General features: G+C 59.8%; 90 protein-coding genes, 2 tRNA genes and 1 pseudogene (2 of these 93 only partly in view). 26 read left to right on the forward strand and 67 right to left on the reverse strand.

Annotation, left to right across the window (positions count from 1 at the left end):
* Positions 1-385, forward strand: partial view of a thioesterase family protein gene (locus tag J3D60_RS22735; RefSeq protein ID WP_065925806.1) — the 3' portion only. It extends 47 nt beyond the left edge of the window; 385 of the gene's 432 nt are visible here — the last part of the coding sequence; the start codon falls outside the window, past its left edge; it ends in the stop codon at positions 383-385.
* An 83-nt stretch (positions 386-468) separates the two neighbouring features.
* Here the strand turns inward: J3D60_RS22735 and J3D60_RS22740 are convergent, their stop codons facing one another.
* The 4 genes from J3D60_RS22740 to J3D60_RS22755 all read right to left on the reverse strand — a co-directional run bounded on the left by J3D60_RS22740 (position 469) and on the right by J3D60_RS22755 (position 5,317).
* The gene (locus J3D60_RS22740) at positions 469-942 is read right to left on the reverse strand and encodes a glycine zipper domain-containing protein (protein WP_027605140.1); all 474 of its coding nucleotides are present in this window, start codon (positions 940-942) and stop codon (positions 469-471) included.
* 205 nt (positions 943-1,147) lie between these two features.
* Positions 1,148-3,496: an FdhF/YdeP family oxidoreductase gene (locus tag J3D60_RS22745; RefSeq protein ID WP_253492885.1), complete on the reverse strand. Its 2,349-nt coding sequence runs from the start codon at positions 3,494-3,496 to the stop codon at positions 1,148-1,150.
* Positions 3,493-4,332 carry a formate dehydrogenase accessory sulfurtransferase FdhD gene (fdhD, locus tag J3D60_RS22750; RefSeq protein ID WP_253492888.1) on the reverse strand — a complete coding sequence of 280 codons (840 nt, stop codon included), beginning with the start codon at positions 4,330-4,332 and terminating at the stop codon, positions 3,493-3,495. Before fdhD ends, J3D60_RS22745 begins: the two co-directional genes overlap by 4 nt.
* A gap of 97 nt (positions 4,333-4,429) precedes the next feature.
* On the reverse strand, positions 4,430-5,317 hold the full coding sequence (locus J3D60_RS22755) for a LysR family transcriptional regulator (RefSeq protein WP_048725293.1): 888 nt from the start codon (positions 5,315-5,317) through the stop codon (positions 4,430-4,432).
* A gap of 132 nt (positions 5,318-5,449) precedes the next feature.
* On the opposite strand from J3D60_RS22755, the gene lysM reads away from it, so the two are divergent.
* Positions 5,450-5,890: a peptidoglycan-binding protein LysM gene (gene lysM / locus J3D60_RS22760; protein ID WP_065941115.1), complete on the forward strand. Its 441-nt coding sequence runs from the start codon at positions 5,450-5,452 to the stop codon at positions 5,888-5,890.
* A 46-nt stretch (positions 5,891-5,936) separates the two neighbouring features.
* Here lysM and yrfG read toward each other — a convergent pair whose 3' ends face one another.
* Complete coding sequence (gene yrfG, locus J3D60_RS22765) at positions 5,937-6,599, reverse strand: GMP/IMP nucleotidase (protein WP_253492891.1); 663 nt, start codon at positions 6,597-6,599, stop codon at positions 5,937-5,939.
* Positions 6,600-6,686: 87 nt separating this feature from the next.
* Between yrfG and nudE the strand changes: the two genes are divergently transcribed.
* A complete protein-coding gene (gene nudE, locus J3D60_RS22770) occupies positions 6,687-7,253 on the forward strand; it encodes an ADP compounds hydrolase NudE (protein WP_065941117.1) in 567 nt (188 codons plus the stop codon).
* Positions 7,250-8,086, forward strand: coding sequence for a 3'(2'),5'-bisphosphate nucleotidase CysQ (gene cysQ / locus J3D60_RS22775; RefSeq protein ID WP_027605133.1), 837 nt, complete (start codon positions 7,250-7,252; stop codon positions 8,084-8,086). The genes nudE and cysQ overlap by 4 nt, the downstream gene beginning before the upstream one ends.
* A 66-nt stretch (positions 8,087-8,152) precedes the next feature.
* Here cysQ and J3D60_RS22780 read toward each other — a convergent pair whose 3' ends face one another.
* From J3D60_RS22780 to rfbB, 7 genes are read right to left on the reverse strand one after another with little or no spacing between them, the layout of a single operon-like run.
* Positions 8,153-8,608 (reverse strand): YiiD C-terminal domain-containing protein, encoded by a 456-nt coding sequence (locus J3D60_RS22780; RefSeq protein ID WP_253492894.1) that lies wholly within the window; start codon positions 8,606-8,608, stop codon positions 8,153-8,155.
* A gap of 26 nt (positions 8,609-8,634) precedes the next feature.
* Entirely contained in the window at positions 8,635-10,011 is a 1,377-nt protein-coding gene (locus J3D60_RS22785; RefSeq protein ID WP_065941118.1) for a sigma-54 dependent transcriptional regulator, read from the reverse strand.
* A complete protein-coding gene (locus J3D60_RS22790; RefSeq protein WP_253492896.1) occupies positions 10,008-11,816 on the reverse strand; it encodes an ATP-binding protein in 1,809 nt (602 codons plus the stop codon). The genes J3D60_RS22785 and J3D60_RS22790 overlap by 4 nt, the downstream gene beginning before the upstream one ends.
* A 36-nt stretch (positions 11,817-11,852) precedes the next feature.
* A complete protein-coding gene (rfbD, locus tag J3D60_RS22795; protein ID WP_253492897.1) occupies positions 11,853-12,722 on the reverse strand; it encodes a dTDP-4-dehydrorhamnose reductase in 870 nt (289 codons plus the stop codon).
* Positions 12,719-13,264 carry a dTDP-4-dehydrorhamnose 3,5-epimerase gene (gene rfbC, locus J3D60_RS22800; protein WP_065941121.1) on the reverse strand — a complete coding sequence of 182 codons (546 nt, stop codon included), beginning with the start codon at positions 13,262-13,264 and terminating at the stop codon, positions 12,719-12,721. Before rfbC ends, rfbD begins: the two co-directional genes overlap by 4 nt.
* Positions 13,261-14,136 carry a glucose-1-phosphate thymidylyltransferase RfbA gene (gene rfbA / locus J3D60_RS22805; protein ID WP_065941122.1) on the reverse strand — a complete coding sequence of 292 codons (876 nt, stop codon included), beginning with the start codon at positions 14,134-14,136 and terminating at the stop codon, positions 13,261-13,263. Before rfbA ends, rfbC begins: the two co-directional genes overlap by 4 nt.
* The gene (gene rfbB / locus J3D60_RS22810) at positions 14,133-15,215 is read right to left on the reverse strand and encodes a dTDP-glucose 4,6-dehydratase (RefSeq protein WP_253492898.1); all 1,083 of its coding nucleotides are present in this window, start codon (positions 15,213-15,215) and stop codon (positions 14,133-14,135) included. Before rfbB ends, rfbA begins: the two co-directional genes overlap by 4 nt.
* Positions 15,216-15,361: 146 nt before the next feature.
* Between rfbB and J3D60_RS22815 the strand changes: the two genes are divergently transcribed.
* The 3 genes from J3D60_RS22815 to J3D60_RS22825 all read left to right on the forward strand — a co-directional run bounded on the left by J3D60_RS22815 (position 15,362) and on the right by J3D60_RS22825 (position 19,940).
* Positions 15,362-18,262 (forward strand): aminotransferase, encoded by a 2,901-nt coding sequence (locus tag J3D60_RS22815; protein ID WP_253492899.1) that lies wholly within the window; start codon positions 15,362-15,364, stop codon positions 18,260-18,262.
* A gap of 121 nt (positions 18,263-18,383) precedes the next feature.
* The gene (aguA, locus tag J3D60_RS22820) at positions 18,384-19,490 is read left to right on the forward strand and encodes an agmatine deiminase (RefSeq protein ID WP_253492900.1); all 1,107 of its coding nucleotides are present in this window, start codon (positions 18,384-18,386) and stop codon (positions 19,488-19,490) included.
* Positions 19,491-19,724: 234 nt separating this feature from the next.
* On the forward strand, positions 19,725-19,940 hold the full coding sequence (locus J3D60_RS22825) for a hypothetical protein (RefSeq protein ID WP_141156493.1): 216 nt from the start codon (positions 19,725-19,727) through the stop codon (positions 19,938-19,940).
* 71 nt (positions 19,941-20,011) lie between these two features.
* On the opposite strand, the gene J3D60_RS22830 is transcribed toward J3D60_RS22825, so the two are convergent.
* Positions 20,012-22,084, reverse strand: a complete 2,073-nt coding sequence (locus tag J3D60_RS22830) for a TonB-dependent siderophore receptor (protein WP_253492901.1) — start codon at positions 22,082-22,084, stop codon at positions 20,012-20,014.
* A 410-nt stretch (positions 22,085-22,494) separates the two neighbouring features.
* On the opposite strand from J3D60_RS22830, the gene J3D60_RS22835 reads away from it, so the two are divergent.
* The gene (locus J3D60_RS22835; protein WP_027605121.1) at positions 22,495-23,811 is read left to right on the forward strand and encodes an OprD family porin; all 1,317 of its coding nucleotides are present in this window, start codon (positions 22,495-22,497) and stop codon (positions 23,809-23,811) included.
* 73 nt (positions 23,812-23,884) lie between these two features.
* Here the strand turns inward: J3D60_RS22835 and J3D60_RS22840 are convergent, their stop codons facing one another.
* From J3D60_RS22840 to J3D60_RS22885, 10 genes and pseudogenes are all read right to left on the reverse strand, one after another.
* Positions 23,885-26,014 (reverse strand): M48 family metallopeptidase, encoded by a 2,130-nt coding sequence (locus J3D60_RS22840; RefSeq protein WP_253492902.1) that lies wholly within the window; start codon positions 26,012-26,014, stop codon positions 23,885-23,887.
* Positions 26,015-26,325: 311 nt separating this feature from the next.
* Entirely contained in the window at positions 26,326-27,483 is a 1,158-nt protein-coding gene (locus J3D60_RS22845; RefSeq protein ID WP_253492904.1) for an AAA family ATPase, read from the reverse strand.
* Between the two features lie 352 nt (positions 27,484-27,835).
* The gene (locus J3D60_RS22850) at positions 27,836-30,259 is read right to left on the reverse strand and encodes a TonB-dependent siderophore receptor (protein WP_253492907.1); all 2,424 of its coding nucleotides are present in this window, start codon (positions 30,257-30,259) and stop codon (positions 27,836-27,838) included.
* A gap of 98 nt (positions 30,260-30,357) precedes the next feature.
* On the reverse strand, positions 30,358-31,320 hold the full coding sequence (locus tag J3D60_RS22855) for a FecR domain-containing protein (RefSeq protein WP_253492909.1): 963 nt from the start codon (positions 31,318-31,320) through the stop codon (positions 30,358-30,360).
* Positions 31,317-31,823: a sigma-70 family RNA polymerase sigma factor gene (locus J3D60_RS22860; protein WP_065941133.1), complete on the reverse strand. Its 507-nt coding sequence runs from the start codon at positions 31,821-31,823 to the stop codon at positions 31,317-31,319. The genes J3D60_RS22855 and J3D60_RS22860 overlap by 4 nt, the downstream gene beginning before the upstream one ends.
* A 403-nt stretch (positions 31,824-32,226) precedes the next feature.
* Positions 32,227-32,382 (reverse strand): annotated as a pseudogene (locus J3D60_RS22865) (ribbon-helix-helix domain-containing protein); the annotation flags it as partial.
* 179 nt (positions 32,383-32,561) lie between these two features.
* Positions 32,562-32,637: transfer RNA gene (locus tag J3D60_RS22870), tRNA-Thr, on the reverse strand.
* A gap of 121 nt (positions 32,638-32,758) precedes the next feature.
* Positions 32,759-34,135: an HlyD family type I secretion periplasmic adaptor subunit gene (locus tag J3D60_RS22875; protein WP_065941138.1), complete on the reverse strand. Its 1,377-nt coding sequence runs from the start codon at positions 34,133-34,135 to the stop codon at positions 32,759-32,761.
* Positions 34,125-36,278: a type I secretion system permease/ATPase gene (locus J3D60_RS22880; RefSeq protein WP_065941139.1), complete on the reverse strand. Its 2,154-nt coding sequence runs from the start codon at positions 36,276-36,278 to the stop codon at positions 34,125-34,127. Before J3D60_RS22880 ends, J3D60_RS22875 begins: the two co-directional genes overlap by 11 nt.
* A gap of 45 nt (positions 36,279-36,323) precedes the next feature.
* Positions 36,324-37,676 (reverse strand): TolC family outer membrane protein, encoded by a 1,353-nt coding sequence (locus J3D60_RS22885; protein ID WP_065941140.1) that lies wholly within the window; start codon positions 37,674-37,676, stop codon positions 36,324-36,326.
* 347 nt (positions 37,677-38,023) lie between these two features.
* Between J3D60_RS22885 and J3D60_RS22890 the strand changes: the two genes are divergently transcribed.
* The gene (locus tag J3D60_RS22890) at positions 38,024-57,307 is read left to right on the forward strand and encodes a retention module-containing protein (RefSeq protein WP_253492912.1); all 19,284 of its coding nucleotides are present in this window, start codon (positions 38,024-38,026) and stop codon (positions 57,305-57,307) included.
* A 123-nt stretch (positions 57,308-57,430) separates the two neighbouring features.
* Complete coding sequence (locus tag J3D60_RS22895; RefSeq protein ID WP_065940728.1) at positions 57,431-57,769, forward strand: tryptophan synthase subunit beta; 339 nt, start codon at positions 57,431-57,433, stop codon at positions 57,767-57,769.
* A gap of 56 nt (positions 57,770-57,825) precedes the next feature.
* Here the strand turns inward: J3D60_RS22895 and lapD are convergent, their stop codons facing one another.
* Positions 57,826-59,772, reverse strand: coding sequence for a cyclic di-GMP receptor LapD (gene lapD, locus J3D60_RS22900; protein WP_253492915.1), 1,947 nt, complete (start codon positions 59,770-59,772; stop codon positions 57,826-57,828).
* Between the two features lie 11 nt (positions 59,773-59,783).
* On the reverse strand, positions 59,784-60,500 hold the full coding sequence (lapG, locus tag J3D60_RS22905; protein WP_083236467.1) for a cysteine protease LapG: 717 nt from the start codon (positions 60,498-60,500) through the stop codon (positions 59,784-59,786).
* Between the two features lie 266 nt (positions 60,501-60,766).
* Here lapG and bcsQ point away from each other — a divergent pair, with 266 nt between their 5' ends.
* Positions 60,767-61,726, forward strand: coding sequence for a cellulose biosynthesis protein BcsQ (gene bcsQ, locus J3D60_RS22910; RefSeq protein WP_253492917.1), 960 nt, complete (start codon positions 60,767-60,769; stop codon positions 61,724-61,726).
* Between the two features lie 241 nt (positions 61,727-61,967).
* On the opposite strand, the gene J3D60_RS22915 is transcribed toward bcsQ, so the two are convergent.
* The 5 genes from J3D60_RS22915 to J3D60_RS22935 form a co-directional block, all read right to left on the reverse strand.
* Positions 61,968-63,155 (reverse strand): methyltransferase, encoded by a 1,188-nt coding sequence (locus J3D60_RS22915; RefSeq protein ID WP_253492920.1) that lies wholly within the window; start codon positions 63,153-63,155, stop codon positions 61,968-61,970.
* Positions 63,136-63,825 carry an ABC transporter permease gene (locus J3D60_RS22920; protein WP_027605093.1) on the reverse strand — a complete coding sequence of 230 codons (690 nt, stop codon included), beginning with the start codon at positions 63,823-63,825 and terminating at the stop codon, positions 63,136-63,138. Before J3D60_RS22920 ends, J3D60_RS22915 begins: the two co-directional genes overlap by 20 nt.
* Positions 63,825-64,517: an ABC transporter permease gene (locus J3D60_RS22925; protein WP_027605092.1), complete on the reverse strand. Its 693-nt coding sequence runs from the start codon at positions 64,515-64,517 to the stop codon at positions 63,825-63,827. The genes J3D60_RS22920 and J3D60_RS22925 overlap by 1 nt, the downstream gene beginning before the upstream one ends.
* A 74-nt stretch (positions 64,518-64,591) precedes the next feature.
* Positions 64,592-65,344 carry an ABC transporter substrate-binding protein gene (locus J3D60_RS22930; protein WP_253492922.1) on the reverse strand — a complete coding sequence of 251 codons (753 nt, stop codon included), beginning with the start codon at positions 65,342-65,344 and terminating at the stop codon, positions 64,592-64,594.
* A 13-nt stretch (positions 65,345-65,357) separates the two neighbouring features.
* Positions 65,358-66,131, reverse strand: a complete 774-nt coding sequence (locus J3D60_RS22935; protein WP_065940733.1) for an ABC transporter ATP-binding protein — start codon at positions 66,129-66,131, stop codon at positions 65,358-65,360.
* Positions 66,132-66,686: 555 nt separating this feature from the next.
* Between J3D60_RS22935 and gabP the strand changes: the two genes are divergently transcribed.
* Positions 66,687-68,078 carry a GABA permease gene (gene gabP / locus J3D60_RS22940; RefSeq protein ID WP_253492924.1) on the forward strand — a complete coding sequence of 464 codons (1,392 nt, stop codon included), beginning with the start codon at positions 66,687-66,689 and terminating at the stop codon, positions 68,076-68,078.
* A 74-nt stretch (positions 68,079-68,152) separates the two neighbouring features.
* On the opposite strand, the gene J3D60_RS22945 is transcribed toward gabP, so the two are convergent.
* Both J3D60_RS22945 and J3D60_RS22950 read right to left on the reverse strand, forming a co-directional pair.
* Entirely contained in the window at positions 68,153-68,557 is a 405-nt protein-coding gene (locus J3D60_RS22945; RefSeq protein ID WP_027605088.1) for a hypothetical protein, read from the reverse strand.
* Between the two features lie 17 nt (positions 68,558-68,574).
* On the reverse strand, positions 68,575-69,513 hold the full coding sequence (locus J3D60_RS22950; RefSeq protein ID WP_253492925.1) for an alpha/beta fold hydrolase: 939 nt from the start codon (positions 69,511-69,513) through the stop codon (positions 68,575-68,577).
* Positions 69,514-69,685: 172 nt separating this feature from the next.
* On the opposite strand from J3D60_RS22950, the gene J3D60_RS22955 reads away from it, so the two are divergent.
* Positions 69,686-70,651 carry an arsenic resistance protein gene (locus tag J3D60_RS22955; protein ID WP_253492926.1) on the forward strand — a complete coding sequence of 322 codons (966 nt, stop codon included), beginning with the start codon at positions 69,686-69,688 and terminating at the stop codon, positions 70,649-70,651.
* A gap of 87 nt (positions 70,652-70,738) precedes the next feature.
* Positions 70,739-72,343 carry a glycosyltransferase family 39 protein gene (locus tag J3D60_RS22960; protein WP_253492927.1) on the forward strand — a complete coding sequence of 535 codons (1,605 nt, stop codon included), beginning with the start codon at positions 70,739-70,741 and terminating at the stop codon, positions 72,341-72,343.
* Between the two features lie 627 nt (positions 72,344-72,970).
* Here J3D60_RS22960 and J3D60_RS22965 read toward each other — a convergent pair.
* The 26 genes from J3D60_RS22965 to J3D60_RS23090 all read right to left on the reverse strand — a co-directional run bounded on the left by J3D60_RS22965 (position 72,971) and on the right by J3D60_RS23090 (position 95,288).
* Positions 72,971-74,533, reverse strand: a complete 1,563-nt coding sequence (locus tag J3D60_RS22965) for an anti-phage dCTP deaminase (RefSeq protein ID WP_253492928.1) — start codon at positions 74,531-74,533, stop codon at positions 72,971-72,973.
* A gap of 10 nt (positions 74,534-74,543) precedes the next feature.
* Positions 74,544-74,714, reverse strand: coding sequence for a hypothetical protein (locus tag J3D60_RS22970; RefSeq protein ID WP_253492929.1), 171 nt, complete (start codon positions 74,712-74,714; stop codon positions 74,544-74,546).
* Between the two features lie 1,253 nt (positions 74,715-75,967).
* On the reverse strand, positions 75,968-76,192 hold the full coding sequence (locus J3D60_RS22975; RefSeq protein WP_253492931.1) for a hypothetical protein: 225 nt from the start codon (positions 76,190-76,192) through the stop codon (positions 75,968-75,970).
* 411 nt (positions 76,193-76,603) lie between these two features.
* Positions 76,604-77,452 carry an HNH endonuclease gene (locus tag J3D60_RS31380; RefSeq protein WP_367399671.1) on the reverse strand — a complete coding sequence of 283 codons (849 nt, stop codon included), beginning with the start codon at positions 77,450-77,452 and terminating at the stop codon, positions 76,604-76,606.
* Between the two features lie 531 nt (positions 77,453-77,983).
* The gene (locus J3D60_RS22985) at positions 77,984-78,766 is read right to left on the reverse strand and encodes a hypothetical protein (protein WP_253492933.1); all 783 of its coding nucleotides are present in this window, start codon (positions 78,764-78,766) and stop codon (positions 77,984-77,986) included.
* Positions 78,767-79,029: 263 nt separating this feature from the next.
* Entirely contained in the window at positions 79,030-80,103 is a 1,074-nt protein-coding gene (locus J3D60_RS22990) for a hypothetical protein (protein ID WP_253492934.1), read from the reverse strand.
* Between the two features lie 257 nt (positions 80,104-80,360).
* Positions 80,361-80,783: a hypothetical protein gene (locus J3D60_RS22995; protein WP_219266394.1), complete on the reverse strand. Its 423-nt coding sequence runs from the start codon at positions 80,781-80,783 to the stop codon at positions 80,361-80,363.
* Between the two features lie 48 nt (positions 80,784-80,831).
* A complete protein-coding gene (locus J3D60_RS23000) occupies positions 80,832-81,434 on the reverse strand; it encodes a tail assembly protein (protein WP_219266395.1) in 603 nt (200 codons plus the stop codon).
* Between the two features lie 12 nt (positions 81,435-81,446).
* Entirely contained in the window at positions 81,447-81,827 is a 381-nt protein-coding gene (locus J3D60_RS23005) for a hypothetical protein (RefSeq protein WP_253492935.1), read from the reverse strand.
* Positions 81,828-81,933: 106 nt separating this feature from the next.
* A complete protein-coding gene (locus J3D60_RS23010) occupies positions 81,934-82,542 on the reverse strand; it encodes a hypothetical protein (RefSeq protein WP_253492936.1) in 609 nt (202 codons plus the stop codon).
* Positions 82,539-82,847, reverse strand: a complete 309-nt coding sequence (locus J3D60_RS23015; RefSeq protein ID WP_253492938.1) for a hypothetical protein — start codon at positions 82,845-82,847, stop codon at positions 82,539-82,541. The genes J3D60_RS23010 and J3D60_RS23015 overlap by 4 nt, the downstream gene beginning before the upstream one ends.
* Before the next feature lie 336 nt (positions 82,848-83,183).
* A complete protein-coding gene (locus J3D60_RS23020) occupies positions 83,184-84,986 on the reverse strand; it encodes a DUF927 domain-containing protein (protein ID WP_253492939.1) in 1,803 nt (600 codons plus the stop codon).
* A complete protein-coding gene (locus J3D60_RS23025) occupies positions 84,973-85,854 on the reverse strand; it encodes a toprim domain-containing protein (protein ID WP_253492940.1) in 882 nt (293 codons plus the stop codon). The genes J3D60_RS23020 and J3D60_RS23025 overlap by 14 nt, the downstream gene beginning before the upstream one ends.
* Positions 85,851-86,078 carry a hypothetical protein gene (locus J3D60_RS23030; protein ID WP_253492941.1) on the reverse strand — a complete coding sequence of 76 codons (228 nt, stop codon included), beginning with the start codon at positions 86,076-86,078 and terminating at the stop codon, positions 85,851-85,853. The genes J3D60_RS23025 and J3D60_RS23030 overlap by 4 nt, the downstream gene beginning before the upstream one ends.
* Entirely contained in the window at positions 86,071-86,358 is a 288-nt protein-coding gene (locus J3D60_RS23035) for a hypothetical protein (RefSeq protein WP_253492943.1), read from the reverse strand. Before J3D60_RS23035 ends, J3D60_RS23030 begins: the two co-directional genes overlap by 8 nt.
* 106 nt (positions 86,359-86,464) lie before the next feature.
* A complete protein-coding gene (locus J3D60_RS23040; protein WP_179678238.1) occupies positions 86,465-86,974 on the reverse strand; it encodes a hypothetical protein in 510 nt (169 codons plus the stop codon).
* Positions 86,971-87,234: a hypothetical protein gene (locus J3D60_RS23045; RefSeq protein ID WP_253492945.1), complete on the reverse strand. Its 264-nt coding sequence runs from the start codon at positions 87,232-87,234 to the stop codon at positions 86,971-86,973. The genes J3D60_RS23040 and J3D60_RS23045 overlap by 4 nt, the downstream gene beginning before the upstream one ends.
* A 472-nt stretch (positions 87,235-87,706) precedes the next feature.
* Complete coding sequence (locus tag J3D60_RS23050; protein WP_253492946.1) at positions 87,707-88,381, reverse strand: KilA-N domain-containing protein; 675 nt, start codon at positions 88,379-88,381, stop codon at positions 87,707-87,709.
* Positions 88,378-88,683, reverse strand: coding sequence for a helix-turn-helix domain-containing protein (locus J3D60_RS23055; protein ID WP_253492947.1), 306 nt, complete (start codon positions 88,681-88,683; stop codon positions 88,378-88,380). The genes J3D60_RS23050 and J3D60_RS23055 overlap by 4 nt, the downstream gene beginning before the upstream one ends.
* A complete protein-coding gene (locus J3D60_RS23060; protein ID WP_253492949.1) occupies positions 88,684-88,935 on the reverse strand; it encodes an AlpA family transcriptional regulator in 252 nt (83 codons plus the stop codon).
* 114 nt (positions 88,936-89,049) lie between these two features.
* Positions 89,050-90,045 carry a hypothetical protein gene (locus J3D60_RS23065; RefSeq protein ID WP_253492950.1) on the reverse strand — a complete coding sequence of 332 codons (996 nt, stop codon included), beginning with the start codon at positions 90,043-90,045 and terminating at the stop codon, positions 89,050-89,052.
* Between the two features lie 106 nt (positions 90,046-90,151).
* On the reverse strand, positions 90,152-91,357 hold the full coding sequence (locus tag J3D60_RS23070) for an integrase arm-type DNA-binding domain-containing protein (RefSeq protein WP_253492951.1): 1,206 nt from the start codon (positions 91,355-91,357) through the stop codon (positions 90,152-90,154).
* A 208-nt stretch (positions 91,358-91,565) separates the two neighbouring features.
* Positions 91,566-91,641, reverse strand: a tRNA-Phe gene (locus J3D60_RS23075).
* A 103-nt stretch (positions 91,642-91,744) separates the two neighbouring features.
* Positions 91,745-92,017 (reverse strand): oxidative damage protection protein, encoded by a 273-nt coding sequence (locus J3D60_RS23080; protein ID WP_027605083.1) that lies wholly within the window; start codon positions 92,015-92,017, stop codon positions 91,745-91,747.
* On the reverse strand, positions 92,014-93,081 hold the full coding sequence (gene mutY / locus J3D60_RS23085; protein ID WP_253492952.1) for an A/G-specific adenine glycosylase: 1,068 nt from the start codon (positions 93,079-93,081) through the stop codon (positions 92,014-92,016). The genes J3D60_RS23080 and mutY overlap by 4 nt, the downstream gene beginning before the upstream one ends.
* A complete protein-coding gene (locus J3D60_RS23090; RefSeq protein ID WP_253492953.1) occupies positions 93,078-95,288 on the reverse strand; it encodes an AsmA family protein in 2,211 nt (736 codons plus the stop codon). The genes mutY and J3D60_RS23090 overlap by 4 nt, the downstream gene beginning before the upstream one ends.
* A gap of 325 nt (positions 95,289-95,613) precedes the next feature.
* Here J3D60_RS23090 and J3D60_RS23095 point away from each other — a divergent pair, with 325 nt between their 5' ends.
* The 7 genes from J3D60_RS23095 to J3D60_RS23125 all read left to right on the forward strand — a co-directional run bounded on the left by J3D60_RS23095 (position 95,614) and on the right by J3D60_RS23125 (position 101,313).
* Entirely contained in the window at positions 95,614-97,275 is a 1,662-nt protein-coding gene (locus J3D60_RS23095; RefSeq protein WP_065940740.1) for an OFA family MFS transporter, read from the forward strand.
* Between the two features lie 169 nt (positions 97,276-97,444).
* Positions 97,445-98,038, forward strand: a complete 594-nt coding sequence (gene hisB / locus J3D60_RS23100; RefSeq protein ID WP_017849940.1) for an imidazoleglycerol-phosphate dehydratase HisB — start codon at positions 97,445-97,447, stop codon at positions 98,036-98,038.
* The gene (hisH, locus tag J3D60_RS23105; protein WP_065946680.1) at positions 98,038-98,676 is read left to right on the forward strand and encodes an imidazole glycerol phosphate synthase subunit HisH; all 639 of its coding nucleotides are present in this window, start codon (positions 98,038-98,040) and stop codon (positions 98,674-98,676) included. Before hisB ends, hisH begins: the two co-directional genes overlap by 1 nt.
* Complete coding sequence (locus tag J3D60_RS23110) at positions 98,677-98,934, forward strand: DUF2164 domain-containing protein (protein WP_065940742.1); 258 nt, start codon at positions 98,677-98,679, stop codon at positions 98,932-98,934.
* Between the two features lie 39 nt (positions 98,935-98,973).
* Positions 98,974-99,711, forward strand: a complete 738-nt coding sequence (hisA, locus tag J3D60_RS23115) for a 1-(5-phosphoribosyl)-5-[(5-phosphoribosylamino)methylideneamino]imidazole-4-carboxamide isomerase (protein WP_027605077.1) — start codon at positions 98,974-98,976, stop codon at positions 99,709-99,711.
* Positions 99,712-99,720: 9 nt separating this feature from the next.
* Positions 99,721-100,491 (forward strand): imidazole glycerol phosphate synthase subunit HisF, encoded by a 771-nt coding sequence (hisF, locus tag J3D60_RS23120; protein ID WP_003171107.1) that lies wholly within the window; start codon positions 99,721-99,723, stop codon positions 100,489-100,491.
* A gap of 66 nt (positions 100,492-100,557) precedes the next feature.
* Positions 100,558-101,313 (forward strand): ABC transporter substrate-binding protein, encoded by a 756-nt coding sequence (locus J3D60_RS23125; RefSeq protein ID WP_065925754.1) that lies wholly within the window; start codon positions 100,558-100,560, stop codon positions 101,311-101,313.
* On the opposite strand, the gene J3D60_RS23130 is transcribed toward J3D60_RS23125, so the two are convergent.
* From J3D60_RS23130 to gpmI, 4 genes are all read right to left on the reverse strand, one after another.
* Positions 101,304-102,083: a divergent polysaccharide deacetylase family protein gene (locus J3D60_RS23130; protein ID WP_074848446.1), complete on the reverse strand. Its 780-nt coding sequence runs from the start codon at positions 102,081-102,083 to the stop codon at positions 101,304-101,306. The two genes, J3D60_RS23125 and J3D60_RS23130, sit on opposite strands and share 10 nt — an antisense overlap.
* 1 nt (position 102,084) lies before the next feature.
* On the reverse strand, positions 102,085-103,401 hold the full coding sequence (locus J3D60_RS23135) for a S41 family peptidase (RefSeq protein WP_065940744.1): 1,317 nt from the start codon (positions 103,399-103,401) through the stop codon (positions 102,085-102,087).
* Positions 103,402-103,431: 30 nt separating this feature from the next.
* On the reverse strand, positions 103,432-104,727 hold the full coding sequence (locus J3D60_RS23140) for a murein hydrolase activator EnvC (RefSeq protein WP_027605073.1): 1,296 nt from the start codon (positions 104,725-104,727) through the stop codon (positions 103,432-103,434).
* A 185-nt stretch (positions 104,728-104,912) separates the two neighbouring features.
* Positions 104,913-106,439, reverse strand: a complete 1,527-nt coding sequence (gpmI, locus tag J3D60_RS23145; protein ID WP_065940746.1) for a 2,3-bisphosphoglycerate-independent phosphoglycerate mutase — start codon at positions 106,437-106,439, stop codon at positions 104,913-104,915.
* A gap of 151 nt (positions 106,440-106,590) precedes the next feature.
* Here gpmI and J3D60_RS23150 point away from each other — a divergent pair, with 151 nt between their 5' ends.
* The 3 genes from J3D60_RS23150 to secB are packed head-to-tail and all read left to right on the forward strand — an operon-like array spanning position 106,591 to position 107,782.
* Positions 106,591-107,004: a rhodanese-like domain-containing protein gene (locus tag J3D60_RS23150; RefSeq protein ID WP_027605071.1), complete on the forward strand. Its 414-nt coding sequence runs from the start codon at positions 106,591-106,593 to the stop codon at positions 107,002-107,004.
* Position 107,005: 1 nt separating this feature from the next.
* A complete protein-coding gene (gene grxC, locus J3D60_RS23155) occupies positions 107,006-107,260 on the forward strand; it encodes a glutaredoxin 3 (RefSeq protein ID WP_010213876.1) in 255 nt (84 codons plus the stop codon).
* A 42-nt stretch (positions 107,261-107,302) separates the two neighbouring features.
* Positions 107,303-107,782, forward strand: coding sequence for a protein-export chaperone SecB (secB, locus tag J3D60_RS23160; protein ID WP_014716520.1), 480 nt, complete (start codon positions 107,303-107,305; stop codon positions 107,780-107,782).
* A gap of 126 nt (positions 107,783-107,908) precedes the next feature.
* Here the strand turns inward: secB and J3D60_RS23165 are convergent, their stop codons facing one another.
* Positions 107,909-108,364: a tRNA (cytidine(34)-2'-O)-methyltransferase gene (locus J3D60_RS23165; protein ID WP_253492954.1), complete on the reverse strand. Its 456-nt coding sequence runs from the start codon at positions 108,362-108,364 to the stop codon at positions 107,909-107,911.
* On the opposite strand from J3D60_RS23165, the gene J3D60_RS23170 reads away from it, so the two are divergent.
* The gene (locus tag J3D60_RS23170) at positions 108,363-108,803 is read left to right on the forward strand and encodes a hypothetical protein (RefSeq protein ID WP_027605070.1); all 441 of its coding nucleotides are present in this window, start codon (positions 108,363-108,365) and stop codon (positions 108,801-108,803) included. The two genes, J3D60_RS23165 and J3D60_RS23170, sit on opposite strands and share 2 nt — an antisense overlap.
* 529 nt (positions 108,804-109,332) lie before the next feature.
* On the opposite strand, the gene ntrC is transcribed toward J3D60_RS23170, so the two are convergent.
* The 4 genes from ntrC to glnA form a co-directional block, all read right to left on the reverse strand.
* The gene (ntrC, locus tag J3D60_RS23175; protein WP_027605069.1) at positions 109,333-110,769 is read right to left on the reverse strand and encodes a nitrogen regulation protein NR(I); all 1,437 of its coding nucleotides are present in this window, start codon (positions 110,767-110,769) and stop codon (positions 109,333-109,335) included.
* Positions 110,766-111,851, reverse strand: coding sequence for a nitrogen regulation protein NR(II) (gene glnL / locus J3D60_RS23180; RefSeq protein WP_024072896.1), 1,086 nt, complete (start codon positions 111,849-111,851; stop codon positions 110,766-110,768). Before glnL ends, ntrC begins: the two co-directional genes overlap by 4 nt.
* Positions 111,852-112,153: 302 nt before the next feature.
* Complete coding sequence (locus J3D60_RS23185; protein ID WP_253492956.1) at positions 112,154-112,690, reverse strand: chorismate mutase; 537 nt, start codon at positions 112,688-112,690, stop codon at positions 112,154-112,156.
* An 85-nt stretch (positions 112,691-112,775) separates the two neighbouring features.
* Positions 112,776-114,182 carry a glutamate--ammonia ligase gene (gene glnA, locus J3D60_RS23190; RefSeq protein WP_024072899.1) on the reverse strand — a complete coding sequence of 469 codons (1,407 nt, stop codon included), beginning with the start codon at positions 114,180-114,182 and terminating at the stop codon, positions 112,776-112,778.
* 334 nt (positions 114,183-114,516) lie between these two features.
* On the opposite strand from glnA, the gene thiI reads away from it, so the two are divergent.
* Positions 114,517-115,343, forward strand: the 5' portion of a protein-coding gene (thiI, locus tag J3D60_RS23195; protein WP_253492958.1) for a tRNA uracil 4-sulfurtransferase ThiI. It continues 628 nt past the right edge of the window; the window shows 827 of its 1,455 coding nt (coding positions 1-827); it begins with the start codon at positions 114,517-114,519; the stop codon falls past the right edge of the window.

Raw genomic sequence — 115,343 nt, forward strand, 5'->3', positions numbered from 1 at the left:
GATCATCACGCGTTGGCACGACAACGATGTGTACGGCCATGTGAACAATGTCACCTACTACAGCTTCTTCGACACAGCGGTGAATACCTACCTGATCGAACAGGGTGGGTTGGATATTCATGACGGTGAGGTGGTGGGGTTTGTGGTGAGTTCGGCGTGCGATTACTTCGCATCGATTGCCTTTCCCGATCGCCTGGACATCGGCCTGCGGGTGGGCAAGCTGGGCAACAGCTCCGTGCAGTACGAGTTGGCGGTATTCAAGGCCGGCGAAGAGGAGGCCTGTGCGGCGGGGCGCTTTGTGCATGTGTTCGTGGATCGGGGGACGAACCAGCCGGTGACGATTCCGGGGATGTTGCGCGAGGCGTTGCAGCGGTTGGTGGTCTGACTTCGGCGTTGCAGGCACCACGGAACCCAATGTGGGAGGGGGCAAGCCCCCTCCCACATTGGTTTTGCAGTGTTCTTTCGCGCTTAGCGGTGACGGTAGTGATGCTTGTTCTTGCGATGCCCGTAGGCGTGGCCGCGGCCGCGATGGTCGTCGCGGTCATAACGGCGGCTATCACGACTACGACGATCATCGTCATCGCTCTTGTTGCCCATGTAGTTGCCCAGCGCACCACCCGCGCCACCGCCGGCCGCTGAACCGATCAGTGCCCCGGTGCTGCCGCCGACACTGCGGCCCACCACGTTGCCGCCGGCTGCGCCCAGTGCGCCGCCAATGGCTGCTTCGCCGCGGCTGCGCTTGTCTGCGCCGACCGCACTACCGCCTGCGCCGCCCAGGGCCGCGCCGATGGTCGAACCGGTGTTGCCGCCCAACTGCTGGCCGACAACCGAGCCTAGAACCCCGCCCAATGCGCCGCCCACACCGGCTTCGGTGGTGCCACCGGCCATGGCTGCGCCACTGACCAGGCCAAGGGACAACAAGAGAATCGAGGAGAACTTCATAGAGAGACCTCAAGAGGATGACGGCGCGATCCTGAGGCTGTATTGACATGGTTACAATAGAAATCCGACCAGTAACACGAGTTGTACACAATTCTCTAAGTTGCTGTTTTAGCTGGGGAACTTAAGTAGTTTTTGCGAGTCTTTAGCTACTTCGGAACGGCCGCTTTTATGCAAAAGCGGCCTTTTTTGTGCCCGAAATGATCAGTCAGGCCGAACGCGCCATGATCAGCCTATTGTCACTGGCAGCTTCCAAACGTATCGCCACGAACTTCGACGTCGGTGTATGGCTGCCATCCCCGGTGCTCTCCAGCGGCACCAACGGGTTCACTTCCGGGTAGTAAGCCGCAGCCTGCCCCGCCGGAATATCAAACGCCAGCAAGGTGAAGCCCTTCACCCGACGCTCGCGGCCGTCTTCCCATAACGACACGATGTCGGCTTTCTGTCCCGGCTTGAAGCCCAGGCGGATGATGTCGGCTTCGTTGACGAACAGCACGTCACGCTGGCCTTTGACCCCGCGATAGCGGTCGTCCAGGCCATAAATGGTGGTGTTGTACTGATCGTGGGAGCGCATCGATTGCATGATCAGGTCCGGCACGTGGCCCGTGGCGTGGGTGCGCTCGTGGATCAGGTCCTTGGGCAGGATGTTCGGGCGGAAGTTGGCACGGCCCGAAGGCGTGTTCCAGCGCCGAGCACCGGCGGAGTTGCCCAGGTAGAAACCACCGGGGTGTTTCAGGCGTTCGTTGAAGTCCTTGAAGCCTGGGATGGTATCGGCGATCAGGTCGCGGATGCGGCTGTAGTCGGCCACCAACCAGTTCCAGTCCACCGGTTTGCTGCCCAGGGTTGCGGCGGCGATGCCGGCGAGGATGGCCGGTTCCGATTTCATCAACTTCGACAGCGGCTGCAGTTGGCCGTTGGAGTCGTGGACCATGCTGAACGAGTCTTCCACCGTCACCGCTTGCGGGCCTTCGGCCTGGATGTCGATGTCGGTGCGGCCCAGGCACGGCAGGATCAGCGCGTCCTTGCCGTGCATCAGGTGGCTGCGGTTGAGCTTGGTGCTGATCTGCACGGTCAGGTCGCAATTGCGCAGTGCTTCAAAGGTGCGCGGGCTGTCCGGCGTGGCTTGGGCGAAGTTGCCACCCAGGCCGATAAACACCTTGGAGCGACCTTCAAGCATGGCGTGGATCGCTTCCACCACGTTGTGCCCGTTGGTGCGCGGCACCTGGAACTGGAAGCGTCGCTCCAGGGCGTCGAGGAACGCCACCGGTGGGCGTTCGTTGATGCCCATGGTGCGGTCGCCCTGCACGTTGCTGTGGCCACGCACCGGGCACAGACCGGCGCCGGGGCGGCCGATGTTGCCGCGCAGCAGCATCAGGTTGGCGATTTCCTGGATGGTCGGCACCGAGTGGCGGTGCTGGGTGATACCCATTGCCCAGCACATGATCACGTTCTTGCCCTTGGCGTACATGCGCGCCGCTTGCTCGATCTCGACCAGGGTCAGGCCGGACTGTTCGACGATTTCATCCCACGAGGTATCGTCGATCTGGCCCAGGTAATCCAGCACGTTGGCGGTGTGTTCATTGAGAAAGTCGTGATCGAACACGGCTTCCTTGCCTTCGGCCTGAGCCTGGCGCTCCCATAGCAGCAGGAACTTGGCCATGCCGCGCAGGATCGCCATGTCGCCACCCAGGGCCGGGCGGAAGTATGCGGTGTTGGTCGGCTTGTCGCCGTTGGTGAGCATTTCCAGCGGATGCTGCGGATGCTGGAAGCGCTCCAGGCCGCGCTCCTTGAGCGGGTTGATGCACACCACCTGGGCACCTCGTTTGACCGCTTCCCGCAGCGGTTCGAGCATGCGCGGGTGGTTGGTGCCGGGGTTCTGGCCCCAGACGAAAATCGCATCGGCATGTTCGAAGTCATCAAAAGTCACGGTACCTTTGCCGACGCCCACGCTCTGGGCCAGGGCCACGCCGCTGGCCTCGTGGCACATGTTCGAGCAGTCCGGGAAGTTGTTGGTGCCGTAGGCGCGCACAAACAGCTGGTACAGGTACGCCGCTTCGTTACTGGCACGGCCCGAGGTGTAGAACTCTGCCATGTTCGGGCTGGGCAGGGCGTTGAGGTGCTTGCCGACCAGGTCGAAGGCCGCTTCCCAACTGATGGGGGTATAGCGGTCGGTTTCAGCGTCGTAGCGCATCGGCTCGGTCAGGCGGCCCTGGTACTCGAGCCAATAGTCGCTTTGCTCCAGCAGCGCGGTGACGCTGTGCTTGGCGAAAAACGCTGCGTCAACACGGCGCTTGGTGGCTTCCCAGTTGACCGCCTTGGCGCCGTTTTCGCAGAACTTGACCATGCCGCTTTCCGGCGAGTCGCCCCAGGCGCAGCCGGGACAGTCGAAGCCGCCGTTCTGGTTGGTCTTGAGCATCATGCGCAGGTTTTTCAGCGCGTTGTCGCTGGTCAACCAGGCCTGTGCCACGCTGATCAGCGCGCCCCAGCCGCCAGCCGGGCCCTTGTAAGGCTTGTAGCGCGGGGTTGGGGTTTGGTCGGCTTGATGATGATTGCTCACGGCTGGTTCTCCATCGCAGGGCTGTAGACCCGCGGCGCACTTTTCTGCGGCAGGTGGATGAGATTGAGGTGATGCCGGCGAGCCCATTGAAGGGCCAGGCCGGTGGGCGACGACAGGCTGACCAGGGTCTGGATGCCCGCGCGCAGGACTTTCTGGATCAATTCGAGGCTGCAACGGCTGGTGACAATCGCCAGCCCGCCGTCGGTCGGGACCCGTTGGCGGATCAGCGCACCGATCAGCTTGTCGAGGGCGTTGTGCCGGCCGATGTCTTCACGACCCATCAGCAATTCGCCCTGGTTATTCATGAACACGGCCGCATGCACAGCGCCGCTGTACTGGCCCAAAGGCTGGAACGCACTGATGCGCTGGCGCAGCCCGTCGAGCCATTCGGCAGGCGGCAAGGGCGCGCCGGGCAGCACTTGAAGGTCCGGCAGCGCCTGCTCCAGCGCTTCCACTCCGCACAGGCCGCAGCCGCTGGTGCCTGCCAGCTGGCGGCGCTGCTGCTTGAGGTTCCAGAACGCACGGCTGGAGATCTGCACCTGAGCGTATTGGGCCGAACCCGAACCGCTGAGTTTCAGATCATAAATATCGCTGACGTCGGCGATAATGCCGCTGCCGATGCTGAACCCGACAATAAAGTCTTCCAGGTCCGTGGGCGTGACCAGCATCACCGCCTGGCTGATGTCGTTATAGGCAATCGCCAACGCCACTTCTTCCGCCAAGGCGGTGCTCGCGACCTCAGTGCGCTCAAGGTTGCAAAACTGGTAGCTCTGGCTGGCGACGGGCGCGGACGTTTCCGAAGCAGGCGCCGCGCAGACTGGGCGCTTGGCGTTCATGGGGCAGTACCACCGGCGGATTGATCAGTGTTTAGACTAGGCGCGACAAAGCGTCGCGTCTAATTGCCAGTACTGATCTACCGATAGATGACGTCGATCAAGACTCTGTTTGCGATTTCTGAAACAGCGCGAAACACGCCTCTGCCAATGCCGAACGCGGCGCGCTGCGCCGCATGATCAGGCCCAGGCGCGCCAGGGTGTGGGCGTCTTCGATGGGTTGCAGGCGCAAATGTTCGGTGAGGGCGTCCAGGCCGCCGTCCAACGGCATGACGGCGCAGCACAGTCCGCCATGCACAGCTTGTAACAACTGATGGACGGCGTCGGTTTGTAACAGCGGCTGCGGGTGCAGGCCCCGGCTGTGGAAGTTGTGGTCGATGGACTGACGGAAGTGCATGCCACTGGTGAGCATGCCCAGGGGCAGTTCGATCAATGCCTCCCAGCTCAGCGGCTTGTCGCCAAAACTGAAATAGCGCTGGTCGTAGAGCAGGCCCATGCGGGTTTCGCCGAGGGCCAGGGAATCGAAGCGCTCGTTGTCCAGGCGGTCGAGGTAGGACACGCCCAGGTCCAGGCGATTGCTCGCCAACTGTTCGAGGATCTGCTCGGAGCTGAGGGCCGAAAGCTCAAAGCGCAGGCTCGGATGCTCCTTGTGCAGTTGTTGCATCAACGCCAGCGGATCAAAGCTCGACAACGGCACCACGCCCAGGCGCAACGTACCCACCAGGTTGCCACGGCAGGCGGCGGCTTCGGCCTGCAAGCCGTCATAGGCCGCCAGCACCGTGCGTGCCCAGGCCAGCACGCGCTCGCCGGGGGCGGTGAACCCTTCGAAACGCTGGCCGCGATTGACCAGCGGCAAGTCCAGCTCTTCTTCAAGGCTGCGCAGGCGCATCGACAGGGTTGGCTGGGTGATGTGGCAACGCGCCGCGGCCTGGCCGAAGTGACGGGTCTCGTCGAGGGCGATGAGGAATTTCAGCTGCTTGATGTCCATCTTCGCTCCAGGGCTTATTCCAATGGCGGGGGGATTCTAGCGCGTTTGCGTCTTTGGTCGGGCTGGAACCTAAGTCTGCCGGACTGGTCTAGTCTTGGGCATCTGGAAATCAACTACCAAGGAGAGCGCACTATGAGCATTTTCAGCTTTATCAAAGACGCCGGCGAAAAGATTGTCGACCTGTTGACGCCGGGTAATGCCAACGCGAGTGAGCAGTTGAAGGAACACGTAGCGAAGGTGGGTCTGGGGAATCCGAATGTACAGACCACGGTGGATGGCGACAAAGTGACCGTGACCGGTGAAGTCGCCACCCAGGAAGAGAAAGAGAAGATTCTGCTGGCGCTGGGTAACATTCAAGGCGTGGCCAGTGTGGATGACCAGATCACCGTAACCGGTCCGGCAGTGGCCGCCGCCCGTTTCGTCGTGGTGAAAAAGGGTGACACCCTCAGCGCGATTTCCCTGACGGTGTACGGCAACGCCAACCTGTACAACAAGATCTTCGAGGCCAACAAGCCGCTGTTGTCCCATCCAGACAAGATTTACCCAGGGCAGACGCTGCGTATTCCTGAGTAATACACGGGCGAAAAGGTGGGAGGGGGCTTGCTCCCTCCCACAGGGTTCAGAGCCCGACAATGAGATCGCGGTAGTCACCGACTGCTGCAAACTCAGCCGTGTCCTTTGGCCCCTTTTTGCTGTCCGGTTCTTTCACCGCCAGCAAATGCCCCACGCCAAACGCCTGGGCACTGCGCAGGATCGGCAGGGTGTCGTCGATAAACAGGCTGCGAGCCGGATCGAACTGGATGTCAGCCTGCAAGGCATCCCAGAACTGTGGGTTTTCCTTGGCGAAGCCGTAGTCGTGGGAGCTGATCAATCGCTCGAAATACGGCGCCAGTTCAATGCGCTCCAATTTCAACGACAGCGAATCACGATGGGCGTTGGTGATCAGGATCACGCGCTTGCCTGCCCGTTTGATCGCCGCCAGGAAGGTATCGGCATCCGCGCGCAGGGCGATCAGGTCGGCGGTTTCCAGCTTGAGCTCACGCACCGGGATGTTCAGTTCCGCACTCCAGAAATCCAGGCAATACCATTGCAACTGTCCGGCGTTACGCTCGAACAGAGGCTGCAACTCCATCTCGGCCATGGCTCGGCTCACCCCGTGCAGTTCGGCGTAACGCTGGGGCAGGTGTTCCATCCAGAAATGGTTGTCGTAATGCAGGTCGAGCAGGGTGCCGTCCATGTCCAGCAGGACGGTGTCGATGGCGTGCCAGGGCAAAGAGGGCATGGTGCGGTCTCATGTAAGTAAAGATATCCGACACAGACAATCGGAAAAGCCACGGTATAGTAACCCGATCACGCCAAGGAGCCGCTTATGCGCCAGAAACCCACCGTCCTCGCCCGCGAAATAGTCGCCAGTAGCCGTTTGTTCCGCGTGGAGGAAGTGCAACTGCGCTTTTCCAATGGCGTTGAACGGACCTACGAGCGCCTGGTGGGCCGCGGTGCCGGCTACGGCGCAGTGATGATCGTGGCGATGATCGACGAAGATCATGCGTTGCTGGTTGAGGAGTACTGCGGCGGCACCGATGAGTATGAGCTGTCGTTGCCCAAGGGCCTGATCGAACCCGGCGAAGACGTGCTGGCGGCGGCAGACCGTGAACTCAAGGAAGAAGCCGGCTACGGCGCACGGCAGTTGGAACACATTACCGAGCTGTCGTTGTCCCCTGGCTACATGAGCCAGAAAATCCAGGTGGTGCTCGCCACCCAACTCTATGAAGAACGCCTGGAAGGCGATGAGCCCGAGCCGATGCGTGTGGACCGGGTCAACCTGCGCGAGCTGTCGCAGCTTGCGCAAAACGAGCAATTCAGCGAAGGCCGCGCCCTGGCGGCGTTGTACCTGGTACGAGATTTGTTGATTCAGCGTGGAGCGTTTACCCCATGAGCGAACTGTTTTTAGGCCACCCGTTTATCGCCCCTGTGATCGAGTTGGCCCGCCAGGCGGGTGAAGTGATCCTGCCGTACTGGCGCGCCGATGTGGCGGTGACCTCCAAGGCCGATGATTCGCCGGTCACGGCGGCCGACCTGGCCGCTCACCATCTGATTCTCGCGGGCCTAACCGCATTGGACCCGAGCATCCCGGTGCTGTCCGAAGAAGACGCCGACATTGACCAAAGCGTACGTGCCGGCTGGCAGCGCTGGTGGCTGGTGGACCCGCTGGATGGCACCAAGGAATTTATCGCCGGCAGCGAAGAATTCACCGTCAATATTGCCCTGGTCGAACAGGGCCGCGTGGTGTTCGGCGTGGTGTCCATGCCCACCAGTGGCCGTTGCTACTTCGGTGGTGCCGGCCTGGGGGCGTGGCGTTCCGACGTGAACGAAGCGCCCAGGCAGATCCAGGTGCGCGAGGCGCCGGCAGTGGGTGAGGCGTTTACCGTGGTCGCCAGCCGCCGGCATACCAGCCCCGAGCAAGAGCGTCTGCTGGACGGTTTGAGCGAAGGGTTGGGTGAGTTGAAGCTGGCGAATATCGGCAGTTCGTTGAAGTTCTGCCTGTTGGCCGAGGGCAGTGCGGATTGCTACCCGCGCCTGGCGCCGACTTCGCAGTGGGATACGGCGGCGGCGCAGGGTGTATTGGAAGGAGCGGGCGGCGAGGTGCTGGAGTTGAGTGGCGAGCCGTTCAGCTATCCGGCGCGGGCGTCGTTGCTGAATCCGTTTTTCCTGGCGTTGCCGGCGAAGGCGGCGTGGCGTGAGCGCTTGCTGACCTTGGCCCGCTCTTAATACCTCAGCCGATCTGAATGTGGGAGGGAGCAAGCCCCCCTCCCATATTTTTTTGTGTATTGGCTTCTAGCGGTGCAAGACGTATTGGCCGGTGAACGTAACGGCCCGCTCTTCACTGCCCTCATTCACGATCCAGGTGTCCAACGCCAGCCGCGCCCGGCCATAGCGCCTGTAGGTCGCCAAAAAGCGTTTCCACACCTTCTCCTCCGGCGCCGCGCAAATGGCGGTCGCGTCTTGCGTCACCGGCAGCGGATAACTGATCTGCCCTTCCTGAATCACGATATGCCCGTCTTCAATCCCTTCCTCGCGCAGTTGCAGGTGCATCCAGCCCCAACCCGCCAGCACCGCTCCGCAGTAGAGGCTGCCGCCGAACATGGTGCTCTTGTGATTGATATTGGCGTGCAGGGGCAGGTGCAGCCGCAGTTGCCCGTCTTGCCAGTCGAGTACCCTGAGGCCCATTTCGCGGGTCAGGGGGATGTCGTGGTGGAGGATGGATTCCAGGTAACGGCTGTCGCGGCTCATGGCGGCCTCTTGGTGGGTGGGCAGGGTCATTCGTCGTCAGTGCTTGGGTTGGCGAAGTTCAGGCCGTGCTTGCGCAGTTTGTCGTGCAGGGTCTTGCGCGGTACGCCGAGGGCTTCTGCGAGGCTGCGCATGGAGCTGTGGGGGCGGGTCAATTCGGCGGCGATCAGGCTTTTTTCGAACTGCTCGACCTGTTCGCTCAAGCCGCCCGGCGTGGAAGTCAGCACGCTGCTGGCGGGGTTGTCCGGGGTGCTGTCCAGCGCCAGCTCCAGGCCCAACGCAAAGCGCTCGGCAGCGTTCTGCAATTCGCGCACATTGCCCGGCCAGCTGTGACGCAACAGCAGGGCACGCTGGCCCGGTTGCAGCTCATGCAACGGCAGGCCATGGCGGCTGCTGGCTTCGTCGGCGAAGTGCTGGAACAGCATCAACGCATCTTCACCGCGCTCGCGCAGTGGCGGAATACGCAACGGCGCGACGTTGAGGCGATAGTACAAGTCGGCGCGGAAGCGGCCCTGGTCGGCGGCCTGGCGCAGGTCTTCCTTGGTGGCGGCGATGATGCGGATATCCAGCGGGATCAGCTGGTTGCCGCCGAGGCGTTCCACCACACGTTCCTGCAACAGGCGCAGCAGCTTGACCTGTACGTCCAGGCTCATGCTTTCGATTTCATCCAGGAACAACGTGCCGCCATTGGCGAATTCGAATTTGCCGATGCGCCGCTTCTGCGCGCCGGTAAAGGCGCCGGGCTCATGGCCGAACAGTTCGCTCTCCACCACCGACTCGGCCAACGCCCCGGCATTGATCGCCACAAACGGCCCGCTGCGCCGGCTCGACAGGTCGTGCAGCGCGCGGGCCACCACTTCCTTGCCGGCGCCGGTTTCGCCGAGGATCAGCACATCTGCGCGGGTTGCGGCCAGGGCGCCGATCTGCTCGCGCAGGCGCAGCATCTGTGGCGAGTGCCCCACCAGGCGGGTGCTCAGTTGTTGGCGGTCGCTCAGGGCCAGGCGCAGGCTGCGGTTGTCGAGCACCAGCCGACGCAGGGCCAGGGCGCGGCGCACGCTGTCGAGCAGGGCGTCGCTGGCGAAGGGTTTCTCGAGGAAGTCATAGGCTCCCGCGCGCATGGCCTGCACCGCCAGCGGCACGTCGCCGTGGCCGGTGATCAGCAGCACCGGCAGGTCCGGATCCTGGCCGTGCAGCTCGGCCAGCAGCTCCAGGCCGTCCATGCCGGGCATGCGGATGTCGCTGACCACCACGCCCGGCCAATCCCGCGAGAGGCGCGAGGTGAGGCCGGTGGCTTCGCCCAGGGTCAGGACGTTCAGCCCGGCCAGGTCCAGGGTCTGGCACAGGGCCTGACGCAAGTGCGGATCATCGTCGATCAACACCACCTGAATCTGGTTATCGATACTCATACACTGCGGTCCTCGGACGGTTGCAGACTGACGCCCGGCGAGCCGGCACGCAATTTCAAGGTTAACAGCGCGCCACCTTCCTTGTGGTTGGCAAACAGCAGTTCGCCGCCAAAGGCACGCATCAGGGTGTCACAGATCGCCAGGCCCAGGCCCAAGCCCTGGGTGCGGGTCTTGGTGGTGTAGAACGGTTCGCTGGCGCGGCCCAGGGCTTCCATGCAAAAGCCCGGGCCGTTGTCGCGAATGTACAGGTTGACGCCCTGGGCGGTGGTTTCGGCACTCAGCCACAGTTTGCGCGGCGGGCCTTTTTCGGTAAGGGCGTCGAGGGCGTTGGCCAGCAGGTTGCCCAATACCTGGCGCAGGCGGGTTTCGCCGGCCTGCACCCACAGGGTCGCTTCCGGCAAATCGCGGATCAGTTCCACTTCCATCGAGCGCCGCCGCTTGGCCAGGAGTGCCAGGGCATCGTCGAGGGCGGGTTGCAGGGCCACGCTCTCCGGCGCGTGCCGGTCGCGCCGGGCGAAGGCGCGCAGGTGGGCGATGATCGAGGCCATGCGCCCGGTCAGTTCGCTGATCAGCTTGAGATTGCCCCGGGCATCGCTGGTGCGCTCGTGGTCGAGCAGGATCTCGGCGTTTTCCGCATAGCTGCGAATCGCCGCCAGGGGTTGGTTGAGTTCGTGGCTGATACTCGCCGACATGGTGCCCAGCGCTGACAGCTTGCCGGCCTGAACCAGGTCATCCTGGGCGCGCACCAGTTCCTGCTGGGCGTGTTCGCGCTCCAGCACTTCCTGTTTGAGGCGCCGGTTGAGGCCTTCCAGATCGCTGGTACGTTCGACCACGCGCATTTCCAGCTCGCGGCGGGCCTTGGCTTCGAAGGCGATGCGGTCCAGGTAGTGGCGGCGGCGTTGCATCAACAGGCCCAGCAGCAGCATCAGCACCAGCAACGTGGCGCCGCCCACGGCGACCACCGTGCGCACCGGGCGGCTGATCAAGGATTGCGGTGCAAGGATCTCCACATTCCAGCCGGTCTCGGCAATGGCGGTGGATTGGCGCAGCCATGCGCTGCTGCTCAGGCTCAAGGGTTGCGGGTCGCGCGTGGGGTAGGGCTGGATGGCGATGATGGCCTGGCGTTCCTCGGCGGTCAGCGGCCGGGTGGCACGGAAGCGCCATTGCGGGCGCGACGTGAGGATCACCACGCCGTTGTGGTCGGTGACCAGCAGTTGTTCCGGGGTATTGCCCCACAGGCTTTCGGTGTGGTCCAGGTCGACCTTGACCACCAGTACGCCGATGATCGTGTCGCCATCGCGCACGGCGGCGGCGAAGAAATAGCCGCGCTTGGCCGAGGTGGTGCCCAGCCCGAAAAACCGCCCCAGGCGCCCGGCCATGGCTTCGCTGAAATAGGGCCGGAACGAGAAGTTGCGCCCGACAAAACTGTCCTGCTTGTCCCAATTGGACGCGGCGAGGGTCTTGCCGGTGGTGTCCATCAAATACATCACTTCCACCCCGGCCTGGGCGGCGACGTCCTTGAGCAGCAGGTTGGCGTTGACCAGGTTGGTGCTGACCTGCGGTGCGCCCAGTGCCGTGCGCAAGGCCGGCAAGTCGCCGAGGATCTGCGGCAGCACTTCATAGCGATGCAGGGTGCCCAGCAGGTTGGCGACGTACAGGTCGAGGGTCTGGCGGTTTTGCCCGGCCAGTTCGCTGCGATAGTAACGCTCGGCCAAGTGCTCCAGCGGCCACAGCAGCGGTGCCAGGCACAGGGCCAACAGGGCAAGGCTGCGCCAGCGGGGTCTTCGCGGAAGGGGTGGAGTCATGGGAGTCGTGCGCCTGTGGGTACAGACGCATTATGCCTAGTGCTGCCCGGCAAGACACTCGCGCAATGCGTCTTGCCACAAGGGCTGACTGACGTGCCATTGCTGGCGCAGGTGGCTGCAATCGAGGCGTGAGTTCAGCGGGCGCCGGGCAGGCGTCGGGTAGGCGCTGGACGGGATTGCCTCCAGTTCGGCAGACGCGCGGCCACTGGCGCGCAGGTGTTCGCCGATCGCCTGGGCAAAGCCGAACCACGAGGTTTCACCCTCGGCGGTCAGGTGGTAGATGCCCCATTCCCCGGCCTTGCCCGCCTGCCAGCGTTCGATCAGGGCGCGCGTACTGGCGGCAATGGTCCCGGCCCACGTCGGCGCGCCGATCTGGTCGGCGACGATGCGCAGGTGGGGTTTTTCTTGCAGCAGGCGCTGCATGGTCAGCAGGAAGTTCTTGCCGTGGTTGGAGTAGACCCAACTGGTACGCAGGATCAGGTACTGGCCTCCCACTGTGGCAATCGCCTGTTCACCCGCCAGTTTGCTCTGGCCGTAGACGCCCAGGGGATTGGGCGTGTCAGCTTCGGTGTAGGGCCCAGGCTTGCTGCCGTCGAACACGTAGTCGGTGGAATAGTGGATCAACGGGCTGCCCAAGGCCTTGGCTTCCTCGGCGAGAATCCCGGGGGCGGTGGCGTTGATGGCGAAGGCGAGGTCCGCTTCGCTTTCGGCCTGATCCACGGCCGTGTGGGCGGCGGCGTTGATGATCAGGTCGGGGCGGTGAGCGCGCACCTGCTGGCGGATGCGCTCGGCGTCGGCCAGATCGAGTTGCTCGCGGCCGAGCACAATCAGTTCGCCCAGGCCTTGGAGCTGCTGTTGCAGCGCCTGGGAGACTTGGCCATGTTGGCCGGTGATCAGGATTTTCATGGGAATAGATCGGCGTCCATCAGCAGTTTTCCAGCCTGGTCCTTGGCGGACAGTTGCGGCGGTTCGCTCAGTTGCCAGTCGATGGCCAACGTCGGGTCGTTCCACAGGATGCTGCGTTCCGCACTGGGCTGGTAGTAGTCGGTGGTCTTGTACAAGAACTCGGCGGAGTCGCTCAACACCACAAAGCCATGGGCGAACCCTTCCGGCACCCACAACTGGCGATGGTTCTGTGCCGACAGACGCACGCCCACCCATCGCCCGAAATTCGGCGAACTGCGGCGGATGTCCACGGCCACGTCCAACACTTCACCGGCGGTAACCCGCACCAGTTTGCCCTGAGTGTGTTCCAGTTGGTAATGCAGGCCCCGCAGCACGCCTTTTTGCGAGCGCGAGTGGTTGTCCTGGACAAACTCGCGCTTGAGCCCGGTGGCCGCTGCAAAGGCGCGAGCATTGAAGCTTTCGTAGAAAAAACCGCGCTCGTCACCGAACACCTTGGGTTCGATGATCAGTACGCCGGGGAGTGAGGTGTCAACGACGTTCACCGGTTGCCTCCCGCCAACGTGTACAGGTATTGACCGTAGCCGGTCTTGCCGAAGTATTTGGCGCGTTCGAGCAGATGGTCGCGGTCGATCCAGCCGTTGCCATAGGCTATTTCTTCGAGGCACGCCACTTTGAGGCCCTGACGGTGTTCGATGGTCTGCACGTACTGTGAGGCTTCCAGCAGGCTGTCGTGGGTGCCGGTGTCGAGCCAGGCAAAGCCACGGCCGAAGCGCTCGACGTGAAGGTCTCCACGCTCTAGATAGGCGTTGTTGATGTCGGTGATTTCCAGCTCGCCGCGGGCTGAGGGTTTGACGGCTTTAGCGATGTTGATCACGTCGTTGTCGTAGAAATACAGTCCGGTGACGGCATAGCTTGATTTGGGCGTGGTCGGTTTTTCTTCGATGGACAGGGCGCGGCCTTCGCTGTCGAAGTCGATCACGCCGAAGCGCTGCGGATCCTTGACCCAATAGCCAAATACCGTGGCGCCTTTGCCGCGCTTGACCGCTGCATGCAACTGCTCGCTGAAACGCTGGCCGTGGAAAATGTTGTCGCCCAGGATCAGGCAAACGGGGTTGTTGCCGATGAACTGTTCGCCAATCAGAAAAGCTTGTGCCAAGCCGTCCGGCTGCGGTTGTTCTGCATAGCTGAAGCTGACGCCAAACTGGCTGCCATCGCCCAGCAGGTTGCGGTATTGCGGTAAGTCCGCCGGGGTGGAAATCACCAGGATCTCTTTGATGCCTGCCAGCATCAGCACCGAGATCGGGTAGTAGATCATCGGCTTGTCATACACCGGTAACAGCTGTTTGGACACTCCCAGGGTGATGGGGTGCAGGCGAGTGCCGGAGCCACCGGCCAATACGATTCCTTTCATCATGCGATCAGATCCCTCGTGTCGGTATTGCCCAATCGTTCACCCTGATAACTGCCGTTCTGGACCCTGCGGCACCATTCCAGGTTATCGAGGTACCACTGCACGGTTTTGCGCAGCCCGGTTTCAAAGGTTTCTTCGGGTACCCAGCCCAGTTCGCGTTCGATCTTGCCTGCATCGATTGCGTAGCGTTGGTCGTGGCCTGGGCGATCCTTAACGAACGTGATCAGGTCGGTGTATTGCTCCACTCCGTGGGGATGTTGCGGTGCCAATCCCTCCAGCAGGGTGCAGATGCTGCGTACTACGTCAATATTCTTCTGTTCGTTGTGGCCGCCGATGTTGTAGGTCTCGCCGACCACGCCGTGTGTCACGACGCTGAGCAGTGCCCGGGCATGGTCTTCGACAAACAACCAGTCGCGCACTTGCAAGCCATCACCATAGACCGGCAATGGTTTGCCCGCGAGGGCGTTGAGGATAACCAGCGGGATCAACTTCTCGGGGAAGTGGAAAGGCCCGTAGTTGTTGGAGCAGTTGGTCAGCAGCACGGGCAGGCCGTACGTGCGGTGCCAGGCGCGGACCAGGTGGTCGGACGCGGCTTTGCTGGCCGAGTAGGGCGAGCTGGGCGCGTAGGGCGTGGTTTCGGTGAACAAGTCGTCTACGCCGTGGAGGTCGCCGTAGACTTCGTCGGTGGAAATGTGGTGGAAGCGAAATGCACGTTTTTCTGGCTCGGCGAGGGTTTGCCAATAGCCACGGGCGGCCTCCAGCAAGCTGTAAGTGCCGACGATATTGGTCTGGATAAAATCCGACGGGCCGTCAATCGAACGGTCGACGTGGGACTCGGCGGCCAGGTGCATGATCGCGTGGGGTTCAAAGCGTGCGAGCACGGCGCTGACGGTGGCCTGATCGATAATATCGGCCTGGACGAATTCATAACGGCTATTGGACGCGATGCTGGTCAGCGATTCCAGGTTGCCGGCGTAGGTGAGCTTGTCGAGGTTGAGCACTTCGTGCTCAGTATGCTGAATCAAGTGACGTATCAAAGCAGAACCGATAAAACCGGCGCCACCGGTAATGAGAATGCGCATGTCGGGGGCCCTTTCCTCAGACGAACGTTTAGCGAGTGCAGCATAGCCTGTGTTGGCGTGACGGGCAGGACGGCATGTGTATGGGGGTTGCGTAATCCCCCTGAAAAGTGGCGATATACACCTCTAAAAATTCGAGGTCATCCCCCATGCTGCTCGCCACGTTGATCCATCGTGCCAGTCTACCCTGCCCGCAAGTAGGCCCCGACCAGGCAGCGCAATTGCTCGAGCAGCACTACGGCCTCACGGGCACCCTGCAATCACTGGGCAGCCAGCAAGACCTCAATTACAAAATCGACAGTGCCCGCGGTCGGTTTGTTCTGAAAATCTGCCGGGGCGACTATGCGGCGATTGAGCTGCAGGCCCAGCACGCGGCCCTCGACACCCTGCAGGGCGTGCGGGTGCCCAAGGTCATCAAGGCCCTGAGCGGTGAAGAGCTGCTGAGCGTGACGGTCGATGGCCAGCCCCTGCACGTGCGGCTATTGGACTATATCGACGGCCAGCCGTTGACCCATCTGCCGCATTTGGGACGCGACGTGATCGCAGGCTTCGGCGACCTGTGCGGGCGCATGAGCCTCGCGCTTGCTGATTTCTCGCACCCAGGGCTGGACCGCACCCTGCAATGGGACCCGCGCCATGCCCGGGAACTGATCTCCCATCTGTTGGCCACCCTGGAAAACCTGCCCCACCGCGCCGCACTGGAACAGGTGGCCGAGCAGGTTGAACAGCGCATTCGCCCCCTGGCCGACCGCCTGCCCTGGCAAGCGGTGCACATGGACATCACCGATGACAACGTGGTGTGGCAGCGCGATGCGCAACGGCACTGGCAACTGCAAGGCGTCATCGATTTCGGCGACCTGGTGCACACCTGGCGGATTGCCGACCTGTCGGTGACCTGCGCGGCCCTGTTGCACCATGCCGAGGGCGACCCGTTTGCCATCCTGCCGGCGGTCCGGGCCTGCCATGCCGTGACTCCACTGCAGCGCGAGGAGTTGCAGGCGTTGTGGCCGCTGATCGTCGCCCGTGCGGCAGTGTTGGTATTAAGCAGCGAACAGCAGCAACGCCTGGATCCGGACAACACTTATCTGTTGAAAAACGCCGAACACGAGTGGGAAATTTTCCATGTGGCGACGTCGGTGCCGTTTGAACTGATGGAGGCTGCGATTCTCGGCAGTGTCGGTGAGACGCTGCCGTCGATTGCCAGCCAGGACTTCGCGCCGTTGCTACCGGGCCTGGTGGGGCGTGAGTTCGCGCTGATCGACCTGGGTGTGCTCAGCCCGCATTTCGAAGCCGGCAACTGGGAACTGCCCGGCATTGATCGGCAACTGCTGGATCAGGCGGCGGCCGTGCATGGGCTGGCGGCAAGTCGTTATGGCCAATATCGGCTGTCGCGTACCTGCCCGGACAGTGCCACCGAACCGCAGACTTTCCCCCTCCACGTAGAGCTGCATCTGCCCCACGGCACGGTGTTGGAGGCGCCTTTTGCCGGAACGCTGCATCAGGATGCCGATGGCCTTGTGAGCGTGCAAGGTGTGGAGCTGAGCGTGCGGTTGTGGGGCGTGGACACCCGGTTGAAGCACGGTTCATTGCTGGTGGAAGGGCAGGTTCTCGGTGAGGTCCATGGGCCGCTGACCGTGCAACTGTGCCGTGCCGACCTCGAACCGCCGCTGTTTTGTACACCGTCCCGGGCCTTGGCCTGGCAAGCCTTGTGCCCCTCGCCTGCAGGGTTACTGGGGCTGGCCTGCGATGCCGAACCGGAACTCGACCCCCATGCCCTGCTGGCCCGGCGTGATGCCAGTTTCGCCCGCTCGCAGAAGCACTATTACGTCGACCCGCCACGCATCGAGCGCGGCTGGCGCAACCACCTTATCGATATGCAGGGCCGTTCCTACCTGGACATGCTCAATAACGTCGCCGTGCTGGGGCACGGTCACCCGCGTATGGCGGCTGTGGCGGCGCGGCAATGGTCGCTGCTCAATACCAACTCGCGGTTTCACTATGCCGCCATTGCCGAGTTTTCCGAGCGCTTGCTGGCGCTGGCGCCGCCGGGCATGGATCGGGTGTTCCTGGTCAACAGCGGCACCGAGGCCAACGACCTGGCCATCCGCCTGGCCTGGGCTTACAGCGGTGGGCGCGACATGCTCAGTGTGCTGGAGGCCTATCACGGCTGGTCGGTGGCGGCGGATGCGGTGTCCACCTCCATTGCCGACAACCCCCAGGCCCTGAGCAGCCGCCCGGAGTGGGTCCACCCGGTCACTGCGCCGAACACCTATCGCGGTGAGTTCCGCGGGCAGGACAGTGCGCCGGACTACGTACGAAGCGTGGAACACAACCTGGCGAAAATCGCTGCGAGCAAGCGCCAACTGGCCGGGTTTATCTGTGAGCCGGTGTACGGCAACGCCGGTGGTATCTCCTTGCCGCCGGGTTATTTGCAGCAGGTGTACGGGTTGGTGCGGGCCCAGGGCGGCGTGTGCATCGCCGATGAAGTGCAGGTGGGTTACGGCCGCATGGGGCATTTCTTCTGGGGCTTCGAAGAGCAGGGTGTGGTGCCCGACATCATCACCATGGCCAAGGGCATGGGCAATGGTCAGCCACTTGGCGCGGTGATCACCCGTCGTGAGATCGCCGAAGCATTGGAGGCCGAGGGGTATTTCTTCTCATCGTCGGGGGGCAGCCCGGTGAGTTGCCGGATCGGCATGGCGGTGCTGGATGTGATGGAAGAAGAAAAACTGTGGGAAAACGCCCAGGTGGTCGGCGGGCATTTCAAGGCGCGGCTGGAAGCACTGATCGACCGTCATCCCCTGGTGGGCGCGGTTCACGGTTCCGGTTTCTATCTGGGCCTGGAGTTGGTGCGTGACCGGCAAACCCTGGAGCCCGCCACCGAAGAGACCACCCTGTTGTGTGATCGCTTGCGGGAGCTGGGGATTTTCATGCAACCGACTGGCGATTATTTGAATATCCTCAAGATCAAGCCGCCGATGGTGACCTCCAAACGTAGCGTGGACTTCTTTGTCGACATGCTGTCGAAGGTGCTGGATGAGCAACTGTAGATAATCGATTGTTATCGGTGATTGGCTGTCATATTTTTCATCCAGGCTGTTTGTTCGCTTCTAAAGCCGATTTTTATCCGTTATAAAGTCGGCCTTTACCCCATTCGGAGTCCTGATCGCCATGACCACCCTGCACAGCACCCCCCGCGCCGATGGCTTCCACATGCCCGCCGAATGGGCGCCACAGACCCAAACCTGGATGGTGTGGCCGGAGCGCCCGGACAACTGGCGCCTGGGCGGCAAGCCCGCGCAGGCCGCTCACGTGGCCGTGGCCAAGGCCATCGCACGTTTTGAGCCGGTGACCGTGGCGGTTTCTGCCGGCCAGTACGAAAACGCCCGCGCCCGCCTGGACGTGCCGAATATCCGTGTGGTGGAAATGTCCAGCGATGACGCCTGGGTGCGCGATACCGGCCCGACGTTCGTGATCAACGACCGTGGCGAAGTACGCGGCGTGAACTGGGATTTCAACGCCTGGGGCGGCTTTGACGGTGGCCTGTACTCGCCGTGGAACCGCGACTCGCAGGTGGGCGGCAAGATCCTCGAAATCGAGCGCGCACCGCGTTACCGCACAGAAGGCTTTGTGCTGGAAGGCGGCTCGATCCACGTCGACGGCGAAGGCACCCTGATCACCACCGAGGAATGCCTGCTCAACCGCAACCGTAATCCGCACCTCGACCGTGCCGAGATCGAAGCGGTACTCAGCGCCAACCTGGCTGTGGATAAGATCATCTGGCTGCCGGACGGCCTGTTCAACGACGAAACCGACGGTCATGTGGATAACTTCTGCTGCTACGTGCGCCCGGGCGAAGTGTTGCTGGCCTGGACCGACGACCCGCAAGACCCGAACTACGCGCGTTGTCACGCCGCCATGGCTGTCCTGCAAAGCAGCACCGACGCCCAGGGGCGCTCGTTCACAGTGCATAAAATGCCGATCCCGGGGCCGTTGTATGCCACTGAGGAAGAGTGCGCAGGTGTCGATCCGGTGGATGGCACACAGGAACGTAATCCGACCGTGCGGTTGGCGGGATCCTACGTCAACTTCCTGATCGTCAACGGCGGCATCATCGCGCCAAGTTTCGACGACCCGTTGGACGCTGAAGCCAAGGCTATCCTGCAGAACCTGTTCCCGCAGCACGAAGTTGTGATGGTGCCGGGCCGTGAACTGTTACTGGGTGGCGGTAATATCCATTGCCTGACCCAACAACAGCCGGCCCCGCATAAAAACTGAGTGCAGTTGTAACAACGCCTTTCCGGCAATCGCGCGTCCCTCGGTTTCGGCTTCTACAGCAAGCCCACGGCCCAGCACGGTCGTGGGCTTTTTTGTGTCCGCCCAGCTGTAGACACGCGACATTGGCATAGCTCTTGTATCGGTGTTGCTCCAGTGGCCCAGGGTGATGACCGCACAGTTCTGTCATAAACCTTGAGTAAGTTAGCCGCTCACGCAGCAGGAGAGAGCGCTGAAATGAACGCCAATATCAACCCGATGTACACGCGCACCTTCCACCCTTCGCGGGTGGACGGTGACGCGATCCATGCGCTGGGGCTCTGGTTGAAGGAAAACGGCTCGCGACAAGTCAGGCAGCAGCCGGATTTGCGCAGTGTGATGAGTGAACGCTACCCGGTGGGGTTGTTCAGCGAGGATGAAATGCACGCGTTGTGCGAGTTGATGAGTAACTAACGAAATAGCCTTGGCTTCATCGCAGCTGCCTCGCTTGCGCTCGGCAGCTGCGATAAGAAGGGGGTTTACGTTTAGAAGCTATAAGTGCCCGTCACCACCAGGTTACGCGGCTCGCCCGGCTGAATCTGCGGCACACTGGTCGCCGATTCGTAGTAGGTCTTGTCGGCGATGTTGTTCAGCGCCGCGCGCACATCCCACTCTTTCTGCCGGAACCCGACCAATGCATCCCAACTGCCATAACCCGGAAGCACCACGGTGTTGAGGCTGTCGGCGTAGCGGTCGCCGACCAGGGTCAAACCGGTTTCCGCGTACCAGCCCATCTCCGGTTTCCAGGTGACAAACAGGCTTGCATTGCGCTTGGCCACGTCGCTGACGCGCTTGCCTTCAAAGCCGTTGTTGTCTTTTTCGACCTTGGCATCCTGCAGGCCGACACCACCGCGTACAGACCAGTTGCCGACGATCTTGCCGGTGGCCGTCAGCTCCACGCCGCGGGAGCGCTGCAGGCCGCTGAGCAGGGTAATGGTGCGGTCCAGCGGGTCGCTGGTGCGGCGGTTGTAGAGTTCCAATTCGTACACCGCCAGGGTGGTGCTCAGGCGGTCGTCGAGCCAGTCGCTTTTCACGCCGATCTCTTTTTGCTTGGTCAGCTCGGGGCTCAGGTCGTTGACGCTGCCGGCGGCGTTCGGGGTGATGCCGATCAGGCCGCCACCGGCCGGTGAGAAGGTCTTGCTCCACGAGGCATAGAACGAGTGGTGTTCCAGGGGCGTCCACACCAGGCCAAAGCGCGGGCTGGTGCTGTGGCTTTTGACGTCTTGTCGGGTATTGAGCAGTTTGTTTTTGGTGTCCACTTCGAAGCGGTCGTAACGCAAGCCGGCCAGCACTTGCCACTGGTCATTCAGGCGCAGTTGGTCTTGCACATACAGGGCGCGGCTTTCGACTTCGGTGTGGTTGTTACTCGATACGTTCATGCGCCCGGTGTGGCTCAGATGACGGTTGGGCTGGTTGAGGTCCAGGGCCGGTACGGCCGAGGCGGGGGCGCTGAACAGCTTTGGATCGCGGCGCTGGCTGCCCAGCTCCACGCCGGTGAGCAGGCGGTGTTCGAGGCCGAAGGTGCTGAAGCCTCCTTCCAGCTCGACGTTGTTGAAGACGTTGAGGGTGGTCAGGTCTTGCTGCCAGCGTTGGCGCGCCACCCGATTGGTCGCGGCGCTATAGCCGGTCTGGTACGTGTTGTCGAAATCGCTGTCGAGCTTGAACACGCCGAGGGTCTGGCGCAGTTGCCAGTTATCGTTGAGTTCGTAGGCCAGTTTGGAACGCAGGGATTGGGTCTTGTCGTCGATGTAATCGCGGCTGTCGCCGTAGGTGGTGCTGCGACTGACGTCGGCGGGGCGGCCGTTGACGCCGGGGATGCCGCGATCCGGCGTGCGGTTGTAGCGGCTGTATTCGTATTGCACCAGCCAGTTCAGATCCGGTGTGAGCTGCCAGCTCATGGACGGCGCGAACAGTTGGCGATTGCCGCTGACGTCGTCGCGGAAGCTGTTGTTGTCCTGGTTGCCCATGTTCAGGCGCAGGCTGATGTTGTCGGTGGGATCGGTGCTCAGGTCGGCATACACACTGCGCAAATCGTTGCTGCCGCCCTGGGCCTCGATGCTCGACTTGCGCCCGGCCGTTGGCAGTTTGCTCACGCGGTTGACGATCCCGCCCTGGCCGCCTCGCCCGTAAAGCACGGCTGCCGGGCCTTTGAGCACTTCGATGCGCTCGATGTTGTGCAGGTCGCGTACGTACTGGCTGTCGTCGCGAATGCCATCGAGGTAGAAGTCGTTGCTCGCGTCGAAGCCACGGATACGCAAACTGTCGAAGCGCGTGTCGGCGCCGCTGCTGACGTTGGGGATGCCCCTCAAGGCCTGGCCCAGGTCGTTGGTGCCGTAGGAACGTAGGCTTTCGGTCTTCACCGAGTCGATGGCCTGGGGCACATACCGTACCGGTGTGGCGGTGCGGGTCGCGGTGCTGGTTTCCTTGACGCGCGGGTCGTCTTCGTCAGCTTCGGCGCTGATCGAGGTTTCAGGCAAGGTGGTGGCCGCACAGGCAAAACCGGCAGACAGCAGAACAGAAAGCCCAAGGGTCATGGGCGTCAGGCGAAGGGCAGGCATGGTGGAATGCATCCAAAGGGTTTGGCAGGAAAAAGCGCGCTAATGGTAATGCTTTGCATTTGCGCGCGTTATCCATTACCAAACGTATCCGCTTTGAAATGTGTTACGAAATGTGTTTCCGGGGTCGTTGAAGACTGAATTTGGTCGTTTTCAGAAAGGCCGTAGGCCTTTGCTTAGAATTATTTCGCCTAAATACAGACGATTCACGAAATTGACACATAGTTCAACGCGCGACTAGGATTGCGCCCAACGCCTGTGGCTAACCGCCATGACTCATCCAATAAGAAAAGGCCCGCGGCATGTTCAGTCGTCCGCGGGCCTTCTTTTTTCGGAAAAAGTCGACACCAGAAAAGCGACATGGAGCCTGGTGTCATCGCGCGTACTCAACCCGTAATAAGGAATACAAAAAAATGTTGAAGCAACGGATGAGTCTGATCGCTCTGGGGATTTTGAGCGCATCGACAGCAATGGCAAACGACCAGGAGCAATCCAAGGGTTTCGTTGAAGACAGCCACCTGAACATCGCAGCCCGTAACGCCTACATCAGCCGTGACTACAAAAACGGCAAGCAAGACAAAGCCGAATGGGGCCAAGGCTTCATCGGCAAGTTCGAGTCCGGCTTCACCCAAGGCACCGTCGGTGTGGGTGTGGACGTGATCGGCCAATATGCTATCCGTCTGGACGGTGGCCAAGGTCGCGCCGGTGCGGGGGGTATCGACTTCTTCAAACAGGGTAATGGCACCACCAACCCTGATGGCTCGGCAAACCCTGGCTCGGCACCACACGACCTCGCCAAAGGCGGCGCAGCGGTCAAGTTCCGCGTCTCTAACACTGTGCTCAAGTACGGTGATCAGTTCCCTAACGTTCCGGTCCTGGCCTACGACAACTCCCGTCTGCTGTCCGAAACGTTCACGGGTACGTCGATCGTCTCCAAAGAGATCGCCGGCCTGCAACTCGACGCCGGTCACTTCACCAAGGAAGCTCGCAAGAGCGCCGAAGGTACTGACAGCGGCCGTCTGAAAAGCATCGACTACGTCGGTGGCAGCTACAAATTCACCGAAAACCTGTCGGCCGCGCTGTACGCCTCCGACATGCAAGACGTGCTGAAGAAGCAATACGTCAATGTCAACTACGTGCTGGCCCTGCCAGAGAAACAGTCGCTGACCTTTGACTTCAATGGCTACAAGACCAAGCTGGACAAGAGCTTCGCCCTGGAAAACCAAGGCAGCGAAGACGCTCGCGACAACAAGATCTGGAGCCTGGGCGCCACATGGGCTGTCGGCCCGCACAGCTTCACCGTCGCTCACCAGCGCAGCACGGGCGACACCGGCTACCTGTACGGCGGCTACCGCAACGCTGGCGGCATCGGCGACGGTGGCAACACCATCCTGCTGGCCAACTCCTACTGGTCCGACTTCAACGGCAAGGACGAGCGCTCCTGGCAAGCCGGCTACGGCCTGGACTTCAGCACCTTCGGCGTGCCTGGCCTGACCTACAACGTGGCCTACGTGCGCGGTACCAACATTGACGACGGCTCCAACCGTGGCAATGGCACCGAGCGCGAGATCTTCAACCAGTTCAAATACGTCGTCCAAAGCGGCCCGGCCAAAGACCTGAGCCTGCGTGCTCGTGCGTCCTGGTTGCGCGTTTCCAGCAATGCCGACAAGTACAACGTAGGCGGTAACGAAATCCGTCTGTTCGCCGACTACCCGATCAACGTTTTCTAAGTGATCACACGTCGCGCCTGATTCCAGGCGATAAAAAACCCCGACTGGTTCGGGGTTTTTTTATGGGTGTGCATCAGTCCTCGCGGCTCTGCAAAATCTTGCGCGCCAACGCTGCATTCCTGTAGTCGAGCATCAAGGACAACCCCTCATAGGGTTCGATCTTTTTATTGTCGATACACAGCTGTGCCATCAGCAGCAGTACCTGGCGTTTCTTCTTGTTGACCCGCACGCCGGGTACGCCGAACGCGGTCTTGCGCGTTACGGGTAACGGCGCCTCGGGCGTCAGTTGAACGGTTACCCAGATGCCCTGGACAAACTGCAACGTGATCTCCTCGATATGTTCGATGGGCAGCGGATGCGCCAGGTTATTGAACACAAAATGCTCCGGCGTCAGGCGCAACGCGGTCTGCGGCGCACGCTTGAATCGACGGATGCCCAGCCACAGCAGGCCCAGCCCGATAAGGCCCAGGCACGCGCCCGCGCCGACTGCCGACAGCGGCGTGCCTTTCAAACGCTCCGGGGCGAGCCAGACTCGACTCAGGATAAACAGGGCCGCCAGCACAAAGGGCAGGCCCGACACCGTCATCAGTACCCCGCGCCACTGGCCGCCTTCATGCAGGCTGCGCTCACCCTCGGCCGAAGCGGCCAGGGTTTCCAGCAGCTGGGTGTGCGCGCTGTTCTCCGACACGGCCATATCCATCACGTCGCGAGACAGCTGCTCGCGCAGTGCCTGGGGGGCGCTGAAATAGGCATCCATCTGCGCATTCGCTATGTCGGGATCCACCACGCGGGTGGCGCCGCGCAGGGTATTGTCCAGTGGCACGTGCAGCGCCTGCAGGCGTTCGCCATTGGAGGGGTGGGAGTCGGTGGGATGGGGTTGATGAATCTCCAGGGCTTCGGCTGATGGTTGCAGTTCACACTCACGCAAGCGCGCGAACACGGCGTCGGGCAGGTCTGTAGCCGTACCTGCCTCACACAACGCCAACAGTGCATTCTCGACGTGCGGCTGCAACACCGACACCCGCAACAACGCCGAAGCCGTCGCAGCAGGACCCGCCAACTGCGCGCCGGCAGCGTCCGCCAGCAATTCGCGCTCACGGCTCCAGTGGTTCACCGCGTCATCAAAGCGCTGCATGAAAAACACACCGAACATGAACGACGGCCGCATCAGCCGTCCCTGGATAAAATCGCTGGCCAGCATCGTGTTCAACAGCGCCTCCAGGCTGCGATTGACCCCATCGTAGATCGGCAAAAAGCGCAGGCTGTATTCCGTGTCCTGCCCCGCAAAATGCGCCAGCTCGTGGCCGATCACCGCGCTGATTTCTTCACGGCTCAGCAGGCCCAGATACAGCAACGGCACATGCAAGGTGCGCCCCTGCAGCGAAGTGTTCGCCGGTTGCACAGTGGCCGCGCTGGATGTCACGTAAAAGCCCTGGGCCAGGCTCACCACGATGTGGTCCGGTGGCAGCGCGCCGAGCCGACCCGCCAACGCGTCCACATGGCGCCACAACCCGGGAGCCTGCGCGGGCGTCACCACCTGGCCGAACATCTCCAGCGGCTCAGGCTTGAACATCCCCAGCATAGGGCGCAGCTGTTTGAGCAACTGCCAGATCGAATACACACAGAACGCCGCGATCACCCCCAGCACCGCCATCAGCTTGACTTCGCCACTGCCCAGTCGGCCGATATGCCACATCCCCAAGCCTTCGAAACTCAACGCCAGCGCGACGGCCGCCGCCATTGCCGCCACATGGCCCACCAGCACGTAGGGCAACAGGCGGCTGCCCAGAGAGAACACCTGCAATAACCTCTCCCGTGATTGCCGTGCCCGCCGCCCGGCCCAGTACGTACCTGCCAACGCAGCCGCACCAATCAACGCCGCCAACAGACCCAAGCCCATCACCCACGGCGCCAGGACCCGCATCGCATGGTTCACGCGGTGGGCAATGGGCAGCTCGGCTTCGATTTTTTCCAGCCGCGAGAGGGCCGTTTGCACGCTGATTTTTTCATCGACCAGGGCGACCATCGCTGTCGGCTCCTTAGCCGCCAGCGCCTGGAGTTGCTGTTTAGCGATAGTCACCGTGACGTAGTAATCGGCCACCGCAGTGGTGGTTTCGTCAGCACGCTGACGCTCCCAGCCACCGAGGGCGGCCAGCAACAGCGGGAAAACGATGAGAAGGCAGATCAGTTTCAGGGCGTTCATGGGAGTCCGTTCACAACGCAGGGGTGTTCAGGTTTATACCGAAAAAAACGCCCCTGGGTATCTACACCACCCTTAAATGCGGGCACACACACTCTGTGGTGAGCGGGCTTGCCCCGCGCCGGGCTGCGCAGCAGCCCCAATAAAGGCACTGAGATTTTTCTGTTAAAACTAAGCGCCTGGTTTTGGGGCCGCTTCACAGCCCTACTTACAGCCCGGTATTCCCAGGCGACTCCAACACCTTCACCGCATCATCAATAGCGGACCTACAAAGTCCAAGCATGTGACTAAGGTGGAAAATTTATTGCTTGTCCCTACCGCCCCTCAATCAACGCCCGCTCCTCCAACCAAATCTCCTGAACAAACTGATCCGTAATCGCATAAATCCCATGCCCTCGCCGCATGATGATGTTCTCCGCCACCAGCGCAATCACCACGGGTTGAATCTCTTCAACCCGCACTTCGCGGCCTACCGTCTTTGAATATTCCGCAGTTGCATCGGTAGAGAAAATCCCCCGAGCATCGCCTTCCGTAGCCGCGATCTTGTTGAAAATCGCCTGAGCCAGGCTGCCCAGCTGTTCGACTTTTTCAAGCTCAATACTTGCCGCCGCTGAGCGTAAGGTGCTGGCAATCACGGGGAGGAAAAGATCAGGATCACCGCCCTGTTGCAGTAGCTGACGCAATGCCTTGAGCATTTCCTCGGGTCGATTGCCCAGGGTATTGAAGGCTTCGACGGCGGCTTCAAGTGAGGGGAGCTTTTCCTTCTTCACCGTCATTGCCAGTCGGTTGAGCAGGAATTCAACGTAGTCACCCTTTAGCAGTGGATACGCGGCCGATGTCGCGCCGGAAAACGCTTGGTTGCGTTTGGCGGTCAGCTCGCTTACCTGGGCTCTGTGGGAGCTTGTGCCGATAAAAAGGAAGTAGCCCGGCGTATTCGGGCGCGGGTTGATTGCATCACGAGCAGCCTTGAGGGCCAGGAGCAGTTGGTTGCCATCGTCGGAGGAAATGGCATGTTGCACCTCGTCGATGATCAGCACGAGATCAGTCTTCGCTTGGTCGACGACCTCTGCGAGTGCTTGCGCCAATGTGGGGCCGTCGGCGTTGCCGATGCTGTCGAGTTTGAAACCGAACTTGAATCCTGCTGCGCCTAGATCGACATTGCTGACTCGCTTGAGCGTTTCCAGGATTGAAGAGCCCGGCGTTTGCAGTTCTTTCAGGGTCTTGTGGATGGCGTTGTGCACGAGCGTTGCCGGGTTGGCCAGCGTGTTGCTCCAGAGGTCGACATAAATCACCAATGCGCCTGCTGCTTCCAGGGCGGGGATGAGGTCGTTGCGCAGGAAGGTTGTTTTACCTGTACGGCGCAGGCCAGACAGAAAAAGACCCGAGCGTAGACCTTCATCTAATACGCCTGGATTGAGAAGCTGGTTTGCCATCAATTCAGCCAGTTCAGGGCGCTGAAATATGCTGCTCATGCAATTATCCCTTTTTATGGATACGCCATAATTATTGCCAATACATAATTTGGCATAAAGGATGAAATCCGGAGCTTTGGCGCGAAAAGAGGTGATTCAACGGGAGAGGAGGTGAGGTGTGGAGGGGATGATCGAGGATGAATATATGGTAAACCTCCTGAATTCGAACGTTGTCGATCATCCCTTCCGTAGAGAATAGGCAGGAATCCGCCAAAAGCTGCCGTGGCAGCAGGCTGCCGAAAGCAGTCCGCTGTCAACGCCCTCTATCGGCCGACGCTGTTGAAATATCGAGTACGAAAGCGGTTTTGTCTGGCAATTGCGCTACGTACCGATCCGGTCTCCAAGGTGGTGCTTACCAGTTGTAACTCACCGACCCGGTCACATTTCGGCGATACCCGTATTTGCAGCTGTCGCCGGTGTAACCACACTGAGAGACATAGGTTTCGTCGGTCAGGTTGGACGCATTGAGCGCCAGCTTCGCCCCTGCATAGGATGAAGACAGCTTGCCCAGGTCGTAGCTCAGGCTGGCGTCAAACAGCGTGTAGTGGGGGATGCCTTCGCTGTTTTGCGAATCGATATAGCTCTTGCCGACATAGCGTACTCCTCCCCCTATCGCCAAGCCCGATAGCGCGCCGCCCTGAATGGTGTATTGCGACCAGAGCGAGGCCAGTTGTTCAGGGGTATTGCCAGGTTGATTGCCTTTCTCATCGGCCGTATTGCTGCGGGTAATTTCAAGGTGTGAATAGCTGTAGTTGGCCATCAACTCCAGCGCATCGGACACCTGCGCCTTGCTTTCCAGTTCGATACCGCGCGACTGGATTTCTCCGGTCGCCACCGAGAAACGATTGTTGGCAGGATCGACAGTCAGTACGTTTTGCCGCGTCAGGTCGAACAGCGAGACGGTCACGTAGCTGTCACTGCCCTTGGGCTGGAATTTGATCCCGACTTCGTACTGGCGACCGGTTTCGGGTTCGAAGGCACTGCCGTCACGCGCCACTGCCGTGATGTTAGGGAAAAACGACTCGGAATAGCTCGCGTAGGGCGCCAGGCCGTTGTCTGCCAGGTACATCACACCGGTCCGCCACGTGAAGGCGTGATCGCGCTGCTTGAGGTCTGCCGCCGTGTCGGTGGCGTAATGGACCGTTTTCGAGCGTGCCCAGTCTTGGCGACCGCCCAGGTTAAAGACCCAATGTTCGTCGAATTTGAGCTGTTCCGAGAGATACACACCCGCCTGGTCTAGCTGACGACGCTGGTTGATGTCGTAAAAGGCGTCCAGGTCGCTGTAATCCTGGTGATAGACCGGCGCATAGATATCCAGGGGATCAACCACGTTGCCACCCCCCAACTGGTTGGTACTGGCATGTTGCAGATCGATACCGACCAGCGTTGTATGTTCGAAACGGCCGGCGTTCCACTGGGCCTGGAAGTGGTTATCGAGCAGCGCATTCTTCACTTTTTCGTGGCCCAGATATCCGAAGCGGCCCACGGTGCGCTGGTCGTCATCCAGGCCGTATTGGTAAATAGTGCGCTGTTCCTGGTAGGAACGGCTGTAACGGGCGTTCTGGCGGAATGTCCAGATATCATTGAGGTGATGTTCAAACTGATACCCCAGTGACCACTGTTCTACATCGTACTTGTCGAAGTCAGGGTCGCCGACAAAACGATCCGTAGCGATCCGTCCGTAACGCGAGCTGTCGAGGGTGCCTATCCGCGGCAACGCGTAGTAGCCCAGCACATTGCGGTCTTTTTGAAAGGACGCCAGCACCGTCAACGAGGTGTCGTCCGAGGGGCGCCAACTGATTGCCGGGGCGATGAATTGACGGTCATCACGGGCGTAGTCGATTTGCGTACCGCTGTCTCGCCACAGCCCGGTGAGGCGATAAGTCAAGACGCCGTCCTCGCTAAGCGGCCCGCCGAAGTCCGCAGCCAATTGCTTGCGATCAAAACTGCCTGCCTGCGCCACCAGTTCATGCAGCGGCTCATCGGTGGGACGCTTGCTGATCACGTTGACCATGCCGCCCGGTGAGCTTTGACCGTAGAGCACCGACGATGGCCCGCGCAGCACTTCCACGCGCTCCAGCCCATAGACTTCACCCACGGCACGGCTCTGGTTGGCAAAGCTGTACTGGCGCAGGCCATCGCGATAGATACCACCGCCAGTCGTCGCGTCAAAGCCACGAATACTAATCGTGTCGCGTCGGGTATCGACACCGTTGGCTTCACCATTGACCCCCGCCGTGTAGCGCAGCACCTGCCCGATGCTTTGCGGCTGCTGGGCATCGATCTGCTTGCGGGTGACCACGCTGATCGATTGCGGCGTTTCCATGATCGACGTATCGGTCTTGTTGGCACTCATGGTCCGGCTGGCGACCAGGCCATCGTTGCGGCCCAACGAGGTGTCGTATGCGGTGCCACTGATCGCAGTCGGCGCTAACTCCAACACGTCGCCGTTGCTCGGTACCAGCAGCAGGCTACCGTCGTCCTGGCGCTCATAGGTCAACCCCGAGCCGAGCAAGAGCTGCGTCAGGCCGGCCTCAGTACTGAAATCGCCTTGCAGCCCCTGGGTTTTCTTGCCGGCCGTCAGCGTTGAGCTGCCCGCCATGGTAATCCCCGCCTGTGCGCCGAAACGTGACAGCGCAGAATCCAGGGGGCCAGCGTCGATGCTGTAATGCTGCGAACTACCCGCGGCAAAGACTGGAAGGCTGCAAAGCGGTTGCACGCTGAGCAACAACAGCCCAAGCGTACGGGCACGCAGGGCGCGGGAAGGTGAAGTCATACGGGGCTCCTAAGGGGTCAAGACCCACCTCTGGCGGGTGGGTGATCCCTATAGGCCAAGCGAGTACGAAAAAACTATCGTGCAGCGGAAAAAATATTTCAGGCGGGCACGATCGAGACCCAATACCGCGTCATGCGCTCGATACGCACCGGCAGCGTGCGCGCTACCAGGGTCAAGGCTGCGTCGGTGTCATCCAGCGAAAAACTGCCCGTGAGGCGTAATCCTGAGACCTGCTCGTGACAACGTAAAACACCGGGACGATAACGCGAGAGCTCCGCCACCAAGGCATCCAGGCGCAGGCGATCCGCCGGCAGAATCCCGCGCAGCCAGGCCTGGGCGACCAGCAGATCGGGGCGGCTCGGTACGCCGATACCCAGGCGGTCCACCCGTGCCTGCCATCCGGCCTCAAGTGAAGAGAACGTTGGCTGGCCGCGTGAGTGCACCTGCACCTGGCCGCCCACGACGGTGACCTGCGTGCCCTGCCGGTCATGGCGCACCTGCAACTGCGCATCGCGGCTCTGCAGGATCGCGTCCGGCGTGATCAACTGCAGCGGGCGCGATTCTGCTCGCACCTTCAAGGCCAGCTCGCCCTCTATCATCTGGATGCGCCGCACCTGGTCATTAAAATCCAGGTTCACCGCACTGGCCGTGTTCAGCCATAGCGAGCTGCCATCCACCAGGGTCCACTGGCGACGCTCGCCTGTTCCTGTGCGGTGGTTCGCCAGCGCGGCGCGCACTGGCGTGGAACCCGCGCCTTGCCAGGCAACTGTGCCAACCGCACCAAGGACCAACAGGCGCTTGAGTAACTGCCGACGTTTCTGCATGTCCGGCCCAGCCGACGCCAGTGCCCTGCGCGCGGTGGCATCGCGCAAAAGATTCGCTCCGGGCTGCTGCAACAGCGGCAAGCTGGCGACACGTTGCCAGGCCTGCTCATGCTCATCGCTCGCCTCGCGCCAACACTGCAATGCTTCCAGATCAGGCGCACTCATAAGCCCGGACTGCATCCTGACAAGCCAATCAATGGCGATATCGCGCACCTGCGGATTAATCTCGGCCCTCATTCGAAACGGCTCGCATAGCACACACTGAATGCCTTGCCCATGGCCCGTTGCACTTGAGCCACAGTCAAACCCAACTGCGCAGCGATCTGCGGATACGTCAGGCCGTCGAGCTGAGACATGAAGAAAATCTGCCGTATGCGCTCAGAGAGCCCAATCAACAGCGAGTCGAGCTGCAACAAGGTTTCGATCACCAGATACCGGTCCTCGGGTGACGATTCCCCCCCTTCGGGCCGAGCAGCCAACGCTTCAAGATAAGCCCGCTCGATCTCCTGGCGGCGCCAGCGATTGACCAGCAGTCCATTCGCAATCGCCGCGAGAAACGCCATCGGCTGGCGCAACTCGCGCACCTGCTGAGGGGCGCGCAGCACACGGATAAACGTGTCGTGGGCCAGATCCTCGGCATCGGCACTGTGCCCCAACCGCCGGTTCAGCCAGCCCTGCAGCCAGCCGTGATGATTCTCGTACAACTGTTCGACGGACGATGTTGGGCTGGCATCCTGCATGTGAGGCTCGCACTGCGTGAATGATAATGCTTCTCATCGTATTGATCGGGCGCATGGTTGTACAGCGTTTACAGCTGTTTGATGGGGTGGAATTCTCCGTCCATATTCCTGACGGCCTTTGAATTACCCTGGCCGGGTTTGTTTTCTTGCAGTTGCCGATATTCATTCAAACGCCAAACAGCACAAAGCCCCGAGTTATGGGGCTTTGTGCTGTGGTGATGAGTCTGGACCACTGACTTGCAATCAGTTGGTCAATTACCTGGGCGCTTCGCGGTCACCTGGCAAGCTATAGGTCGTTCGATACGCATACGTGGTCATAATCAGCTCCCGGCAATCGGGCACTGGAGACGCTTTCCCTGCATGAGGGAAACGCTTCAGCATTAGTATCTGCAATGCCTTCCTACACGGCTTTGAAATGCCAGGATTCATCAGCCAAGTAGCGGCTCAAAGCGCGCTGCAGGTGGTATTGACGATCTCGGTCGGTCGCCTGCGCCAGTTGATCCAACTCGCTGGCAAGTTCGGGCTTTACTTGGAAAGACAGAACGGGAGAGGCTGCCATAACGCTGCTCCATACATTTTTGTGTACGCTGTGTACACGGTATGCAGACGTTATGCTTTGGCTGGTAGTCGGCCAATAGCGGTTTGTCGGTTTGGGGAATGATTTACAGGCGAGCGACTGGGTTGTATTAACCCAGAAACAACAAAGCCCTCACATTTCTGTGAGGGCTTTGTTTTGTATGGTGCCGGCACCAGGAGTCGAACCCGGGACCTACTGATTACAAGTCAGTTGCTCTACCAACTGAGCTATACCGGCGTGTTAGGGCGACGATTATAGCGACTGCCAAGGTTCTGTAAACCCCTGAAATCTGACTATTTTTGCGAAAACCCAAGTTTTCGCACATCTCCCCGCATTTCTCCGTGCCGCCAGCAAAAAATCAACGCTCGTGCATCGCCTCTGCGCGGGATTTGATGATCGGCTTGAGCAGGTAGCTCAGGATGCTTTTCTTGCCCGTGATGATGTCCACGGAGGCAACCATGCCCGGGATGATCAGCAACGGTTTCTCATCGGTGCCCAGGTGGCTGCGGTCGGTGCGCAACTTGATGACGTAGAAGGTGTTTTTCTTCTCTTCGTCCATCACGGTGTCGGCACCGATTGTCTCGAGTTTGCCTTTGAGGCCACCGTAGATGGTGTAGTCGTAGGCGGTGAATTTGATCATGGCTTCCTGGCCGGGGTGCAGGAAGGCGATGTCTTGTGGGCGGATCTTCGCTTCCACCAGCAGGGTGTCGTCCAGTGGCACCACTTCGGCCATGTCGCTGCCGGGCTGGATCACGCCGCCGACGGTGTTGACCAGCATCTGCTTGACGATGCCGCGCACGGGCGAGGTGACCATGGTGCGGCTGACGCGGTCTTCCAGGCCTTTGGAGGTGGCTTGGGCCTTGCTCAGGTTGGTGCGGGCTTCGTTCAGTTGAGCCAGGGCTTCGCTGCGAAACTTGCCGCGGGTCTCGTCGATTTTGCGCTGCACTTCGTTGATGGCGGCCTGGGCGCGGGGGATGGCCAGGGTTGTGCCGTCGAGCATGCCGCGGGTTTCTACCTCGGAGCGTTTGAGGCGCAGCACTTCTACCGGCGAGATCGCGCCTTGCTGTACCAGTGGTTCGGACATGCCGATTTCCTGGCGCAGCAGGTTCAGGCTATTGCGGTATTGGTCCTGCTTGGAGCTGAACTCACGTAGCTCCTGCTGGCGTTGCAGCAACTGCTGTTGCAGCCCGCCAATTTCGTCTGCCAACTGCTGGCGGCGGCTGAGGTACAGCGACTCTTCGTTCGAGGCCTGGTTGGGCACGGCTTTGCGTGCGGCATCGGTGATGTTCAGCGGTCGATTGTCGACCTCGGCGCTGAGGCGTTCCACACGCAGTTCCATGGCCACCCGGTCGGCTTCGGTTTCGCCGACGTTGGAGGCAAATCGGGTGTCATCCAAGCGGATCAACGGCGCGCCGGCTTCGACGATCTGCCCTTCATGCACGTAGATCTGCGCGACGATGCCGCCTTCCAGGTTCTGGATCTTCTGGATGCGCGACGAGGGGATTGCCTTGCCTTCGCCCTTGGTCACTTCGTCGATGATCGCGAAGTGGGCCCAGAGCAGCAGGAACACGAAGAAGCCGATCACGCCCCAGATGGTCAGGCGCACGATGCGGGGTGCGTCGTCGATCAGGGCCTTTTCGACCTCGGGCAGTGGCTGGTCATCGAGGGAGTCGCGGCCCTTGAAATAGCGGAAGATGACGTCCTTCAAACGGCCTGCGCCGGACTTAAGCAACACTGATCTGCCCCTTTTTCAGCGCTTCCATAACGGCCGCCTTTGGACCGTCTGCGAGGATCTGGCCACGGTCGATCACCAGCAGGCGGTCGACCAGGCTCAACAGCGAAGCGCGGTGGGTGACGAGAATCACCGTCTTGTTTTCGATAACCGACTGCAGGCGCTGTTTCAGGCGCTCTTCACCGGTGTTGTCCATGGCGCTGGTGGGTTCGTCCAGCAGCAGAATCGGCGGGTTCAGCAGCAGCGCACGCGCCAGGGCGACGTTCTGGCGCTGGCCGCCGGAGAGGTTTTGCCCGCGTTCGCCCACTTGCAGTTCGTAACCTTGCGGGTGCAGCCTGGCGAATTCATGCACGCCGGCGAGTTCTGCGGCTTGCAGCACCATCTCATCGTCCACGTAGCGCGCCCCTGAGACCAGGTTGTCACGCAAGGTGCCGGCCAGCAGTTGGATGTCCTGGGCGACGTAGCCGATGTTGTGGCGCAATTCGCTGACGTCGATCTGGCGGATGTCCACGCCATCCACCAGCAACGAGCCGGAGTCCGGCTGGTACAGGCCGACCAGCAGCTTGGCCAGCGAGCTTTTGCCCGAGCCGCTGCGGCCGATGATGCCGATTTTCTCGCCGGGACGAACATTCAGGTTGATGCCGCGCAGTGCCAGGGTTTGCTGGTTCGGGTAGGTGAAGTCAACCTCGCGGAACGTCATCGCACCTTGCAGCGATTTGCGGCTGAGCGGGCGCTCGTCGAAGTTGCGTTCCTGGGGGAGCTCCATCATCTGGTCCACCGAGACCATCGTCACCTTGGCTTGCTGGTAGCGGGTGAGCAGGCCCGACAGCTGGGCCAACGGGCCAAGCGCGCGGCCGCTGAGCATGTAGCACGCCACCAGGCCGCCCATGCTGAGGGTGCCGTCGATGATCTGGTACACACCGAAGATGATCATCGCCACGCCCGCCACTTGCTGGATCAGCAACGTGATGTTCATCGCCAGGCCGGACAAGACCTTGACCCGCAGTTCCAGGCGGCTGAGGGTGCCAATGGTCTGTTCCCACTGGTATTGACGTTCGCTTTCGGCGTTGTTGACCTTTACCGCATCCAGCCCGGCGAGGGTTTCGATCAGGCTCGACTGCCGTTCGGCACCCAGGGCCATGGTGCGCTCGAGTGTCGCGGTCAGGGGTTTTTGCAGGAAATGGCCGATACCCAGGGCCAGCGGGAAGGCGACGATGGGAATCCACACCAGGTGGCCGCCCAGCAGCGCGATCACTGCGAGGATGATCAGGGTAAAAGGCAAATCGATCAGGCTGGTGAGGGTCAGGGAGGTGAGGAAGTCGCGCATCCCCTGAAACTCGTGGATGTTGGAGGCGTAGCTGCCGACGCGCGCCGGGCGCATTTTCATCGACATGCCCACGATGCGCTCGAACAGCGTCGCGGAAATGATCAGGTCGGTTTTCTTGCCCGCAAGGTCCAGGCACAGGCTGCGCATGCTCTTGAGCAACAAGTCGAACAGGTAGGCGCCGCAAATACCGATAGCCAGCACCCACAGGGTGGCGGTGGCCTGGTTCGGCACCACGCGGTCGTACACGTTCATCACAAACAGCGGTGCGGCCAGGGCGATCAGGTTGATCACCAGGCTCGCGGCGATGGCGTCGGCGTAGAGCCAGCGCGAACGTTTGAGCGTGTCCTTGAACCACGAGCGTGCGCGCGGGATCAGCGTGCCGCTGGTGATATCAAATTTATGCTGCGGTTGGGCGAAGAACACCCGGCCGCTGTAATCCTGGCTCAACACCTCACGGGTGACCTGGACTTCGCCGCCGTCACTTTCGCTGAGCAACAGGCGGGCGGTATCGCCTTCCCATCCCAGCAGCACCGCACTGCGCCCTTCCTTTAACAGCAGCAAGGCCGGTAATGCGATGGACGGGATCTGCTCCAGCTTGCGCTGCAGCAAACGTCCCTGCAAACCTGCCCGTGCAGCTGCACGCGGCAGCAGGTCGGGGCTCAGGCGCTGCCCGGCCAAGGGCAGGCCGGTGGTCAGCATGGCCCGGCTGGCAGGCTTGTAATGCAGTGAGCAGAGAGCCAACAGCCCATCCAGCAACGGGTCGTCATGCTGAGTGCGCGGGTCATGGTTGAGTTGCGCCAAACCTATTTCAGAATCCAAGCTGACTCTCTCTTAAACGGTTGTGTGGTCCAACGCCGTCAAGAATCAGTTCATCCCTGGCAGGTTTACCGACGGTTTAATATCGTTCTGCACAACTGATGCCAGCGGGGCAACCACACCCTGACTTCTCAGCAGTTGGCCCATGTCGGCCTTGATTCGATACTGGGTGTAGATATAGAGGCTCTTGATCTGTGCCAAACGCTGCTGAGCGGTGAACAGTTCGTTCTCGCTGTCGAGCAAGTCGAGCAGTGTACGCTCACCCAGGCTGAACTGCTGCTGGTAAGAGGTGCGCACTTTGGTGCTGCGGTCGACGTACTGTTGCGCGATCGGCACCTGCTGGCTGGCATTGTTGTAGGCGTTCCACGCCAGGCCGAGTTCTTCGTTCAACTGACGCAGGGCGTTGTTGCGAATGTCCAGCGCCTGAGTGGCCTGGGAGGCCTTGGACTGCAGGCTGGCCTTGTCGCTGCCGCCGTTGTAGAGGTTGAACTGCATGTTCAGCATCGCGGAGTAGCCATTGTCATGGCCTTCTTCACCGCCGATGTTGTTGTTGGCCGAGCGTTGCAGCACCGCATCGAAGCGCGGGTAGAAGGTCGACTTGGCGGCTTCGTACTGCTTTTCGGCAGCCGCGATGTCTGACTCGGCAGAACGCAACACCGGGCTGTCCGCGATCATCTCACGGCGTGCCTGATCCAGGCTGGCCGGCAGGGCGGTCACAATACCCATCGGCTTTTCCAGCTGGTCCGGCTCTTTGCCGACCACGCTCAGGAAGTTGGTATTGGCGTCCGCCAGGTTGGTCTGCTCGGTGATCAGGTTGTTTTGCGCCTGAGCCAGGCGGGCTTCGGCCTGGTCCATGTCCGCCATCCTGCCCACGCCACGGCTGGTACGCAGTTTGATCTGGTCAAAAATGCGTTCGTGGCTTTTCAGGTTGTCTTCTGCCAATTGCACCATCTCGCGACGGGTCAGGACATCCAGATAAACCTGGGCGACCGTCAGTGCGGTGCGCTCGGACGTATTGAGCAGCGCATACCCACGGGAGTTGGCGGTGGCTTGTTGGCGGCCGACTTCATTAATGGTGCCAAAGCCCTGGAACAAATTTTGTTGCAGGCGGATGGTCGATTCGCCGCGGTTCAGGGTTTTCCAATCATGGCTGTTGCTGGCGGCGCGGGTAGAGGTGTTGTCGGAGCTTTCACGGCCATAACCGCCCAACACGTCGACTTTAGGCAGATAACCGCCCTGGGCCTCTCTGACCTGGTAGTCAGCGGCGATGCGCGCATTGATAGCTGCCTGGATCTCCGGGTGGTTTTCCACAGCGCTTTGCATTGCCTCGGGCAGGGTCTGCGCCTGAACGAAACTGGCGGCTAAAGCAAAAGGCATAGCTTTAAAAAGTTGCAAACGCATTTTGGTGTTTCCCCGGGGATTGGTTGCCTGAAAAACCGCAACAAAATTGGAATATTGCATTGGAGTGGCAACTCGAAACGCCCGTTTTTCTTGGGTGCCGAAGGGCGTAAACAGAAAGTCGCGAGGCCGCTTAAATATCAATGTGACATTACTGGGCGGATTGTTTAGGATGACGCCCAATAGGTCAATACCTTGACGGAAAAGTAATTTGATGAACCAAACAACAAATTATTGACGCCAAAATAACCACGCAAAATGTAAGTACTCCAGCTATCGATCGGCAAAGAGAAAGAAGCCGGTCTCCATGATGGATACCATTGAACGGTAATACACGGAGAGTCTTTTTTATGAGCAGCGTTGCGGTCGTCAAAAGCATTGTCGGTCAGGTGTTTGCGGTTTCCCCTGAGGGGATTCGTCGTCTGCTTGTAGAAGGGGATCGCTTGTTCGCTGGGGAGCAGATCGACACCGGCCCGGCAGGCGCCGTGTCTCTGGAACTGGCCGACGGCCGTATTCTCGATCTGGGCCGTGACAGCCAGTGGAGCGCAAACGCTCCTGACTCGTCCACCGACCTCAGCGCCGCCACTGCTCAAGCCGCACCGTCTGTTGCTGAACTCCAGCAAGCCATCGCTGCCGGCGCCGACCCGACCCAAGACCTCGAAGCCACTGCCGCCGGCCAAACCGCTGCTGGTTCAGACGGCGGTTCCGTAGGTGGCGGTCACAGCTTTGTTGTGCTGGACGCCACCGCAGGCGTGGTTGACCCCACCATCGGCTACCCGACGACCGGCTTGAATGCCGCTGATGCGGTGAACACTGTTCTCACTGGCGCCGACAATAATGGCGTCGACCCACGCAACGTCACCATCACCCTGACTGCCACGCCAACCATCACCGAAGCCGGTGGTGTTGTAGCCTACACGGTGTTTATCACCCAGGCGCCGACCAGCGACCTCACCGTGACCTTGTCCAACGGCCTCGCTGTCGTGATCGCCGCCGGCCAGACCTCGGGTGTGCTGAACGTCACGTTTGCCGGTAATGACACGCCTTACCTGGACGCTTCGTCGATTTCCGCGACCATCGCCGGTACCTCCGGCGGCGGCAACCTGATCATCACCACCGACCCGACGCCGGCGGTGACGCAGATCAACGACACCATCGACACCACCACCGTCACCCTGACTGCGACTGCATCGGTGGATGAGGGCGGCAAGATCGTCTACACCGCGACGGTGACCAACGCGGCGCAGACCGACGTTGTCATCAAGCTGTCCAACGACCAGACCATTACCATCGAAGCCGGTAAAACCACCGGTACAGTCAGTGTCGACACACCTGCCAACCTGGCGGATGGCAAAGACCTTACCGTCAGCGCCACCATTACCAGTGCCACCGGTGGTAATTACGAGAACCTGGCGATCAATCCTGCGCCGGCCACTTCCACTGTTGTTGCTGTGGATGATCCCAGCGTCTTGGTTGCCGATGCCAACACGATCGTCGAAGATAGCGTCGCTACCGGCAACGTGCTGAGCAATGACAGCGACATTGATAACGTGTTGACTGTCGCGACCTTCAACGTGGCGGGTACCACCTACAACGCGGGCCAGACCGCCATCATTGCAGGCGTGGGCAGCATCACGATTGGTGCCGATGGCGCGTATGCGTTTACGCCGGTCAAGGATTACAGCGGCGAAGTGCCGCAGATTGGCTACACCACCAATACCGGGTCGAGCAGCACGTTGACGGTGACGATTACACCGGTCAACGACGCGCCCGTCATCAGTATTGAGCCGCAAACCCTCGATGAGAACGCCGCTACAGCGGGTACCGTCGCTGGTACTTTCACCGCGACCGATGCAGAAACACCACGCGAAGGGTTGACTGTTTCCTTTACGGGTAACAGCAACGCAGACGGCTACTACGCCATCGTTGATAACAACGTTGTGCTGACTCAGAAAGGTGCGGACTTTGTTAACGCCGGCAATCAACTGCCGAAGATCGATCTGACCGTCACTGACCCTGAAGGCCTGAACTCCAACGGCACCGGTCAACCAACTGTCACTCTGCACAACGATGTGCCGGTCATCAGCGTTTCCCCAGAAACCATCGATGAGAACTCCGCTACGGCGGGTACCGTCGCTGGCCGCTTCACTGCGACCGATGAAGAAACCCCACGCGAAGGTTTGACTGTTTCCTTCACCGGCAGCAGCAACGCAGATGGCTACTACGCCATCGTTGATAACAACGTTGTGCTGACCCAGAAGGGCGCGGATTTTGTTAATGCCGGCAATCAACTGCCGAAGATTGACCTGACCGTCACTGACCCAGAAGGCCTGAACTCCAACGGCACTGGCCAGCCGACCGTCACTTTGCACAACGATGTTCCGGTGATCGCCATTGCGCCAGAAACTATCGATGAAAACTCCGCTACGGCGGGCACCGTCGCTGGCCGCTTCACCGCTACGGACGAAGAAACCCCACGCGAAGGCCTGACTGTTTCCTTCACCGGCAGCAGCAATGCAGATGGCTACTACGCCATCGTTGATAACAACGTTGTGCTGACCCAGAAGGGGGCCGACTTCGTTAACGCCGGCAATCAACTGCCGAAAATCGATCTGACCGTTACCGACCCAGAGGGCGCCAGCTCTAATGGCACCGGCCAGCCGACCGTCACTCTGCACAACGATGTGCCGGTCATCAGCGTTTCCCCAGAAACCATCGATGAAAACTCCGCTACGGCGGGCACCGTCGCTGGCCGCTTCACCGCGACCGACGAAGAAACCCCACGCGAAGGTTTGACTGTTTCCTTCACTGGTAACAGCAATGCTGATGGTTACTACGCCATCGTTGATAACAACGTCGTGCTGACCCAGAAGGGCGCGGATTTTGTTAACGCCGGCAATCAACTGCCGAAGATTGACCTGACTGTCACTGACCCAGAAGGCCTGAACTCCAACGGCACCGGTCAGCCGACCGTCACTCTGCACAACGATGTGCCGGTCATCAGCGTTTCCCCAGAAACCATCGATGAAAACTCCGCTACAGCGGGCACCGTCGCTGGCCGCTTCACCGCTACGGACGAAGAAACCCCACGCGAAGGCCTGACTGTTTCCTTCACCGGCAGCAGCAATGCAGATGGCTACTACGCCATCGTTGATAACAACGTTGTGCTGACCCAGAAGGGGGCCGACTTCGTTAACGCCGGCAATCAACTGCCGAAAATCGATCTGACCGTTACCGACCCAGAGGGCGCCAGCTCTAATGGCACCGGCCAGCCGACCGTCACTCTGCACAACGATGTGCCGGTCATCAGCGTTTCCCCAGAAACCATCGATGAAAACTCCGCTACGGCGGGCACCGTCGCTGGCCGCTTCACCGCGACCGACGAAGAAACCCCACGCGAAGGTTTGACTGTTTCCTTCACTGGTAACAGCAATGCTGATGGTTACTACGCCATCGTTGATAACAACGTCGTGCTGACCCAGAAGGGCGCGGATTTTGTTAACGCCGGCAATCAACTGCCGAAGATTGACCTGACTGTCACTGACCCAGAAGGCCTGAACTCCAACGGCACCGGTCAGCCGACCGTCACTCTGCACAACGATGTGCCGGTCATCAGCGTTTCCCCAGAAACCATCGATGAAAACTCCGCTACAGCGGGCACCGTCGCTGGCCGCTTCACTGCGACCGACGAAGAAACCCCACGCGAAGGCCTGACCGTCTCCTTCACGGGTAACAGCAATGCTGATGGCTACTACAGCCTGTCCGGCAATAACGTTGTACTGACTCAAAAAGGCGCCGACTTCGTTAACGCCGGCAATCAACTGCCGAAGATTGACCTGACCGTCACTGACCCTGAAGGCCTGAACTCCAACGGCACTGGCCAGCCGACCGTTACTCTGCACAACGACGTGCCGGTCATCAGCGTTTCCCCGGAAACCATCGATGAAAACTCCGCCACTGCGGGCACCGTTGCTGGCCGCTTCACTGCGACCGATGAAGAAACGCCTCGCGAAGGCCTGACTGTTTCTTTCACCGGCAACAGCAACGCAGACGGCTACTACACCATCGTTGATAACAACGTTGTGCTGACCCAGAAGGGCGCGGATTTTGTTAACGCCGGTAATCAACTGCCGAAGATTGACCTGACTGTCACTGACCCAGAAGGTCTGAACTCCAACGGCACCGGCCAACCGACCGTCACTCTGCACAACGATGTTCCGGTGATTGCCATTGCGCCAGAAACCATCGATGAGAACTCCGTTACGGCGGGCACCGTTGCTGGCCGCTTCACTGCGACCGACGAAGAAACACCACGCGAAGGTTTGACTGTTTCTTTCACCGGCAACAGCAACGCAGACGGTTACTACACCATCGTTGATAACAACGTTGTGCTGACCCAGAAGGGCGCGGATTTTGTTAACGCCGGTAATCAACTGCCGAAGATTGACCTGACCGTCACTGACCCAGAAGGCGCCAGCTCCAATGGCACCGGCCAGCCGACCGTCACCCTGCACAACGACGTGCCGGTCATCAGCGTTTCCCCAGAAACCATTGATGAGAACTCCGCCACAGCGGGCACCGTCGCTGGCCGCTTCACCGCTACGGACGAAGAAACCCCACGCGAAGGCCTGACTGTTTCCTTCACCGGCAGCAGCAATGCAGATGGCTACTACGCCATCGTTGATAACAACGTTGTGCTGACCCAGAAGGGTGCCGACTTCGTTAACGCCGGCAATCAACTGCCGAAAATCGATCTGACCGTTACCGACCCAGAGGGCGCCAGCTCTAATGGCACCGGCCAGCCGACCGTCACTCTGCACAACGACGTGCCAGTGATCGCCGTTACCCCGGAAACCATTGATGAGAACTCCGCTACGGCGGGCACCGTCGCTGGCCGCTTCACCGCGACCGATGAAGAAACCCCACGCGAAGGCCTGACTGTTTCCTTCACCGGCAGCAGCAATGCAGATGGCTACTACGCCATCGTTGATAACAACGTTGTGCTGACCCAGAAGGGCGCGGATTTTGTTAATGCCGGCAATCAACTGCCGAAAATCGATCTGACCGTTACCGACCCAGAGGGCGCCAGCTCTAATGGCACCGGCCAGCCGACCGTCACTCTGCACAACGATGTGCCGGTCATCAGCGTTTCCCCAGAAACCATCGATGAAAACTCCGCTACGGCGGGCACCGTCGCTGGCCGCTTCACCGCGACCGACGAAGAAACCCCACGCGAAGGTTTGACTGTTTCCTTCACTGGTAACAGCAATGCTGATGGTTACTACGCCATCGTTGATAACAACGTCGTGCTGACCCAGAAGGGCGCGGATTTTGTTAACGCCGGCAATCAACTGCCGAAGATCGATCTGACCGTCACTGACCCTGAAGGCCTGAACTCCAACGGCACTGGCCAGCCGACCGTTACTCTGCACAACGACGTGCCGGTCATCAGCGTTTCCCCGGAAACCATCGATGAAAACTCCGCCACTGCGGGCACCGTTGCTGGCCGCTTCACCGCGACCGATGAAGAAACCCCACGCGAAGGCCTGACCGTCTCCTTCACGGGTAACAGCAATGCTGATGGCTACTACAGCCTGTCCGGCAACAACGTTGTACTGACGCAAAAAGGTGCTGACTTCGTTAACGCCGGCAATCAACTGCCGAAGATTGACCTGACCGTCACTGACCCTGAAGGCCTGAACTCCAACGGCACTGGCCAGCCGACCGTTACTCTGCACAACGACGTGCCGGTCATCAGCGTTTCCCCAGAAACCATCGATGAAAACTCCGCTACGGCGGGCACCGTCGCTGGCCGCTTCACCGCTACGGACGAAGAAACCCCACGCGAAGGCCTGACTGTTTCCTTCACCGGCAACAGCAATGCCGACGGCTACTACGCCATCGTTGATAACAACGTCGTGTTGACCCAGAAGGGCGCTGACTTCGTTAACGCCGGCAATCAACTGCCGAAGATTGACCTGACCGTCACTGACCCTGAAGGCCTGAACTCCAACGGCACTGGCCAGCCGACCGTTACTCTGCACAACGACGTGCCGGTCATCAGCGTTTCCCCGGAAACCATCGATGAAAACTCCGCCACTGCGGGCACCGTTGCTGGCCGCTTCACCGCGACCGATGAAGAAACCCCACGCGAAGGCCTGACCGTCTCCTTCACGGGTAACAGCAATGCTGATGGCTACTACAGCCTGTCCGGCAACAACGTTGTACTGACGCAAAAAGGTGCTGACTTCGTTAACGCCGGCAATCAACTGCCGAAGATTGACCTGACCGTCACTGACCCTGAAGGCCTGAACTCCAACGGCACTGGCCAGCCGACCGTTACTCTGCACAACGACGTGCCGGTCATCAGCGTTTCCCCGGAAACCATCGATGAAAACTCCGCTACTGCGGGTACCGTCGCTGGCCGCTTCACCGCTACGGACGAAGAAACCCCACGCGAAGGCCTGACTGTTTCCTTCACCGGCAACAGCAATGCCGACGGCTACTACGCCATCGTTGATAACAACGTCGTGCTGACCCAGAAGGGCGCGGACTTCGTTAACGTCGGCAATCAACTGCCGAAGATTGACCTGACTGTCACTGACCCAGAAGGCCTGAACTCCAACGGCACCGGTCAGCCGACCGTCACTCTGCACAACGATGTGCCGGTCATCAGCGTTTCCCCAGAAACCATCGATGAAAACTCCGCTACGGCGGGCACCGTCGCTGGCCGCTTCACCGCTACGGACGAAGAAACCCCACGCGAAGGCCTGACTGTTTCCTTCACCGGCAACAGCAATGCCGACGGCTACTACGCCATCGTTGATAACAACGTCGTGCTGACCCAGAAGGGCGCGGACTTCGTTAACGCCGGCAATCAACTGCCGAAGATTGACCTGACTGTCACTGACCCAGAAGGCCTGAACTCCAACGGCACCGGTCAGCCGACCGTCACTCTGCACAACGATGTGCCGGTCATCAGCGTTTCCCCGGAAACCATCGATGAAAACTCCGCTACTGCGGGTACCGTCGCTGGCCGCTTCACCGCTACGGACGAAGAAACCCCACGCGAAGGCCTGACTGTTTCCTTCACCGGCAACAGCAATGCCGACGGCTACTACGCCATCGTTGATAACAACGTCGTGCTGACCCAGAAGGGCGCGGACTTCGTTAACGCCGGCAATCAACTGCCGAAGATTGACCTGACTGTCACTGACCCAGAAGGCCTGAACTCCAACGGCACCGGTCAGCCGACCGTCACTCTGCACAACGATGTGCCGGTCATCAGCGTTTCCCCAGAAACCATCGATGAAAACTCCGCTACAGCGGGCACCGTCGCTGGCCGCTTCACTGCGACCGACGAAGAAACCCCACGCGAAGGCCTGACCGTCTCCTTCACGGGTAACAGCAATGCTGATGGCTACTACAGCCTGTCCGGCAATAACGTTGTACTGACTCAAAAAGGCGCCGACTTCGTTAACGCCGGCAATCAATTGCCGAAAATCGATCTGACCGTCACTGACCCTGAAGGCCTGAACTCCAACGGCACCGGTCAACCAACTGTCACTCTGCACAACGATGTGCCGGTCATCAGTGTCGCCCCGGAAACTATCGATGAAAACTCCGCTACTGCGGGCACCGTCGCTGGCCGCTTCACCGCGACCGACGAAGAAACCCCACGCGAAGGCCTGACTGTCTCCTTCACCGGCAACAGCAACGCAGACGGCTACTACAGCCTGTCCGGCAATAACGTTGTACTGACTCAAAAAGGTGCCGACTTCGTCAACGCCGGCAATCAACTGCCGAAAATCGACCTGACCGTCACCGACCCAGAAGGCGCCAGCTCCAACGGCACCGGTCAACCAACCGTCACCCTGGTCGACGACACCCCAACCGCCGCCGATAACCATATCGAGAGCAACGAAGACACCCCAATCGAGCTGACCTGGGGGACTTTTGGCGTACACGATGAGGATTCCACGAGTCCGGCAGTGGTGTTCACCAGCCTGCCTGCCGGTTCCATCGAATACAAAGTCAACGGTGAGTGGGTCAAGCTCACCACGGCCGATCTGAAAACCGACACCTCGCCGGGCAAGGCCTTCACCCAGGCTGACTTCGATAACCACGACGTGCGTTACAGCCCGGCGGCCAATGAGTCGGGCGACAACAGCTTCGGCGGCACCGGCGTGGGTAACAAGCAAGGCGATTACACCGAGCTGAAGTTCCAGGCGACTGACGGCAACTCCTACAGCGAGACCAAAACCATCACCGTGGATATCCACCCGGTGACGGATGTGCCAATCCTGAACATCGGCCAAGTGCCAACCGGTTTGACCATTCAAACCTGGACCGGCAGCAACCTGCCAGGTGCCTTGGGCACCAATGGCCAAGGCGTCACCGAGTCCAGCACCCTGATTAAGGTGATCAACGCCCAAACCGCTGATAGCGCAGCCTCCACAGGCGTGACCAGCAATGTGAGCAACGGGAATGTGGCCGAAGGCACCGCGACCAAAGTGTCGGGCCTGGTTTACCTGGAAGCCGGCCAGAGCTACACCTTCACCGGTACTGCCGACGATAGCCTGGCAATCACCGTGGGCGGGAAGCTGGTCGCTTCCGAGACCTGGAGCCAGGGCAACGGGATTGGCGGGTCGTCCTATACGCCGACCGAGTCGGGTTATTACACCCTCGACATCTACCACTACAACCAGAACGGTCCGGGCAACTACGACGTCAACGTGTCGATCAACAACGGCCCGTCGGTGTCGCTGGGCAGCAGCGGTGTGCAGACCTACACCAGTGCAGCAGCATTGGAAGCCGCCGGCATGGTGCTCGGTGACAGCCATGTGGTGAATGGCGAAGGCTATTACACCGGCAACGTCTACAACCACGGCCTGGAAGACACCGCGATCAAGATCGCGCCGATTACTGCCACGTTTGTCGACAACGACGGCTCGGAAGCCCATAAGGTTGAAATCAGCGGCTTGCCGGAAGGCGCCGTACTCACCGATGGCACCACGGGCCATAGCATCGTCTCGACCGGCGCGAACACGCTGTACGACGTGAGCACCTGGAACCTGAGCACCCTGACCGTTACACCGTTCAAGGATTCCACGGCCAGTTTCGACCTGACCGTGACGGCTACGGCCAAAGAGTTGAGCACCAACGTTGAAGAAGTCACGACCGGCAAAATCAGCATCGTGGTCACGGCGGTCGATGACGCCCCGGTATTGGGTAACGGTTCGACCAACGCATTTGGCGACACCTACATCGAAGGCAAGCCAGGCGGCTACGTTGCCGCGAACCTGACCATCACCGACGTCGACAGCGACACCCTGAAAAGCGCCAAAGTTACGCTGGTCAATCACTTGACCGACGACGTACTGATCGCAGATGTCAGCAACACCAAAATCACCGTCAACTATGACAAGGGCACTGGCGTACTGACCCTGTCCGGCGAAGCCACGAAGGCTGAATACCAGGAAGTCCTGCGTTCTGTGCACTTCGCCAGCGAAAGCGAAGACCCGAGCCCGGCCAATCGCAACCTGACCATCACCGTGAACGACGGCCATTCGGACTCGGCGCCGGTGACCTCCGTGGTCTACGTGGTTCCGGTCAACGATAAACCGGTGGTCAGTTTTGACAGCACCACGTTTGTCGAGCAAAAAGCGGCGGTGGCACTGGTCGACAACCTGAGCATCACAGACGTAGACAACAAAACCTTCAGCAAAGTGGTGGTCACGGTTGATCATCTGGTGTCCGGTGACCTGCTCAGCAATGCCGACGTGCTCAAGGCGCTCGCCATTGCCGGTATCACCATCACCGAAAGCGGCAGCGCCGCCGATGGAAAAATCATCTACACCCTGACCAGCAACTCGCCAGCCGGTAGCAGCGCTGCCGACTTCATCAAGCTGGTTGAAGCGATCACCTTCCAGGCCCCGGGTAACAATCCGGTTGGCACTGATCGCACTGTCACTATCGACGTCACCGATAACGGTGGCGGTAACCTCGACCGTGAGCCGCCGGAAACCGCCAGCGCCACTGGCAAGGTCACCGTCGAGCTGTTCAACGACGCCCCGACGGCATCGGCTGCCTCTGCAGGCGCTGACGAAGACCATGCGGCCAAGATCGTCCTGAGCGGCGCTGATGTGGACGGCACCGTCGCCAACTTCGTCATCAAGACGTTGCCGGATAACGGCAAGCTGTACAGTGACGCCAGCCTGACAACCGAACTCAAAGTCGGCGATTCGGTACCCGCGGGTGCCGATGGCAAGGCGGCGGTCTACTTCTCCCCGACTGCTGACTGGAGCGGCACAACGTCGGTCACCTTCACGGCGGTCGACAATGGCGGTAAAGCCAGCGCTGAAACCACTGCCCCAGTGACGATCGCTCCGGTCACCGACGCGCCGTACCTGAACCTGCTCGGTGGCGGCACCGTCACCTCGATCAACTTCGACAGCGCGCACCTCAACGGTTCGTGGAGCACCGTCGCTGTCGGCGATGCCAACAATGTGGCCGGCAACGGCGCCACTCCAGCCACCCAATGGTTGACCGGCAATAGCGACGGCAAAGTCGAAATCGGCCAAAGCAGCATTTATGGCGTAGAGACCCCAGGCAACAGCCAGGTCATCGAACTCGAGAAAAATGCCGGCGACGACGCCAGCCTTTACACCATCATCAAGGCCGAAAGCGGCACGGCGTACAGCATTTCGGTGGACTACTCCCCGCGCGCCGGGGCTGAGACCAATTCGGTCATCGACGTGTTCTGGGGCGGCGTCAAAGTCGGCACCCTGGACACCACCGTCGTTGGCATGAAGACCTACACCTTCGTGGTGCCGGTCACCGCTGACGGTGATGCCAAGCTTGAATTCAAGGCCCCGGCCGGCGAGACCAACAACTCCCTCGGCGGCGTGTTGGACAACATCAGCGTCACCCAGGTGCTGAACACCGGCCTGGAAGACCACGCCATCAAATTGTCGGCCATCGACGCTTACGCCACCGACAAGGATGGCTCGGAGACGCTCAAGCTGGAAATCAGCGGTATTCCAGAAGGCGCGACCATCACCGATGGCAAAACGGGCCATACGTTTACTGCCAGCGCTGACGTTCACAGTGTCGACATCAGCCTGTGGGACAAGGCCACTCTGGTCTTCACCCCGGCACAAAACGCCAATGGCCTGGTGAACCTCACGGTGACCGCCACTGCGCAGGATGGCGATGCTGCTGCGGTTTCCAAGTCGATCACGCTGCCGATCAATGTGATTGCGGTCAACGATCTGCCCGTCATAGATGTCGTGGCGAACCCGCTGCAGGAAGGTGCCGTGGCTGAAGGCACCGTTGCCGGTCACTTTACCGTCAGCGATGTCGAGACACCGGTTGCTGAGCTGAAAGTCGGCTTCACCGGCGACAGCAACAAAGATGGCTACTACACCCTTCTTGGCAATGCCGTGGTGTTGACCCTGGCGGGTGCAAACTTCGTCAACGCGGGTAATAAGCTGCCTGCGATTGATCTGACCGTGATCGATGCCGATAAAGGCAGCTCGCACGCTACTGCCACGCCGGATGTGACGTTGGTAAACGACGTGCCGCTGATCAGTGTCGCGCCCGTCACCATCGACGAGAACTCTGCTACAGCGGGCACCGTCGCTGGCCGCTTCACTGCGACTGATGAAGAAACGCCACGCGAAGGTTTGACTGTTTCCTTCACCGGCAACAGCAACGTAGACGGTTACTACAGCCTGTCCGGCAACAACGTTGTACTGACGCAGAAGGGCGCTGACTTCGTTAACGCCGGCAATCAACTGCCGAAGATTGATCTGACGGTTACCGATCCAGAGGGGCTCAGCTCCAATGGCACTGGTCAGCCTACTGTCACCTTGCATAACGACGTGCCGGTGATCAGCGTCGCACCGGTCACCCTTGACGAGAACTCTGCTACTGCGGGCACCGTCGCTGGCCGCTTCACTGCGACTGATGAAGAAACACCACGCGAAGGCCTGACTGTCTCCTTCACCGGCAACAGCAACGTAGACGGTTACTACAGTCTGTCTGGCAACAACGTTGTACTGACGCAAAAAGGTGCTGACTTCGTTAACGCCGGCAATCAACTGCCGAAGATTGATCTGACGGTTACCGATCCTGAGGGGCTTAGCTCCAATGGCACTGGTCAGCCTACTGTCACTCTGCATAACGACGTGCCGGTCATCAGCGTTTCCCCAGAAACCATCGACGAGAACTCCGCTACAGCGGGTACCGTCGCAGGCCGTTTCACCGCGACCGATGAAGAAACGTCTCGCGAAGGCCTGACTGTTTCCTTTACGGGCAACAGCAACGCAGACGGCTACTACAGCCTGTCCGGCAACAACGTTGTGCTGACCGAGAAGGGCGCTGACTTCGTTAACGCCGGCAATCAACTGCCGAAGATTGATCTGACGGTTACCGATCCAGAGGGGCTCAGCTCCAATGGCACTGGTCAGCCGACCGTCACTCTGCACAACGACGTGCCGGTGATCAGCGTCGCGCCAGTCACCATTGATGAGAACTCTGCTACTGCGGGTACCGTCGCTGGCCGCTTCACCGCGACCGATGAAGAAACACCACGCGAAGGCCTGACTGTCTCCTTCACCGGCAACAGCAACGCAGACGGCTACTACGCCATCGTTGATAACAACGTCGTGCTGACCCAGAAGGGCGCTGACTTTGTTAACGCTGGCAATCAACTGCCGAAGATTGATCTGACGGTTACCGATCCTGAGGGGCTCAGCTCCAATGGCACTGGTCAACCGACCGTCACGTTGCACAACGACGTGCCAGTGATCAGCGTCGCACCAGTCACCATCGACGAGAACTCTGCTACAGCGGGCACCGTCGCTGGCCGCTTCACTGCGACCGATGAAGAAACAGCACGCGAAGGTTTGACTGTTTCCTTTACGGGCAACAGCAACGTAGACGGTTACTACAGCCTCTCCGGCAACAACGTTGTACTGACGCAAAAAGGTGCTGATTTCGTTAATGCCGGCAATCAACTGCCGAAGATTGATCTGACGGTTACCGATCCAGAGGGGCTTAGTTCCAATGGCACCGGCCAACCGACCGTTACTCTGCACAACGACGTGCCGGTCATCAGCGTCGCGCCAGTCACCATCGACGAGAACTCTGCTACTGCGGGCACCGTCGCTGGCCGCTTCACCGCGACCGATGAAGAAACGCCGCGCGCGGGTCTGACGATCACCTTCACCGGCAACAGCAACGTAGACGGTTACTACAGTCTGTCTGGCAACAACGTTGTACTGACGCAAAAAGGTGCTGACTTCGTTAACGCCGGCAATCAACTGCCGAAGATTGATCTGACGGTTACCGATCCTGAGGGGCTTAGCTCCAATGGCACTGGTCAGCCTACTGTCACTCTGCATAACGACGTGCCGGTCATCAGCGTTTCCCCAGAAACCATCGACGAGAACTCCGCTACAGCGGGTACCGTCGCAGGCCGTTTCACCGCGACCGATGAAGAAACGTCTCGCGAAGGCCTGACTGTTTCCTTTACGGGCAACAGCAACGCAGACGGCTACTACAGCCTGTCCGGCAACAACGTTGTGCTGACTCAGAAAGGTGCGGATTTTGTTAACGCCGGCAATCAACTGCCGAAGATTGACCTGACGGTTACCGATCCAGAGGGGCTTAGCTCCAATGGCACTGGTCAGCCTACTGTCACTCTGCATAACGACGTGCCGGTCATCAGCGTTTCCCCAGAAACCATCGACGAGAACTCTGCTACTGCGGGCACCGTCGCTGGCCGCTTCACCGCGACCGATGAAGAAACGCCGCGCGCGGGTCTGACGATCACCTTCACCGGCAACAGCAACGTAGACGGTTACTACAGTCTGTCTGGCAACAACGTTGTACTGACGCAAAAAGGTGCTGACTTCGTTAACGCCGGCAATCAACTGCCGAAAATTGATCTGACGGTTACCGATCCAGAGGGGCTCAGCTCCAATGGCACTGGTCAGCCGACGGTCACGCTGCATAACGACGTGCCGGTCATCAGCGTTGCCCCTGAAACCATCGATGAGAACTCCGCTACGGCGGGCACCGTTGCTGGCCGCTTCACTGCGACTGATGAAGAAACGCCACGCGAAGGTTTGACGGTTTCCTTCACCGGCAACAGCAATGCCGACGGCTACTACGCCATCGTTGATAACAACGTTGTACTGACGCAGAAGGGCGCTGACTTTGTTAACGCCGGCAATCAACTGCCGAAGATTGATCTGACGGTTACCGACCCTGAGGGGCTCAGCTCCAATGGCACTGGTCAGCCTACTGTCACCTTGCATAACGACGTGCCAGTGATCAGCGTCGCGCCAGTCACCATCGATGAGAACTCTGCTACTGCGGGCACCGTCGCTGGTCGTTTCACCGCGACTGACGAAGAAACCCCGCGCGAAGGCCTGACTGTTTCCTTTACTGGAAACAGCAACGTGGATGGCTACTACAGCCTGTCCGGCAATAACGTTGTACTGACGCAAAAAGGTGCCGACTTCGTTAACGCTGGCAATCAACTGCCGAAGATCGACCTGACGGTTACCGATCCTGAGGGGCTCAGCTCCAATGGCACTGGTCAACCGACTGTCACCTTGCATAACGACGTGCCGGTCATCAGCGTCGCGCCAGTCACCATCGACGAGAACTCTGCTACTGCGGGTACCGTCGCTGGCCGCTTCACTGCGACTGACGAAGAAACCCCACGCGAAGGTTTGACTGTTTCCTTTACTGGAAACAGCAACGTGGATGGCTACTACAGCCTGTCCGGCAACAACGTTGTGTTGACCCAGAAGGGCGCCGACTTCGTTAACGCCGGCAATCAACTGCCGAAAATCGACCTGACCGTCACCGACCCTGATGGCGCCAGTTCCAACGGCACCGGCCAGCCGACGGTCACTCTGCACAACGACATCCCGGTGATCACCATCGCGGCCAATACCCTCGATGAGAACGCCGCTAAGGCGGGCACTGTCGCCGGTACCTTCACGGCCTCCGACGAAGAAACGCCGCGCGCGGGTCTGACGATCACCTTCACCGGCAACAGCAACGTAGACGGTTACTACAGTCTGTCTGGCAACAACGTTGTACTGACGCAAAAAGGTGCTGACTTCGTCAACGCCGGCAATCAACTGCCGAAGATCGACCTGACTGTCACCGACCCTGAAGGCTTGAACTCTCACAGCACTGGCCAGCCGACCGTCACCCTGCACAACGACATCCCGGTGATCACCATCGCGGCCAATACCCTCGATGAGAACGCCGCTAAGGCGGGCACTGTCGCCGGTACCTTCACGGCCTCCGACGAAGAAACGCCGCGCGCGGGTCTGACGATCACTTTCACCGGTAACAGCAACGTAGACGGCTACTACAGCCTGTCCGGTAACAACATTGTGCTGACCCAGAAGGGCGCGGACTTCGTCAACGCCGGCAATCAACTGCCGAAGATCGACCTGACTGTCACCGACCCTGAAGGCTTGAACTCTCACAGCACTGGGCAGCCGACCGTCATCCTGCACAACGACGTGCCGGTCATCAGCGTCGCGCCAGTCACCATCGACGAGAACTCTGCTACTGCGGGCACCGTCGCTGGCCGCTTCACTGCGACTGATGAAGAAACACCACGCGAAGGTTTGACTGTTTCCTTTACTGGAAACAGCAATGTGGATGGCTACTACAGCCTGTCCGGCAACAACGTTGTGTTGACCCAGAAGGGCGCCGACTTCGTTAACGCCGGCAATCAACTGCCGAAGATCGACCTGACTGTCACTGACCCTGAAGGCTTGAACTCTCACAGCACTGGGCAGCCGACTGTCATCCTGCACAACGATGTGCCGGTGATCAGCATCGCGGCCAATACCCTCGATGAGAACGCTGCTAAAGCGGGCACTGTCGCCGGTACCTTCACGGCCTCCGACGAAGAAACGCCGCGCGCGGGTCTGACGATCACTTTCACCGGCAACAGCAACGTAGACGGCTACTACAGCCTGTCCGGTAACAACATTGTGCTGACCCAGAAGGGCGCGGACTTCGTCAACGCCGGCAATCAACTGCCGAAGATCGACCTGACCGTCACCGACCCTGAAGGGCTGAACTCCCACAGCACCGGGCAGCCGACCGTGATTTTGGTCGACGACACTCCAACCGCCAGCAACGGCTACATCCAGAGCAACGAAGACACCTCGGTCGAACTGACCTGGGCCACCTTCGGCGTCAAGGATGAAGACTCCGCTAACCCGAAAGTGGTGTTCACCAGCCTGCCTGCCGGCGCCATCGAGTACAACGTCAACGGCACGTGGGTCAAACTCACCACCAACGATCTGAAGACCGATACCTCGGCGGGCAAGTCGTTCAGCCAGGCTGACTTCGATAACCACAATGTGCGTTACACCCCGGCAGCCAACGAGTCGGGCGACAACAGCTTCGGCGGCACCGGCGTGGGTAACATGCAAGGCGATTACACCCAGCTGAAGTTCCAGGCTACCGATGGCAACTCCTACAGCGACACCAAGACCATCACTGTGGATATCCACCCGGTGACGGACGTTCCGGTCGTGACGGTCGGCGCATTCGGCGCTGTGCCGACAGGCTTGACCATTCAAACCTGGACCGGCGGCACCCTGCGCACTGATTTGGGGACCAACGGTAACGGTGTGGTCAACTCCAGTGACCTGATCAAGGTGATCGACGCCAAGATCGCTGCGAGCGCTGTCTCTACGGGTGTGACCAGCAGTGTCAGCAACAGTAACGTGGCGGATGGCACCGCGACCAAGGTCTCTGGCCTGATCTATCTGGAAGCCGGCAAGAGCTACACCTTCACCGGTACGGCCGATGACAGCCTGGCAATCACTGTAGGCGGCAAGTTGGTCGCCAGCGAGACCTGGAGCAAGGGCAGCGCGATTACCGGGACGGCCTATACGCCGACCGAGTCGGGCTATTACACCCTCGATATCTACCACTACAACCAGGCTGGCGCGGGCAACTACGACGTCAATGTGTCGATCAACAATGGCCCGTCGATGTCGCTGGGCAACAGCGGCGTGCAGACCTACACCAGCGTGGACGCGTTGAAAGCGGCCGGTGCGGTCCTCGGTGACAGCCACGTGGTCAACGGCGAAGGCTATTACACCGGCTACGTCTACAACCGTGGGCCGGAAGACACCGCCATCAAGGTCGCGCCGATTACCACCACGTTTGTCGACAACGACGGTTCGGAATCCCACAAGGTGGAAATCAGCGGCTTGCCGGCAGGCACCGTGATTACCGACGGCACCACGGGGCACAGCATCACCTCGACTGGCGCAACCACGCTGTACGATGTCAGCACCTGGAACCTGAAAACCCTGACGGTTACACCGTTCAAGGACTCCACCGCCAGTTTTGATCTGACCGTGAAAGCGACGGCCAAAGAGTTGAGCACCGGCGTTGAAGCGGTGACCACTGGCAAAGTGAGCATCGTGGTCACTGCGGTCAATGACGCGCCAACCCTGGACCTCAGCACCGTCGACGGCTCTGTTGCCACTGGCTTCAGCACCTCGTACACCGAACGCGGCACCAACGGCGTTGCGATTACCGGCAATGTGGCCATCGCTGACGTCGACAGCACCCAGATGCAAAGTGCGACCATCACCCTGAAAAACGCCAGTTCGGGTGACGTGCTCAGCTCCAACCTGGTGGCAGTGGGCGGTACCTACAAAGGCGTCACCGTGACCAGCGTCGGCACCGACGTCAGCGGCAAGATCGTGCTGACCCTGTCGGGTGTGGCGGATGCTGCGACCTACAAGGCGCTGCTCGAGTCGTTCCAGTATTCCAGCACCAGCAAGTACCCGGCCATTGGTGACCGCACCATCGACATCGCCGTGACTGACAATGAAGGCAGCAACAGCCTGAGTTCGTCAGTGGCGACGACGACCATCACGGTCAAGCCCCAGGTCTACACCCCTGTCACGGAAGGCGGTGCGGCGGCGGATACCATCGACCTGGGCTCCAGCTCGGCCAACAACATCGTGGTCGGCGACAAGGGCGGTATCACCACCCCGGGCAGCAACTACAACATCGCGTTTATCGTCGACACCTCGGGCAGTATCGGGTCGAGTGCGATGTCGTCGATCAAAACCCAGCTCTCCAGCATTTTCGATACCTTGATCGCCAACGCCAAGCTGACGGGGTCGGGTGTGGTGAAAGTGCTGCTGGTCGACTTCGATACCAAGGTTGAATCCCAAGTGTCGGTCAACCTGGCCGACCAGGCTGCCGCCAAGGCTGCCTTGCAGGCCGTGTTGAATAATATGGCCTCCAACCCGAGCGACGTGACCAACTACCAGGATGCCTTCAACGCGGCGACGGCCTGGTTCAAGAGCAGTGACGCCACCAGCAACGCCGGTGCAAAAAACCTGACGTATTTCATTACCGATGGTGAGCCGAATGTCTACAACGCCACGTATGACAACATCAGCCTGGGGTATACCAGCTCCTGGTGGGGGTCCAACGTTACCTTTGACAACAAGGTCAACGGCTACACCTACACCCTGGGCCAGACGACTCCGGTCACCGCAACGATCTATGGCCAGACGCAGGTCATCGTCGACAAGGACGGCAAGGTCTACTCGTACGACTCGTACGGCACCAAGACCTTTGAAGGTTATGTTGTGTCTGACGGCCGCGGTGGTTTCGACGTCGCGGGCGCTGCCGGCAACTCCGGCCGTTATGACTACGCGCTGGAAAACGCCAAGGCCGCTTACACGGCGTTGACGACTGCGGTCTCGGGCGGTGTTGAAGTACAAGCCATCGGCCTGGGCAACAACGTCGATAAGGACATGCTCCAGAAGTACTTCGATACCGACAAGACGGTCAGCACGATCGACACCGCGAAACTGGCGGATACCATCACCGGCCATACCGCCGATGCGGGTGCCGACAGCGTTTCCGGCGGTTCGGGCAATGACATCATCTTCGGTGACCTGATCAGCTACAAAGGCCAGGAAGGCAGTGCGGCACTCAAGGCGTTCGCCGCCGAGAAGCTGTCCACCACCGTCGACCAGATCGATGACCGCACCTTGCATCAGTACATCACCGAGCATGTGCAGGACGTCGGTGCACTGGCCAACGCGTCGAACATCTATGGCACCAATGATGGCGGCGACACCCTGATCGGCAATGCCGGCAACGACATCCTGTTCGGCCAGGGCGGCAACGACACCCTCTCCGGCGGTGCCGGCAACGACATCCTGGTGGGCGGCAAGGGTAACGACATCCTGACCGGCGGCGCGGGTGCCGATACCTTTGTGTGGCTCAAAGGCGACACCAACACCAACGGCGGCTTTGATCGCATCACGGACTTCAAGCACGGCGAAGGCGACAAGCTGGACCTGTCCGATTTGCTCCAGGGCAATAACGACAACAACTTGTCCAGCTACTTGAAGCTGACCACCGACTCGTCGGGTAATTCGACGTTGAGCGTCAGCAGCACCGGGTCGTTCACGGCGTCGGGTGGCGGCACGGCTGATGTCACCATCAAAGTCGATGGCGCCAACTGGGGGGCTGGCAGCTCCGCGATCAACAACCTGATCGCGGGTGGCGACTTGACCGTCAAACACCACGACTGATCACCCACGGGGCGTCAATCTTTCGAGATTGGCGCCCCGTTGGCATCGGCTTCGGAAAAATGCGTGTAATCTCTGTGGGGCCGTGCGCGGCGCCTGCAGGGATTTTTTATTGGGAGAACGTTGATGTTCTACGTGCAACGCGATCAACACAACGCTTTGATTCGCGTCGAGGCGCAGGCCTACGCCGAAGCCACCGAGACGCTGCCGGCTGACCATCATGAGATTCAGGCGTGGTTTGCCGATGATCTGGTCGACAACAGCCTCAAACAGCTCAAGCAAAGTGACCTTGAGATGATTCGAGTGCTGGATGACTTGATCCAGGTACTGATCACCAAGAACGTGATGAGCATCACCGACTTGCCGCCGGCAGCACAGGCCAAGTTTTTGGAGCGTACCCAGGCCAGGGCGGCGTTGGGTGGCTTGAGCGAGCTGATCAATGACGATGAAACCGGTTTGATCTGACGCCCACGCACCTCCTTCACGGCGTACCCGTCAAGGAGGCACGATGCGTCAGTGCTTCACTTCCAGGGCGCCGGTTCACCGACCAGTTGGCCTTGCACCCCTTCAATACCCATCTCGCGAATCACTCGTAACTCACCCTCGGTTTCTACTCGCTCGGCAATCAGCGGCAGGTCAATGCTGTGGGCGGCGCGCTGGATCGCTTCGATAAAGAAGCGCTTATGGCTTTCCTGGTCGATGGCTCGGATGTAGCTGCCGTCGATCTTGAGGTACGCCAGGCCCAGGTTCGCCAGGTTGCCGATCATGCTGAAGCGGCCACCGAAACGTTGCAGGCCGAGGCTGTACCCGAGGCTGCGCATGCGGCGGGTAAGACGCTCCAGCTGGGTTTGCTCGGGCACTTGCTCTTCGCCGATCTCCAGCGTCAAGCGCGGCCCCAGAGCCGGGTGCTGGGCCAGGCGTTCGAACACCCGCTCCAGGGCCTGTGGGTCATTCAAGGTTGCGGCCGAGAGGTTCAGCGCCACCGCTGGGGTGTGCTGCGTCAGGTGCTTGATCACCAGGTCGAGCATCAGTTGATCGAGGCGCGCGGTCCAGCCGAAGCGTTCCAGCCAAGGCAGGAAGTGGCCGGCCGCGATGGTCTGGCCCTGATTATCGAGCAGGCGGGACAGCACCTTGTAATGCAGCACCTGTCGGGTGTCGCTGCTGCTTACTACGGGCTGGAAAAACAAACGGAAGCGCCCTTGGTTCAGGGCGTCGTCGAGCAATGTGTGCCAGCTGTGCGGGTCGTCGCTGGTGGTGCCCGTGGTTTGGTGTTCCAGGCACACCCAGCTTTGGCCAACGCTGGCTTCAGCCTGGGCCAGTGCCTGGTCGGCCAGCATCAACAGATCTGCCGAGGCATCGCCAGGGTTGTACGGCGCCAGCCCGATGAAGGCCACGGTCGACAGGTCGGTGGCGCCCGTTTCGTGCAGGCTTTGCAGGGTGCTTTCCAGCGCCTGGGCCAGTTGCAGCGCTTCGTCCCGCACCAGGCCCGGGGCAAGCACCGCGAACTCGCCACCTCGACTGCGGGTGATCAGGTTTTGGGTTTCCGGGTATTTGGCACAGGTTCGCACCAGCTGCTGGCTGACGGCCTGCAACAGTTGGTCGGTACGCTGCCCGCCCAGGCGCTGGTTGAGACCGCTCAAATCGTTGACCCGCAACATCAGCAGGTAGCCCGAACTGGACTCTTCGAGATTGCTGACCCGCGATTGCAGTTGCATCTCGAAGTAGCGACGGTTGGCCAGCCCGGTCAGGCTGTCCTGGTAGGACTCCACCCGCAGCTTCTCGCTGCGCTCGGTCTGCTCGTGGAACAACGCCTTGAGCTTCTCCACCATCTGGTTCATGGCCTGCACGACGCGGCGCAATTCGGGGGTGTGGGGCAGGTCGGGCAGGCTGAGGAACTCGCGACGCGCAATGGCGTGGGACTGCTCCACCATATAGTCCAACGGCTTCAACTGGCGGCGCAGCAACAGCGCGCCGAGTACCGCACTTACGGCACCGCAGATCAGCAGCCAACCCAGGCTGCCCAGTGCGCTTTGCCAGAGTTTTGCCAGGGCAAACATCGGGTGACTGACCACTTCAACCCGTGCCGCCTGCTGCCAGCCACGGCTGACGATGGCATCGCCGCCGGCCGGCGCCAGGCCGATCATCTTCACGAACCAGGCCGGTACGTTGCTGGCGTCCGGCTCGGCGGCACGTTCCACCAGCACCTGGTTATTGCTCAGGTCTATCACGCGGATGCTCGCGTAGTAGCCACTGTCGAAGATCGAGCTGACCATCAGTTCGGTCATCGCCGGGTCGTCGATGTTCGGCGTCAGTGACAGTGCCAGCGCAGTGGCCGCGTCCTGGGCGTGGGAGCGCAGTTGGTTGACGTACTGGGTACGCGAACTCTCCAGGCTGACGATGAAGCTACCGCTGAACGCGACCACCAGGAACACGCAGATAGCGATCAGCAATTGTTTGAACAGTGACATCGTAGCTCCTGTTAATTATCCGAACTGGTCGGAAACCCTTCTGCGCTCATTTTCTTCAAGACGTCCTGCCAGCGTGACAGGCGCTTGGTATCACCGACTTTTTTGTTGCCCGCAGCGCCCGGCAGCCACAGCCCTTCGCCGTTAAACGCATAAACGGGCAGCAGGTCCGGACGTTGGCTGGCAGGCAGAATGGGGTCCATCAGGCTGTCCAGCACCAAGGGCATGGCTTCGGGGCTTGCATAGTATGTCAGCACCATATGCGCACGGTTCTGGCGCAAGGCCTTGACGTAGGTTATGCGCAGCTTCTCGGCCGGTACGCCCAGATGCCGCAGGCTGAAGTATTTGGCGATGGCGTAGTCTTCACAATCGCCCGCGCCTTTCCACAGGGATTGAATGGGGGTCGCCCAATAATCAATCTCGTGCCACAGGTCGATGTCTTCCTCGTAGTGCAACTGGCGGTTGAAGAACAAGTTCACTACTTTGAGCTGCTCGGCCTCACTTACCTGCTTTTGCGTCGACAGCAATTGTTGCCACGCATCGATGCGCTGACGCCCGGGGCCCAGTGGCCCGTAAAGCGACTCGGCGCGGCGGCTGATCTGGCTGAAATCCCAATCGGCGAGCAAATCGCCCAGCAGGCCGCCACCCAGCAACAGCGTGATGGCAAGACCGTACAGAATCCGCGGGAGTTTAAAGCGTAACGCCACTGCGATTACCCAAGCTTGCAGCATTGAAGGTGCGGCAATGGTGCGGTGATACTGGGTAAAAAACAATGGCACGATGAAATCACCGCCATTGAATTGGAGTAAATATGCGTCAGGAAATTGGCCTTTTTCCGCTCGTCCGAAAGGGTTGTGTGGGTTTCATCAAAATAATGACACCTCGTTAGCGCTGTCACAGAATATGGCAACGAAGACGCCTACAAAAAGACCTGCGGTGAAGCCTCACCTTGCCGACCTTTCACGTCTTTAAATGGCGCTGTTAAGGAGCTCCGGCTATGAGCCGCACTGATGATCTATTTGCCTTGTTCGGCAAGGGCGTTTCCCGGGACCCCACGGGAAGAAATGCGCGCTTGCACTTTTTTGGCAGCATTCCGTTCGATGATGGCACTCGGGTAAACCACAAAGAGGGTTCGCGCCTAAGTGCTCAGGGGACTTATGCCCATGAACATCCACAAAATGAACCATTGAGCGCGCTACGCCCGACCGTTGTGGCGTTGGTGTCAGTCAATGGTGGCGTGGGCCGAAGCACCTTGGCTACGGCGCTGAGCAGCGGCCTGCAGCGTCTGGGTGAGTCGGTCGTGGCGGTAGACCTGGATCCCCAGAATGCCTTGCACCAGCACTTTGGTGTCGATCGTGAGCTACCTGGCGTGGGCCGTAGCAGCCTGCTCAACAGACCCTGGCAGAGCATCCTGCAATCGGGGTTCGCCGGATGTCAGGTTATCCCCTTTGGCGACACCGACACCCAACAGAAGGAGAACCTGCAACGTTGGTTGACCCGTGAACCGAAGTGGCTGGCTCAGCGCCTGTCGGCACTGGGGCTGAGTGAAGGGCATATGGTGATCGTCGATACCCCCGCAGGGAACAACGTTTATCTCCATCAGGCGTTGAGCGTGGCCGATATTGTGCTGGTGGTCGCCCAACCGAATGCCGCTTGCCTCGGCACGCTGGATCAATTGGACGCACTGCTGGCGCCCCACCTTGAGCGTGAACGCCCACCCCGTTGTCACTTTGTGATCAATCAACTGGACGAAAACTCGGCGTTCAACCTGGATATGCTCGATGCCTTCAAGCTGCGTCGAGGCGAATACCCGTTGGAAGTCGTCCACCGTGATCCGGCGATCAGCGAAGCCCTGGCCTTTGCAGCCGACCCGCTGGGTAGCTCGGTCCCGAGCCTGGCCGGTGACGATATCAGCGAACTTTGCCGGTTATTGATCGCCCGTAAAAAGCGCGCCTAAAGCACGGTTTATAAGCTTGACGCCAGATGCTTATGCACAATCGGTGGGGTACAGGTGTCACGAAACTGCTGTTTTGTGCAACCGTTCTCAACACGCCGCAACTGCCTGTTTTACGTGCGTTTTATTGTATGAACAAAAAATGAACAGCGTGGCTTTTTGCCGGTAGCGTAGATGGCTACAGGCTTTGTAAAGATTCCATCAACAGAGTTATCCACAGGTCGGGGTGCGACAATCCTGCCCCTTAATCGCGCTCGGCAAGCACCATCAAGTTGCGTGGTGTCAGTGCGGTTTCGCAGAAGCTGCCCACCTCGACCCTGTAGCCACGTTCGGCCAGAAACAGTGCCCGATCCAGGACCAGCCACAGCTCAAGTGGGCGCCGAAACAGCCCACGCACCAACTCCAGGTTCCTGACCTCGGCCAAACGTCGCCAGCCGTGCGCCTCCAGCGCCGCCCAATCCTGTTCACCTGTGGATAACCCTTTGAGACTGGCCAACGCCTGGCAGTAGTCGGCGAAGGGTTTGTCCAGCCAACCGGCGGGCAGGGACGGGGTGGGCAGGTACTCGTCGCAATGGCGTAACTGGCGTTGTAACTGATCGAAACCCAGGCGGCGGGCCATTGAGGTGTCCCGCTGCAGCCGCACGCGTTTGCCGGCCGTGACGGTTTCGCTGAGGGGCAGGCCAAGGTCGTCGACCGACAGCTGCAAGGTGGAAGCACGGCCCGCTTCGGACAGCGGTTGGTAGGCGTCCGCGTGGATGCGGTTGTAGCAGCACGGCGCTACGGCCAGTTGCTTGCAGCCGGCGGCACTGGCCAGTTGCAGCAGGCGCACATGCAGGTCGCCGCAGGCATGCAGGGCGACGGGGGTGTGCTCGGGGTCTAGGCTTACGTCCGCCATGACATCTTGCAGGCGATGGGTGACGGGCAGGCCATGGTGGTCGCTCAAGGCCTGGCCTGCCGCGATCAGCGCCGGGTCGTATTCCAGGCAGGTCAGTTGCTGGCCGGTGTGCAACAGGCGGCGGCCGAGGTGGCCCTTGCCGGCGCACCAGTCCAGCCAATGCCGGGGTGTTTGCGCAAACTGCAACGCGGCGCCGAAGGCTTCGATTTGCTGCCATTTACGCCCGGGTACGTCGACATTCAGGCGGCGCGCCGCCGGTTGCAGGGGCTGCGTCGGTAACTTATCCACAGCACTGAGGCGCAAGGCTTCGCGGGCCAGTGAGGGAAAAGGCGCTGGCGCCGGTAGGGTGTGGGGATGGTTATGGCTGGTTTCCGCGTCGGACAAGGAGCGTTGACGCAGCCATCGGGCCAGTTGCGGATGCTCGGTTTCCCAAGGCAACTGCCGATGCACAAAGGGCCGTGGTCGCCACAGCCCTTGGTGCTCGATCAGAAACGCATCCAGCGCCTCGAAGCGGGCTTCAACGTCCCTGGCAGGCATCGACGCGCAGCCAGCGTTCCAGCAGCTTGAAGCCGCGTACCAGCAGGAAGGAGATCAGCAGGTAGAACACGCCGGCGGTGAAGAACATCTCCACCGTCAGGTAGTTGCGCGCGATGATCGTCCTGGCCATGCCAGTCAGCTCCAGCAGAGTCACGGTGCTCGCCAGCGAGCTGGCCTTGAGCATCAGGATCACTTCGTTGCTGTAGGCCGGCAATCCGATGCGCGCGGCCCGGGGCAGGATGATGTAGAACAGCGTCTTGGGCCTGGACATGCCCAGCGCACGGGCGGCTTCGATTTCCCCAGGCGGAATGGCCTGGATGGCACCCCGCAGGATCTCGGCGATGTACGCTGCGGTGTGCAGCGTCATGGTGGCGGTGGCACACCAGAACGGATCGCGCAGGTACTTCCACATGAAACTTGAGCGGATGCTGTCGAATTGGGCCAGGCCGTAATAGACCAGGAACAACTGCACCAGCAGCGGCGTGCCGCGAAAGAAAAAGATATAAGCGTAAGGCAGGGCGCGCACAGACAGGTGCCTGGACGAGCGCGCGATACCCAGGGGGATGGCCAGGATCAGGCCGAGGATCACAGCGATGCTCACCAGCTCCAGGGTCAGGATGGCGCCCTGGATAAACTTCGGCAGCCACTTGATGATGACTTCCCATTCCATTACGTCGTCCTCACGAAGCCGCGGGCGGCGCGTTGTTCCAGGAAGTGCATGGCCACCATCGACAGCGACGTCAGGCCCAGGTAGATGAATGCGGCGACCATATAGAAGGTGAAAGGTTGTTTGGTAACCGTTACGGCAATCTGCGCATGGCGCATGATTTCTTCGAGGCCGATGACCGTGACCAGCGCGGTATCTTTCATCAGGATCAGGAACAGATTGCCCAGGCCCGGCAGGGCGATGCGCCACATCTGCGGCATGATCAACCGGGTAAAGATACGAAACTTCGACAGGCCCAGCGCCACACCCGCTTCGCGGTGGCCTTTGGGAATGGAGATGATTGCACCCCGCAGCACTTCCGTGGCGTAGGCGCCGAAACACAGGCCCAGGGCGATCACGCCAGCGGCAAAGGCGCTGAGGGACAGGTCGGGAATATCGAGCAGCTCACCCAGTGAGCGCATGGCGTTGATCGTGCCGAAGTAAATCAGCAGCACCCACAGCAGCTCCGGCACACCGCGAACGATTGTCGAGTAAGTACCGCCCAGCCATTGCAACGGCTTGTACGGGGAAGTCTTGGCCAGGGCACCGGCGAGGCCGAGTACCAGCCCCAGGCATAACGCTGTGAGCGCCAGTTTGACGGTCATCAGCGCGCCGGCAGCGAGCGCCGGGCCGAATCCGTAGAGATCGAAATTCATGGTGTTTTCATATCGCGGCAGGCATTGCTGAAAGCCGGCGCGCTCAAGTGAGCGTGCCGGGCAGGCCGTTCAGGTCATTCGATGCTGAACGGGAAGTACTTGTCGTTGATCTTCTTGTAGGTGCCGTCAGCCTTGATCTCTGCCAGGGCTTTGTTCAGGCGCTCGCGCAGCGGGTCGCCCTTGCGTACGGCGATACCGATCTTGTCGCTCTCGACAACCGGGTCGCCCTTGAACTCGTAGGCCGAACCGTCTTTGCTCTTGAGCCATTCGTACTGCACGTACTTGTCGGCGAGGATCCCGTCGAGGCGGCCGGACGTCAGGTCAAGGTAGGCGTTTTCCTGGGTGTCGTAGAGCTTGGCTTCGGTGTCAGGCAGCTTGTCTTCCAGGTAGGTACCGGCCAGCGTCGCGCGTTGGGCGCCGATAACCTTGCCCTTCAGGTAGGCGGCGTCGGTCTTGAAGTCTGCGGTGGCCTTGAGCGCGATGAACTGCAGCTTGTTGGAGTAGTACGGGTCGGTGAAGTCGACGGCTTGCTTGCGCTCGTCGGTGATCGACAGCGAGGACACCAGGAAGTCGAACTTCTTGGCATTCAGGGCCGGGATGATGCCGTCCCAGTCGGACACGTACACGTCGCACTTCTCGACTTTCATCTTGGCGCACAGGGCGTCGCCGATGTCTTTGTCGAAGCCGACCACTTGGCCGCTGGCGTCTTTATTGTTGAACGGCGGGTAGGCCGCTTCGATCCCCATGGTCAGGGTTTCTGCAATGGCCGTGGCGCTGAACGCCATCGAGACGGCCGCGGCCAGAAGGAATTTTTTATAGTTCTGCATGCATGTTGCTCCGTTAGCGGTTGCTGGACATGAATTGTTTGCAGCGCGCCGAAAGCGGGTTTTCAAACACCTGCTGTGGCGATCCTTGCTCTTCGATCAGGCCCTGGTGGAGGAACACCACTTCACTGGACACCTGACGGGCGAAGCCCATTTCGTGGGTGACCAGCAGCATGGTGCGGCCTTCTTCGGCCAGCGCGCGGATCACATTAAGTACTTCCTGGACCATTTCCGGGTCAAGGGCTGAAGTGGGTTCGTCGAACAGGATGACCTTGGGCTGCATCGCCAGGGTGCGCGCGATGGCGGCGCGTTGTTGCTGGCCGCCGGACAATTGCGCCGGGTAGGCATGGCGCTTGTCGGCGATACCGACCTTGTCCAGCAGGGCTTCGGCCACTTCTATGGCCTCGGCCTTGCTTTGGCCGAGCACGCGGCGAGGGGCCTCGATGATGTTGTCGAGGATGCTCATGTGCGGCCACAGGTTAAAGTTTTGAAACACAAAACCGATTTCGCTGCGCAGGCGGTTGATCTGCTTGCCGTCAGCGGCCAGCAACTCGCCGTTTTTCGCGGCCTTGAGCTTGAGTTCTTCGCCGGCCACGAGGATCTGGCCCTGGTGTGGGTTTTCCAGCAGGTTGATGCAGCGCAGGAACGTGGACTTGCCGGAACCGGAGGAACCCAGGATCGAGATCACATCGCCGTCGCGAGCGGTCAGCGAGATACCTTTGAGTACCTCCAGCTCACCATAGCGTTTATGCAAGTTGCGGATTTCAAGCGCGGGCGTGGCCTCGGCCATGTGGGGTCCTCATTGTGTTCATTGCGATCTTCGCTGTTGGGCCGCCTTCCTGGCGAGGCGCCAAGCTAGCATAGCGTCCTGATGGCGGCCAACAGCGCGGCGGGCGGTAAACGGGCGGTGTGCGGCAGGGTGTCGCATCGGCACAGCAGGGTGTCGCGCCATCAACAACCGAACAACCGTTTTAACCCGTGAATCCGCAGGCTTCGCGTGAAAAAGGGCGCGATGGTGCCAGCTTTGGGCGGGTGTTGGAAGGGTTAAACGGGCAAACGGTAGCTATCGGCCCTTTTATGGCGCGCTGCGTACTTTTCGTGTGTGTTTTTGGTGCGCTTGTTCGTCTTGAAAGTGAGTCGCACGGTAACGCTATAGCGGAATGCCATTGTTCTCAATGACTTGCGATGACTGGTGAATCGTCCTGCAGGCCGCGTCAATCGCGGTTTTGTAACATTTTGGCGCAAATCTTGCGTAAAAAATAAAGAACGCCCTGTTGGTTTCTTTTCACGAGGAAGAGCCCAGGCCGGGCGGACCGTTTTCGCAATTCCTCGCAAAGGTGTGTCAATGAGTAGTACGCAAAGCTCCAATGACCTCGAACAGGGGCTCAAACCGCGTCACGTCACCATGCTGTCGATTGCCGGCGTCATTGGTGCCGGTTTGTTTGTCGGCTCAGGCCATGCGATTGCTGCCGCCGGCCCTGCGGTCCTGCTGGCATATGCCGCAGCGGGTACGCTGGTGGTCTTGGTGATGCGCATGCTGGCCGAAATGGCCGTGGCGTCGCCGGACACCGGTTCGTTCTCCACTTACGCCGACCGTGCGATCGGTCACTGGGCCGGTTTTACTATCGGCTGGCTGTACTGGTGGTTCTGGGTGCTGGTGATTCCATTGGAAGCCAACGCCGCCGCGACCATTCTCCACGCCTGGTTCCCGGATGTGGCCATCTGGGCCTTTACGCTGATCATTACCTTGCTGCTGACGGCAACCAACCTGTTCAGCGTGAAGAACTACGGTGAGTTCGAGTTTTGGTTTGCGTTGATCAAGGTCGTGGCGATCGTGGGCTTTGTGATCCTCGGCCTGGCGGCGATTTTCGGCTTCCTGCCGACCAGCCAGGTCAGCGGCGTTTCCCACCTCTTTGACACCCAAGGCTTTATGCCCAACGGCATGGGCGCGGTATTGGCCGCGATCCTGACCACGATGTTCTCCTTCATGGGCACCGAGATCGTCACCATCGCCGCCGCTGAATCGAAGAACCCGGGCCAGCAAATCACCAAGGCCACCAACTCGGTGATCTGGCGGATTGGTTTGTTCTACCTGTTGTCGATCTTCATCGTCGTGTCCCTGGTGCCTTGGAATGATCCGACCCTGGCGGCGGTAGGTTCCTACCAGACCGTGCTGGAACGCATGGGTATCCCGAACGCCAAGCTGATCGTCGACCTGGTGGTCCTGGTTGCCGTTACCAGCTGCCTGAACTCGGCGCTGTACACCGCTTCGCGCATGCTGTTCTCCCTGGGCCGTCGCGGCGATGCACCGGCCGTGGCCAAGCGCACCAACAAGAGCGGCACGCCTTACTGGGCGGTATTGCTGTCAACCGGCGCGGCGTTCCTGGCGGTATTTGCCAACTACGTGGCACCGGCTGCGGTGTTCGAATTCCTGCTGGCCAGCTCCGGCGCCATCGCGTTGCTGGTGTACCTGGTGATTGCAGTGTCGCAACTGCGTATGCGTCAGAAGCGCATGGCGACGGGCGAGAAAATTGTCTTCAAGATGTGGCTGTTCCCAGGCCTGACCTACGCGGTGATGGTATTCATCGTCGGCACATTGACCATCATGCTGTTCCAGGAAGCGCATCGGGTCGAGATCATCGCGACTGGGGTCTTGAGCTTGCTGGTAGTGGCGGCCGGGTTGATTGTGTCCAGCCGTCGCAAGGCGCAGAGAGTGGGAGCTGCGGTGCTGAATTGATGTGATGGAATGCGGTGCTTGATTGCGCCGCAGTTCAAATGTGGGAGGGGGCAAGCCCCCTCCCACATTTGGTTTTAGTTGGTGAGGGCCTCGGATGCGGCGACGTAATCCGCCTGGAACTGCGGCGATTCGATCCACGCCAGTGCGGCGGCTTCATCGTCGCTGTCGGTGGCCCACTGCCGATACTCGATCAGTGCCGCCAGGATAAAGTCGGTGGCTTCCTCTTCGCCTTCCTGCTCCAGCACCAGCGCGAGCAGCGGGTGGGCCAGGAATACCGCGCAGAGGGCCTGCTGGCTGGTCTCGCCGGCGGTGCGCATCTCCACGAAGAGCTCGGTCAAATCCACTGACTCAAGGTCAATCCGGTCGTCATCGCCGGCAAACGCATCCGGCTTGCTCGCGACGGCGCGCTGGGTGCGGTTCTGCTTGGCCTTGGCCTTGGCCCGGTGGGCACGTTTTTGCTGCTTGTTCGGCGAGGCCATGGGCTCACGTCCTTGGGTCAGGATCTGGGTGGGGTATTGAAGCGCAGGTTGAGGGAAATCCCAAGGGTATCCGCCGTTAATTGACCGTGTTGCAGCCATGCCAATGCAATCGGCCACAACCGATCCTGATACTCGCTGCGAAAGAACGCGAAATGTCCGACCTGTTTTTCGCCGATGTCTTCAGGGGCAATGCGCAGATGGGTGCGCTCGCTGCCGTCGAAGTAACCCAGCAACCGTTCAATCGCCGCCACGGTGCCGAAGGGGTCATCGGTGATGCTGATCGCCAGCACCTGCGCCTTTACGCGGCTGAATGGCAAGTCCGCCAAGGCCCGTCCGCTGGGCCGCGTCTCATACCTGGGCGTTGGCGTGCTCCAGTCGCGCACCACGCCTGCCGGCGTATCCTCCAGCCAACCCAGGCGCTTGCCGGGGAAATACCCGCAGAGTGCCGTGATCACCGGCATGACCACATGCCATTTGGCAAACATCTGCCAGCGCCCGGCGGCGGCGTAATCGCGCCAGTAGGCGAACTGCGCGCCCACGGTCACGATTCGCCGGATCACCGCGCCGGATGCCCCCAGCCCCGCCGCACAGCCGCCAAAACTGTGGCCGACCACATCAATCGGCTGGCCTGGAAACTCCCGCTGTGCCCGCAGCAGGATCGCTTCGAAATCCAGCGTGCCCCAATCCGACCACGACGCCTTGAACCCGCGCAACGAACCGCTGCGCGACTCGCCGATGCCGCGATAGTCGTAGGTGATCACGTCGAAGCCGTTGGCGAACAGGTAGTCGGCGAAACGTGAGTAGTGGCGGCAGCGCACGGAGGTGGCGGCGTTGATGATGACGACCGGGCGTTCGCGGTCGGTGCGCGGGTGGCGCCAGGTGAAGCCGCCGAGGGGATGGCCGTCTGCGGCGGATTCGAGGAATGCTTCTTGGGTGGGGCGGGTTGGCAGGTTCATAGGTCCGCTCGATCCGTGCGCTTTTTTGTGGTGCTTGGAGGCTCACGCGCTTTTTATAGGGAGTCGAAATTAACAAATTTAGCGCGCCATGGGTGTGAAGATGGCCATGACGCTCGACCTTGGCCCTTTGGGTGCATAGGCTGACGATCTTTCGATTGATCTGAGCTCGACCATGACCCGCGACACCCTCGAACACCACCAGATCCCCCTCTACTTCGCCGCTGTCCTTCTGGCTGGTGCTTTCGGCCTGCTCGCGCCTTCATTGGCCCAGGGCCTCGGCGCGCTGGTCACGCCCGCCATCGCGGTGTTGATGTATGCGATGTTCCTGCAAATCCCTTTTCTGGACCTGCGCCAGAGCTTGAGTCACAAGCGCTTTCTGTCGGCGCTGCTGTTGGCCAATTTCATCCTCGTGCCGTTGCTGGTGTGGGTGTTGACCCGTGGCCTGGTGGAGCGCCCGGCATTGCTGGTGGGCGCATTGCTGGTGTTGCTGACGCCGTGTATCGACTACGTGGTGGTGTTTACCCATATCGGTAAAGGCGATTCACGCTTGATGCTGGCGGCGACGCCGGTGTTGTTGTTGCTGCAGTTGCTGCTGTTGCCGGTGTACCTGGGGTTGATGCTGGGGGTGCAGTCCGGGGTGGTGGTAGCGGTGGGGCCGTTTATAGAGGCGTTTGTATGGTTGATTGTGCTGCCGATGGTGCTGGCGGTGATCACTGCATCCCTGGCGCGCCGATCGGCACTTATCAATGCCTGGAACAATGCCTGGGCATGGTTGCCGGTGCCTGCGATGGCGGGGGTGTTGTTCGTGGTGATCGGTTCGCAGATCACTTCGGTGGTACGTGACATCAGCCTGCTGCTGTCGGTGATCCCGGTGTATATCGGCTTTCTGGTGCTGGCGCCATTAATGGGGGCGCTTGCGTCGCGGCTGTTCGCGCTGCCGGCGGTAACGGCCCGGGCAGTGACGTTCAGCGCGTCGACACGGAATTCGCTGGTGGTGCTGCCCCTGGCGCTGGCGCTGCCCGACGATGTGCGTGGGCTGGCGGCGACGGCGGTGATCTTGCAAACCCTGGTCGAGTTGGTCGGAGAGTTGATTTACGTTCGGCTGATCCCGAGAGGGGTGTGGCCCGCAGGTCGGTAAAAGCGCCAATGTTCAGGTTTGTTCAGGCGTTATTCAGGGGCGCGCTCGGCACCATAGGTTTGCGCTCTCTACCTGACAGGTCTACCGATGGATCAACGCAACCGTTTTCGCCTGGAGTCCCTGGGCATTTTCCTGATCGCCTTGCTGCTGTTTACCCTGGGTATCTGGGATCAGCAGCCGCAAGGATTTGACGGTCGCTGGGCGCTGTTCCTGCAGGAAATGTTTCGCCATGGCGCGAGTCTTTTTCCCACCACATATGGGCAGCCTTACGCGGACTACCCTGGTACCGCGACCTTCTTCAGTTGCGTATTTGCCCGGTTGTTCGGTGCGCCCAACCATTTGGCCAATGTGCTGCCCACTGCCCTTGCATCCGCCGGGGTCGTAGCCTTGATCTATCGCTTGCTGGTCCCGGCGAGTCGCCCGTGGGCGTTGCTCACGGTGCTGCTGACGTTGCTCACTACCCAATTGCTCGAGAAGTCCCGCTCGGTATGCCTGGACCAGATGGTGGCGTTGTTGTGTGTCGGCAGTTTCTACCTGCTGCACAGTGGTGAGCGCCTGGGCTCACGGTTCAGGCAACTTGCGGTGTTCCCGCTGTTCATCCTGGGTTTCGCGATACGCGGCCCGCTGGGCTTGATCGAAGTCTGCGGCGTGGTATGTGTGTATTGGGCGCTGGGCAGCCCTGGAGAGCGGGTCAGGCAGGTGTTGATCCACGGCATCGTCGGCCTGGTATTGCTGGCGGCCTGTTGGTGGCTGTTGGTGAAGCTGGCGCGCATCAGCGGCGGCGATGGGTTTGCCGATGAAGTGTTCAAGATGCAAGTGGGCGGGCGCCTTGATGAAAGCGGCGAGCCGTTCTATTTCTACTTCCAGCTGAGCATGTACCGTTACTTCCCCGTGGTGCCGCTGGCGTTGGTCACATTGGTTGCGCTGCGTCATCGTTGGGCGGAGCGGTTTGATGACCCGGTTCAATTGGTGGTGCGGCTCGGTGCCTGTGGCTTGATGATCCTGCTTGGCTTGTCGGTGCCGCATTTCAAGCGTGCCTATTACATCCTGCCCATGGTGCCGATGTTTGCGGCTGTCGCGGCCTATGGGCTGCTTCAGGCGCAAGGCTGGCTCTCGGGCGTGCGCAGGGGCTATGAGTGGCTTGTCGCGGCGTTGCCGGCGCTGTGCGTGGTTGCCGTGTTGGTCTGTCGGCATGGGTGGCAGAAGCACGGTTACTGGCCTGACGTCTCGTTGCCGCTGTTGGTGGGGGCGCTGGTGCTCCTGCAAGTGGCGGCCGTGCTTGCCTGGCGGCGAGCGGGGCGGCTGGTGTGGCTCAGCGCGTTCGCGCTGGGCGCGCAATGGCTGGTGCTGGTGACGGTCGTGGAGCCTGCCAAGGATTTGCAGTTCGACACTCGGCAATTCGTCCGCCAGGTGGAAGCGCTTCGCGTATCGCAGCCTGGTCAACTGGTATTCCTGAATCTCGGCAGGGACACCTGGGCGGTGCGCTACATGATGAATCTGGATCATGACGAGCAGCCGCTGTTTGTCGGTGCTGCAGATGTTGAGCGATTGAGCGCGTTACCGCGACCGTCGTGGGTCATTGCGGCGCGCAAGGAAACCGCGTTGCTCAAGGGCACGCCTCTGGAGCATCAGGTGCCAAGTTTTGAAGGGCGTTTGAATGACAACCCACTGATGGTGTTTCGGCTGGAATGAATCAGCCGCCTCATCTCAAAATCGCGACTTGGATCACTCAAATTGCAGACAATAAAAAACCCGCACTAGGCGGGTTTCTTATGTGTTTCAGATGACGTTTGCACCACCTGAAACTAATTAGTGGTGCCAGAGACGGAATCGAACAGATGGCTAAAGATCTTGAATTTAAAGGGTTTATCTTTGGTAGGTATGTGAATCTACTCACAAATCTACTCTCTTTTTGAAATGTGCCTCTGCGGAGAGACGTTTTTGACGTGCACAAACGCCACTCCGTTACTCATAGTCTAATTGCCGATGAACGGTCGGAGTGGGAAGCAGTTATGTTCTTAGGTTGCCGAGGGATTTCCGGCATCCCGATCACAGGTGAATTCAGTGACGTTGATGCCGCGGGCTCACTTTTGGCTCAACTCTATTCACATAATCGGCAGAACGATGTTGCCAGATAACACTTTTCGCTTGAGCTTCAAAGGTGTTAGATCTCTCGACTGTTAAAGTATCGACCTGACTGATTTCAAGCGCTAGGACACCACTGACACAGCAGGTCTCGGGGGGCATAAGCAGCAAGTCCCTGGGCACTGGATGAGTCAATGATGAATTTAAAACGTGCCAGTTGATAGAGCTGAATATTTAACCCGGTGGCGGTCCATAATGCGCTATTGCCAGATCGAAAACTTTAGCCTCCACATCCAAATAGGAGTCTAGTATCTCCTGCGAGACAGGGCTGGCTTCTTTATTCATGACAGATACAGCATGGCCGCGCTCATCCTTGCGTTTCACATTGAAGGCAAAAAACGCAGCATAGCGTTTAGGGGAAACCCCTTCAAACGTCTCAAATATGATTTTATGCTCAGCCGCGAGATCAATCGATATTGCGTCAGAATGAAGATCCATTGCGAGGCTTTTTTCATAGGGTTCAATGTAGACAACCCTTTTTATCCCAGAGGCGATGATATGTCTGGCGCAGTTATGGCAGGGGTATGTAGTGGTGTACATAATGCCATTGAGAGTTGTTCCGGAGGACTTGCGTGCAATATTTAATATCGCTTCCATCTCGGCGTGTATAGCGCGTGAGTACTCAATAAGAGCGCCCGCAGGTGTGTCTTTTAATATTTTCTCGGAAAGCTCGGTTGCTAGTTCTGAACTAACTTTCCCGCTGTCTCTTAAAATATGGACTATGCTATTTACTAGTCTAAGTTTATGGAAGTCGTTATAGCATTTTCTTCCGTGGGTCACGCAGCGCTGATCGTTTGGATTGTCGGCCGTATACAATCCGCCGCCAGCCTGGGGCACATCATTCCATCCTACTGACATGATGTTACCCGATTCGTCGGCGATAGACGCGCCAACCTGACGGCTCAGACAAGCGGACTTCAGTGATGCGGAGTGGGCAGCATACATTCCAGATTCATCACTGGTGGGGGTTAATCCGTTCTGCCCGTGCACAAGCCCCACAAATCGGCTACATGGTTTAGCTAGGCTTCTCACAGTTGTCAGAGCATTTCGAATAAAAAAGTCTGACTTTTGTACCGTTTTCTCTAAAAGTTGGCCATGACGTATATTTTCGTTGCGATCGCGCTCTACCAATTCTTGAGCTGCAACGGGATTCATTCCTTCTTGACGAAGCTGTTCTAGTCGTAGCTGTTGAGGGCTCATAACGCCGACAAGATAAAAGACATTTTTATAAACTAAACGGAAAAGGTCGACCTCTGCAGGGTTTTTTAATTGGTCGACAATATAAACAGTTCTAGGTGGGTCGTCGTCACCACTTTCATTTATCTGAAGTTGGCGAGACAGCGACAGGTCGTGAATTGCCAGTGTTGCTAGACCTTCGTCACCTAATGCTTTTCTGAGCGCGTTTCCCAGGTCTTGCAGAACTCGATATCTCTCATCGACGCCTAAATTGTTTAGGTCTTTGCCGAAGTGCTCTGTAGGCAAGGGGTGTGTCGAATAGTACTTTTTAATAATGGTGCTTAGTTTGATATGTATAACTTCATAGTTGCACAGGCCAAACTGATTTTTTAGTTCGTCAACGACATCTGCTAAGTTACACCCAACGGCACCGCAAACGCCTATGACTATTTCTTTGGTGAGTCGCGACTTGATGCGCGCTTGAATATTTCTATCCTGCTCGGGGGCGGCAATAGGTGCCACCCCAGCTAGAGGCAATGCTTTTACGTTCCCTGTACTCATGATTTCCTGCTTACCAGTGGGTTTTTTTTGCCCGCTCCAGAATTTGCTGAGTCGCGATCTCATGGTCAGTTTTTTTCTTTTTCAGGGCGAACGCGTCTGTGTAAATGACTGCTCCTTTAGAGGCGGCTTCAGGAGCCACCTTTATCGCCCCAATCGATTCTGACTTTTCTTGATTTCGCATTTTATCTCATCCGGATGAGTGAAAAGGCTTGCGCCTCACAAATCTCTATGCTAGCGACCAGTCTGGTTGCACGTGCAGAATAATAGACTGTATAGCTTAATAAGTATCGGGGATCGCGACGAAACCGTTAATTATTTTTCGAATGCTTTTGCACCATTGAGTGCGGGATTGATTCACGTTCCTCGGTCAGAATAGCCCATATAACCACTATGCACTGACGGGATACGCTTTCTGTCTCATGCTTCGTGACCATGGTCGCTCAAGCCTATGCTTTCCTTTTCTACTTCGATTGACTTGTAACCCTCAGCGCATGCTTGAACGAGCTCAGAATTAGCATCCTCAATGCGTCGCTCTGAGGTCCTTGCTTTGGGTGTGAGCACGATGTTTGTGCCTATGGCAGCATTGGGCTGCATTCAAACTGCGAGCTTCGAGAAGGGCAAGGCCTTGATTCCCGGGCAAACAACCACGGCTACCATTCAGGTATGGGAGGTGCCGCGAATCTACCGAGATCCCGGCTGATGCTGGCGCCAGAACGAATCAGGGCGTGCAGATGATCTGCCGATGATACCAGTTGGTGGTAACCACTACCCTGTAGCAGGGTGGTGCAGTGTAAGGTACAAAAATTGAGCCAAAATCATAATTAAATCGCGCCTGCTCCGACCTGCTGTCAGGTCGCTGGAAGCCCCGGAAAATACTAGACGAGCATCTAGCGCCAGCACGCCACCTTTGATGCTGGAAGCGGAGCATTGCTTGGGCTGCGGGCAACTGCCCCTTGTTCTGTCGTCGGGAATCCGTCTAGTGCCTGTCTAGTATTGCCTGGCGCGCTAAGCATTTTTCTGGCCCGGTATTTCACCACCCCATCGCGCCAGGATATTGATCGAGCATCCACCTTGACGGCCGCCTCCCAAATTTTAGACGGGGCTGGTGCTGGTCAGGCAGCCCGAATGCTCGCAAAGCCTTGAGCTGCGTGGCTTTCAGCGCGCCAACCGCTGACGGCGCCGGATAAATCCGTCAAGACCTGTCAAGAATTTCGTCAAGGCTGGTCAAGGTTTATGGCCGCGTTTGCCGGGTTCGATCGTGTGCTACTTGTCCCGCAAGTGACTGCCGCGGTTTACCCCTGTTTCTGGACGAGGTAGCTACCCGGCCGCATGCCCGATCCGCCGCCAGCCTTTGCTGGCTTTGGCCCGCGGACCGAGTTGGATGAACTGCGGCCTCTCCAGCCGTCCAGAGCCTGTCCAGAATCCTAGCCTGCGTCACGACTGCCCCAGACTGCCGGCGACGGTCAGCTCAGCAATGCCCTGGCGAATGAACACCAGGTTATCGTCGAGCGTTTCGAGCGCGCCGCGGACGTTGTTGGCAATGTCTGCCGATCCGCGTTGCTCGACCCAGTTGGAAAGCTCCTCCACCGCGGCGGCCAGGGCGAGCTGGTTTTGATTGAGGCGGTCGAACAGGCTGGCGATCAGTTTGGTGTCCGTCATGGTGGCTCTCCGTGTTTCGAGGAAGCGTAGCACCGGCGCCGTGAACGCCTGGAATCACCTTTACGTGGTGTGCGTCTGCCGGCGGCAAAATGCCCTGGCGATGTGATACGGGATTTCCCCGCGTCTAACACGTTAACCCCGCCCGCGTTGGCCGATGGGCGTTCTCAGGCGGCCACGCCCGCCGAATCCGTCTCATGCCTGTCTCACATTCGCCGGCGATTCGGTAAAGGCCAGGTAAAAGTAGGTGGGTCGAAAGTGCCGTATTCGTCTGGGGTCTGTCAGGGGTATCAGTCGCCACCGTGTGCTTGTTTGACGGGCTGGCCACGCAATAAGCCTCAGACGCCCACCCGGCGTGGGTTTGGTCTGATGGCTACCTCGCATTCCGTCAAAGTGTGGTCAAAGTGGAGAGAACTATAGTGCCGGATCTGGCTGGCGGCCGTGGTGCCGTTCCCGGTGACAGTTCGGGCACAAGGCTATGGCGTTAGCTACGGTATCGTGTCCTCCGTCAGCTAAGCGTTTGACGTGGTGAACCTCCAAGTAGAGGCTCCCATCCGGCCGCTCAAATGGGGCGGGTGAGCGACACCCCTCACAGGTTCCGTTCGCCCGAAGCTGAACCTCAGCTACGACATCAGGATTACGGCGGAATGTTTTTACTATGAGATGCCTTGCTTTAGGAACAGGGTTGGCTTGCTCAAGACGATTGGCTCGTTTAGCAGCAGTGTCTGCAATTGACTGAGCTACCTGCTGCGAAAATAGATCGTCTTCATCGGAGAGCTTAACCATAGGTGATAACCCTGGCAGTAGCTCCTCGTATAGAAGACGTAGCGATGAGTTTTCGGCCAGCTTGGTAGATTCAAAAGAGTCGAGATACTCAATGTGTCCACTCAACGACTGCAACGCGGGGAGCAGGGCTGAAGCGCCTACGTTAGTAGTCAAATGCAAAATCATGTACCGGAGCGCCTCTACTTGAGGTGTCAGCTTGAGGGTTCTGCCGCTGCGCAGACCATCATATGCGCGAAGGTAGGCATTTGCGGTCTTTGTTTTGAAACCGAAGTCATTTTGTAGCGCCCTCCGAGCCTTAGCATCTGTGGTTTTGAGATTCCAAACATCGGCCCCCAGGCGACACGCCGCCTGATACATATCCTCTGTTACCTTCGTCCTTGGCATATCGGTTCTGCTCAGAAAAAGTCTAGCCATGATCATATCTGAACGCTCAGGTCTGGAGATGAGCCGCCAACGATTTAACTCAGCGCGCGCCATATGCGGCAGTTCCTAAGTACGGTCGTTTGGGTAGGCGATTCTGCCGGTTGCCAGTGGGAACCACTGCAAAACCCTGGAAACCACAGTGGAAACCAGCGCCTGGCAACCATAACTTTTGATAACAGGGTGGCGGCCTGGTTCGCACCAGGTTCGCGTTAGGGGGTGCGAACCTCAGTGCGAACCTGCTGCCAGTACGCACCAGAATGCGTACCCACCGTGCGTACCGATCCGCGTACTTGCTGTGCGCAATTTGCGCAGTTACTGCGGATTCCGATGGCGAGCCGTCGCTGGAGCTGTGGAGCCTACATGCCGGCCTAGGCATATCACGCGGCCCAGTGCGTGAATACGTTGCGTGAAGGGTGCGTGAAACCTTGCCGTGGGAGGGCTTCGCGCATTGACCTGGTGCGCGACGGACGTGCGCGAAAGACTGCGGGAAAAGAGGGCCGCCGCGTCTGGTCACTGCCCTAGGTATCCGCGTCGTATCAATGCCAATCGGTGGATACCAAAGTGGATATTCATTGGAGCAGTGTTCTACACGCTCGGTTTATGCTGCTTGGAACCCTTCCATTTGAACGCATTTAACACGTCAGAAAGTAGCCCCTGAAGGGCCGCCATAGACTCCGGCGAGACATCGACCTCTCCGTAATGACCATCAGCCATTGTTGAGCCGTATTTTGATCCATTCAGGCTGTTCAGGATCAAGGCACCGCCGGGTGCCTTGATCATTTCATTATCTACTGGCTTCAAAACCAGAGGTTTGCCACCGACCCCAAGGGCACGCGCGCGGTCTTCTAGGTGCTGTGCTGAGTTCCGGACACCTCGTAGGCTTGGAAACGAGATTGCCATTTTCTTGTGGGTGTCACCTAGTTCGGCTGGAGCGTTTTCAGTTATTGCCAGAACTCCCAGAAATTTGTCGAAACCATCAAGTGCGTATAAAAAGGCGCGCGCATAAAGAAATGACACGTTGTGCTCGTACTCTCTGGGAGTCGCCCCTCTCGCCCACTGCTCCCGTTTAAAGCGCACGTCAGTTTCAAATCGGATTTCTTCCCAGTTTTCATGGAGGTTCATGCCTCCCTTTTCCAGCTCAACAACCTGTTGGATTTCGCTACGAAGCTGTGCGTCTCGTTCCCATTTCTCTCGATTCAATCCGGGTAAGGTCCGGGCCTGTTGTGAGCTCGAAAATAGGTTCAGCGCTAAATTGGCTTCGAAAAACTGGGATTGTAGGTTGTCCAGCAGTCCACCAACCTTCCAAGACCAGTCCCGGTCCTCATAGTCCAACCAGGTGCCAGGGACCACGAACTCGAAAATATACATAGACACCTCGATATGCTTAACGAACGTGTCGCAGTGTAGTCAGGGTTTGCCCAGATTTTGTACCTGTTGATTGAGCTGGTCAGCGCCAGCGACTTAACAAAACTTAACCTTTTTTCAGGTCGAGAACCTGTCAAAGCCTGTCATCGGGCGATCACTGAAATCTGACAAAATCTAACATCGGTTCGTAGGCAGGCCCAGCGCGACGTTGACACCCAAGAAATCAATAGCAATTGATAAGTTCTCTCCTTGATAGGAGTTAAACATCACTCGCCATTTGTATGCGTCTTAAGCTTTTGTGCAATAACTTGCACTTGACTTCCAACACACAACGCTACCTCTAGCGTGAAGTGAACGCCTTCCATTACATCTTTCGATGCGCCAACCTTACTCAGGAAATTAAGAGTATGACTAAACCGCTCTTCATGGGTTGGATGGGAGTCACTGAGAATAGGCTCCTCATCGACAAGGATCGACTTTACCCGCTCGCATGTATGTAGCGCGTAGAAAAGCAATAACGGGCCGATAAGTTGAAACGCGAATGGGTTTTTGTTCCTGACCCCATATTCAGTCGATATAGCAAGACCAATAGCATCACACTCAAGTTCATGACTCTTAGCGTCTTGGCCAGGCCTAATTCCGGATGTCTCAGGGTAATCCTCGTGAGCTAGGAAATGACCGATCTCATGGCCAATAGCGAATATCTCCATGGCGTTCACCAGCAAGGTGCGAAAGGCTGTCAGATCATCATCTTGTGCCATTCGACCGAAACCTACCAGTGAGCCAGAATGGGCATATCGTAATGAAAGCCTAGCTGCATCCATGATTACGTTCCCCTGAAGAAGCTTTTGAACTATAGCTTCGGGCGAGTTTCGTTCTTCCTCCGGCAGTTCAGCTACCTCAGCGATCGCCGAAGAAAATACCTTTGACCAATAGTTGCAAAAGGAGAACGTGCCTTGGCCTGCGAAGAGAAGGTGCTCCGCTGATGACGCTAGTGCTACTGGGGAAGGATCTAAACCGGGGGAATTGACAAATTTTACAGGGTTTTTCAGTTCAATCTTATTTTTCTTACATATATCGAGAGCAATCTCTACTAGCGGTTCGAAAATTTCCTTCGCAAAAAAGCTGTCATATTCACCTTGATCCTCGTGTTTCAGTATGGACGTTGCGAGAGTTTGCAACCGATCGCCGTCTGATTTACTAAGCGAATGCAACTGTTCAGAAAGCTCGACCCGATTTTCTTCAAACCATACTTTTCGTCCTTTCCAGAACGCGTCTGAACCTTCGGGCGCTAACTGACGTTGAAAGTACTCTATATAACGTTGGTTTTCGTTGTCCATACGGGCTGCTCACAATGACCATGACTAAAGGTTGTAGGGGGAAGAAATCGTTTTTTCTAAGGTGCTAGGTTTACTCCACACGAGTTGTGCTGGACATTGAAGTTCTCAAAGTACGCTGGAGCGCGCTAGCGCGCTTTCCTTCGCAAATGATGTGACTTAAGCATTCTTGCCACGAGATAGACGATTTGGTCTGAGTGAGACCATATCGTCTGTCTCAAAGCGTGACAAAGCCGCTCGGAGGCGGCCCTATCTTTCCGTTACAGCGTGGTGGGGAGAATGTCTAAAACACCGTCACCGCTCGTTGATATGCGGTAGTTTTTCACCTTTCCGTCCGTGACGATTGCCTCTCGCTCTTGCCTGTCAGCACCCATCCCGCAGATGCCGCTTCCTTGGTATGCCGCGCCGACAACAACCGAGCCAGCAGGGACGTGGAGGGCAACCCTTTCTCCGGGCTTGAGTAATGCGGCCACTTTTCCATCTACGAAAAGGCCCACCGAGCAAAGACTTCCCGTATGGCCAGAGTCTCGGGTTACCGACAGTGTGCCGGTACCTGGGGAGCTCGTCTGATATGCGAGAACCCTTTCATGAGGTACCGCAACAGCGGTTTTCGTGGGTACCGGAGAAGTAGCACAGCCGGCCATCAGGGCAACCAGGGCGGCAACAGCGGTAATTTTCAGCATGAGAGCTCCTTTCCATGAGGCGGCCACTTTAGCACCGCCCCGTGGCTCCTACATCTGGTCTTCGGCGTAGATAGCGGCGCTGATGATCGCGCCTCCTACCCGTCGCTTGCCGTAGCAAAGCGGAACAGGGTTGCCTGATGCGGTGGTGTTCTTGGCGCTACCGAAGGCGTAGCCGGGTGTGTTCTCGGGCGCAGCGCTGGTCTTCAGGCCGCCGGCCTGAGGGCTGAGCATCTGAATTATCCCGCCGATGGACATTGCAGCGCCTGCCGAATACAGAAAAGGTGACGCGGCAGCGAATGGGGTGAAAGACAGCACGTATGCTGCTGCAATCAATATCCCGCCAACAATGGTTTGAAGAGAGCCTGCGCGCTTACTGCCGGTGATCACGGGCGCAATTATGATGTCGCCTGCGCCCTGGAAACCCAGCTCCGTCTCTCCGACATTCTTCTTGCCCACGAACACTGCAAACTCCAGACCTCTCGACTTGGCGTTGGAGATAAATCTCTCGAGCCCGGGGATCTGCACGCATAAGGCTTTTATGGCTTCCGCCGGCGTGCGGACGGCGAGCGGGTAAGACTTTCCGAATTGTCGCAACTGCGCGCAGAGCCTGATGTTTCTCATCGGGGTGTATTCAATCGAAAGTGCGGCCATGATTTGTTTCTCCTACTTGTCGCTGGTGGTGTGGGTTGGTACTTCGGCGCCGATCTGCATGGCGAGCATCATTCGGGATGCCATGGCGTCGTCACGGATAGCCTTTTCGCGGCGCGGGTCTGGATTCCACGCCCAGCAATGGGTTGACACAGACGCTCGAGCGAACGGCTCTATTGGCTTCATCAGATCTGCTGCTATACAAGCCTCGTCCTCGGTGTAATACGGGCCATCGATCTCCTTACGGCCACCCTTGACGATGTGGTCAACGCCCCAGACGTAATACCCCGCCACCGCTTTCGGATTGATCACGAAGTCAGTCACCTTGCACGCTTCGGCGAAACGCTCCCGGTGCGTGGGCGCCTGGCCCGCTGTGTTGTTGTCTTGGTCTGTCATGGTTTCCTCTGTGCGCCGCTGGCGCTGGTCATGGGCGGGTGCCCGGTGGTGTTACTCGGTGTCGCGCCACGTTTTCGTGATTCGCAAAACGTGGCGCGGAAAATGGTCATTTGCCGACGATGCTCAGGGCGGGCGGCAGCTTTGGGCCGTATGGCGCACCAGGGGCGAATGGGTCGGGCAACTGGTCTTCTGGGCATTCCCTGATGAACCGGATCATGGCCGCGTGGCAGGCTTGATACAGCGGGCCACCGGCGCCCCATTCGTCGCTCTTGCGGTCGGCGCTGTCCTCTAGCTGGGATATGTACGCCACTCCGCGAAGGCTGGTATCACCGTCTGCGCTGGCCTGCTGGCGATGTACTGGGTTGGCGCCCAGTAGGTCACACATCTGGTCGAAGCCCAGCGCCTGCGCCAGCCCCTCGCGGTCGAACATCAGTGATTGGCCAAACCCTGCGAGTGCGCTCCACGCTCCGCTGCGGGTGGCTTCTTGGTGTTCCAGGGCTCGCTCCTCCAATTCAGCAATGGCCTGTCGGGTGAAGGGGAGGAATGCTTTCAACTTGCCCGCCTGCCGGCGAAGAGCTCGCCGTTCACTGCGGATAACGTCGAGCTGGTCAGCAATGGCGCGACAGATTCGCCGGGTGGTGATGAGCTGCGTGGCAGCGCTGATGCCGGGTTTCATTCCGATGTTGCACAAGCGGGTGATAAGGCTGGGCGTCATTGGTGCGCCTCCATAGGTGTGTTGTCGTAGCTGGCGCGCAGGTGGGCGCCAGCCGTGCAATGGCGGCCGGTGGGTGCGTAGCAGCTCCGACAAACCATGATGTGGTTGAGGTACTGGTCACGGGCTTGCCGCCATTCGGGCGTGGCAGTGGCGGCGCTTGCGTGTGGGCTTGTGATGAGCCTGGGAGTGCGCTCGACAGGGTTGGCCAGCACCAGGCGTGGGCGAGGCCGACTATCCATTTTTGGCGTGTCGGTACTGGCAATGGCTGGCGGCATGTGATCGAGCAAGCCGGAAAGGAGACTCATGGCGTCACCTCGGCCTGATTGCTCCATTGCCCATATGTGTCTCTAGAAAAAAATCGGGGGAACGGGGGAACAGTGGGAACAGCCAATGTTTCCGGGGCTTTCAGAGGGGGTTTCTGTTCCCCACGTTTTATTGTGGGGAACGGTGATAACCAAATTCTGGAAAACGCAGACACGCTTATATTCAAAAACATGTTTGTGTTCCCCCTGTTCCCCATACATTCAATAAGGGGGAACGGCCGCAGCCCACGGTTTTACTGGCTGTTCCCCCGTTCCCCCTGTTCCCCACGTTTATAGGTTCCTGTGAACTCGGGCACTCATACTTGGTGGATATGGTGCTCATGCGCCGCCCCCTTCGCTGTCCATGGCTTCTGGATCGATCACGTACAGGCGCGCCGATCCGCCGGCGGGGATGCGATATTTTTTGGTTTTGCGGCTATCGCGATCGGTGTCGCGTTTGGCCAGGGCTCCGCCGACCTCCAGTGCCTTGACCACGCGGGTGAGACCGAACCCATGGGCGGCCTCAATCAGCGCGGACTTGTTGAACAGATAGAGCCGCTTGCCGGCCACCAGCTCCCAGTACCCGGCGCGGTTGAATACCTTGGCGTCCACCTCCGCTGCGTCGACATCGGAGAATCGGCTGCTGCCGTGCTTGTCGATAAAATCGATGATGCCGGCCAGGATCTGGCGGTCTTCTGCGTTGCCCCCGCCGACACGAGAGAGCCATTCCCCGTAGAGCAAACGGCAGTCGGAGAGGGCGGTGCCGGGCGCCCAAGGGAGCAAGCCGTAGGCGATGGCCATTTCGCCCGCCAGTGCGATCACGGCGAACCGATCAGCCACGCGGCCGGCCTGGGCGTTGTCCTCGACGAACTGGGCGCGGATGCCGTCAAAGTCACTGAGCAGCCCGGGCTTATCGTCGTCGGCGACTAGGCACTCCACAAACGCTGGCCCGAGGTGGCCGTGGTGGGCGCCGACCGCCACGGTGAGCTGTCGGTGAAAGTCCGCTCCCTCAAGCCCGTGCAATTCGTCAAAGGCTCGGTGTGTCCGAGTACCGGCGTTCACGTCGACCATGCGTAACTCGGCGCCAGCGTGTGCGGCATTGCCGGATATAGCCGCGTGCTCAGAGAGGGAGCGCTCGCCGCTGGAGAGTGTCAGCAGGCGCCAGCTCAATTTGGCGCGGCCTTCGCGCTCTCGGGTCATGGTGCCTTTGCCCTGGCCGTTGGCGAGGGAGTAGGCCATTTCCTGTACGCGCTTGGGGTCGGCGCGCTTGATCTCATCCAAGGGCAGGATGGTGTCATTGCGGCTCGACGCCTCGATCTCCAGGCCGCCCTTGGTCATGTCCCAACTGGCGGCGAACACGCCCGGATCGCCCCATACCGACGATCCGATCAGTTGCGCCAGCGACTTACCGCTCGAGCTATCGCCCACCAGGTGAACACCGCCACCTAGCACGCCGACCAAACTCAGCAGTGGGCCAGCCAGCGAGCAGCCGATCGCGAGTGTCAGCACCGGGTTGCCCGCGCACTTGGCGGCTACCTCCGATTGCCACAGCGCCAGCTCGCCGCGCCGGCTGAAAAGTACCTGAGCCTTGTTGCTGGCCTGGTACCGCACATTGGCGCTACCGATGGTTCGCCCAGGCAGCACGAACGCTCCCGATTCATGCCAGCCCGGCCGGCTGGTGGTGGCAAACACTTCTGCAGGATGCTGGTCGAGCAGGTACTCCATGAACGTGCCGCGTTTCTTGAGGGCTATAATGACGCCCATCCCGAACAAAGCGCGCCGGGCGTCCTCGCCGCTGCCGCCGAACACTTCCATGGCGATGATCCATTCCTTGATACCGCCCTCTGTGACCAGGCGCAGCAAACGGCCTTCGCTGCCATCGTCGCTGTTGGTGGTGCGGGCGACGACGGTGACGGGGCTGGAGATCCACTCATCAGTGATAGGCCGGTCGCCGGTGTCGCCCTCGGCGTCGTCCTGGTCAGCGGCGGCGCGCTTGAAGCTATGCCAGTAAACGCCCGGGCGCAGCTTGCGGCCCTTCTCATTGATCACCCAATGCTCATACACCGCCCAGCAGGGGCGATCTGGCGCAATGGTCGCGGCGTCCGGCCGAAGGTTGATCACGTTGGTGTCAGGCTTGGACATGGGCGAGTTTCCAGTTGGCGAGGTCGTTGAAGTCGGTGAGGTCATCGGGGGCGCCTTCCGGCCACTCAGGGAAAGCCACTTTGCCACCCACGGCCGCCGCCGCTGCGTTTGCCGCTGCGCGTCCCGGGTTGCCATCGGTGAGCCGGTCGTCGTCGCCGGCGATTACGATTGGCTGGCCCGGATAGCGAGCGCGAAGTGCCGTCGCCGCCGGGAGCAAGTTGCCCGCGTTCATGGCAGCGGCAACGACATGGCCGCCGTGCTGGTGGAGGCTGGCGGCCGTCGCCCACCCTTCGCAGATGCAAAGCACAGAACCTGGCTCGATGATGCCCAGCGGCGAATAGGTGCCCTTGATCCGGCCGCCGAACAGGAAGCGCTTGTCGCCGTCCGGCCCGATCCTTTGCAGGTTGACCAAACGCCCATCCAGGTACAGCGGGATCAGCAGGTCCGCGCCACGCTGGCGCAGGCCGTAGGAGCGAACCGCCTTGGCGACCAAATACGGGTGTTCGGGTGAGGCGCGGCGCGCATTACGCCACCAGTGGTTAGCCTTCTCGGCGGCCTGCTGCTGGCGCCGGTGTTGCTCGGCTTCGCGCTGACGCCGGGCCTGGTCGACCCGCTCGCGAATTTGGGCCGCTTCGCGGGCGTCAACCGGTTCGCGACTGCACCAGGTGCTGGCGCCACCGGCTTTCCAACTGCCGAACGCGCCGGATGCAATGCCGTCCAGGTACAGCACATACCAGCCGTTGAGCGAGCCAGGCTTATCCTCCGGCACACGGAACCTGTGGATTGCACCGTCGGGCTCTGGTAGCCAGTCGAGAGGGCCATAGACGGCCTGGAGCGCATCACGGAATAGGATCGTTGCGTCAGTCATGCTGCCCCCTTCGGTGGGGTAAACCGCTTGGCCAAGTTCTCCAGTTTCTGAGTCAGGCGCTCCAGCTCATTGCAGTGGCGGCCTTGGTCACCCTCTGAGATTCGTAGCTCCAGGAAGCCGATCAGGGTTTCCACCAGCAACGCATAGCTGGCGCTGTCGATGTGGGCGCCAGTGGTTGGCGGCACGCTGCCGCCTTTGCGTTTGATCGGAGTGACGTTACCCATGGCTGACCTCCCGGCCACCAGCGCCAGCAAAGGCCCGGCAAACTTGACCGTTGTTCACGCCGTGCCAGCGGGTGATTTCGTCGATTGAGTCAACCAGACAGGCCGTCACCTGAGCGCCAGCACTGCGCATAACAACGCGCCCGCACTCGGCGTCGGCCTCGGTCAAGAACGGTCCCAGCAATGCCTTGGGCACCTTCGGATGCGTGACGTAAAACAGTTCGGCGGCTTTTTTCAGGCAAGCCGATCCCGTCGACGCAGATGCGCCGTTTTGAATTTTCATGCTTAACCTCTTAGGTCAGGGCGTCGGCGCTTCGCGTGAGTACGCGGTGGCTTTGGACAAAATGTGAGGCTGATAAAAAGGATCGAATGTGAACGCATGTGCTGGCTCATAGGGCGACCTCGCGGTATTCCTGAGCGCCGCCCAGGTCGTCCGATCCGAATAGGGCTTGATTGACGGCCTTCCGGCTTTCCAGCATCAGATCGTGTTCATCGTGCGTGCCGACGCCCGCCGCCACCCAGTCAGGCAGTTCCTTGCGGCGCCGCATCTCGTTCAAGTGCGTCCACCACCGGGTAGCGTGTGTACGCTCGGCAGAAATCGCCTCGGCCACCTCGTTACTGCGCTGGTCCAACAGGTAGTGCGGCAATGGCGCTGCCTTCTGCGCCTCGCCGTTCGCATCATCCAGCTCGTTTTCCATGCACTCACACCACTGGTAAACCTTGGTGTTCCAGTGGGTCATCTCGATAGTGCCCAGTTGCGCGAAGGCGTGAGGCGTGCTGTCTTCGGGGAAGGTCTCAAGCATCAGCGTGAAGATTGCGCGCACGCTTTCGAACGCGCTGGTCACTTCATACAGATCCTGCACGCCGGTCTCGGCTATTTCCTTGTAGGAGCGGCTCATAGGTCACCACCGGCGCCCAGGCCAGCGCACCCGGACAGAGCGGCGGAGATTGCCTCGCGGTTGCAATCGGCGGTGTTGGCGCCGTCAGCTGCTAGGTTCCACGCGACATCTACCAGATTGCGGACGTGCTGACTCGTACCCCTGTCTGCCAATGCGGCATAGAGAACGGCCTCAACTTTGCGCAGGGCGATCTGGGCGCTTTCGAGATCCTCAAGCGTGTCGTGGGCGATCTCTTGGATCGTGCGGACGGGAGTATTCATCGCGCACCCTCAGCAGACTCCAGCGTACGAGCGATGGCCATATGGGAGTTGTAACGGGCGAGGCGAACGGAAAGTGATGAGTTTGCGCGGAGGGCGCTCAGGGCCATGCGGCGTTGAGCAAATGCGCGAATCGCAGACGGATTTAGGGCGGGCATACGTGGAGCTCCTAACGTAAAGAGGGAGCTGCCACGTTCGTTACCAAGCGAATGGGTGGCAGCTGTGCGCAGGTTGGTAAACCGGGACGTTAGGAACCCGGCAGGCACGAATGCCTCCCACGCACAGCCGCCATAACACGTAACTGCGGGCACAAAAAAAGCGCCTGCAATCGTAATGGGGGCGCTGTTGCGCCTAACGTTCAGCGGGTTACCAAGCCCGGTCGCTGAATTTGCAGCGACGGGCAAACCATACCGACGAGCGCGATTGCTTGCAACAAAACTTATCGACCGTTTATCGCTGATCATGAGCGTAGCTGTCATACCGCAACACTCCGGAGGTGCTTGGCCGTTAGGCTTTGGACATAGCGCAGTAGGGATGCTTTGCGGGCTACGAAGTCCTTGCCCTGGCCGATCAGCAGCACGTCGCGGATCTCGATCAAGGTGACCAGCACCAGCTCATGGGCGCTGAGCTCATCGCGATTGCGGCCGGCGAATTGCCCGGTGATCGCCTGGTTGATCAGTTTGGCTTCGTTGATGAAGTGGTGGCGCTGGGGAGTCTTGCCACTCTCCTCATGAGCGATTGCCAGAGCCTCACACAGACCGCGATAGCCGACGGCCGATTGCTGGCGGGCCTGTTGCCATTTGGCCTGGTCACCACGTACCAGAGCGTCGATCTGCTCGTCGCACCAGATCTCAAAGTCCACAGAGAGCCAGCGGGCGAATTTCACAGCCAGCTTCGGATGGAGCCAGGTACCGCTGTTGGCAGTATTGCCTCGACGGGTCGTAACAAGAGTAATGCGGGATTTTCCCGTATTACTCTCAATCATCCTGCTCGCCAGTTTCTCTATGTACTCCTCGGTGGAGCCGAGACGCAGCCACTCGTTGGGAACCTTATCGAAGCGGGCGGCTGCAACGGTCGCGTTGATCCAACCGTCAGCATTGAAGTTGATGACCTGGCCCTCGTATGAGAGGGGGACAACACGGGTGCTCATGCCGCCACCTTTGCGCCAGGTTCAGCGATCAGTGTGTAGACGGCAACACCACGGTGGATGCGGCCCCACTCGTCCGTCATCGTGATTCGGTTGGTGATGATCTTGTAGCCGGCATTGCGCAAGTCGCAGATACGGGCACCAGGACGGCAGATGTTTAGCTCGCGCATGATGGTGAACGTGTCAGCAGGCCCCTTACGAAGACGCGGAACAAGCCGTACTAGTTGGGCGTGGTTACTGGTATCGTAGAGGTGCGTTTTTTCTGGGCTGGCCTTATTGGGTTGGCCTTTTTTTTGGGCGGTCATCTAAGCCGCCTCCGCTCGCAGAGCGATAAGAGATTCGCACCAATTAATAACCTCGGCCTCAATCCACACGGCCGACTTCGGCCCCAGCATTACCTGCTTAGGGAAGCGTCCAGCGGCAATACGACGATAGATCTCTGATGTGGAGAGAGTGGTCAGGGCTTTGACCTCGCTTAGCTTTATGAAGCGTCGAGGCGGCTCACTTGCTTGGGTGGGCTGTTCTGGTTTGCGAATAGGTTGGGCTTGAGTTGCCATCGTCTGCGCCTCCTGGGGCGTTGTTGGTAATCGACGATGCCAATGCTAGAAGGGGCTTTATCCACAGAAAATTAGGTGGGTATTTTTAATCTGGTTATAAGTTTTATGACTAGATTATTTTTTTGATTTTGGAGGGCGACCAGGCAGGCTTGCTCCGTCGGGAATTCCGGTCATTTGCTTCAGCCACCTCACTACAGTCGATGTAAGCTCCGGCATCGCACCTGCATGCTCAGGCTCGTTGGCAATCATGTGAATCTTTATGAAGTCTGCCATATCGCCAATACGGTAATCCTTGAAGTCTGGAGACGCCCACAGCTGCGCTGCCATTTCATGCACCGCCACAATTGCACGCTCTTTAGCCGGTTGACGGCGCGGCCCCTTGGTTTGTTCGCTCGAAATCTCTAACTTTTCCTGCAGCTTTTGGATTTCTAATCTTTGGGACTGGATGGTTCGCTCTTTCGCTGAAAGCTCCATCATGCTTAGCCGATCTCTGGATTCCAAAACAGTTACTTCGGCATTTCTGGCGAGGGCGATCGTTTCAGCTTTTTCAGCCCGAGCTAATGCTATTTCCAACTCAATGGTGAGTTTGCTGGCTGACTCGTTTGCCTTTCTCTGATCATTTTGATGCTTGAGCCATTTGCGAAGTTTCTTATAGCCGTCTGCGCTCATCGGCGCAGGTTGGTCAACCCAACTAGCAGCCCGCCCAGAATTGACCGCTTGGACGACCGAGAGTGTTTGGTTGGCTGCTGGCTCTTGTAGGGCAGAATTTATGGCCGCTGACTCCGATGCGGCTGCGAGCTGGCGAGATATCCAACTCCTCTCCACAAGAACTCGGCTAGATTCGACTGCCCCGTTTTCTGTATGAAGCAGCACAGGAACGTGCTTGCCAGTTGCCGCCATAAGGTATTCGCCAATGTCCTGATATGTGAGGGCAATATCAGGGTCTGGCTTGCCGTTCTTGATTACGCATATGGTGACCTGGTTGAATTGAGATTCGGTGTCTAAAACCCCTAGCATCAGGTGCGCAAACGCCTCCAGCAGTGCTGGGCGCCCTGCTTTGATGGAAACGCAGGCTGCTTCAAGCGATATATATTCCTTGGGTGAAAGCATTCCGCGCCTCTGCCATCCCGTGCCACTAGTGGATAAAATCACAGTGCCAGAATGTTAACAGCAAACTCCAACCAGTCCCAAGCAAACTCGCCCCTACGCCGGAACACTAAGCTTTGAGCTTAATACTCACGACATTGGCCCCTGCGCATAGCACATCTATCGAGTCTGCCCACGCTTGCATCATTTCCCGACGCTGCTCGACATAGGCTGCATGGTTGTAGGTGCCGCGTATTTCGTCGGAATCACCATGGGCAAGCTGGCGCTCTATCCAATCTTTGTTGTACCCACGGCCATTTAGCTCGGTGCTGAGCAAGTGGCGGAATCCGTGGCCGGTCTGACGTCCTTCGTAGCCCATGAGGCGAAGCGCTTTGTTGACGGTGTTTTCACTCATGGGGCGCTGAGGGTTGGCGCCAGCAAAAACTAGCTCATATCGCCCGGTGACCTCTTGAAGCAGGCGCAAGATCGCAACAGCCTGGCGGGGCAGGGGGACGATATGAGGACGGCGGGCTTTCATGCGTTCTGCTGGAATTGTCCAAGTGGCGCGCGCCAGGTCGAACTCTGTCCAGGGGGCTTGGCGAAGTTCGCCTGGACGAACGGCCGTGAGCGCCAGCAAGCGGATGGCGTACCGGGTCAGCGAGTGGATATTCGCGGCTTCGCTCTTTGCCAGCAGCTCTGGGAGTTCAGCATAGGTGACGTGCGGATGATGGCGTGCAGCTTTCGGAGGCGCTGCTACCACACTCAGATCCGTGGCTGGGTTGGCGTCAACGACACCCTTTGCCAGCCCGTACCGAAATATCTGGTGTAGCCATTGACGGATCTTGCCAGCGGCATTGAGCGTGCCTCTTGCCTCCACCTTACGCACCAGCTCTACCAGGTCGGGCCGGGTGATCGCTTTTACAGGGCGAGAACCAATACCTGGAATCAAATCATTCTCCAGGTACAGCTTGGCCTTGTAGGTTGTACTTTCTGCCCACCGTGGGGCGTTATAGGCGAACCACTCACGAGCCAGTGTCTCGAAAGTCAGTCCGTCGACCTTCTGTGCTTGTTTGGCGGTTTTTTTCTGCTCGCCGGGGTCTGTGCCCTCAATCAGTAGCTGGCGTGCCCCATCGCGAAGCTGACGAGCTTTCAGCAGGGTGATCGATGGGTATGCGCCGAGCGCCAGCATCTTCGCGCTGCCGTTGAAGCGGTACCGATAGCGCCACAGCTTGGAGCCTGTCGGGGTCACTTCTAGGCACAGGCCATTGGCGTCGGTCAGCCTGTAAAGCTTGTCCTTCGGCTTGGCAGTGCGGATGGTGGTATCTGAGAGTGGCACGCAGCCTCCTTGCAGGCCGCACCAGGCGGGCGTATTGCCGCCCTGGTGTGAGTAGATTTCTAGACCGAACTGGATCTACTCACGAATCTACTCACATATGTTTGGGCTTACAAGGGAGCGGTTGGGAACCGTAGAAAGCAAAAAACCCGCACTAGGCGGGTTTCTTGGGTGCTTTCAGGTGTGCTTGGCATCACCTGAAAACGAAAGGTGGTGCCCAGAGACGGAATCGAACCGCCGACACGGGGATTTTCAATCCCCTGCTCTACCGACTGAGCTATCTGGGCAACGGGGCGCATTAAACGGGTTTTTCAGGGGGTCGTCAAGCAAGTTTTCAAAAAATATTTAATTATTACCGTCGCTTACGTGCCGACCCCGATTTTTGATCAATTATTGAGCAGGCGGCACGTAGCCGTCAGCCTTGGCGTAATCCTCGCCGGAAAAGAACTTGTCCATTTCGCCTGACAGGTATTTACGGTCTTCGGCGTTCATCATGTTCAGGCGTTTTTCATTGATCAGCAGCGTCTGGTGTTTCAGCCAGTCGCCCCATGCCTGGGCGGAGATGTGATCGAAAATGTCCTGGCCCTTCGCACCTGGGTACGGAGGGCGTTCCAGGCCTGGCAATTCTTCGTTGTACTTGCGGCACATTACGGTGCGGGTCATGACGACTCTCCTGCGTTCAATACATCGGCCGCGCGTTTCAGCAGTTTCTTTACCGGGGCGGCAAGGCCCAGGCGCGGCGGGGTGGCGAGGTTATACCAGAGCCAGTCGGCCTCGGCCACGTGATGGGCGGATTCCTCGACCTGCACCAGCCAGGGTTCGATGGCCAGCTGGAAGTGGCTGAAGGTGTGGATCAGCCCCGGCAGTGGCTGGTGCTCGCCCAGCTCGAGTGCGTGCTGGTTGGCCAGGTGTTCGAGGTCTTGCAGGTCGTCCAGTTCGGGCAGGCTCCACAAGCCGCCCCACAAGCCGGTGGAAGGGCGGCGGTAAAGCAGGATGGCGCCTTCGGCATTGGCCAGCATCGGCATCAGCGTGCGCTTCTGCGGGATGGTCTTGCGCGGCTTGGGGATCGGGTAGCGCGTCTCCAGGCCGAGCATATGGGCTTCGCAGTTTTTTTCCAGCGGGCACAGCAGGCAGCTGGGTTTGCTGCGCGTGCAGAGGGTGGCGCCCATGTCCATCATCGCCTGGGTGTAGGCGTTGACACGATCATGGGGTGTGAAGCGCTCTGCGGTCGCCCACAGCTGCTTGGCCACCTTGGGTTCGCCGGGGTAGCCCTCTTGTGCGGTGAAGCGCGCCAGCACGCGTTTGACGTTGCCGTCGAGGATCGGTGCGCGCAGGCCCATGCTCAGGCTGGCAATCGCGCCGGCGGTGGACAGGCCGATGCCGGGCAACTCAGTGAGTTTTTCCACATCCCTGGGAAAATCGCCGCCGTACTCGGCCACGATGATTTTCGCGGTCTTTTGCAGGTTGCGCGCCCGAGTGTAATAACCCAGGCCGGTCCACAGGTGCAGCACTTCGTCCTCCGGCGCGGCGGCCAGGGCTTCGACCGTTGGCAGGGAGGCCATAAAGCGGTCGAAGTAATTGAGCACCGTGCTGACCTGGGTCTGCTGCAGCATGATCTCCGAAACCCACACCCGGTAAGGCGTGATGCCCTGCTGCCAGGGCAAGTCATGGCGGCCGTGGCGGTCGTACCAGTCCAGCACCGCCGTTGAAAACTGCTCGTTTTTCATCGTTTGAACAGGCCTTTCAAAGCATCTTTGAGCTGCGGATTGACCTTGTCGAGCTTCTCTTCCAGCTTCTCGCTGAGCTTGTTGCCGGCCGCCTTGATCGCGACCTGGCTCAGGCCGTCCTTGTCCAGGCGGCAGGCCTTGGCACCGAGTTCCAGCGGGCCACGGCAGCGCAGCGGCACTTCGATGCCCTGGAAGTTGGCGCTGACTTCGCAGGCCGGGTCCGGTACTTCGCGCTGGTCGCCTTCGACGATGATGCCGACGCGGTAATCCATGCCCAGTACGCGCAGGTCGACGTCACCGTTGCCATTGACCGCCAGCCCGGGGATGCGCACTTTCAGGTCGGGGTTGTTGGCGACGCCGTTACGGAAGGTCAGGTTGCCCTTCAACTCCTGGAACGGTGTGTCCTTGCCGCGTTGTTCGCCGCTCAAGGTCTTGCGGTTGAGCAGGGCGATACCGGTGCACAGTTGTTGCTCGAGGTTGGCGTTGAGCAGCACGCCGTTGTTGATCACAAAGCTGGCGGTACCGTTGAGGCTGTCTATCAGGGCTTTCTGGCTATTGCCGCGGCCGCTGAGGTTGCTGTCGAGGGTGACCTGGCCTTTCACCGGCGGCGTTTGCCCCTGGGCCTGCAGGATGCGTTCGACCGGAACCTGCCTGATCCGGCTTTGCAGGGCCAGCAGCGGAATGTCCTGGCGCACGTCCAGGTTGCCGTTGGCCTGGAAGGTGCCGTTGTAGAGCTCGCCGCTCAGAGTGTCGAGCTTGAGTTGGCCGTCGACGCCGGACGCTTTCAGCACGGCATTCTGGATCGGCAATTTACTCAGGGTCAGTTGGCCGAAGGCGAGGTCGGCATTCACATCCAGCTTGCGCAGGTGGGCCAATGGCAGCAGTTTGTCGGTGCTCCAGGCGCCTTTTGTCGGTGCTTCCGGCAGTGGCGTGGTGCCCCCGGCCGCCATGGCGCCGGCTTCGCTGTTCTGCACTTCGGCCTGGCGGGCGGCGGTCGCGCCCTTGGCGGATTCGGACTTAGCCGGCAGGTAGTTGTCGGCGTTGAAGGTATCGCCCTTGAGCTGCACGCGCAGCGCCTGCTTGGCAAAGTCGTCGACGGCGATACGACCGGTAAAGGTGCTGCCATCGAGTTTCAGGTTCAGGTCTTCCAGCGCCAGGCTGGTCGGCGTGCCCTTGAGGCGGCTGACCAGCTCGACCTTGCTCAGGCTGCCCTCGGCCATGGGCGGCAGCGGGTTGCCGACGCTGTCGAGGAACTTGGCCAGGTCAAACTGGGCGATGGACAGCGCGCCGCTGAGCTGCGGGGTCTTGTCCAGGTCGTTGACCTTCAGCTCGCCCAGGGCGCGCAACTGGTTGGCCGAGAGCTTCAGGTTGGTCCATTCGGCGATATTGGCCGCCTGGTCCACCAGTAGCTGGCCTTGTGTGGAGAAGGTCACGGTCTTGCCTTGCAGCGGCTCGCCAGTGGCTTCGCCGGTGACTTTCATGTCTTCGAACTGGTAGCGCTTGAGCGCGCGTTCGATACGCAGGTTGCCGTTGAGCTCGGTCTTGACGCGCATCACCGGCTGGTTGCTGCCGAAGAAGGCGGTGAGTTTCACCGGGATGCTTGCACCTTCGTGCACGGCGCCGGTGCTCAGCTGGATGCTTTCGGCGCTGAATTGCTTGCCGGTCTGTTCATCGTTGTATTCGACGCGGGCGTTGTTGACCGTCAGGCTGTCGATATCCAGGCGGATCGGCTTGGACGGTTTTTCCTCTTCGGGCTCGGCAGGCGCTTGCGCCGGCGCGGGGGTTCCGGCAGTTGTCACCGGTGCGGTCTTGCCGATGTCTTCCCAGTTGCCATGGCCCTGCTTGTCGCGGTTGAGGCGCAGGTTCAGGCCTTCGACCCGCACATCGCTCATCTGTACTTCGCGACGCAGCAGCGGCAGTACGCGCACCGACAGGCCAAGCATTTGCAGGTCGGCGAAGGGTTGGGTCGGCGTGGTCAGGGTCGCCACGCTGGCTTCGTGCAGTTCAAGGCCGAGCCAGGGGAACAGGCTCCAGCCGATATCGCCATTGAGCGTCAGCTCGATGTGGGCCTTGTCGCGGGCAATCTGGCGAATCTCGTCTTTATAGTCGTTGGGATCGAAGAGATGGGTCAGGGCAAAGCCCAGAGCCACAATGATCAGCAACAGCCCGAGAAGTACCAGACCCAGGATTTTGCCGAACGCTTTCATGGGCGAGTCCTTGTATGTCGATTTCAAAATTTAGCCGCAGAGTATAACGCCCGACGGCCTGCGTCAGTTCACCGATCGTTACATTGTATCCACAGGTCGGGAAGCGGGTTTTTGACGCCAATAAAACCGAAAAATCGCAAAAAGATGATGTCATTTTGGTTTTTCTGTCATCCGCTAATGCTAATCTTCAGCCGTTCGTTCGCCTTCTGCGACTTATCGTCGCGCCAAAATGGAGCTTCACTCTACAAAAACGGCCACGCTTTGCGTGCAAGGCCGAGGGAGAGAGCGCCTGACGAACGCATACTAATAACTGGGGGATTCATCAATGAGCACTAGCACTGTGGCCGGCACTACAGCCGCCCAGCCTGCGTTCCTGTCGAAGGAGCGCATTATCGCCAAGCCCGGGTTTAACCGCTGGCTGGTTCCACCGGCCGCCCTGGCCATCCACCTGTGCATCGGCATGGCCTACGGCTTTTCGGTGTTCTGGCTGCCGCTGTCCAAGGCGCTGGGTATCACCAAGCCTGTCGCCTGTGCACCGGACATGAGCTTCATCGCCCAGGTCTTCTCGTCCCAATGCGACTGGCCCATCTCCATGCTGGGCTGGATCTACACCCTGTTCTTCATCTTCCTGGGTTGCTCGGCAGCGATCTGGGGTGGCTGGCTGGAACATGCCGGGCCGCGCAAGGCCGGTGTTGTGTCGGCGTTGTGCTGGTGCGGCGGCCTGCTGATCTCGGCGCTGGGTATCTATACCCACCAGATCTGGCTGATGTGGATCGGCTCCGGGGTCATTGGCGGTATCGGCCTGGGCCTGGGCTATATCTCGCCCGTATCGACCCTGATCAAGTGGTTCCCGGACAAGCGCGGCATGGCCACCGGCATGGCGATCATGGGCTTCGGCGGCGGCGCAATGGTGGGCGCCCCGCTGGCTGCTGCGCTGATGGGGCACTTTGCTTCGCCGACCAGCGTGGGCGTATGGCAGAGTTTCCTGGTCATGGCTGCGATCTACTTCGTGTTCATGATCGGCGGCGCGCTGTCCTACCGCGTTCCACCCACTGGCTGGAAGCCTGAGGGCTGGACCGCACCGGCGAAAAAAGCCAGCAACGCAATGATCACTCACCGTCACGTGCATGTGAATGTGGCGTGGAAAACCCCGCAATTCCGCCTGGTATGGCTGGTGCTGTGCCTGAACGTGTCGGCGGGTATCGGCATCCTCGGCATGGCTTCGCCGCTGCTTCAGGAAGTGTTTGGCGGCAAGTTGCTGGGTGTTGATGTGCCGTTCGGTCAACTGGACGCCGGTCAACTGGCCTCCATCGCGGCCATCGCTGCAGGTTTCACGGGTCTGTTGAGCCTGTTCAACATCGGTGGCCGGTTCTTCTGGGCGTCGTTCTCCGACTACCTGGGGCGTAAAAACACCTACTTCGTGTTCTTCGCCCTGGGCTTTGCCCTGTATGCGCTGATCCCGAACCTGGGGCACCTGGGCAACGTGGCGCTGTTCGTGGCGGCGTTCTGCATCATCCTGTCGATGTACGGCGGTGGCTTTGCGACCGTCCCGGCCTACCTGGCGGACCTGTTCGGTACCCAGATGGTCGGCGCGATCCACGGTCGCCTGCTGACCGCCTGGGCAGCGGCGGGCGTGCTGGGCCCGGTGCTGGTGAACTACCTGCGTGAGTATCAACTGAGCATCGGCGTTGAACGCGCTGCGGCCTATGACATCACTTTGTATATCCTCGCCGGCCTGCTGGTGCTGGGCTTTATCTGCAACATGCTGGTCCGCCCGGTGGCCGACAAGTACTTCATGACCGACGCGGAACTGGCCGCCGAGCAGGCGCTGGGCCATGACAAGGGTGCCGATGCCAGCACTTCCCTGGAGTGGAAAGCGGCACCCGGCACCGTGCCGTTGGCGATCGCGGCCTGGCTGGTGGTGGGTATTCCGTTGGCGTGGGGTGTGTGGGTGACCCTGCAGAAGACGGCGGTACTGTTCCACTAAGTTGAATACAAGCGGGTGCACCATCCTGGAGCGCCCGCTTGTGTATACATGTCTATCCCCGACATTCCCCGCCTCAACTCGTCAGTCTTATCCCCTTCGATGTTTCTGTTTAGCGCCCGCGCCCCTATAATGGTTGCCTTTTTCGCCCAATGATTTTGCGGAGCTGGTGATGGCCGAACGTAAGGCGTCCGTCGAGCGCGACACTCTGGAAACCCAGATCAAAGCCTCGATCAACCTGGATGGCACCGGAAAGGCCCGATTTGATATCGGTGTACCTTTTCTTGAGCACATGCTGGATCAGATCGCCCGTCACGGGCTGATCGACCTGGATATCGTCAGCAAGGGCGACCTGCATATCGACGACCACCACACGGTGGAAGACGTAGGCATCACCCTCGGCCAGGCGTTTGCCAAGGCCATCGGCGACAAAAAAGGCATCCGTCGCTACGGTCACGCCTATGTCCCGCTGGACGAAGCGCTGTCGCGTGTGGTCATCGACTTCTCCGGCCGCCCAGGCCTGCAGATGCACGTGCCGTACACCCGCGCCACCGTGGGCGGCTTCGATGTCGACCTGTTCCAGGAATTCTTCCAGGGCTTCGTCAACCACGCACTGGTCAGCCTGCACATCGACAACCTGCGCGGCACCAACACCCACCACCAGATCGAAACCGTGTTCAAGGCTTTCGGCCGCGCGCTGCGCATGGCCGTGGAGCTGGATGAGCGCATGGCCGGGCAGATGCCCTCGACCAAGGGCGTCCTGTAATGCAGACGGTCGCGGTTATCGATTACGGCATGGGCAACCTGCACTCGGTGGCCAAGGCCCTCGAACACGTAGGGGCCGGCAAGGTGCTGATCACCAGCGATGCCAACGTGATTCGCGAAGCCGACCGCGTGGTGTTCCCCGGTGTGGGCGCGATCCGCGATTGCATGGCCGAGATCCGTCGCCTGGGCTTTGACAGCCTGGTGCGCGAAGTCAGCCAGGATCGTCCGTTCCTCGGCATCTGCGTGGGCATGCAAGCCTTGCTCGATCGCAGTGAAGAGAACGACGGCGTCGACTGCATCGGCCTGTTCCCCGGCCAGGTGAAGTTCTTCGGCAAGGACCTGCACGAAGACGGCGCCCACCTGAAAGTCCCGCACATGGGCTGGAACGAAGTCAGCCAGACAGTGGATCACCCGCTGTGGCATGACATCCCGGACATGGCGCGCTTCTACTTCGTGCACAGCTACTACATCGCCGCCGGTAAACCGCGCCAGGTGGTGGGTGGTGGGCACTACGGCGTCGACTTCGCCGCTGCGTTGGCCGAAGGTTCGCGTTTTGCCGTGCAGTTCCACCCGGAGAAGAGCCATACCCATGGCCTGCAATTGCTGCAGAACTTCGCCGCCTGGGATGGGCGCTGGTAAATGGCCAGGAAGCCGAAGCCGCCGATCTTGACCCTCACGCCGGAGCAGGAAAGTGAGGCTACCCTCAAGATCAAGCGCTTCATGGAAGACCGCTTCGAGCTCAAGCTGGGCTCGTTCGAGGTCGCCGAGATTCTTGAGCTGTTCACCACCGAAGTGGCTCCGCACTATTACAACAGGGCGATTTTCGATACGCAGACGCTCCTTAAAGAAAGGTTCGAAAGCATCGAAAGCGACCTGTGGTCGCTTGAGAAACCCTGATTTCCCAAGCATTGCTGAATATCGAATAAGGTTTGCCAGATGCTGATTATCCCCGCTATCGATCTCAAGGACGGCGCCTGCGTCCGTCTGCGCCAAGGCCGTATGGAAGATTCCACCGTGTTCTCCGATGATCCGGTGAGCATGGCTGCCAAATGGGTGGAAGGGGGCTGCCGGCGTCTGCATCTGGTGGACTTGAACGGCGCCTTCGAAGGCCAGCCGGTCAACGGCGAGGTGGTCACCGCGATCGCCAGGCGCTACCCGAACCTGCCGATCCAGATCGGCGGCGGTATCCGCTCCCTGGAAACCATCGAGCATTACGTCAAGGCCGGCGTGAGCTACGTGATCATTGGCACCAAGGCCGTGAAAGACCCGGCCTTCGTCGCCGAAGCCTGCCGCGCGTTCCCGGGCAAAGTGATCGTGGGCCTGGACGCTAAAGATGGTTTCGTCGCCACCGACGGCTGGGCTGAAATCAGCACCGTGCAAGTCATCGACCTGGCCAGGCAGTTCGAAGCCGACGGCGTGTCCGCCATCGTTTATACCGACATCGCCAAAGACGGCATGATGCAGGGCTGCAACGTGCCGTTCACCGCGGCGCTGGCGGCTGCGACGAAGATTCCGGTGATTGCTTCCGGCGGCATTCACAACCTCGGTGACATCAAGTCACTGCTGGACGCCAAGGCCCCCGGCATCATCGGCGCCATCACCGGCCGCGCGATCTACGAAGGTACCCTGGACGTCGCCGAAGCCCAGGCTTACTGCGATGCCTATAACGGCTGAGGACTGACCATGGCGCTGGCCAAACGCATCATCCCTTGCCTGGACGTCGACAACGGTCGCGTGGTCAAGGGCGTCAAGTTCGAGAACATCCGTGACGCCGGCGACCCGGTGGAAATCGCCCGTCGCTACGATGAGCAAGGTGCCGACGAAATTACCTTTCTCGACATCACCGCCAGCGTCGACGGCCGCGACACTACGTTGCATACCGTCGAGCGCATGGCCAGCCAGGTGTTTATCCCGCTGACCGTGGGCGGTGGCGTGCGCACCGTGCAGGACATCCGCAACCTGCTCAATGCCGGTGCGGACAAGGTCTCGATCAACACTGCTGCGGTGTTCAACCCGGAGTTCGTCGGCGAAGCCGCGCAGCACTTCGGCTCGCAATGCATCGTGGTCGCCATCGACGCCAAGAAAGTCTCCGGCCCGGGCGAAACTCCGCGCTGGGAGATCTTCACCCACGGCGGTCGCAAGCCGACCGGCCTGGACGCGGTGGAGTGGGCGATGAAGATGGAAGGCCTGGGCGCCGGGGAAATCCTGCTGACCAGCATGGACCAGGACGGCATGAAGAACGGCTTCGACCTGGGCGTGACCCGCGCCATCAGCGATGCGCTCGGTATTCCGGTGATCGCCTCCGGCGGCGTCGGTAATCTGCAACACCTGGCCGACGGCGTGATCGAAGGCCATGCCAGCGCGGTGCTGGCGGCGAGTATTTTTCACTTTGGTGAATACACCGTTCCCGAGGCCAAGGCCTACATGGCGGCGCGCGGTATCGTCGTTCGCTAAACGTTGCTGGACACCATGGCAGGCGCGCGGCACTCTCTGCGCTTGCCATGGATTCCGGTAGCCTTCATGTTCAAGACCCTGCTGCTTGCCCTCGCCAGCACCTCCATCTTCATGGTGAGTGCAGCCCACGCCGAAGAGCCGTCCGACGCCTCCCTGGTATTGCTGACGGAAAATTTCCCGCCCTACAACATGGCCAAGAACGGCAAGAACTTCGCCAGGGACGAGAACATCGAAGGCATCGCCGTAGACATCGTGCGCGAAACCTTCAAGCGTGCCGGCATTTCCTACAATCTCACCCTGCGTTTTCCCTGGGAGCGAATCTACAAGCTCGCCCTGGAGAAACCCGGCTATGGCGTGTTTGTGATGGCGCGTTTGCCGGATCGTGAAGCGCTGTTCAAGTGGGTTGGCCCCATCGGCCCGGACGACTGGGTGCTGCTGGCCAAGGCCGACAGCAAGATCCAGCTCGACGACCTGGAGCACGCGCGCCGCTACAGGATCGGCGCCTATAAGGGCGATGCCATCGCCGAGACCCTGGAGAAGCAGGGCCTTAACCCGGTGGTGGTGTTGCGTGACCAGGACAACGCGCAAAAGCTCGTGGATGGCCAGATCGACCTGTGGGCCACCGGCGACCCGGCCGGGCGTTACCTGGCGCGCCAGGTCGGTGTGACCGGGCTCAAGACTGTGCTGCGGTTCAACAGCGCCCAGTTGTACCTGGCGCTGAACAAGGATGTACCGGATGAGACGGTGGCCAGGCTGCAGGCAGCGTTGGATCAGTTGCGCTCTGAAGGGCGGGTGGAACAGATCATGGCGGACTATTTGTAGCGGTAGACGCCGTTCTTGCCGTGCCCCGCCATGGCTTGATTGCTGCGCACACTGATCATCAGCTTGATATCAATCCACTCGATGCCCTGGGCCTGGAGCTTGGGCAATTCGCGCTCGAGCACCGCCAGCGTCTGCGGATAGGGGTGGCCGATCATCACCGCCGAACCCTGTTTATGCGCCAGCTTGATCGCGGTTTGCAGCTGCGTGGCAATCGCCGCTTCGGTGCGCTCATCATCGAGGAATACATCCCGCGAGACATGGGCCAGGCCGATCTTCTGCGCCTCGGCGGCGGCCACGGTCTGTGCGCTGGTGCGGCTGTCGACGAAGAACTTGTTGCGCCGCTGCAGTTCCGCCATCAGCCAGGCCATGGCGGCCGGCTGGGCGGTCATGCGACTGCCCATATGGTTGTTGATGCCGGCGGTGTAGGGCACGGCCTTGAAGGCGGCGTCCAGGCGTTGGCCAAGTTCTTCCATGGAGAGTTCCGGGTGCCAGGCGAACGGGCCGGTGGCGGGGTCCATGGGCATGTGCAGGATCACGATCTTGCCGGCCTTGTGCGCTTCGCGGGCGAATTCGGCGGCGTGGGGCGTGTCGGGCATGATCGCCGTGGTCACCGGCCCAGGCAGGGCCAGCACGCGACGATCCCGGGGCAGGTTTTGCCCCAGGTCGTCGATGATAAGGGTCAGGTAGGCTTTGTGGGATTCGCCGGCAGGGGCCGCTTGGGCGACCCCTGCCAGGCTGCACAGCACAGCAATGATCAGGGCAACACGCATATCAACGGCTGCGCGTAATGCTCAGGCCCTTGAGCAGGCTCAGCGCCTGGGCCAACTGGTAGTCATCGTCCTGCGGCATCGGCTTGGCTTTCTTGCTGCTGCCGGTTGGCTGGTCGGCACCGCCGTTGCCATTGCCCAGGTGACCTTGCAGGTCGGCTTCCTTGTAGTACTCGCTGTCGATTTCGTTGGTGATCTTGGCCTTGCGCACTTCGATGTCCGGCACGATGCCCTGGGCCTGGATCGAGCGGCCGTTCGGCGTGTAGTACAGCGCGGTGGTGATCTTCAGGGCGCGATCGTTGTTCAGCGGCAGCACGGTTTGTACCGAGCCTTTGCCGAAGCTGGTGGTGCCCATCAGCACGCCGCGCTTCTGGTCTTGCAGGGCGCCGGCGACGATTTCCGAGGCCGAGGCGCTGCCGCCGTTGATCAGCACGGCCAATGGCACGTTCTCGCTGAGGTCGTTGCCGGTGGCCGAGAAGCGCAGCTCGGAGTTGGCGATACGGCCCTTGGTGTAGACGATCAGGCCCTTGGTGATGAAGTGGTCGACCACTTCCACCGCCGACTGCAGCACGCCGCCCGGGTTGTTGCGCAGGTCGAGCACGATGCCGCTGAGTTTCTTGCCGTTGTCCTTGCGCAGCTTGGCCAGGGCCTTGGCCACTTCTTCGCCGGTCTTGACCTGGAACTGGGTGATGCGGATGTAGCCGTAGCCCGACTCCAGCAACTGACTCTTCACGCTCTTGACCACGATGGTCGCGCGGGTGAGCGTCACGTCAAACGGGTTGCCGCCGTCGCGCACCAGGGTCAGGGTGATTTTCTGGCCGATCTTGCCGCGCATCTTGTCGACGGCTTCGGTCATGGTCTGGCCGCGGGTCGGCTGGCCGTTGATCTTGACGATAAAGTCACCGGCCTGGATGCCGGCCTTGGATGCCGGGGTGTCGTCGATGGGCGAAACGACCTTGATGTTGCCGTCTTCAGCGCCGACTTCAATGCCCAGGCCGCCGAATTCACCACTGGTGCTTTCCTGCAGCTCGGCAAAATCTTCCGGACCCAGGTACGCGGAGTGCGGGTCGAGGTTGCTGAGCATGCCCTTGATGGCATTCTCCAGCAGGGTCTTGTCGTCTACAGGTTCGACATAGGCGGCCTTGATCCGGTCCATGACCTCGGCAAAGGTGCGCAGCTCGTCCAGCGGCAATGGCGCCTTGGTGGTCGCGGCCGTGGCGGCGGGTGCAGCCGGGGCGGCCTGGTCGGCAAAAGCCAGAGGCGCGCCGATGACCAGGGCGATCGTCAGGGCCAGCGAAGTGAGGCGGGACAAATGCAGCATGTCGAACGAACTCCTAATGTAGATGCGACCCTATCCTTGGGACCGGCACCATTGTGCGGGATCGCTCGGGCGACCCTGCTGACGAATAGCGAAGTACAGCGCCGGGGTGTCCTGGCCACCACTGTTACCGACAGTGGAGATGGATTCACCGGCTTTTACAACATCACCTGCCGACTTGAGTAACGTCTGATTGTGGCCATAAAGGCTTAAATAGCCATTACCGTGGTCGAGAATCACCAACAAACCGGCGCCCCGCAGCCAATCGGCGAACACCACGCGCCCACCATGTACGGCGTGGACCTGGCTGCCGGCAGAGGCGCTGATCATCACCCCGTCCCACTTGGCGCGGGTGTCATCGCCCCGGGTTTCCCCAAAGCGTGCCAGCAGTCGACCATCAACCGGCCATGGAAGTTTGCCGCGGGCTGAAGCAAAAGGCCCGCCGAACGACTCGCCGGCACTGGAAACCAGCGGGCCAGGGGCGGCATGTGCCGGTTTGCGCGGCGCCGGGGCATCGCTGGTGGCTGCCAGTTCGGCCTCACGCTGGCGCTTTTTTTCCGCTTCCTGCTGGGCGATCAGCGCTTTCTGCCGCGCTTCTTCGGCCTCGCGTGCCTGGCGTGCCAGGGTTTCTTCGATGGTCTTGAGCACTTTGGCCAGGTCGGCCTGGTCCTGCTCGCGGGCCTGCAGCTTGGCGTCGCGGGCCTTCACGTCGTCATTGAGCTTGGCCAGGGCCAGCTGGCGCTCCTTGCGGACTTTGTCCAGCTCGTCGCGCTGGGCGTTGAGGCTGGCTTTCTGGTCCTCCAGCTGCGACTGCTGGTTGGCGATTTCCTGTTCGACATTGGCCAACTGGCGCAGGGTCTCGTTGAAGCTTTTCAATTGCTCCAGGCGGGCCTTGCTCAGGTAGTCGTAGTAGGTCAGGGTGCGCGCGAATTTCTCCGGGTTCTGCTGGTTGAGCAGCAGCTTGAGGTATTCCTGGCGGCCGCTCTGGTAGGCGGCGCGGGCCTGGATCGCGATCAGGCGTTGCTGTTCAACGCGTGCGCTCTGGAGTTTTTTTTTCTCAGCGTCGAGTCGCTCCAGTTCCGACTCGCTCTTCTTTAGTTCTTTTTGCAGCTCCTGGACCTGCTTCTCCAGCTTACCCATTTCGGTTTCCGTGCCGCGCAGGTCTTTCTGCACCCCGGATTTTTCTTCCTGGAGCTTGCCGAGCAGTTTTTTCAGCTCGGTAATGTCCTGACGCGTAGCGTCCAACTGTTGTTGAGTTTGTGCGCGCTCGTCGGCAAACGCCGGTTGGAGCAGGCAGACAAGAGCGAGGGTAATCAAGGCGCGAAGCATAGAGGCGGGCGACACCAGGGAAAGGGACGGCCTAGTATGCCCGCCAAGCGCTGCAAAAAAAACGCCCAATTCGGCCTGGAAGGCAAGATAGGTGCCGAGCGGCGGTGGTATGGCAAAAAGACATCTGCCAAACACCGCAGATCCCATGTGGGAAGGGACAAGCCCCTCCCACATGTTTGTTGAGATCAGACCAGAATTGAGGTCCCGGTCATCTCTTTGGGCTTCTCCAGCCCCATCAGCATCAGCATGGTCGGTGCCACATCCGCCAGCACGCCGCCATCACGCACTTTGAAATCGCGCTTGCCTACATAGATGAACGGCACCGGCTCGGTGGTGTGGGCGGTATGGGCCTGGCCGGTGGTTTCGTCGGACATCTGCTCGCAGTTGCCGTGGTCGGCGGTGATCAGCGCTTCGCCGCCGACTTTTTCCAGGGCCTCGACAATGCGGCCGACGCACAGGTCCAGGCATTCCACGGCCTTGGTCGCAGCTTCCAGGTTACCGCTGTGGCCGACCATGTCGCCGTTGGCGTAGTTGACCACGATCACGTCGTAACGCTGGTGGTCGATGGCGTCGACGATCTTGTCGGTGACTTCCGGCGCGCTCATTTCCGGCTGCAGGTCGTAGGTGGCGACTTTTGGCGAAGGGATCAGGATGCGTTCTTCGCCCGGGAACGGTTCTTCACGCCCGCCGGAGAAGAAGAAGGTGACGTGGGCGTATTTCTCGGTCTCGGCAATACGCAGCTGGGTCTTGCCGTTCTTCGCCAGGTAGTCGCCCAGCACGTTGTCCAGGCTGCCGGCAGCAAAGGCAGCGGGGGCCGGGATGCTGGCGGCGTATTGGGTCAGGCCGACGTATTGGACTTTTGGCTGGCGCGCCCGCTCGAATTCCTTGAAACCGTCTTCGACAAACACACGGCTCAGCTCGCGCGCGCGGTCGGCGCGGAAGTTCATGAACACCACGGCGTCGCCGTCTTCGACCTTGACCGGCTCGCCGATGGTGGTGGCCTTGACGAATTCATCGCTCTCGCCACGGGCGTAGGCAGCTTCCAGGCCTTCCTGGGCGGTGGCGGCGTGGAATTCGGCCTGGCCGTCGACGATCAGGTTGTAGGCCTGGGACACGCGGTCCCAACGGTTGTCGCGGTCCATGGCGAAGTAGCGGCCCACCAGGCTGGCGATGCGGCCCTTGCCCAGGGCGGCGAAGGTGGCGTCCAGCAGCTCGATGGAGGATTGCGCGCTTTTTGGCGGGGTGTCGCGACCATCGAGGAAGGCGTGCAGGTAGATCTTGTCGGCGCCGCGCTTGAAGGCCAGCTCGGCCATCGCCACCAGATGGTCCTGGTGACTGTGAACGCCGCCGTCGGACAGCAGGCCCATGAAGTGCACGGCTTTGCCGGCGGCCACGGCTTTATCTACCGCTGCGCAGATAGTCGGGTTCTCGAAGAACTCGCCATCGCGGATCGATTTGGTCACGCGGGTGAAGTCCTGATAGACCACTCGTCCGGCGCCGAGGTTCATGTGGCCGACTTCCGAGTTGCCCATCTGGCCGTCCGGCAGGCCCACGTCCATGCCCGAGCCGGAGATCAGGCCGTTGGGCACCGTCGCGGTCAGGCGGTCGAGTACGGGCTTCTTGGCCGCGTACACCGCGTTGTCGTGGTGGCTTTCACTGTGTCCGAAGCCATCGAGAATTATCAGGACCAAAGGTTTAGGCGTAGTAGTCATAGATCCTCTCGCGGCGGTAATAAAGGAAGGCAATTGAAAAGGGAGTGGCAGTTTAAAGCGAAGTTCCGACCACGTCACCGCCTTACGGGGGTTGGCCCCCCCTGACGGCTGTGTATACTTACCGCCATTTTAACGCCCTGGAACCTCCTTGATGGTTGATCACCTGATTGCATTTGCCACTGCCCACTATCTGCTCGTGGGTGCCTTCGTCATCCTGCTGGCGCTGCTGATCGCTCACGAATTGAGCCGTGGTGGCCGCAGCCTGAGCACGTCGGAGCTGACCGCGCTGGTCAACAAGGATGAGGCCATTGTGGTGGATATCCGCCCAGTCAAGGATTTCGCCGCCGGCCACATCGTCGGTGCCCTGAACATTCCTCAGGACAAGCTGATCGCGCGCCTGGCCGAGCTGGAAAAGCACAAGGCCAAGACCATCATCCTGGTCGACGCCCAGGGCCAGCACGCCGGTACCCACGCCCGCGAGATGCTCAAGAGCGGTTTCACCGCCGCCAAGCTGTCCGGTGGCATCAGCAGCTGGCGCGCCGATAACCTGCCGCTGGTGAAGTGATATGAGCCAGGTCGTCGTATATTCCAGCGATTGGTGCCCTTACTGCATGCGGGCCAAGGCCCTGCTGGAGAAAAAGGGCGTTGCCTTCGAAGAGATCAAGGTCGATGGCAAACCCCAGGTGCGTGCCGAAATGGCCCAGAAGGCGGGGCGCACGTCGGTGCCGCAGATCTGGATCGGCGCTAAACACATCGGTGGTTGCGACGACCTGTTTGCCCTGGAGCGCGCCGGTAAACTCGATGCGCTGCTGCTCGTCTGACTCCTAACCCCTAAAAGACCCCAAGATCAAGAAGGATCTGCGATGACTGACCAACAGAACACCGAAGCAGCAGAAGCCCAAGGCCCACAATTTTCGCTGCAGCGTATCTATGTGCGTGACTTGTCGTTCGAAGCGCCGAAAAGCCCGGCTATCTTCCGCCAGGAATGGACCCCAAGCGTTGCCCTGGACCTGAACACCCGTCAAAAGGCACTGGAAGGCGATTTCCACGAAGTCGTGCTGACCTTGTCGGTCACCGTCAAGAATGGCGAAGAAGTGGCCTTCATCGCTGAAGTGCAACAGGCCGGTATCTTCCTGATCCAGGGCCTGGACGAAGCGTCCATGAGCCACACCCTGGGTGCGTTCTGCCCGAACATCCTGTTCCCGTATGCCCGCGAGACCCTGGACAGCCTGGTCACCCGTGGTTCGTTCCCGGCGTTGATGCTGGCTCCGGTGAACTTCGATGCCCTGTACGCTCAAGAGCTGCAGCGCATGCAACAGGAAGGCGCGCCGACGGTTCAGTAATCTCGAACCCGACGCAGAACCCAATGTGGGAGGGAGCTTGCTCCCGATGGCGGTGGATCAGTCACGTAGATGTCGACTGACACTCTGCCATCGGGGGCAAGCCCCCTCCCACATTTGTTATGTGTGCTATTTGAAGCCGAGTTGGCGCCAGCCTTCGTAGACGGCAACGGCGACGGTGTTCGACAGGTTCAGGCTGCGGCAGCCTTCGCGCATCGGCAGGCGCAGGCGATGGCCATCGGGCAGGGCGTCGAGTACCTCGGCCGGCAGGCCACGGCTTTCCGGGCCGAACAGGAAGGCGTCGCCTTCGGCAAAGTTGGCATCATGGAACGGTCGCGAACCCTTGGTGGTGAACGCGAACAGCCGTGGGTGGCCCAGGCTTTCCAGGCAGCTGGCCAGGTCGGCATGGCGCTGCAGGGTGGCGTACTCGTGGTAGTCCAGGCCGGCACGGCGCAGGCGTTTGTCGTCCATGTCGAAGCCCAGGGGCTCGATCAAATGCAGGTGGCAGCCACTGTTGGCGCACAGCCTGATAACGTTGCCGGTATTCGGCGGAATTTCTGGTTGAAAAAGGATGACGTGAAACATGCACGGCTCCGAAGGCAAAGATGCGCTGCATTCTACCCCTGAAGAAGACCCAAGACCGAAGCTAATGCCGAGGGTCATGGGCTCATTGGCGATTGTCGGCCTGATGGTGGGCCTGATGATCGGTCGCCTGACCACCCCAGACCCGGTCGAGTTGCAGCAGATAGAGACGGCGGCGGACGGTGTGGTGGCGTGGTTTAACCGCGAACCCAAGCTGCATGGTGAGCATATCGACGGCACCGTGGCGCTGTTGTTCGACGCGCAAGGCAAGGCCGCCAGCGGGCAGCTCAAGGTCAACGACAAGGATGTGAACTGGCGCGTGCGCAAGACCGATGCGGGCTTGCTGCTGAACCTGGTGGCGGCTCGGCCGTTGCGCGGGGAGTGGAAGGGCGAGGAGGTCGATGACCGCTGGCGGCTGGAGATCCATCTCCAAGAGCAATAAAAGAGGGAGTTCCCGGCCTGCCTGTACCAGGGCTCCCAAAACGGGGTGAAGCCAGAGGCTTCGGTGTTAAAGAGGGAATCCCCGGCCTGCCTGTACCGAGGTTCCCGAAAGCGGTGTGGAGCGCGACGCGGTTCGCATCAAGCACCCCGGGTGTAAAGAGGGGATTCTCGGCCTGCCTGTACCAAGGTCCCCGAAACTGGGTTGTACTGGGGTTGTTGCAGGGCGCGTGCCAGAGTGGCTGAGTTGTGGCAAAAAATTTCTCCAGAAAGCGCAAAGCCCCGGAATACGGGGCTTTGGTGTTTTCGGGGTTCAGTGTTTTCTTAACAAAACGCTGGTTTCGGGCTTGGAACGTGTGCGCGATGCTAGAACAGGGTGCATTGAAGCGGTGCACGGTTCTGAGTCCGTGTGGAGGTCCAAATGTGAGAGGGGGCTTGCTCCCGATGGCGGAGTGTCAGTCGATATCTATCTGACTGATCCACCGCTATCGGGAGCAAGCCCCCTCCCACATTAGACCTCGGTAGATGGGAGATCAGGCGTCGTCGCCCTCATCGTCATCACCGCCATCGACCTTCATGCCCAGCTCCTTGATCTTGCGCGTCAGGGTATTGCGACCCCAACCCAGCAACACGGCGGCATCGCGACGGCGGCCGGCGGTGTGCTTGAGGGCGGTTTCGATCATGATCCGCTCGAAGGCCGGTACGGCGCTGTCCAGCAGGTTCGACTGGCCGCGTGCCAGGGCCTGGTCGGCCCATTGGCGCAGCGCCTGTTCCCAGTTGGTCACCGGGGCCGAATCCTGCGGCAGGCTCAGCAGTTCCGGCGGCAAGTCGCCGATATGCACTTCGCGGCCGGACGCCATCACGGTGATCCAGCGGCAGGTATTCTCCAGCTGGCGCACGTTGCCGGGCCACGGCAGGTTCTTCAGGTATTCCTCGGTCTCGCTTTTCAGCAGCTTCGGCTCGACGGCCAGCTCCTGGGCGGCGCGGCTGAGGAAGTGGCGGGCGAGGGTCGGGATATCTTCGCGGCGGTCCGACATGCGTGGGATGTGGATGCGGATCACGTTGAGACGGTGGAACAAGTCTTCACGGAACTTGCCGGCGTGCACCAGGGTTTCCAGGTTCTGGTGAGTCGCGGCGATGATGCGCACATCGACCTTGACCGGTGTGTGCCCGCCCACGCGGTAGAACTCGCCGTCCGCCAGTACGCGCAGCAGGCGAGTCTGGGTGTCGGCCGGCATGTCGCCGATTTCATCGAGGAACAGCGTGCCGCCGTCCGCTTGTTCGAAGCGGCCGCGACGCAGGTTGGCTGCGCCGGTGAACGCGCCTTTCTCATGTCCGAACAGCTCGGACTCCATCAGATCCTTGGGGATCGCCGCCATGTTCAGTGCGATAAACGGCGAGGCCGCTCGCGGGCTGTGGCGGTGCAGGGCGTGGGCTACCAGCTCTTTACCGGTACCCGACTCGCCGTTGATCAGCACGGTGATGTTGGAATGGCTCAAGCGCCCGATGGCGCGAAACACTTCCTGCATCGCCGGCGCTTCACCGATGATTTCCGGGGTGCGGGTCAGGGTCGGCGGAGCTTCCTGGTTCTGCTGTTCCTGGGCGTGCTGGTTGGCGCGCTTGACCAGCGCCACGGCCTCGTCCACGTCAAACGGCTTGGGCAGGTACTCGAAGGCACCGCCCTGATAGGACGCGACAGCGCTGTCCAGGTCCGAGTGGGCAGTCATGATGATCACCGGCAGGCGCGGGTGCTGCTCGCGAATCCGCGCCAGCAGGTCCAGGCCACTGGCGCCGGGCATGCGGATGTCGGAGATGATCACGTCGGGCTGCTGGCGCGCCAGGCGGCTCATCACCCCGTCGGCGCTGTCGAAGCTCTGGGTGGTCATGCCTTCCTGTTGCAAGGCTTTCTCGAGGACCCAGCGGATAGAACGGTCGTCATCGACGATCCACACAGTTTCACTACGGCTCATGTCGATGGGGCTCCTTGTTCCAGAGGCAGAAAGATCGAGAATGTGGTGTGGCCGGGATGGCTCTCACATTCGATCAGACCCTGGTGCTGGCTGATGATGTTCTGGGTAATGGCCAGGCCCAGCCCGGTACCGTCCGGGCGGCCGCTGACCATGGGAAAGAAGATGGTTTCCTGAAGTTCCGCAGGGATACCCGGGCCGTTGTCGATGATCTCGACCTTGGTCACCAGGCGATGGCGCACGTGGCCGATGGTGAACTGGCGCAGGGCACGGGTGCGCAGGCTGATGCGGCCAAGGCGCAGCTCGTTCTGGCTGCTGATGGCCTGCATGGCGTTGCGCACGATGTTGAGCACCGCCTGGATCATCTGCTCGCGGTCGATCAACACGTCGGGAATGCTTGGGTCGTAGTCGCGCACCAGGGTGATGCAGCCCTGGCTTTCGGCTTCTACCAACTGACAGACGCGCTCCAGTACTTCGTGCACGTTGGTCATCGCCAGCGACGGCAGCTTGTTGGAGCCGAGCATGCGGTCCACCAGGTTACGCAGGCGGTCGGCCTCTTCGATGATGACGTTGGTGTAGTCCTTGAGGTGCTCGTCCGGCAGTTCACGGGCCAGCAACTGCGCCGCGCCGCGAATGCCGCCCAGCGGGTTCTTGATCTCATGGGCCAGGCCGCGCACCAGCATCTTGCTGGTCTCCTGCTTGGACAGCTGGGCTTCTTCCTTGGTGATGCGCAACAGGCGGTCGCGGGGGTGCACTTCGAGCAGCAGCAGCGTGGCGCCGTTGCTCAGGATCGGGGTTACGGCGTAGTCGACGGTCAGCGTCTGGCCGGTCAGTGCCGTGAGCATCGCTTCACGCTTGGTGAACGGGTGTGCCTGCTCCACTGCCTGGCGCAACGAACTCAAGGCTTCGGCCGACTCGGTGAACAATTCGCTGATGAACTGCCCATGGCTGCGCTGGCCGCTGATGGCCAGGAGCATCTCTGCCGCCGGGTTCATGTACTCAAGGCGCAGGTCGTCATTGAGCAGGATGGTCGCGGTGGTCAGGTTGTCGAGTAGCAAACGGTGCAGTGCATCGCTGATGGTCATCGGGACCTCTTTTGGAGCAAGGCGCGGGCTTGAGGCACACGCTGATACAAGGAAAATGCAAAAACCAAACCAAGGCTCCGAAAAGAAGCGTCAATCCCCTGAAATAAGGGGTTAAGGCGCGAAACTGTGGCGTTCTGCCAGCCCGCTCGGGAAGTTTCGAACCAAAATGGTGTGAGTCAGTGGGAAGGGTGCGGGATGTCGCACCAATATAGTGCGGTTTTGTGAAGGTTGTTCAGGAAGTGCCGAATTCACACAAATCCAATGTGGGAGGAACTCCCACATGTTCGGGGCGGGTTACAGATTCAGTCTTTGTGGATGCATAGCTCGGCCGTGGCGCGAATCATCGCCAGCTGCCGCAACGGGTCGTTCAGCGGCTCATGCACCGCTTCAGCCAGCCATTGAGGGCACTGCGGGTCGCTGCGTTGTGGCGTGAAGTCTGCGAGTTGTTGCAGCAGGCGTTTTTGCAATTGATCCAGTTGCGGGCGAATCTGCTTCACCAGGTCCGGGCGCGGGTCGTGGGGTGCCTTGCCCTGGAACTGCCAGTCGGACAGGTGGGTGTATTGCACCAGCTTGTTTGCCTCGATCTGCGCCGAGAAAAATTGCTCGGCGGCGGCGGGCTCCAGTTTGTAACTCGGTGCCTGGGCAACGACGCTGGCGAGCACGTCCTGCTCGCGCTTTTTGTCTTCTACCGGTTTTTTACTGTCCCATTTGCTCAGGGCCACCTGGTCGGCAATGGCCAGGCGTTCGGCGATGCTGTTGAGCAATGGCGCCAGTGTCGGCGGTGCAGCGAATGCACTGGCGCTGGCGAACAATAAAGTGAATGCAAGTAGACGCTTCAAGAGGTGACCTCCTAGGGTGCGGGCAAAAAAAAGACCTCCCGAAGGAGGCCTTTTTCATCACGCTGCGTCAAGCAGCGCTACCGGATCAGCAGCTGTAGTACAGCTCGTATTCCAGTGGGTGTACGAAGGTGCGCACTTTGATTTCTTCTTCGCTTTTCAGCTCGATGTAGGCATCGATGAAGTCGTCGCTGAATACGCCGCCTTTGGTCAGGAACGCACGGCCCTTGTCCAGCTCTTCCAGGGCTTCTTTCAGGCTGCCGCACACTTGTGGGATCTCTTTGGCCTCTTCAGGCGGCAGGTCGTACAAGTTTTTGTCGGCGGCGTCGCCAGGGTGGATCTTGTTCTGGATACCGTCCAGGCCGGCCATGACCAGGGCAGCGAAAGCCAGGTATGGGTTGGCTGCTGGATCCGGGAAGCGAGCTTCGATACGGCGAGCGCGCGGGCTGGACACGTAAGGAATACGGATCGAGGCGGAACGGTTGCGAGCCGAGTAGGCCAGCATGACCGGTGCTTCGAAACCTGGGACCAGACGCTTGTAGGAGTTGGTCGACGGGTTGGTGAAGCCGTTCAGGGCCTTACCGTGCTTGATGATGCCGCCGATGAAGTACAGGGCGGTGTCGGACAGGCCGGCATAACCTTCGCCAGCGAAGGTGTTCTTGCCTTCTTTGGCGATGGACAGGTGAACGTGCATACCCGAACCGTTATCGCCGTACAGTGGCTTAGGCATGAAGGTAGCGGTACGGCCGTAGGCATCAGCCACGTTGTGTACGCAGTACTTCAGGGTCTGGACTTCGTCAGCCTTGGCGACCAGGGTGTTGAATTTCACACCGATTTCGTTCTGGCCGGCAGTCGCCACTTCGTGGTGGTGAACTTCGATGACCAGGCCCATTTCTTCCATGGCGTTGCACATGGAGGTACGGATTTCGTGGTCATGGTCGAACGGCGGAACCGGGAAGTAGCCACCTTTGATGCCTGGACGGTGGCCTTTGTTGCCGCCTTCCACGTCCTGGTCGGACATCCACGAACCTTGTTCGGAGAAGATCTTGAACATGGAGCCGGAGATGTCGGACTTGAACTTGACCGAATCAAAGATGAAGAATTCCGGCTCCGGGCCTACGAATACGGTGTCGCCGATACCGGTGGACTTCAGGTATTCCTCGGCACGCTTGGCGATCGCACGTGGGTCGCGGTCGTAGCCTTGCATGGTCGAAGGCTCGATCACGTCGCAGACGATGATCAGGGTTGGGTCTTCGGTGAACGGGTCGAGGACGGCAGTGCTGTCGTCCGGCATCAGGATCATGTCGGAGGCTTCGATGCCTTTCCAGCCAGCGATGGAGGAGCCGTCGAACATTTTGCCTTCTTCGAAGAAAGCATCATCCAGCGCGTCGCGAGCCGGCATGGTCACGTGGTGCTGAGTGCCTTTGGTGTCCGTGAAGCGCAGATCAATCCATTTAACGTCATGATCTTTGATGAGTTGAACCGACTTCGACATAGTGTCCTCCGGGTGGCTTCGGGCTGGGGTAGTGGAGTTAGCCCTTAGAATGTGGGTGATGCCGGCGCGGATAGTCCGCCATGGCAACCTGCCTCACAAGAGAGCAAATTGCATGCCAGTGCGCCAACATGGGTTTTTTGCTCCAAAAACGCCCCTATAAAGGTGCATTGCGACAAATGCCCGAAATTAGCGCACCGCAATGTGGCGCGCGCGAGTGTAAACGCACCTATTTAGTGCGAGTCGAGTGTTGTGCATATTAACTGGTTAAACCTTGAGCGATTTCCGCTATAATCCGCGCCCCCCTTTTTCGGCAGGCCCTGCGCGCGCTGTTTCCATGAAATTAATCGTTAAAGTCTTCCCCGAGATCACCATCAAGAGCCGACCGGTACGGATGCGTTTCATCCGTCAGTTGGCCAAGAACATCCGTGCCGTGCTCCGCGATCTGGACCCGGCTGTGGTGGTGAACGGTGTGTGGGACAACCTCGAGCTGGAAACCCGCCTGACCGACGCCAAAGCCTTGAAGGACATGACCGAGCGCCTGAGCTGCATGCCGGGTATCGCGCATTTCCTGCAGGTGGATGAGTACCCGCTGGGGGACTTCGACGACATCACCGAGAAATGCAAACGGCACTTCGGCGACAGCCTTGAAGGCAAGATTTTTTCGGTGCGCTGCAAGCGTGCCGGCAAGCACCCGTTCAGCTCCATGGACGTCGAGAAATACGTCGGCAGCAAGCTGCGTCGCGAGTGCGGCGCCGCCGGAATTTCCCTCAAGGCGCCGCAAATTGAAGTGCGCATGGAAATTCGCGACCAACGGTTGTTTGTGATTCACAGCCAGCACGACAGCATCGGCGGCTACCCGCTGGGCGCCCTGGAACAGACCCTGGTGCTCATGTCCGGCGGTTTCGATTCCACGGTGGCGGCCTACCAGATCATGCGCCGCGGCCTGATGAGCCACTTCTGCTTCTTTAATCTGGGCGGGCGTGCACACGAATTGGGCGTAATGGAAGTTGCGCACTTTATCTGGAAGAAGTACGGCAGCTCCCAGCGCGTGCTATTTGTGAGCGTACCGTTCGAGGAAGTGCTGGGCGAAATTCTCGGTAAAGTCGATAACAGTCATATGGGCGTAGTTTTGAAGCGTATGATGTTGCGCGCTGCGTCCCG

The organism is Pseudomonas sp. S3E17, from assembly GCF_024168685.1.
GTDB lineage: Bacteria > Pseudomonadota > Gammaproteobacteria > Pseudomonadales > Pseudomonadaceae > Aquipseudomonas > Aquipseudomonas marginalis.

What these genes read in the sequence shown, in the direction of transcription:
- fdhD (WP_253492888.1), bottom strand. Translation starts at nt 4,332, where the DNA reads ATGAACGCCAAGCGCCCAGTCTGCGCGGCGCCTGCTTCGGAAACGTCC.
- J3D60_RS23140 (WP_027605073.1), bottom strand. Translation starts at nt 104,727, where the DNA reads ATGCTTCGCGCCTTGATTACCCTCGCTCTTGTCTGCCTGCTCCAACCG.
- J3D60_RS22755 (WP_048725293.1), bottom strand. Translation starts at nt 5,317, where the DNA reads ATGGACATCAAGCAGCTGAAATTCCTCATCGCCCTCGACGAGACCCGT.
- hisF (WP_003171107.1), top strand. Translation starts at nt 99,721, where the DNA reads ATGGCGCTGGCCAAACGCATCATCCCTTGCCTGGACGTCGACAACGGT.
- J3D60_RS23045 (WP_253492945.1), bottom strand. Translation starts at nt 87,234, where the DNA reads ATGAATACTCCCGTCCGCACGATCCAAGAGATCGCCCACGACACGCTT.
- J3D60_RS22885 (WP_065941140.1), bottom strand. Translation starts at nt 37,676, where the DNA reads ATGCGTTTGCAACTTTTTAAAGCTATGCCTTTTGCTTTAGCCGCCAGT.
- J3D60_RS31380 (WP_367399671.1), bottom strand. Translation starts at nt 77,452, where the DNA reads ATGGCGCGCGCTGAGTTAAATCGTTGGCGGCTCATCTCCAGACCTGAG.
- J3D60_RS22955 (WP_253492926.1), top strand. Translation starts at nt 69,686, where the DNA reads ATGACCCGCGACACCCTCGAACACCACCAGATCCCCCTCTACTTCGCC.
- J3D60_RS22960 (WP_253492927.1), top strand. Translation starts at nt 70,739, where the DNA reads ATGGATCAACGCAACCGTTTTCGCCTGGAGTCCCTGGGCATTTTCCTG.
- bcsQ (WP_253492917.1), top strand. Translation starts at nt 60,767, where the DNA reads ATGAGCCGCACTGATGATCTATTTGCCTTGTTCGGCAAGGGCGTTTCC.
- J3D60_RS23165 (WP_253492954.1), bottom strand. Translation starts at nt 108,364, where the DNA reads ATGTTTCACGTCATCCTTTTTCAACCAGAAATTCCGCCGAATACCGGC.
- lapG (WP_083236467.1), bottom strand. Translation starts at nt 60,500, where the DNA reads ATGCTGCAAGCTTGGGTAATCGCAGTGGCGTTACGCTTTAAACTCCCG.
- nudE (WP_065941117.1), top strand. Translation starts at nt 6,687, where the DNA reads ATGCGCCAGAAACCCACCGTCCTCGCCCGCGAAATAGTCGCCAGTAGC.
- J3D60_RS22890 (WP_253492912.1), top strand. Translation starts at nt 38,024, where the DNA reads ATGAGCAGCGTTGCGGTCGTCAAAAGCATTGTCGGTCAGGTGTTTGCG.
- J3D60_RS23170 (WP_027605070.1), top strand. Translation starts at nt 108,363, where the DNA reads ATGCACGGCTCCGAAGGCAAAGATGCGCTGCATTCTACCCCTGAAGAA.
- J3D60_RS22990 (WP_253492934.1), bottom strand. Translation starts at nt 80,103, where the DNA reads ATGGACAACGAAAACCAACGTTATATAGAGTACTTTCAACGTCAGTTA.
- J3D60_RS22915 (WP_253492920.1), bottom strand. Translation starts at nt 63,155, where the DNA reads ATGCCTGCCAGGGACGTTGAAGCCCGCTTCGAGGCGCTGGATGCGTTT.
- secB (WP_014716520.1), top strand. Translation starts at nt 107,303, where the DNA reads ATGACTGACCAACAGAACACCGAAGCAGCAGAAGCCCAAGGCCCACAA.
- J3D60_RS22785 (WP_065941118.1), bottom strand. Translation starts at nt 10,011, where the DNA reads ATGAGTATCGATAACCAGATTCAGGTGGTGTTGATCGACGATGATCCG.
- J3D60_RS23135 (WP_065940744.1), bottom strand. Translation starts at nt 103,401, where the DNA reads ATGCTGCATTTGTCCCGCCTCACTTCGCTGGCCCTGACGATCGCCCTG.
- J3D60_RS23025 (WP_253492940.1), bottom strand. Translation starts at nt 85,854, where the DNA reads ATGACTGACGCAACGATCCTATTCCGTGATGCGCTCCAGGCCGTCTAT.
- J3D60_RS22830 (WP_253492901.1), bottom strand. Translation starts at nt 22,084, where the DNA reads ATGCCTGCCCTTCGCCTGACGCCCATGACCCTTGGGCTTTCTGTTCTG.
- J3D60_RS22970 (WP_253492929.1), bottom strand. Translation starts at nt 74,714, where the DNA reads ATGCGAAATCAAGAAAAGTCAGAATCGATTGGGGCGATAAAGGTGGCT.
- J3D60_RS22995 (WP_219266394.1), bottom strand. Translation starts at nt 80,783, where the DNA reads ATGCTGAAAATTACCGCTGTTGCCGCCCTGGTTGCCCTGATGGCCGGC.
- gpmI (WP_065940746.1), bottom strand. Translation starts at nt 106,439, where the DNA reads ATGACTACTACGCCTAAACCTTTGGTCCTGATAATTCTCGATGGCTTC.
- J3D60_RS22950 (WP_253492925.1), bottom strand. Translation starts at nt 69,513, where the DNA reads ATGAACCTGCCAACCCGCCCCACCCAAGAAGCATTCCTCGAATCCGCC.
- J3D60_RS22850 (WP_253492907.1), bottom strand. Translation starts at nt 30,259, where the DNA reads ATGACTTCACCTTCCCGCGCCCTGCGTGCCCGTACGCTTGGGCTGTTG.
- J3D60_RS23095 (WP_065940740.1), top strand. Translation starts at nt 95,614, where the DNA reads ATGAGCACTAGCACTGTGGCCGGCACTACAGCCGCCCAGCCTGCGTTC.
- lapD (WP_253492915.1), bottom strand. Translation starts at nt 59,772, where the DNA reads ATGTCACTGTTCAAACAATTGCTGATCGCTATCTGCGTGTTCCTGGTG.
- hisB (WP_017849940.1), top strand. Translation starts at nt 97,445, where the DNA reads ATGGCCGAACGTAAGGCGTCCGTCGAGCGCGACACTCTGGAAACCCAG.
- J3D60_RS23080 (WP_027605083.1), bottom strand. Translation starts at nt 92,017, where the DNA reads ATGACCCGCACCGTAATGTGCCGCAAGTACAACGAAGAATTGCCAGGC.
- J3D60_RS23055 (WP_253492947.1), bottom strand. Translation starts at nt 88,683, where the DNA reads ATGACCGCCCAAAAAAAAGGCCAACCCAATAAGGCCAGCCCAGAAAAA.
- J3D60_RS23130 (WP_074848446.1), bottom strand. Translation starts at nt 102,083, where the DNA reads ATGCGTGTTGCCCTGATCATTGCTGTGCTGTGCAGCCTGGCAGGGGTC.
- J3D60_RS22825 (WP_141156493.1), top strand. Translation starts at nt 19,725, where the DNA reads ATGAACGCCAATATCAACCCGATGTACACGCGCACCTTCCACCCTTCG.
- J3D60_RS23005 (WP_253492935.1), bottom strand. Translation starts at nt 81,827, where the DNA reads ATGACAGACCAAGACAACAACACAGCGGGCCAGGCGCCCACGCACCGG.
- cysQ (WP_027605133.1), top strand. Translation starts at nt 7,250, where the DNA reads ATGAGCGAACTGTTTTTAGGCCACCCGTTTATCGCCCCTGTGATCGAG.
- J3D60_RS22835 (WP_027605121.1), top strand. Translation starts at nt 22,495, where the DNA reads ATGTTGAAGCAACGGATGAGTCTGATCGCTCTGGGGATTTTGAGCGCA.
- mutY (WP_253492952.1), bottom strand. Translation starts at nt 93,081, where the DNA reads ATGAAAAACGAGCAGTTTTCAACGGCGGTGCTGGACTGGTACGACCGC.
- J3D60_RS22930 (WP_253492922.1), bottom strand. Translation starts at nt 65,344, where the DNA reads ATGCAGAACTATAAAAAATTCCTTCTGGCCGCGGCCGTCTCGATGGCG.
- J3D60_RS23065 (WP_253492950.1), bottom strand. Translation starts at nt 90,045, where the DNA reads ATGCTTTCACCCAAGGAATATATATCGCTTGAAGCAGCCTGCGTTTCC.
- hisA (WP_027605077.1), top strand. Translation starts at nt 98,974, where the DNA reads ATGCTGATTATCCCCGCTATCGATCTCAAGGACGGCGCCTGCGTCCGT.
- J3D60_RS22845 (WP_253492904.1), bottom strand. Translation starts at nt 27,483, where the DNA reads ATGAGCAGCATATTTCAGCGCCCTGAACTGGCTGAATTGATGGCAAAC.
- J3D60_RS23015 (WP_253492938.1), bottom strand. Translation starts at nt 82,847, where the DNA reads ATGAGTCTCCTTTCCGGCTTGCTCGATCACATGCCGCCAGCCATTGCC.
- hisH (WP_065946680.1), top strand. Translation starts at nt 98,038, where the DNA reads ATGCAGACGGTCGCGGTTATCGATTACGGCATGGGCAACCTGCACTCG.
- J3D60_RS23090 (WP_253492953.1), bottom strand. Translation starts at nt 95,288, where the DNA reads ATGAAAGCGTTCGGCAAAATCCTGGGTCTGGTACTTCTCGGGCTGTTG.
- J3D60_RS22740 (WP_027605140.1), bottom strand. Translation starts at nt 942, where the DNA reads ATGAAGTTCTCCTCGATTCTCTTGTTGTCCCTTGGCCTGGTCAGTGGC.
- J3D60_RS23010 (WP_253492936.1), bottom strand. Translation starts at nt 82,542, where the DNA reads ATGACGCCCAGCCTTATCACCCGCTTGTGCAACATCGGAATGAAACCC.
- J3D60_RS22965 (WP_253492928.1), bottom strand. Translation starts at nt 74,533, where the DNA reads ATGAGTACAGGGAACGTAAAAGCATTGCCTCTAGCTGGGGTGGCACCT.
- aguA (WP_253492900.1), top strand. Translation starts at nt 18,384, where the DNA reads ATGACCACCCTGCACAGCACCCCCCGCGCCGATGGCTTCCACATGCCC.
- J3D60_RS22975 (WP_253492931.1), bottom strand. Translation starts at nt 76,192, where the DNA reads ATGACGGACACCAAACTGATCGCCAGCCTGTTCGACCGCCTCAATCAA.
- J3D60_RS22840 (WP_253492902.1), bottom strand. Translation starts at nt 26,014, where the DNA reads ATGAACGCCCTGAAACTGATCTGCCTTCTCATCGTTTTCCCGCTGTTG.
- yrfG (WP_253492891.1), bottom strand. Translation starts at nt 6,599, where the DNA reads ATGCCCTCTTTGCCCTGGCACGCCATCGACACCGTCCTGCTGGACATG.
- rfbA (WP_065941122.1), bottom strand. Translation starts at nt 14,136, where the DNA reads ATGATGAAAGGAATCGTATTGGCCGGTGGCTCCGGCACTCGCCTGCAC.
- J3D60_RS22925 (WP_027605092.1), bottom strand. Translation starts at nt 64,517, where the DNA reads ATGAATTTCGATCTCTACGGATTCGGCCCGGCGCTCGCTGCCGGCGCG.
- J3D60_RS22790 (WP_253492896.1), bottom strand. Translation starts at nt 11,816, where the DNA reads ATGACTCCACCCCTTCCGCGAAGACCCCGCTGGCGCAGCCTTGCCCTG.
- J3D60_RS22935 (WP_065940733.1), bottom strand. Translation starts at nt 66,131, where the DNA reads ATGGCCGAGGCCACGCCCGCGCTTGAAATCCGCAACTTGCATAAACGC.
- rfbD (WP_253492897.1), bottom strand. Translation starts at nt 12,722, where the DNA reads ATGAAAATCCTGATCACCGGCCAACATGGCCAAGTCTCCCAGGCGCTG.
- J3D60_RS23000 (WP_219266395.1), bottom strand. Translation starts at nt 81,434, where the DNA reads ATGGCCGCACTTTCGATTGAATACACCCCGATGAGAAACATCAGGCTC.
- grxC (WP_010213876.1), top strand. Translation starts at nt 107,006, where the DNA reads ATGAGCCAGGTCGTCGTATATTCCAGCGATTGGTGCCCTTACTGCATG.
- J3D60_RS23035 (WP_253492943.1), bottom strand. Translation starts at nt 86,358, where the DNA reads ATGAAAATTCAAAACGGCGCATCTGCGTCGACGGGATCGGCTTGCCTG.
- glnA (WP_024072899.1), bottom strand. Translation starts at nt 114,182, where the DNA reads ATGTCGAAGTCGGTTCAACTCATCAAAGATCATGACGTTAAATGGATT.
- J3D60_RS22945 (WP_027605088.1), bottom strand. Translation starts at nt 68,557, where the DNA reads ATGGCCTCGCCGAACAAGCAGCAAAAACGTGCCCACCGGGCCAAGGCC.
- J3D60_RS22920 (WP_027605093.1), bottom strand. Translation starts at nt 63,825, where the DNA reads ATGGAATGGGAAGTCATCATCAAGTGGCTGCCGAAGTTTATCCAGGGC.
- ntrC (WP_027605069.1), bottom strand. Translation starts at nt 110,769, where the DNA reads ATGAGCCGTAGTGAAACTGTGTGGATCGTCGATGACGACCGTTCTATC.
- J3D60_RS23050 (WP_253492946.1), bottom strand. Translation starts at nt 88,381, where the DNA reads ATGAGCACCCGTGTTGTCCCCCTCTCATACGAGGGCCAGGTCATCAAC.
- J3D60_RS23110 (WP_065940742.1), top strand. Translation starts at nt 98,677, where the DNA reads ATGGCCAGGAAGCCGAAGCCGCCGATCTTGACCCTCACGCCGGAGCAG.
- J3D60_RS22985 (WP_253492933.1), bottom strand. Translation starts at nt 78,766, where the DNA reads ATGTATATTTTCGAGTTCGTGGTCCCTGGCACCTGGTTGGACTATGAG.
- gabP (WP_253492924.1), top strand. Translation starts at nt 66,687, where the DNA reads ATGAGTAGTACGCAAAGCTCCAATGACCTCGAACAGGGGCTCAAACCG.
- J3D60_RS23060 (WP_253492949.1), bottom strand. Translation starts at nt 88,935, where the DNA reads ATGGCAACTCAAGCCCAACCTATTCGCAAACCAGAACAGCCCACCCAA.
- lysM (WP_065941115.1), top strand. Translation starts at nt 5,450, where the DNA reads ATGAGCATTTTCAGCTTTATCAAAGACGCCGGCGAAAAGATTGTCGAC.
- J3D60_RS23125 (WP_065925754.1), top strand. Translation starts at nt 100,558, where the DNA reads ATGTTCAAGACCCTGCTGCTTGCCCTCGCCAGCACCTCCATCTTCATG.
- J3D60_RS23030 (WP_253492941.1), bottom strand. Translation starts at nt 86,078, where the DNA reads ATGGGTAACGTCACTCCGATCAAACGCAAAGGCGGCAGCGTGCCGCCA.
- glnL (WP_024072896.1), bottom strand. Translation starts at nt 111,851, where the DNA reads ATGACCATCAGCGATGCACTGCACCGTTTGCTACTCGACAACCTGACC.
- J3D60_RS22860 (WP_065941133.1), bottom strand. Translation starts at nt 31,823, where the DNA reads ATGCAGGATGCCAGCCCAACATCGTCCGTCGAACAGTTGTACGAGAAT.
- J3D60_RS22855 (WP_253492909.1), bottom strand. Translation starts at nt 31,320, where the DNA reads ATGAGGGCCGAGATTAATCCGCAGGTGCGCGATATCGCCATTGATTGG.
- J3D60_RS23040 (WP_179678238.1), bottom strand. Translation starts at nt 86,974, where the DNA reads ATGAGCCGCTCCTACAAGGAAATAGCCGAGACCGGCGTGCAGGATCTG.
- J3D60_RS23020 (WP_253492939.1), bottom strand. Translation starts at nt 84,986, where the DNA reads ATGTCCAAGCCTGACACCAACGTGATCAACCTTCGGCCGGACGCCGCG.
- J3D60_RS22780 (WP_253492894.1), bottom strand. Translation starts at nt 8,608, where the DNA reads ATGAGCCGCGACAGCCGTTACCTGGAATCCATCCTCCACCACGACATC.
- J3D60_RS23150 (WP_027605071.1), top strand. Translation starts at nt 106,591, where the DNA reads ATGGTTGATCACCTGATTGCATTTGCCACTGCCCACTATCTGCTCGTG.
- J3D60_RS22815 (WP_253492899.1), top strand. Translation starts at nt 15,362, where the DNA reads ATGCTGCTCGCCACGTTGATCCATCGTGCCAGTCTACCCTGCCCGCAA.
- J3D60_RS22895 (WP_065940728.1), top strand. Translation starts at nt 57,431, where the DNA reads ATGTTCTACGTGCAACGCGATCAACACAACGCTTTGATTCGCGTCGAG.
- rfbB (WP_253492898.1), bottom strand. Translation starts at nt 15,215, where the DNA reads ATGCGCATTCTCATTACCGGTGGCGCCGGTTTTATCGGTTCTGCTTTG.